The 113,064-nt window shown below is 61.5% G+C and carries 103 protein-coding genes, 1 tRNA gene and 1 pseudogene (1 of these 105 only partly in view); 47 read left to right on the top strand and 58 right to left on the bottom strand.

Annotated features, from left to right (window positions below; all coding sequences use genetic code 11):
• The 5 genes from CRO75_RS10530 to CRO75_RS10510 form a co-directional block, all read right to left on the bottom strand.
• Positions 1 to 195, bottom strand: partial view of a TonB-dependent siderophore receptor gene (locus CRO75_RS10530; RefSeq protein ID WP_097135178.1) — the beginning only. 2,235 nt of this gene lie to the left of the window's left edge; only the first 195 of its 2,430 coding nucleotides appear in the window; it begins with the start codon at positions 193 to 195; the stop codon falls past the left edge of the window.
• 178 nt (positions 196 to 373) lie between these two features.
• On the bottom strand, positions 374 to 1,360 hold the full coding sequence (locus CRO75_RS10525) for a FecR family protein (protein ID WP_097135177.1): 987 nt from the start codon (positions 1,358 to 1,360) through the stop codon (positions 374 to 376).
• The gene (locus CRO75_RS10520; RefSeq protein ID WP_009045925.1) at positions 1,357 to 1,875 is read right to left on the bottom strand and encodes an RNA polymerase sigma factor; all 519 of its coding nucleotides are present in this window, start codon (positions 1,873 to 1,875) and stop codon (positions 1,357 to 1,359) included. The genes CRO75_RS10525 and CRO75_RS10520 overlap by 4 nt, the downstream gene beginning before the upstream one ends.
• A 275-nt stretch (positions 1,876 to 2,150) precedes the next feature.
• Positions 2,151 to 2,858: a 3'-5' exonuclease gene (locus tag CRO75_RS10515; RefSeq protein WP_097135176.1), complete on the bottom strand. Its 708-nt coding sequence runs from the start codon at positions 2,856 to 2,858 to the stop codon at positions 2,151 to 2,153.
• Entirely contained in the window at positions 2,855 to 4,795 is a 1,941-nt protein-coding gene (locus tag CRO75_RS10510; protein ID WP_037005035.1) for a putative nucleotidyltransferase substrate binding domain-containing protein, read from the bottom strand. Before CRO75_RS10510 ends, CRO75_RS10515 begins: the two co-directional genes overlap by 4 nt.
• A 253-nt stretch (positions 4,796 to 5,048) precedes the next feature.
• On the opposite strand from CRO75_RS10510, the gene CRO75_RS10505 reads away from it, so the two are divergent.
• A complete protein-coding gene (locus tag CRO75_RS10505) occupies positions 5,049 to 5,495 on the top strand; it encodes a response regulator (protein ID WP_009045922.1) in 447 nt (148 codons plus the stop codon).
• Positions 5,496 to 5,607: 112 nt separating this feature from the next.
• Here CRO75_RS10505 and CRO75_RS10500 read toward each other — a convergent pair whose 3' ends face one another.
• Complete coding sequence (locus CRO75_RS10500) at positions 5,608 to 7,785, bottom strand: malate synthase G (protein WP_097135175.1); 2,178 nt, start codon at positions 7,783 to 7,785, stop codon at positions 5,608 to 5,610.
• Between the two features lie 551 nt (positions 7,786 to 8,336).
• On the opposite strand from CRO75_RS10500, the gene CRO75_RS10495 reads away from it, so the two are divergent.
• Entirely contained in the window at positions 8,337 to 8,855 is a 519-nt protein-coding gene (locus tag CRO75_RS10495; RefSeq protein ID WP_007926052.1) for a glycine cleavage system protein R, read from the top strand.
• A gap of 225 nt (positions 8,856 to 9,080) precedes the next feature.
• Here CRO75_RS10495 and rarD read toward each other — a convergent pair whose 3' ends face one another.
• The 5 genes from rarD to CRO75_RS10470 form a co-directional block, all read right to left on the bottom strand.
• Positions 9,081 to 9,968, bottom strand: a complete 888-nt coding sequence (rarD, locus tag CRO75_RS10490; RefSeq protein ID WP_009045920.1) for an EamA family transporter RarD — start codon at positions 9,966 to 9,968, stop codon at positions 9,081 to 9,083.
• A gap of 221 nt (positions 9,969 to 10,189) precedes the next feature.
• Positions 10,190 to 11,164 (bottom strand): serine/threonine protein kinase, encoded by a 975-nt coding sequence (locus CRO75_RS10485; RefSeq protein WP_097135174.1) that lies wholly within the window; start codon positions 11,162 to 11,164, stop codon positions 10,190 to 10,192.
• A 149-nt stretch (positions 11,165 to 11,313) separates the two neighbouring features.
• Positions 11,314 to 13,215, bottom strand: a complete 1,902-nt coding sequence (locus CRO75_RS10480; protein ID WP_092419593.1) for a PhoX family phosphatase — start codon at positions 13,213 to 13,215, stop codon at positions 11,314 to 11,316.
• A gap of 202 nt (positions 13,216 to 13,417) precedes the next feature.
• A complete protein-coding gene (locus tag CRO75_RS10475; protein ID WP_097135173.1) occupies positions 13,418 to 14,182 on the bottom strand; it encodes a TOBE domain-containing protein in 765 nt (254 codons plus the stop codon).
• 64 nt (positions 14,183 to 14,246) lie between these two features.
• Positions 14,247 to 14,987, bottom strand: coding sequence for a ComF family protein (locus CRO75_RS10470; protein WP_053262901.1), 741 nt, complete (start codon positions 14,985 to 14,987; stop codon positions 14,247 to 14,249).
• A 91-nt stretch (positions 14,988 to 15,078) separates the two neighbouring features.
• On the opposite strand from CRO75_RS10470, the gene bioB reads away from it, so the two are divergent.
• The 10 genes from bioB to CRO75_RS10420 all read left to right on the top strand — a co-directional run bounded on the left by bioB (position 15,079) and on the right by CRO75_RS10420 (position 27,563).
• The gene (gene bioB, locus CRO75_RS10465) at positions 15,079 to 16,134 is read left to right on the top strand and encodes a biotin synthase BioB (RefSeq protein ID WP_097135172.1); all 1,056 of its coding nucleotides are present in this window, start codon (positions 15,079 to 15,081) and stop codon (positions 16,132 to 16,134) included.
• Positions 16,135 to 16,288: 154 nt separating this feature from the next.
• The gene (bioF, locus tag CRO75_RS10460) at positions 16,289 to 17,467 is read left to right on the top strand and encodes an 8-amino-7-oxononanoate synthase (protein ID WP_097135171.1); all 1,179 of its coding nucleotides are present in this window, start codon (positions 16,289 to 16,291) and stop codon (positions 17,465 to 17,467) included.
• Entirely contained in the window at positions 17,460 to 18,191 is a 732-nt protein-coding gene (locus tag CRO75_RS10455; protein WP_097135170.1) for an alpha/beta fold hydrolase, read from the top strand. Before bioF ends, CRO75_RS10455 begins: the two co-directional genes overlap by 8 nt.
• Positions 18,184 to 18,996, top strand: a complete 813-nt coding sequence (gene bioC / locus CRO75_RS10450) for a malonyl-ACP O-methyltransferase BioC (protein WP_062824412.1) — start codon at positions 18,184 to 18,186, stop codon at positions 18,994 to 18,996. The genes CRO75_RS10455 and bioC overlap by 8 nt, the downstream gene beginning before the upstream one ends.
• A complete protein-coding gene (gene bioD, locus CRO75_RS10445; protein WP_062824413.1) occupies positions 18,993 to 19,673 on the top strand; it encodes a dethiobiotin synthase in 681 nt (226 codons plus the stop codon). Before bioC ends, bioD begins: the two co-directional genes overlap by 4 nt.
• A gap of 107 nt (positions 19,674 to 19,780) precedes the next feature.
• On the top strand, positions 19,781 to 20,077 hold the full coding sequence (locus CRO75_RS10440) for a hypothetical protein (protein WP_009045910.1): 297 nt from the start codon (positions 19,781 to 19,783) through the stop codon (positions 20,075 to 20,077).
• 302 nt (positions 20,078 to 20,379) lie between these two features.
• Positions 20,380 to 22,185 (top strand): phenylacyl-CoA dehydrogenase, encoded by a 1,806-nt coding sequence (locus tag CRO75_RS10435; RefSeq protein ID WP_097135169.1) that lies wholly within the window; start codon positions 20,380 to 20,382, stop codon positions 22,183 to 22,185.
• Between the two features lie 218 nt (positions 22,186 to 22,403).
• Positions 22,404 to 23,696 carry a diguanylate cyclase gene (locus CRO75_RS10430; RefSeq protein WP_009045908.1) on the top strand — a complete coding sequence of 431 codons (1,293 nt, stop codon included), beginning with the start codon at positions 22,404 to 22,406 and terminating at the stop codon, positions 23,694 to 23,696.
• 90 nt (positions 23,697 to 23,786) lie between these two features.
• Complete coding sequence (locus CRO75_RS10425) at positions 23,787 to 25,583, top strand: acyl-CoA dehydrogenase C-terminal domain-containing protein (RefSeq protein WP_097135168.1); 1,797 nt, start codon at positions 23,787 to 23,789, stop codon at positions 25,581 to 25,583.
• 201 nt (positions 25,584 to 25,784) lie between these two features.
• Positions 25,785 to 27,563 carry an acyl-CoA dehydrogenase C-terminal domain-containing protein gene (locus CRO75_RS10420; RefSeq protein ID WP_097135167.1) on the top strand — a complete coding sequence of 593 codons (1,779 nt, stop codon included), beginning with the start codon at positions 25,785 to 25,787 and terminating at the stop codon, positions 27,561 to 27,563.
• A gap of 236 nt (positions 27,564 to 27,799) precedes the next feature.
• Here CRO75_RS10420 and CRO75_RS10415 read toward each other — a convergent pair whose 3' ends face one another.
• On the bottom strand, positions 27,800 to 28,729 hold the full coding sequence (locus CRO75_RS10415) for a LysR family transcriptional regulator (RefSeq protein WP_009045905.1): 930 nt from the start codon (positions 28,727 to 28,729) through the stop codon (positions 27,800 to 27,802).
• Positions 28,730 to 28,831: 102 nt separating this feature from the next.
• Here CRO75_RS10415 and CRO75_RS10410 point away from each other — a divergent pair, with 102 nt between their 5' ends.
• The 5 genes from CRO75_RS10410 (at position 28,832) to CRO75_RS10390 (ending at position 32,038) form a co-directional block, all read left to right on the top strand.
• On the top strand, positions 28,832 to 29,530 hold the full coding sequence (locus CRO75_RS10410; RefSeq protein ID WP_097135166.1) for an MOSC domain-containing protein: 699 nt from the start codon (positions 28,832 to 28,834) through the stop codon (positions 29,528 to 29,530).
• Positions 29,527 to 30,810, top strand: coding sequence for an aminotransferase class III-fold pyridoxal phosphate-dependent enzyme (locus CRO75_RS10405; protein WP_097135165.1), 1,284 nt, complete (start codon positions 29,527 to 29,529; stop codon positions 30,808 to 30,810). Before CRO75_RS10410 ends, CRO75_RS10405 begins: the two co-directional genes overlap by 4 nt.
• A 272-nt stretch (positions 30,811 to 31,082) precedes the next feature.
• Positions 31,083 to 31,454, top strand: a complete 372-nt coding sequence (locus CRO75_RS10400; RefSeq protein WP_053262890.1) for a type II toxin-antitoxin system RelE/ParE family toxin — start codon at positions 31,083 to 31,085, stop codon at positions 31,452 to 31,454.
• Positions 31,432 to 31,752, top strand: coding sequence for a DNA-binding transcriptional regulator (locus tag CRO75_RS10395; RefSeq protein WP_016704074.1), 321 nt, complete (start codon positions 31,432 to 31,434; stop codon positions 31,750 to 31,752). The genes CRO75_RS10400 and CRO75_RS10395 overlap by 23 nt, the downstream gene beginning before the upstream one ends.
• A 127-nt stretch (positions 31,753 to 31,879) precedes the next feature.
• Complete coding sequence (locus CRO75_RS10390; RefSeq protein ID WP_003228885.1) at positions 31,880 to 32,038, top strand: YqaE/Pmp3 family membrane protein; 159 nt, start codon at positions 31,880 to 31,882, stop codon at positions 32,036 to 32,038.
• 50 nt (positions 32,039 to 32,088) lie between these two features.
• Here the strand turns inward: CRO75_RS10390 and CRO75_RS10385 are convergent, their stop codons facing one another.
• From CRO75_RS10385 to CRO75_RS10340, 10 genes are all read right to left on the bottom strand, one after another.
• Positions 32,089 to 33,930 (bottom strand): S9 family peptidase, encoded by a 1,842-nt coding sequence (locus tag CRO75_RS10385; RefSeq protein ID WP_097135164.1) that lies wholly within the window; start codon positions 33,928 to 33,930, stop codon positions 32,089 to 32,091.
• Positions 33,896 to 35,068, bottom strand: coding sequence for a pyrroloquinoline quinone biosynthesis protein PqqE (gene pqqE / locus CRO75_RS10380; protein ID WP_097135163.1), 1,173 nt, complete (start codon positions 35,066 to 35,068; stop codon positions 33,896 to 33,898). Before pqqE ends, CRO75_RS10385 begins: the two co-directional genes overlap by 35 nt.
• Complete coding sequence (gene pqqD, locus CRO75_RS10375; RefSeq protein ID WP_097135162.1) at positions 35,040 to 35,315, bottom strand: pyrroloquinoline quinone biosynthesis peptide chaperone PqqD; 276 nt, start codon at positions 35,313 to 35,315, stop codon at positions 35,040 to 35,042. Before pqqD ends, pqqE begins: the two co-directional genes overlap by 29 nt.
• The gene (pqqC, locus tag CRO75_RS10370; protein WP_007926092.1) at positions 35,312 to 36,064 is read right to left on the bottom strand and encodes a pyrroloquinoline-quinone synthase PqqC; all 753 of its coding nucleotides are present in this window, start codon (positions 36,062 to 36,064) and stop codon (positions 35,312 to 35,314) included. Before pqqC ends, pqqD begins: the two co-directional genes overlap by 4 nt.
• 137 nt (positions 36,065 to 36,201) lie before the next feature.
• A complete protein-coding gene (gene pqqB, locus CRO75_RS10365) occupies positions 36,202 to 37,113 on the bottom strand; it encodes a pyrroloquinoline quinone biosynthesis protein PqqB (protein WP_097135161.1) in 912 nt (303 codons plus the stop codon).
• Between the two features lie 71 nt (positions 37,114 to 37,184).
• Entirely contained in the window at positions 37,185 to 37,259 is a 75-nt protein-coding gene (gene pqqA, locus CRO75_RS10360; RefSeq protein WP_009045898.1) for a pyrroloquinoline quinone precursor peptide PqqA, read from the bottom strand.
• Between the two features lie 156 nt (positions 37,260 to 37,415).
• Positions 37,416 to 39,878 carry a pyrroloquinoline quinone biosynthesis protein PqqF gene (gene pqqF / locus CRO75_RS10355; protein ID WP_097135160.1) on the bottom strand — a complete coding sequence of 821 codons (2,463 nt, stop codon included), beginning with the start codon at positions 39,876 to 39,878 and terminating at the stop codon, positions 37,416 to 37,418.
• A gap of 48 nt (positions 39,879 to 39,926) precedes the next feature.
• Positions 39,927 to 40,721: a carbon-nitrogen hydrolase family protein gene (locus CRO75_RS10350; RefSeq protein WP_097135159.1), complete on the bottom strand. Its 795-nt coding sequence runs from the start codon at positions 40,719 to 40,721 to the stop codon at positions 39,927 to 39,929.
• 79 nt (positions 40,722 to 40,800) lie between these two features.
• A complete protein-coding gene (locus CRO75_RS10345) occupies positions 40,801 to 42,483 on the bottom strand; it encodes an NAD(P)/FAD-dependent oxidoreductase (RefSeq protein ID WP_097135158.1) in 1,683 nt (560 codons plus the stop codon).
• A 236-nt stretch (positions 42,484 to 42,719) separates the two neighbouring features.
• Complete coding sequence (locus tag CRO75_RS10340; RefSeq protein ID WP_007926099.1) at positions 42,720 to 43,181, bottom strand: Lrp/AsnC family transcriptional regulator; 462 nt, start codon at positions 43,179 to 43,181, stop codon at positions 42,720 to 42,722.
• Positions 43,182 to 43,395: 214 nt separating this feature from the next.
• On the opposite strand from CRO75_RS10340, the gene CRO75_RS10335 reads away from it, so the two are divergent.
• Positions 43,396 to 45,762 (top strand): glucose/quinate/shikimate family membrane-bound PQQ-dependent dehydrogenase, encoded by a 2,367-nt coding sequence (locus CRO75_RS10335; protein WP_097135157.1) that lies wholly within the window; start codon positions 43,396 to 43,398, stop codon positions 45,760 to 45,762.
• A gap of 82 nt (positions 45,763 to 45,844) precedes the next feature.
• On the opposite strand, the gene CRO75_RS10330 is transcribed toward CRO75_RS10335, so the two are convergent.
• The 4 genes from CRO75_RS10330 to CRO75_RS10320 form a co-directional block, all read right to left on the bottom strand.
• On the bottom strand, positions 45,845 to 46,630 hold the full coding sequence (locus CRO75_RS10330; protein ID WP_239990568.1) for a lipopolysaccharide biosynthesis protein: 786 nt from the start codon (positions 46,628 to 46,630) through the stop codon (positions 45,845 to 45,847).
• Positions 46,631 to 47,080: 450 nt separating this feature from the next.
• On the bottom strand, positions 47,081 to 47,272 hold the full coding sequence (locus CRO75_RS32530) for a hypothetical protein (RefSeq protein WP_124372872.1): 192 nt from the start codon (positions 47,270 to 47,272) through the stop codon (positions 47,081 to 47,083).
• 542 nt (positions 47,273 to 47,814) lie between these two features.
• Positions 47,815 to 48,240 carry a type II toxin-antitoxin system HicB family antitoxin gene (locus CRO75_RS10325; RefSeq protein ID WP_097135155.1) on the bottom strand — a complete coding sequence of 142 codons (426 nt, stop codon included), beginning with the start codon at positions 48,238 to 48,240 and terminating at the stop codon, positions 47,815 to 47,817.
• Positions 48,241 to 48,273: 33 nt separating this feature from the next.
• Complete coding sequence (locus CRO75_RS10320) at positions 48,274 to 48,456, bottom strand: type II toxin-antitoxin system HicA family toxin (RefSeq protein WP_028681531.1); 183 nt, start codon at positions 48,454 to 48,456, stop codon at positions 48,274 to 48,276.
• Positions 48,457 to 48,680: 224 nt separating this feature from the next.
• Between CRO75_RS10320 and CRO75_RS33605 the strand changes: the two genes are divergently transcribed.
• The 3 genes from CRO75_RS33605 (at position 48,681) to CRO75_RS10310 (ending at position 50,890) form a co-directional block, all read left to right on the top strand.
• A complete protein-coding gene (locus CRO75_RS33605) occupies positions 48,681 to 48,887 on the top strand; it encodes a hypothetical protein (protein WP_345789167.1) in 207 nt (68 codons plus the stop codon).
• Positions 48,881 to 49,321, top strand: a complete 441-nt coding sequence (locus CRO75_RS10315; RefSeq protein ID WP_345789166.1) for a hypothetical protein — start codon at positions 48,881 to 48,883, stop codon at positions 49,319 to 49,321. The genes CRO75_RS33605 and CRO75_RS10315 overlap by 7 nt, the downstream gene beginning before the upstream one ends.
• A gap of 501 nt (positions 49,322 to 49,822) precedes the next feature.
• Entirely contained in the window at positions 49,823 to 50,890 is a 1,068-nt protein-coding gene (locus CRO75_RS10310) for a TcdA/TcdB catalytic glycosyltransferase domain-containing protein (RefSeq protein WP_097135154.1), read from the top strand.
• Positions 50,891 to 50,962: 72 nt separating this feature from the next.
• Here the strand turns inward: CRO75_RS10310 and CRO75_RS10305 are convergent, their stop codons facing one another.
• The 3 genes and pseudogenes from CRO75_RS10305 to CRO75_RS10295 all read right to left on the bottom strand — a co-directional run bounded on the left by CRO75_RS10305 (position 50,963) and on the right by CRO75_RS10295 (position 52,607).
• Entirely contained in the window at positions 50,963 to 51,934 is a 972-nt protein-coding gene (locus tag CRO75_RS10305) for a hypothetical protein (RefSeq protein ID WP_097135153.1), read from the bottom strand.
• A pseudogene (locus CRO75_RS10300) lies at positions 51,907 to 52,350 on the bottom strand (hypothetical protein); the annotation flags it as partial. The pseudogene CRO75_RS10300 and the gene CRO75_RS10305, both read right to left, overlap by 28 nt.
• Positions 52,335 to 52,607, bottom strand: coding sequence for a hypothetical protein (locus CRO75_RS10295; RefSeq protein ID WP_097135152.1), 273 nt, complete (start codon positions 52,605 to 52,607; stop codon positions 52,335 to 52,337). The pseudogene CRO75_RS10300 and the gene CRO75_RS10295, both read right to left, overlap by 16 nt.
• 69 nt (positions 52,608 to 52,676) lie before the next feature.
• On the opposite strand from CRO75_RS10295, the gene CRO75_RS10290 reads away from it, so the two are divergent.
• Both CRO75_RS10290 and CRO75_RS33600 read left to right on the top strand, forming a co-directional pair.
• Complete coding sequence (locus CRO75_RS10290) at positions 52,677 to 52,913, top strand: helix-turn-helix transcriptional regulator (protein WP_097135151.1); 237 nt, start codon at positions 52,677 to 52,679, stop codon at positions 52,911 to 52,913.
• A 2-nt stretch (positions 52,914 to 52,915) separates the two neighbouring features.
• Positions 52,916 to 54,061 (top strand): tyrosine-type recombinase/integrase, encoded by a 1,146-nt coding sequence (locus tag CRO75_RS33600; protein ID WP_097135252.1) that lies wholly within the window; start codon positions 52,916 to 52,918, stop codon positions 54,059 to 54,061.
• Here the strand turns inward: CRO75_RS33600 and CRO75_RS10280 are convergent.
• The 5 genes from CRO75_RS10280 to rpsU all read right to left on the bottom strand — a co-directional run bounded on the left by CRO75_RS10280 (position 54,018) and on the right by rpsU (position 62,539).
• Positions 54,018 to 54,094 (bottom strand) — tRNA-Ile (locus CRO75_RS10280). The genes CRO75_RS33600 and CRO75_RS10280 overlap by 44 nt on opposite strands.
• A 15-nt stretch (positions 54,095 to 54,109) precedes the next feature.
• On the bottom strand, positions 54,110 to 57,853 hold the full coding sequence (locus tag CRO75_RS10275; protein WP_097135150.1) for a bifunctional diguanylate cyclase/phosphodiesterase: 3,744 nt from the start codon (positions 57,851 to 57,853) through the stop codon (positions 54,110 to 54,112).
• A 121-nt stretch (positions 57,854 to 57,974) separates the two neighbouring features.
• On the bottom strand, positions 57,975 to 59,822 hold the full coding sequence (gene rpoD / locus CRO75_RS10270) for an RNA polymerase sigma factor RpoD (protein ID WP_097135149.1): 1,848 nt from the start codon (positions 59,820 to 59,822) through the stop codon (positions 57,975 to 57,977).
• Between the two features lie 67 nt (positions 59,823 to 59,889).
• Positions 59,890 to 61,854 (bottom strand): DNA primase, encoded by a 1,965-nt coding sequence (gene dnaG / locus CRO75_RS10265; protein WP_097135148.1) that lies wholly within the window; start codon positions 61,852 to 61,854, stop codon positions 59,890 to 59,892.
• Positions 61,855 to 62,323: 469 nt separating this feature from the next.
• Positions 62,324 to 62,539: a 30S ribosomal protein S21 gene (rpsU, locus tag CRO75_RS10260; RefSeq protein ID WP_002551877.1), complete on the bottom strand. Its 216-nt coding sequence runs from the start codon at positions 62,537 to 62,539 to the stop codon at positions 62,324 to 62,326.
• 200 nt (positions 62,540 to 62,739) lie between these two features.
• Here rpsU and tsaD point away from each other — a divergent pair, with 200 nt between their 5' ends.
• Positions 62,740 to 63,765, top strand: a complete 1,026-nt coding sequence (tsaD, locus tag CRO75_RS10255; RefSeq protein WP_009045890.1) for a tRNA (adenosine(37)-N6)-threonylcarbamoyltransferase complex transferase subunit TsaD — start codon at positions 62,740 to 62,742, stop codon at positions 63,763 to 63,765.
• A gap of 41 nt (positions 63,766 to 63,806) precedes the next feature.
• Here tsaD and plsY read toward each other — a convergent pair whose 3' ends face one another.
• Entirely contained in the window at positions 63,807 to 64,376 is a 570-nt protein-coding gene (plsY, locus tag CRO75_RS10250) for a glycerol-3-phosphate 1-O-acyltransferase PlsY (RefSeq protein ID WP_007926112.1), read from the bottom strand.
• 74 nt (positions 64,377 to 64,450) lie between these two features.
• Here plsY and folB point away from each other — a divergent pair, with 74 nt between their 5' ends.
• Positions 64,451 to 64,804, top strand: a complete 354-nt coding sequence (folB, locus tag CRO75_RS10245) for a dihydroneopterin aldolase (protein WP_007926118.1) — start codon at positions 64,451 to 64,453, stop codon at positions 64,802 to 64,804.
• The gene (gene folK, locus CRO75_RS10240; protein ID WP_007926120.1) at positions 64,795 to 65,313 is read left to right on the top strand and encodes a 2-amino-4-hydroxy-6-hydroxymethyldihydropteridine diphosphokinase; all 519 of its coding nucleotides are present in this window, start codon (positions 64,795 to 64,797) and stop codon (positions 65,311 to 65,313) included. Before folB ends, folK begins: the two co-directional genes overlap by 10 nt.
• Before the next feature lie 67 nt (positions 65,314 to 65,380).
• Here the strand turns inward: folK and CRO75_RS10235 are convergent, their stop codons facing one another.
• The 11 genes from CRO75_RS10235 to CRO75_RS10185 all read right to left on the bottom strand — a co-directional run bounded on the left by CRO75_RS10235 (position 65,381) and on the right by CRO75_RS10185 (position 79,558).
• Entirely contained in the window at positions 65,381 to 66,610 is a 1,230-nt protein-coding gene (locus CRO75_RS10235; RefSeq protein WP_097135147.1) for a multifunctional CCA addition/repair protein, read from the bottom strand.
• Between the two features lie 64 nt (positions 66,611 to 66,674).
• Positions 66,675 to 68,237: a SpoVR family protein gene (locus CRO75_RS10230; protein ID WP_007926122.1), complete on the bottom strand. Its 1,563-nt coding sequence runs from the start codon at positions 68,235 to 68,237 to the stop codon at positions 66,675 to 66,677.
• Positions 68,234 to 69,505, bottom strand: coding sequence for a YeaH/YhbH family protein (locus tag CRO75_RS10225; protein ID WP_007926123.1), 1,272 nt, complete (start codon positions 69,503 to 69,505; stop codon positions 68,234 to 68,236). Before CRO75_RS10225 ends, CRO75_RS10230 begins: the two co-directional genes overlap by 4 nt.
• 189 nt (positions 69,506 to 69,694) lie before the next feature.
• The gene (locus CRO75_RS10220; RefSeq protein ID WP_007926124.1) at positions 69,695 to 71,617 is read right to left on the bottom strand and encodes a PrkA family serine protein kinase; all 1,923 of its coding nucleotides are present in this window, start codon (positions 71,615 to 71,617) and stop codon (positions 69,695 to 69,697) included.
• Between the two features lie 295 nt (positions 71,618 to 71,912).
• Positions 71,913 to 72,242, bottom strand: coding sequence for a thiosulfate sulfurtransferase GlpE (glpE, locus tag CRO75_RS10215; RefSeq protein ID WP_097135146.1), 330 nt, complete (start codon positions 72,240 to 72,242; stop codon positions 71,913 to 71,915).
• Positions 72,243 to 72,274: 32 nt separating this feature from the next.
• Positions 72,275 to 73,156, bottom strand: a complete 882-nt coding sequence (locus tag CRO75_RS10210) for a symmetrical bis(5'-nucleosyl)-tetraphosphatase (RefSeq protein WP_097135145.1) — start codon at positions 73,154 to 73,156, stop codon at positions 72,275 to 72,277.
• Positions 73,156 to 73,536, bottom strand: coding sequence for a Co2+/Mg2+ efflux protein ApaG (apaG, locus tag CRO75_RS10205; protein WP_007926128.1), 381 nt, complete (start codon positions 73,534 to 73,536; stop codon positions 73,156 to 73,158). The genes CRO75_RS10210 and apaG overlap by 1 nt, the downstream gene beginning before the upstream one ends.
• 122 nt (positions 73,537 to 73,658) lie before the next feature.
• Positions 73,659 to 74,477 (bottom strand): 16S rRNA (adenine(1518)-N(6)/adenine(1519)-N(6))-dimethyltransferase RsmA, encoded by an 819-nt coding sequence (gene rsmA, locus CRO75_RS10200; protein WP_038575316.1) that lies wholly within the window; start codon positions 74,475 to 74,477, stop codon positions 73,659 to 73,661.
• Positions 74,474 to 75,463, bottom strand: coding sequence for a 4-hydroxythreonine-4-phosphate dehydrogenase PdxA (gene pdxA / locus CRO75_RS10195; protein WP_097135144.1), 990 nt, complete (start codon positions 75,461 to 75,463; stop codon positions 74,474 to 74,476). Before pdxA ends, rsmA begins: the two co-directional genes overlap by 4 nt.
• The gene (surA, locus tag CRO75_RS10190) at positions 75,460 to 76,776 is read right to left on the bottom strand and encodes a peptidylprolyl isomerase SurA (protein ID WP_143503907.1); all 1,317 of its coding nucleotides are present in this window, start codon (positions 76,774 to 76,776) and stop codon (positions 75,460 to 75,462) included. Before surA ends, pdxA begins: the two co-directional genes overlap by 4 nt.
• On the bottom strand, positions 76,757 to 79,558 hold the full coding sequence (locus CRO75_RS10185) for an LPS-assembly protein LptD (protein WP_097135142.1): 2,802 nt from the start codon (positions 79,556 to 79,558) through the stop codon (positions 76,757 to 76,759). Before CRO75_RS10185 ends, surA begins: the two co-directional genes overlap by 20 nt.
• A 130-nt stretch (positions 79,559 to 79,688) precedes the next feature.
• On the opposite strand from CRO75_RS10185, the gene CRO75_RS10180 reads away from it, so the two are divergent.
• The 3 genes from CRO75_RS10180 to CRO75_RS10170 are packed head-to-tail and all read left to right on the top strand — an operon-like array spanning position 79,689 to position 82,151.
• A complete protein-coding gene (locus CRO75_RS10180; protein ID WP_097135141.1) occupies positions 79,689 to 80,714 on the top strand; it encodes a phosphotransferase in 1,026 nt (341 codons plus the stop codon).
• Positions 80,711 to 81,382 (top strand): N-acetylmuramate alpha-1-phosphate uridylyltransferase MurU, encoded by a 672-nt coding sequence (gene murU, locus CRO75_RS10175; RefSeq protein WP_097135140.1) that lies wholly within the window; start codon positions 80,711 to 80,713, stop codon positions 81,380 to 81,382. The genes CRO75_RS10180 and murU overlap by 4 nt, the downstream gene beginning before the upstream one ends.
• A 1-nt stretch (position 81,383) precedes the next feature.
• Entirely contained in the window at positions 81,384 to 82,151 is a 768-nt protein-coding gene (locus CRO75_RS10170) for a TerB family tellurite resistance protein (protein WP_097135139.1), read from the top strand.
• Positions 82,152 to 82,256: 105 nt separating this feature from the next.
• Here the strand turns inward: CRO75_RS10170 and CRO75_RS10165 are convergent, their stop codons facing one another.
• Complete coding sequence (locus tag CRO75_RS10165; protein ID WP_097135138.1) at positions 82,257 to 83,255, bottom strand: alpha/beta hydrolase family protein; 999 nt, start codon at positions 83,253 to 83,255, stop codon at positions 82,257 to 82,259.
• 74 nt (positions 83,256 to 83,329) lie between these two features.
• Here CRO75_RS10165 and CRO75_RS10160 point away from each other — a divergent pair, with 74 nt between their 5' ends.
• The 10 genes from CRO75_RS10160 (at position 83,330) to trpE (ending at position 95,526) form a co-directional block, all read left to right on the top strand.
• On the top strand, positions 83,330 to 85,723 hold the full coding sequence (locus CRO75_RS10160; protein WP_097135137.1) for a transporter substrate-binding domain-containing protein: 2,394 nt from the start codon (positions 83,330 to 83,332) through the stop codon (positions 85,721 to 85,723).
• Between the two features lie 55 nt (positions 85,724 to 85,778).
• Complete coding sequence (locus CRO75_RS10155; RefSeq protein WP_097135136.1) at positions 85,779 to 86,408, top strand: response regulator transcription factor; 630 nt, start codon at positions 85,779 to 85,781, stop codon at positions 86,406 to 86,408.
• Between the two features lie 349 nt (positions 86,409 to 86,757).
• Positions 86,758 to 87,882, top strand: a complete 1,125-nt coding sequence (locus CRO75_RS10150; RefSeq protein ID WP_007926151.1) for an ABC transporter ATP-binding protein — start codon at positions 86,758 to 86,760, stop codon at positions 87,880 to 87,882.
• 44 nt (positions 87,883 to 87,926) lie between these two features.
• A complete protein-coding gene (locus CRO75_RS10145; protein ID WP_009045873.1) occupies positions 87,927 to 88,970 on the top strand; it encodes an ABC transporter substrate-binding protein in 1,044 nt (347 codons plus the stop codon).
• 68 nt (positions 88,971 to 89,038) lie between these two features.
• Positions 89,039 to 90,286 carry an ABC transporter permease gene (locus CRO75_RS10140; RefSeq protein WP_097135135.1) on the top strand — a complete coding sequence of 416 codons (1,248 nt, stop codon included), beginning with the start codon at positions 89,039 to 89,041 and terminating at the stop codon, positions 90,284 to 90,286.
• Between the two features lie 13 nt (positions 90,287 to 90,299).
• The gene (locus tag CRO75_RS10135) at positions 90,300 to 91,124 is read left to right on the top strand and encodes an ABC transporter permease (RefSeq protein WP_009045871.1); all 825 of its coding nucleotides are present in this window, start codon (positions 90,300 to 90,302) and stop codon (positions 91,122 to 91,124) included.
• Between the two features lie 132 nt (positions 91,125 to 91,256).
• A complete protein-coding gene (locus CRO75_RS10130; RefSeq protein WP_097135134.1) occupies positions 91,257 to 92,405 on the top strand; it encodes an iron-containing alcohol dehydrogenase in 1,149 nt (382 codons plus the stop codon).
• 79 nt (positions 92,406 to 92,484) lie between these two features.
• On the top strand, positions 92,485 to 93,159 hold the full coding sequence (gene rpe, locus CRO75_RS10125; RefSeq protein WP_007926156.1) for a ribulose-phosphate 3-epimerase: 675 nt from the start codon (positions 92,485 to 92,487) through the stop codon (positions 93,157 to 93,159).
• On the top strand, positions 93,156 to 93,974 hold the full coding sequence (locus tag CRO75_RS10120; RefSeq protein WP_097135133.1) for a phosphoglycolate phosphatase: 819 nt from the start codon (positions 93,156 to 93,158) through the stop codon (positions 93,972 to 93,974). Before rpe ends, CRO75_RS10120 begins: the two co-directional genes overlap by 4 nt.
• A 70-nt stretch (positions 93,975 to 94,044) precedes the next feature.
• Positions 94,045 to 95,526 carry an anthranilate synthase component I gene (trpE, locus tag CRO75_RS10115; RefSeq protein WP_097135132.1) on the top strand — a complete coding sequence of 494 codons (1,482 nt, stop codon included), beginning with the start codon at positions 94,045 to 94,047 and terminating at the stop codon, positions 95,524 to 95,526.
• 68 nt (positions 95,527 to 95,594) lie between these two features.
• Here trpE and estP read toward each other — a convergent pair whose 3' ends face one another.
• Entirely contained in the window at positions 95,595 to 97,505 is a 1,911-nt protein-coding gene (estP, locus tag CRO75_RS10110; RefSeq protein WP_097135131.1) for an esterase EstP, read from the bottom strand.
• 409 nt (positions 97,506 to 97,914) lie between these two features.
• Between estP and CRO75_RS10105 the strand changes: the two genes are divergently transcribed.
• The 4 genes from CRO75_RS10105 (at position 97,915) to CRO75_RS10090 (ending at position 101,169) form a co-directional block, all read left to right on the top strand.
• Positions 97,915 to 98,508 carry an aminodeoxychorismate/anthranilate synthase component II gene (locus CRO75_RS10105; RefSeq protein ID WP_007930170.1) on the top strand — a complete coding sequence of 198 codons (594 nt, stop codon included), beginning with the start codon at positions 97,915 to 97,917 and terminating at the stop codon, positions 98,506 to 98,508.
• 9 nt (positions 98,509 to 98,517) lie between these two features.
• The gene (gene trpD / locus CRO75_RS10100; protein ID WP_009045865.1) at positions 98,518 to 99,567 is read left to right on the top strand and encodes an anthranilate phosphoribosyltransferase; all 1,050 of its coding nucleotides are present in this window, start codon (positions 98,518 to 98,520) and stop codon (positions 99,565 to 99,567) included.
• Positions 99,564 to 100,400 carry an indole-3-glycerol phosphate synthase TrpC gene (gene trpC / locus CRO75_RS10095; protein ID WP_097135130.1) on the top strand — a complete coding sequence of 279 codons (837 nt, stop codon included), beginning with the start codon at positions 99,564 to 99,566 and terminating at the stop codon, positions 100,398 to 100,400. The genes trpD and trpC overlap by 4 nt, the downstream gene beginning before the upstream one ends.
• A 67-nt stretch (positions 100,401 to 100,467) precedes the next feature.
• On the top strand, positions 100,468 to 101,169 hold the full coding sequence (locus CRO75_RS10090) for a lipoate--protein ligase family protein (protein ID WP_097135129.1): 702 nt from the start codon (positions 100,468 to 100,470) through the stop codon (positions 101,167 to 101,169).
• On the opposite strand, the gene crp is transcribed toward CRO75_RS10090, so the two are convergent.
• Entirely contained in the window at positions 101,166 to 101,810 is a 645-nt protein-coding gene (gene crp, locus CRO75_RS10085; protein ID WP_007930174.1) for a cAMP-activated global transcriptional regulator CRP, read from the bottom strand. The genes CRO75_RS10090 and crp overlap by 4 nt on opposite strands.
• A 235-nt stretch (positions 101,811 to 102,045) precedes the next feature.
• On the opposite strand from crp, the gene CRO75_RS10080 reads away from it, so the two are divergent.
• Complete coding sequence (locus tag CRO75_RS10080) at positions 102,046 to 102,468, top strand: OsmC family protein (RefSeq protein ID WP_009045862.1); 423 nt, start codon at positions 102,046 to 102,048, stop codon at positions 102,466 to 102,468.
• 83 nt (positions 102,469 to 102,551) lie between these two features.
• On the opposite strand, the gene coq7 is transcribed toward CRO75_RS10080, so the two are convergent.
• From coq7 to hemJ, 6 genes are all read right to left on the bottom strand, one after another.
• Entirely contained in the window at positions 102,552 to 103,199 is a 648-nt protein-coding gene (gene coq7, locus CRO75_RS10075; protein WP_097135128.1) for a 2-polyprenyl-3-methyl-6-methoxy-1,4-benzoquinone monooxygenase, read from the bottom strand.
• 125 nt (positions 103,200 to 103,324) lie between these two features.
• Entirely contained in the window at positions 103,325 to 103,663 is a 339-nt protein-coding gene (locus CRO75_RS10070; protein ID WP_007930180.1) for a histidine triad nucleotide-binding protein, read from the bottom strand.
• Between the two features lie 79 nt (positions 103,664 to 103,742).
• Complete coding sequence (locus tag CRO75_RS10065; protein ID WP_007930181.1) at positions 103,743 to 104,531, bottom strand: SDR family oxidoreductase; 789 nt, start codon at positions 104,529 to 104,531, stop codon at positions 103,743 to 103,745.
• 130 nt (positions 104,532 to 104,661) lie between these two features.
• Positions 104,662 to 105,525, bottom strand: a complete 864-nt coding sequence (locus CRO75_RS10060; protein WP_097135127.1) for a DUF805 domain-containing protein — start codon at positions 105,523 to 105,525, stop codon at positions 104,662 to 104,664.
• A gap of 92 nt (positions 105,526 to 105,617) precedes the next feature.
• Positions 105,618 to 106,586, bottom strand: coding sequence for a nitronate monooxygenase family protein (locus CRO75_RS10055; protein WP_009051135.1), 969 nt, complete (start codon positions 106,584 to 106,586; stop codon positions 105,618 to 105,620).
• A 34-nt stretch (positions 106,587 to 106,620) separates the two neighbouring features.
• Positions 106,621 to 107,052 carry a protoporphyrinogen oxidase HemJ gene (gene hemJ, locus CRO75_RS10050; protein WP_097135126.1) on the bottom strand — a complete coding sequence of 144 codons (432 nt, stop codon included), beginning with the start codon at positions 107,050 to 107,052 and terminating at the stop codon, positions 106,621 to 106,623.
• A 134-nt stretch (positions 107,053 to 107,186) separates the two neighbouring features.
• On the opposite strand from hemJ, the gene argC reads away from it, so the two are divergent.
• Both argC and erpA read left to right on the top strand, forming a co-directional pair.
• On the top strand, positions 107,187 to 108,221 hold the full coding sequence (gene argC / locus CRO75_RS10045; RefSeq protein ID WP_009045860.1) for an N-acetyl-gamma-glutamyl-phosphate reductase: 1,035 nt from the start codon (positions 107,187 to 107,189) through the stop codon (positions 108,219 to 108,221).
• A 166-nt stretch (positions 108,222 to 108,387) separates the two neighbouring features.
• Positions 108,388 to 108,738: an iron-sulfur cluster insertion protein ErpA gene (gene erpA, locus CRO75_RS10040; RefSeq protein ID WP_007906865.1), complete on the top strand. Its 351-nt coding sequence runs from the start codon at positions 108,388 to 108,390 to the stop codon at positions 108,736 to 108,738.
• A gap of 67 nt (positions 108,739 to 108,805) precedes the next feature.
• Here erpA and CRO75_RS10035 read toward each other — a convergent pair whose 3' ends face one another.
• On the bottom strand, positions 108,806 to 109,897 hold the full coding sequence (locus CRO75_RS10035) for an anhydro-N-acetylmuramic acid kinase (RefSeq protein WP_097135125.1): 1,092 nt from the start codon (positions 109,895 to 109,897) through the stop codon (positions 108,806 to 108,808).
• Between the two features lie 2 nt (positions 109,898 to 109,899).
• A complete protein-coding gene (locus CRO75_RS10030; RefSeq protein ID WP_097135124.1) occupies positions 109,900 to 111,330 on the bottom strand; it encodes a peptidoglycan DD-metalloendopeptidase family protein in 1,431 nt (476 codons plus the stop codon).
• A 211-nt stretch (positions 111,331 to 111,541) separates the two neighbouring features.
• Here CRO75_RS10030 and tyrS point away from each other — a divergent pair, with 211 nt between their 5' ends.
• Positions 111,542 to 112,741 carry a tyrosine--tRNA ligase gene (gene tyrS, locus CRO75_RS10025; protein ID WP_097135123.1) on the top strand — a complete coding sequence of 400 codons (1,200 nt, stop codon included), beginning with the start codon at positions 111,542 to 111,544 and terminating at the stop codon, positions 112,739 to 112,741.
• Here the strand turns inward: tyrS and CRO75_RS33125 are convergent.
• The coding region (locus tag CRO75_RS33125; RefSeq protein WP_204856404.1) for a hypothetical protein at positions 112,728 to 113,064 on the bottom strand (337 nt) is incomplete at its 5' end. The genes tyrS and CRO75_RS33125 overlap by 14 nt on opposite strands.

Raw genomic sequence — 113,064 nt, 5'->3', positions numbered from 1 at the left:
GAGGCTCAGGGCCAGGCCCGCCTGGCTGGCGATCTGGTTCAGGGTGCTGGCCAGGGGCGCGGCCGGCAGGTTGTAGGCGCGCACGCCGGACGCCTGTTCGGCGGCGATCAGCGGGGTGCTGGCCAGCGGGGCGCAAAAGGCAATCGCCACGGCCAACAGGCTGGGGCGCAACAGGGTGTCTAGCGAGCGGGACATATGGCGGCTCCTGGATGGAAACATTTCTCAATTGCCTATGTGCCGGACGAGATTCAAAAAGTGATAGGGCGGACTGAAAATAATTTCGATTTGCGAAAGCAAGAGGGATGTTTCAGGTTGGGGCAGGCGGCGTCAGTTGGAATTTTCGCGAGCTTGCTCGCGATAAAAATCGTGCCGCCTAGGGCTTGGCCTTGCTCTCGGCCCGCGCCACCAACGTCACCCACCAGGGCGTATGCCGCTCGATGGCCACGGGCAGCGTCGGCAGCAGCGCGCTCAGGGCCAGGTCGGTGTCGTGCAGCGGGAAGCTGCCGGTGATGCGCAGGTCGGCCACCTCGTCGGCCACCCCCAGATGGCCGCGGCGATAGCGCCCCAGCTCGCTGACCAGGTCCGCCAGGCGGGCGTTGTCCACCACCAGCATGCCGCGGGTCCAGGCGTCGGCGCCGGGGTTCAGGGCCAGCAGCGGGCCGAGGCCGTCGCGGCGCATCAGCACCTGCTGGCCCTCCTTGAGGATCTGTTCGTCCTGGCTGGATTCCGGCCGCGCGGCCACGGCCGATTGCAGCACGCTCAGGCGCGTGCCCTGTTCCTCGCGCTTGACCAGGAACCGCGTGCCCAGCGCGCGCATATGGCCTTCGCGGGTTTCGACGATAAAGGGCCGGGCGTCGTTGTGGCCGGTCTCGACCAGGATCTCGCCTTCCTGCAACACGATGCGCCGCTGCTTTTCGTCGAAACGCACATCCACGGCGCTGTGGGTATTGAGGTTGATCACGGTGCCGTCGGCCAGGCGCAGGGTGCGCTGCTCGCTGGTGGCGGTGCGCTGGTCGGCGAGCCAGTAATCCAGTTGGCCGTAACGTTCGCCGGCGAACAAGGCCAGGCCCAGCAGCAGGGCGACGCAGGCCAGCCCACTGCCGAGCTTGCGCATACGACGGCGGAGGCCGTCCCGCGATTGCAGCAGGGCGCTGCGGGCCGGGCCGCTGGCGACGCTGAAACGCTGGTCGAGCATGCCCAGCTGGCGCCAGGCGCGGGCGTGTTCTTCATCGGCGGCGTGCCATTTGGCGAATTCTTCGCGGGCCATCGGATTGCCCTCGCCGGAATCCAGCGACAACTGCCAGGCAATCGCCGCGTCCAGCACCCGGGCGGACACCGGTTTGGCGTTGAGCGGGCTCATGCCGGCTCACCGTACAGGGCGACGTAGCACTGGCGAATGCCCTGGGCCAGGTACTGCCTGACCCGCGGCACGGACACGCCGAGGCGTTCGGCGATTTCGGCGTGGCCGAGGCCGTCGAGGCGGTTATAGAGGAAAGCGGCGCGGGCCTTGCTCGACAGCTTGCCCAGCAGGCGGTCGATGGCCTTGAGGTCTTCGAGGATCGATTGCTGTTCTTCCGGTGAGGGTTGTTCCTCTTCCGGGATCAGCATCAGTTCGGTGAGGTAGGCCTGCTCCAGCGCGGCGCGGCGGAAGTAGTCGAACAGCAGGCCCTTGGCGATGGCCACCAGGAACGCCCGCGGCTCGCGCGGGGCTTTCAGTTCGTCGCGGCCCAGCAGGCGGACGAAGGTGTCCTGGCTCAGGTCCTCGGCCCGTTGTGGACAGGCCACGTTGCGCCGCAGCCAGGCCAGCAGCCAGCCGCGATGGTCGCGATACAACGCGCCAACGAGGTCACTGTGGGGGCTTTGGGCTGACGGCACCTGGGTATCCCAATCGAGAAGTTGAAACTAACGAGAATTATTCGCGATTGTGGCAGGGCGCAAAGAGCCGCGCAATGGGCGCCGGTCGGCGGGGGCGCAGCCAATGTTGGCGGGCCGATACCTGTAGCCGCTGCCGAGCAACGCGAGGCTGCGACCGGCAACGCAGTTGCCGCAAAGCCTGGGCTTGCAATGTGTCAGGCAGAACGCGCTGCCCCCGGCCGGCGACCGCTAGGCGCTCGATCGCAGCCTCGCAGGGCTCGGCAGCGGCTACAGGGTCAGAAGGAGTGGCTCTGCTGCCGGCGTTTCCATTGGCTGAGACGCTGTTGCAGGTTCAGCGGGCTGTGGATTTGCTGCTGGCGGGCGCGGCTGAACAGGATCAGCGCCAGCTCGGCGGTGGCCAGGGCGTCGGCGGCGGCATGGTGGCGTTCGCCGGCGTGCAGCTTGAAGTAGCCCATCCAGTCATCCAGCCCGGCTTCGCGGATATGCGCCTGGGGGCAGAGCAGCGGGGCCATGTCGGCGACGTCGAGGAACGGGTGCTGCAGGCGATAACCCAGGCTGTCTTTCAGCGCCCGGCCGAGCATGTGCTGGTCGAATGGCGCATGGAAGGCCAGCAGCGGGCTGTCGCCGACGAACGCCATGAAATCCAGCAAGGCTTCCACCGGGTCGCTGCCGGCGGCGATCGCGCTAGGGCCGAGACCGTGAATCAGCACGCTGGGGCTGAGCTTGTGATCGGTACGCTGCAAGGTGCGCTCGAACTGCTGGCCCAAATCGATGGCGCCGTCTTCTATCACCACCGCGCCAATGGACAGCACCTGGTCGCGGTTGAGGTTGAGCCCGCTGGTTTCCAGGTCCAGCACCACCCAGCGCTGTTCGCGCAGGCTGCATTCGCCCAGCGCCGGGGCGACGGGCAGGCGTTCACGGCGTTGTTGCTGCTCGGCGCTGAGTGCCGTGCTGGCCGGGCGCAACCAGGCGAACAGGCTCATAGCTGGTACCTCAGCGCCAGGCTGCTTTGCAGTCGTTGGGCCTGGCGCAGCGACTCGCGCAGGATCCTCCGGTCCAGGTGGTTGAGGCTGTCCGGGTCGACGCGGTTGGAATAGGGCAGGTTCTGCCGGGTCTGCAATTGGTGCTGTTGCATGCGGGTCTGCTGGATGAAGTGATAAGCCTCTTCATACGCGGCGCCGTCGAGGGTTTCGATGACTTCCCTGGCCACCAGCTGGCGCAGGCGCTCCAGGGTGTTGTTGGCATCGATGCCATTGGCCAGGGCCAGCAGGCGCGCACCGTCGACGAAGGGGGTGAGGCCCTGGACCTTGAGGTCGAGGGTGGCTTTTTCGCCATTTTTCCTGGCCAGGACGAACTCGCGAAAACGCCCCACCGGCGGGCGCTGGCGCAGCGCGTTCTCGGCCATCATGCGCTGGAACAGGCGGTTGTCGCCGACCTGGTCGAGGATGCCGCGGCGCAATTGCGCACAGCCCTGCTCGTCGCCCCAGACCACCCGCAGGTCGAAATAGATGCTCGAACCCAGCAGGTTCTCCGGCGTGGCCTCACGGATGAAGGCGGCGAAGCGCCGTGCCCACTCGGCGCGGGACAGGCACAGCTCGGGGTTGCCGGCCATGATGTTGCCCTTGCACAGGGTGAAGCCGCACAGCGCCAGGCTCTGGTTGATCTGCTGCGCCAGGGGCAGCAGCTTGCCGCGAATCTCTGCCGCATGAGCGGCGTCGCGCGCTTCGAACAGGATGCCGTTGTCCTGGTCGGTGTGCAGGGTCTGCTCGCGCCGGCCTTCGCTGCCGAAACACAGCCAGCTGAACGGCACGCCCGGGTCACCCTTGTCGGCCAGGGTCAGTTCGATGACCCGGCACACGGTATGGTCGTTGAGCAGGGTGATGATGTGGGTGATCTGGGTCGAGGACGCGCCGTGGGCGAGCATGCGCTCCACCAGCTGGCCGATCTCGCCGCGAATCGCCACCAGATTGTCGATCCGTGGCGCGTTGCGGATGGTCCGCGCCAGGTGCACCAGGTCGACCCGTTGCAGGGAAAACAGGTCGCGCTCGGAAACCACGCCGCACAGGCGCTGCTCTTTGACCAGGCAGACGTGGGCGATGTGCCGTTCGGTCATGGCGATGGCGGCGTCGAAGGCGCTGTGGTCCGGCGAGAGGGCGAACGGCGCTTGGGTCATGTGCCGTTCGATACCCTGGTTGAAGTCGCTGGTGCCGTCGGCCACCACCTGGCGCAGGTCGCGCAGGGTAAAGATGCCGAGCGGTGCCTTGTGTTCATCCACCACCACTATGCTGCCGACCTGCTGTTCATGCATCAGGCTCACGGCTTCGCGCAGTGGGGTGGACGGGCTGCAGGTCACTGGGTGGCGCATTGCCAGTTCGCCCAGCCGGGTGTTGAGGGAGTATTGGGTGCCGAGGGTTTCCACGGCTTTTTGCTGGACCTGCTGGTTGACCTGGTCCAGCAGGCTGCTGACGCCGCGCAGGGCGAAATCGCGAAACACCGCGCAGAGGGCGAACAGCTTGATGAAGGCCGGCTTGTTCAGTTGCAGGCAGAAGGTGTCCTCGGCCGCCAGGTGTTCGGTGCGGGTAGCGCGCTCGCCCAGCAGCGCGGCGAGGGGGAAACACTCGCCGGCGGTGATCTCGAAAGTGGTTTCGGTACCACCCTTGAGGGCGTGCTGGCGCTCGCCGACCACCCGGCCCTGCTTGACGATATAGAAGTGTTCGACCGGTCCGTCGGCGGGTTTGATGATGCTTTCGCCGGGGCCGTAGAAACGCAGCTGGCATTGCTCGACCAGGTACGCCAGGTGAGCGTTTTCCATCTGATTGAAGGGGGGGAATCGCTGGAGAAACTGCATCGTGCCGTGGATGTTCTGCAACACCGCGGTTTTCCCTGCCTGGGTGAAGGCATCCGCTTTACTCATAACCATTACCGCAGTCTTTTTGGATTTGTCGTGGTCGGGTCTTCGGTCATGGTCGGTCCCACGCTGCCAGGTGCCCATTGGACGTAAGTCTAGGTAGCGGCTCTGCACCTGTTAATTCGCTTCAAGCAGGTGTCAAAACTGTGAAAAAAGTACTTATCCGGCCTCTTGGAAAAAAATCCGACGAAGTGCACATTGGAGGCCTGCTTAGCGATGTCTGACCACTGTGCTAGGGGATCGATTTGAATATGTAGAGAAAACCATGTCCGACCACGATATTTTGAGTGATGCCGAGCGCGAGGCGTTGAACGCCGTGATGCTCGAGCCCGATCTGCCGCCCCAGCGCGTGCTGATCGCCGATGATGACAAGGATGCCCGTGAGTTGTTGTCGGAGATTCTCGGGCTGGATGGCATTCGCTGCATGACCGCGGCCAGTGGCAAGGCAGCACTGGAACTGTTGAACTCGAACAAATCGATCGGACTGCTGATCACCGACCTGCGCATGGCCCCCTGCAACGGCCTGGACCTGATACGCCAGGTGCGCGAATCGGAGCGGGCGGCGTTGCCGATCATTATCATTTCCGGGGATGCCGATGTGCGCGACGCCATCGCGGCCATGCACCTGAGCGTGGTGGACTTCCTGCTCAAGCCGATCGACACCGGCAAGCTGCTGGCGCTGGTCAAGCATGAGCTGGGAGTGGTGCGCTAGGAACAGGGTGTCCTCCTAGGAGCGAGCTTGCTCGCGATAAGATTCTCCGGCAGAAACACAAAAGCCCTGGTCTCGCGACCAGGGCTTTTTCTTTTACCGCGTCAACGCAGGATCACAGGCCGTTGCGGGCCTTGAACTCGCGACGGCGACGGTGCAGCACCGGCTCGGTGTAGCCGTTGGGCTGCTTGGTGCCTTCGATCACCAGTTCGACCGCCGCCTGGAAGGCGATGTTGCTGTCGAAGTTCGGTGCCAGCGGACGGTACAGGGTGTCGCCGGCGTTCTGCCGGTCCACCACGGGCGCCATGCGCTTGAGGCTTTCCATGACCTGGGCTTGGGTGACGACGCCATGGCGCAGCCAGTTGGCGATGTGCTGGCTGGAAATACGCAGGGTGGCGCGGTCTTCCATCAGGCCGACATCGTTGATGTCCGGCACTTTGGAACAGCCGACGCCCTGGTCGATCCAGCGCACCACGTAGCCGAGAATGCCCTGGGCGTTGTTGTCCAGTTCGTTCTTGATCTCTTCGGCCGACCAGTTGGTGTTGCTGGCCAGCGGGATGGTCAGGATGTCGTCCACCGAGGCGCGGGTGCGCTTGGCCAGCTCGGCCTGGCGGGCGAACACGTCGACCTTGTGGTAGTGCAGGGCGTGCAGGGCCGCGGCGGTGGGCGACGGTACCCAGGCGGTGTTGGCGCCGGCCAGCGGGTGGGCGATTTTCTGTTCGAGCATGGCGGCCATCAGGTCTGGCATGGCCCACATGCCTTTACCGATCTGCGCGCGGCCTTGCAGGCCGGTGCTCAGGCCGATATCGACGTTCCAGTTCTCGTAGGCGCCGATCCACTTGGCGGCCTTCATCTCGGCCTTGCGCACCACGGCGCCGGCTTCCATGGAGGTGTGGATTTCGTCGCCGGTACGGTCGAGGAAGCCGGTGTTGATGAACACTACGCGCTCGCTGGCGGCCTTGATGCAGGCCTTGAGGTTGACCGTGGTGCGGCGCTCCTCGTCCATGATCCCGACTTTCAGGGTGTTGCGCGGCAGTTCCAGCACGTCTTCGATGCGCCCGAACAACTCGTTGGTGAAAGCGGCTTCTTCCGGGCCGTGCATCTTCGGCTTCACGATGTACACCGAGCCGGTGCGGCTGTTGGTGCGCGAGGTGTTGCCGTTGAGGTTGTGGATCGCCGCGAGGCTGGTGACCAGGCCGTCGAGGATGCCTTCCGGCACTTCGTTGCCTTGGCTGTCGAGGATCGCGTCGATGGTCATCAGGTGACCCACGTTACGCACGAACAGCAGCGAACGACCATGCAGCTTCACACTGCCGCCGTTGGGCGCGGTGTATTCGCGGTCGGCGTTCATGGTGCGGGTGAAGGTCTTGCCGCCCTTGGCCACTTCTTCGGCCAGGTCGCCCTTCATCAGGCCGAGCCAGTTGCGGTAGATCACCACCTTGTCATCGGCGTCGACGGCGGCGACCGAGTCTTCGCAGTCCATGATGGTGGTCAGGGCGGCTTCCATCAGCACGTCCTTGACGCCGGCGGCGTCGGTCTGGCCGACCGGGCTGTTGGCGTCGATCTGGATCTCGAAATGCAGGCCGTTGTGTTTCAGCAGCACCGCGGTCGGGGCCGCGGCATCGCCGTGGTAGCCGATCAGCTGGGCGTCGTCGCGCAGGCCGCTGTTGCTGCCGCCCTTGAGGGCGACCACCAGCTTGCCATCGACGATCTTGTAGCCAGTGGAATCGACATGGGAGCCAGCGGCCAATGGCGCGGCCTCGTCGAGGAAGGCGCGGGCGAAGGCGATGACTTTGTCGCCGCGCACTTTGTTGTAGCCTTTGCCTTTTTCCGCGCCGTCGGCTTCGCTGATGGCGTCGGTGCCATAGAGCGCGTCGTACAGCGAGCCCCAGCGGGCGTTGGAGGCGTTGAGGGCGAAGCGGGCATTCATCACCGGGACCACCAGCTGCGGACCGGCCATGCGGGCGATCTCGTCATCGACGTTTTGCGTCGTGGCCTGGAAGTCCGCCGCTTCTGGCAGCAGATAACCGATGTCTTGCAGGAAGGCTTTGTAGGCCACGGCGTCGTGGGCCTGGCCGGCACGGGCTTGGTGCCAGGCATCGATACGCGCCTGGAAATCGTCGCGTTTGGCGAGTAGGGCTTTGTTCTTCGGCGCCAGGTCGTGGATGACCTTGTCGGCGCCGGCCCAGAACGTGTCGGCGGTGAGGCCGGTACCGGGAATGGCTTCGTTGTTCACGAAGTCGAACAGGACTTTGGCGACCTGCAGGCCACCGACTTGAACGTGTTCAGTCATTGCTTGCCTCACTCTGCTCAGCTATTTCGCTTTTCAGCTCTTCAAATTAACAATGAAGCCTCTGGCCATTTAAACCACAAACCCCTCTACCAGTACATGCCATCGCGGGCGGCTGGGATGGTTCCAATCAACGGCTCGGAGCCTTGCTGACAGGGCTTTCAGGGTTGCGACCGCGCCTTGGCAGACATCGATTCAACGTTATGTAGTGCGCGCTGCGGCATACTACATGATGAATTGCGGTTGTGAAAATTAGACTAAATACGTCGTTCCGCGACTCAAGTTCGCGGCATGGTCACGCTGGGGAACAGGATGTTCTCAAAAAACGTGCGGATTGTTCCATAGAATTCAAAAAACATGTACACGATTTGTCTCGAGCCCCTTTTTTTCCTTGTAGGCGCGAAGCTTGTTCGCGATGGGGTCCTGACAGTCCCAACGATACCGGCCGGGTGATTCTTGTCGCGAGCAGGCGTCGCTTCTGCCGGGCCGCGGCGACCCTGCGGCTTGCCTATACTTGACCTTCTACAACAAACGTCCTGACAGAGGGTTGCGCCATGGACCACCTCGTACTCACCGTATTCGCCCCGGACAAGCCCGGCCAGGTCGAGCGCATCGCCCAATGCATCGCCGCGCACGGCGGCAACTGGCTGGAGAGCCGCATGTCGCGCATGGCCGGGCAGTTCGCCGGCATCCTGCGGGTCGGCGTGCCGGCGGAAGCCTATGACGAGTTGGTGGACGCCCTGCAAGGCCTGGCGGCCCAGGGTATTCGGGTGCTGATCGCCGAAAGCGGCATCGAACAATCCTGCACCTGGAAGCCGATCGCCATGGAACTGGTGGGCAACGACCGACCGGGCATTGTGCGCGACATCACCCGCCTGCTGAGCGAGCAGGGGGTGAACCTGGAGCGACTGGTGACCGAAGTGCGCCCGGCACCCATGAGCAGCGAGCCGCTGTTCCACGCCGAAGCGATCCTGGCGGTGCCGCTGACCTTGTCCCTCGACGTTTTGCAGTCGCGCCTGGAAACCCTGGCGGATGATTTGATGGTGGAGTTGGTGCTGCGCAGCGAGGTGTGAACCTGAAAGGGCGGGTTATCCAGTTTTAGCGTGCATGCGCCTGTGGATAACCTGTAGAGACCTGGCGCCAGCCCAAGCCGGCCAAGGCTTTGCTGAATCTGATCAAAAAACCAGCAGTTTCAAGGGCTTGTGCACAAACGACGGGGATCACGCTGTGGATAACCTTGGGAAGGATAGATGCAGGCCACGCCAACCGTGGCCTGCAGAGCTTTGTACGTTTATTGATCAGCTGCGTTTGCGCAGGCTCAACCAGGCATCCACGCTGTACACCGCCAGGCCGGCCCAGATAAACATGAACGCCACCAGGGTGCTCGACGACAGATGTTCGTCGAACAGCAGTATCGCCTGCAGCAGCACCAGGGTCGGCGCCAGGTACTGCAAAAAGCCCAGGGTGGTGTAGGGCAGGTGACGGGCGGCGGCGTTGAAGCACACCAGCGGCACCAGGGTGACCGGGCCGGCCGCCACCAGCCACCAGGCTTCGGAGCTGGTCCAGAAGGCCGCCTGGGCACTGGTGGCGGTGGGGTTGAACAAGAGCCAGGCGAGGGCGATCGGCACCAGCATCCAGGTTTCCACCACCAGCCCCGGCAGTGCCTTGACCGGCGCCTGCTTGCGGATCAGCCCGTAGAAACCGAAGGTCAGCGCCAGCACCAGGGAAACCCAGGGCAGGCTGCCGACCTGCCACACCTGCTGCGCCACGCCCACCGCCGCCAGGCCCACCGCCAGCCACTGCATGCGCCGCAGCCGCTCACCGAGGATCAGCATGCCCAGCAGCACATTCACCAGCGGGTTGATGTAGTAACCCAGGCTGGCTTCGAGCATGCGCCCGTTGTTCACCGACCAGACATAGGTCAGCCAGTTGGCCGCGATCAGGGTGCCGCTCAGGGCCAGGATCGCCAGGCGCCTGGGGTTGTCCCGCAGCTCGCGCCACCAGCCGGGATGCTTCCAGACCATCAGCAGCAGCGCGCCGAACAGCGCGGACCAGAGCACCCGGTGGATGATGATTTCCACGGCGGGCACGTTGGCGATGGCTTTGAAGTAGATCGGGAACAGGCCCCAGATGATGTAGGCACTCAGGCCCAGGATGTACCCGCGACGCGGGTTGGCGGCTTGCATGCAGAATCCTTGCTTAGGCAGCTAACAAAGAGGGGGATTGTAAGGAGGTTTGTCAGGCCGTGTCTTTGTCGGCGTCATCCTGGTTGCCGGCTTTTGTGATCAATCCGGGGTCTGTGGGAGTGAGGCTGGCCCGCGATCAAGACGCCGCGGTGCATCAGACTCATCGAGGCGAGGCTATCGCGGGCCAGCCTCGCTCCTGCAGGTCGGATCAGGGCTTGGGCTCAGAACAGCTTCAGCGGTTCTTCGTTGAGCGCCGAGAGTTGCTCGCGCAACGCCAGCACCTGGTCGCCCCAATAACGCTCGCTGCCGAACCAGGGGAAACTGCGTGGGAAGGCCGGGTCGTCCCAGCGCCGGGCCAGCCAGGCGCTGTAGTGCATCAGGCGCAGGGCGCGCAGCGGTTCGATCAGCGCCAGTTCGCGCGGGTCGAAGTCGTGGAACTCGCTGTAGCCATCCATCAGCTCCGACAGCTGTCCCAGGCATTCCTGGCGATCGCCGGCGAGCATCATCCACAGGTCCTGCACCGCCGGGCCCATGCGGCAGTCGTCGAGGTCGACGATATGGAACACCTCGTCGCGGCACATCATGTTGCCGGGATGGCAGTCGCCGTGCATGCGGATGTTCTGGTGCGGCGTGGCCTGGTAGACCTCTTCCACCCGCTTGAGCAGGTCACGGGCCACCGACTCATAGGCCGGCAGCAGGCTCTTGGGTACGAAGTTGCCTTCCAGCAGGGTGGTCAGCGAATCGTGGCCGAAGTTCTTCACCCCCAGCGCTTCGCGGTGCTCGAACGGGCGGGTGGCGCCGACCGCATGCAGGCGGCCGAGCAATTGCCCCAGGCGATACAGCTGGTCGAGGTTGCCGGGTTCCGGCGCCCGGCCGCCACGGCGTGGGAACAGGGTAAAGCGGAAGCCTTCATGCTCGAACAGGCTTTCGCCCTGGTGAATCAGCGGCGCCACCACCGGCACTTCGCACTCGGCGAGTTCGAAGGTGAAGCGGTGCTCTTCGAGGATCGCCTCGTTGGTCCAGCGCTGCGGGCGGTAGAACTTGGCGATCAGCGGCTCGCTGTCTTCGATGCCGACCTGGTAGACACGGTTTTCGTAACTGTTGAGTGCCAGGACACGGGCGTCGCTGAGAAAACCGATGCTTTCGACGGCATCGAGGACTAGATCAGGGGTAAGGGTTTCGAACGGGTGAGACATGCTGACTCCTGCGCGCAGCAGGCTGCTGCGTCCGGCCAAGCATGGTAGCGCACGAAGGATGACAGGTGGTGACTGTGAGGGCGCTATCGCGAGCAAGCCTTGCCCCTACAGACATGTGTAGGGGCAAGGCTTACTCGCGAAGCAGTGGATCAGGCGCCGACGATACCGCCGTCTTCCCGGGTGATCACCATCACCGAGGAGCGCGGCTTGCCGTTGGGCAGGTGCTCGGGGAAGGTCGAACCGCCGTTCTCGCCCGGGTGCTGGATGCCCACGAACAGGCTCCGCTGATCCGGCGAGAAGGTGATGCCGGTGACTTCGCAGCCCACCGGCCCGACCATGAAGCGACGGATTTCACCGGTGTCCGGGTCGGCGCAGAGCATCTGGTTGTTGCCCATGCCGGCGAAGTCGCCGGTGTTGCTGGAGTCGCCGTCGGTGAGGATCCACAACCGGCCGGCCTTGTCGAAACCCAGGCCGTCGGGGCTGTTGAACATGTTCTGCGGGGTGATGTTCGACGAGCCGCCTTTAGGCTGGCCGGCATGCACGGCCGGGTTGCCGGCGACCACGAACAGGTCCCAGGTGAAGTCCATCGAGCCGTGGTCGCCACGGGCGGTCTGCCAGCGCAGGATCTGCCCGTAGACGTTTTTCTCCCGCGGGTTCGGGCCGCCCACAGGCTGGCCGTCTTCGCCACGTTTGGAGTTGTTGGTCAGGGTGCAGTAGACCTGGCCGTCCTTCGGGCTGACCACAATCCATTCCGGACGGTCCATGCGGGTGGCCTTGACCACGCTGGCCGCGAGGCGGGCGTGGATCAGCACTTCGGCCTGGTCGGCGAAACCGCTGCTGGCGTCGATGCCGTTCTTGCCATGGCTCAGCTCGACCCATTTGCCCTGGCCTTTCGGGTGGTCCGGGTTGCCGTCGCCATTGTCGAAGATCGCCACGTAGAGGGTGCCGTGGTCCAGCAGGTCGCGGTTGGCCTTGGGATTGCGGTGGTTGATGCGGTCGCGGCTGACGAACTTGTAGATGAACTCGCCACGTTCGTCGTCGCCCATGTAGACCACGGCGCGTCCGTCGCGGGTTTCGGCCAGGGCGGCGTTTTCATGCTTGAAGCGGCCCAGGGCGGTGCGCTTGATCGGCTTGGACTGCGGGTCGAACGGGTCGATCTCCACGACCCAGCCGTGACGGTTGAGTTCGTTGGGGTTCTTCGCCAGGTCGAAGCGCGGGTCGAACTGATGCCAGTTGATGTCGCGGCTGCTCGCCGAGGCGCCATAGCGTTTCTGCGCGGCATCGAACGTCTGCTGGGCGTTGCTGCTGCCGAAGCAGTCGGTGAAGTTCTCTTCACAGGTCAGGTAGGTGCCCCATGGCGTCTTGCCGTTGGCGCAGTTCTGGAAGGTGCCGAGGACTTTGCGGCCGCTCTTGTCGGCGCTGGTTTTCATCAGCGCGTGGCCGGCGGCCGGGCCGCTCAGGCGAATCGGCGCGTTGCCATGGATGCGCCGGTTGTAGCGCGAGCCCTGGACGAACTGCCATTGGCCGCTGCGACGCTGCACTTCGATCACCGACACGCCTTCGCTGGCCAGGGCCTTGCGCACGTCTTCCGCCGACTGCGGCATACCGCCGTGGGGGTAGAGGTAGCGGTAGTTGGTGTATTCGTTGTTGATCGCCATCAGTGCGCGATTCTTGTCGTCCGGGAAGGCGAACAGGCTCATGCCGTCGTTGTTGTCACCGAACTGGACCTCCTGGGCCGCGGCGGTGCCATTGCCGCTCGGGTCGAACGCCGGGCCGTTCTTCTGCAGGGGCTGGCCCCAGCTGATCAGCACCGAAGACTTGTAGCCCGGCGGCAGGGTGATGGTGTCGCTGGTGGCGGCGGCAATGCCTTCAAAGCCCAGCAGCTTGCTGGAACCGGCGCTGACGCTGGCGGCCAGCACGCTGCGGCTCAGCAGGTTGCCACCGAGGAACATGGCCGCGCCGCACAGGGCACCGGCGCTGATGAAACCACGGCGGCTGAGGCCGACCATCTTTTCGAGGTCGGTAGGTTGGTCTTCTTCTAATAGGCTCATCACAGGCTCCTGCGGGATTTTGCAGCCACCTTAATCAGCGTCGATGACGAACATATTGCAGCGCCGCAAGCATTGCGCCGCTTGTGTAGCCGCTGCCGAAGGCTGCGATCGAGCCGAAGGCTCGCAGGGAGCTTGAGTCAATCAAGGTCCTGCGACCTTATCGCAGCCTGCGGCAGCGGCTACAGAGCCGTGATAAGTCTGGCTACAGCGGCGTGCCGAGCAGCACATTGGATGGCGAGAACTGCACCCGTACCGGCTGGCCGGCGCTCAAGCCAAGGTGTCGCAGGTGCAGCGGTTCGGCCAGGGCGCACAGCGTCTGGCCGCTGGGCAGGGCGATTCTGATTTCGCTGGGGCCGTCTTCGGCGTCGAGGATCGCTTCCAGGGTACCCTGCAGGCAATTGTGTCCGGGTGTTGCGGGTTGATCGATGGCCAGCAATTCCAGCCAGCCGGCCTTGATCAACGCCACGACGCCTGTGCCGGGCTCCAGTTCCAGGTGCAGGGTGCTGTCATGGGTGATTTGCGCCTGGATCACCAGGTCTTCTGCGAGCGCCAGTCGTATCAGATCGTTGCGCCCCTGCGCTTCGATCGCCAGCACCGTGCCGTGCAACTGGTTGCGGGCGCTGGTGCGGAGCATCAGGCGTCCCAGCAGATCGAGGTCGGCGGCGTCTTCGGCAGCTTCCAACACTTGGGCTTGCAAGGCCTGCAAGCGCTGGTAGAGGCGCAGCACCCGTTCGCCTTCGACGGAGAGCCTGGCGCCACCGCCGCCTTTGCCGCCGACACTGCGTTCGACCAGGGGCTTTTGCGCCAGGTTGTTCAACTCGTCGATGGCGTCCCAAGCCGCCTTGTAACTCAGGCCGGCGCTTTTCGCGGCACGGGTGATCGAGCCCTGTTCGGCGATGTGCTGCAGCAGGGCAATGCGCTGCGGGCGACGGGCGATGTGCTGGGTCAACAAGGTGGGCAAGGGCATGGCTGAACGCTTTGAACGCTGGGAATGGAAAGGGAGTTTGCGGCTTGAGGGGCGAGAGTCAAGTTCAGTCGGGCTCGCCGGGTTTTGGCGTGCGTGCCAGGCAATAGACATCGACCCGCCGCGCCCCGGCCTTGAGCAGCAGCCGCGCCAGGGCGTGGGCGGTCGCGCCGGTGGTGAGCACATCGTCCACCAGCGCCAGGTGCCGGCCATGGACCGCCGCCTCGGGCAGCAGGGCGAAGGCGTGGTGCAGGTTGCGGTGCCGCGCCCTGGCATCCAGGCCCTGCTGCGATGGCGTGTCCTGGGTGCGCTGCAACGAGGTTTCGTCACAGGGGATTTGCAGGATCTCGCCGAGCCAGCGCGCGAGCATCGCCGCCTGGTTATAGCCGCGCTGGCGCAGGCGCTTGCGGGCCAGGGGCACCGGCAGCAGGGCGTCGGGTTGCGCCAGGTCCTCGGCAAAGCGATGTTGCAGCGATTGCGCGAGAAGTTCGGCCAAAAGACGGCCAAAGGGCCATTTGCCGTTGTGCTTGAAACGGCTGACCAGGCTGTCGACTGGAAAGCCATAACGCCAGGGCGCCACCACCTGGGCGAAGGCGGGCGGTCGCTTGAGGCACTGGCCGCAGGTCAGGCCGGCCGCGGGCAGGGGCAGGGCGCACACCTGGCAATGATCGCCGAGCCACGGCAGTTCGGTTTCGCAGGCAGTGCAAATGGCTTGGGGCGTGTCGGTCGGTTCGTCGCAGAGTAAACAGGTTTGTTTGTTTTTTAACCAGATGTAAACCGGTCCTTGGTAATGTGGTTGACACTGCATGGCGCTTCCTTAAATATGCCCAACATCCGTGTCGCGGCTGTGGGTATTGCCTTCCCGCAGCCGCTTGCCAAGCATAATCAAGGAATCGCCCATGAGCGCCAGCACCATCGCCAATCTGCGTCATGACTGGACTTTGGCTGAAGTCAAAGCCCTCTTCGTCCAGCCGTTCAATGACTTGCTGTTCCAGGCGCAGACGGTGCACCGCGCGCATTTCGACGCCAACCGCGTCCAGGTTTCCACCCTGTTGTCGATCAAGACCGGCGCCTGCCCGGAAGATTGCAAATATTGTCCGCAGTCCGGTCACTACAACACCGGCCTGGAAAAAGAAAAGCTGATGGAAGTGCAGAAGGTCCTCGAAGAGGCTGCACGCGCCAAGGCCATAGGTTCGACCCGTTTCTGCATGGGGGCGGCCTGGAAACACCCGTCGGCCAAAGACATGCCGTACGTGCTGGAAATGGTCAAGGGCGTGAAGGCCATGGGCCTGGAAACCTGCATGACCCTCGGTCGCCTGGACCAGGACCAGACCGAAGCGCTGGCCAAGGCCGGCCTGGACTACTACAACCACAACCTCGATACCTCGCCGGAGTTCTACGGCAGCATCATCACCACCCGCACCTACAGCGAGCGCCTGCAGACCCTGGCCTACGTGCGCGACGCGGGGATGAAGATCTGCTCCGGCGGCATCCTCGGCATGGGCGAGTCCCTCGATGACCGCGCCGGCCTGCTGATCCAACTGGCCAACCTGCCGGAGCACCCGGAATCGGTGCCGATCAACATGCTGGTGAAAGTGGCCGGCACGCCGCTGGAAAACTCCGAGGACGTCGACCCGTTCGACTTCATCCGCATGCTCGCCGTGGCCCGCATCCTGATGCCGAAATCCCATGTGCGCTTGTCCGCCGGCCGCGAAGCGATGAACGAGCAGATGCAGGCCCTGGCGTTCTTCGCCGGCGCCAACTCGATTTTCTACGGCGAGAAACTGCTGACCACCGCCAACCCGCAGGCCGACAAGGACATGCAACTGTTCGCGCGCCTGGGCATCCAGCCGGAAGCCCGCGAAGAGCACGCCGACGAGGTGCACCAGGCCGCCATCGAGCAGGCGCTGGTGGAGCAGAAGAGCAGCGAGCAGTTCTACAACGCCGCGGTTTAAGCATCTCTCCTGTGTAGCCGCTGCCGCAGGCTGCGATAGTCCGGGCCACGCTGGTCGCAGGACCTCGACGGACTCAAGGTCCTCGCGCCCCCTCGGGGCGATCGCAGCCTGCGGCAGCGGCTACGGCAATCATCGTCCGATCATCGAGGCCTGCATGTCTTTCGATCTCCGCGCGCGTCTCGCTGCCCGTCGTGCCGAAAATCTCTATCGTCAGCGCCCACTGCTGGAAAGCCCGCAAGGGCCGCAAGTGGTGGTCGACGGCCAGCCGTTGCTGGCCTTCTGCAACAACGATTACCTGGGCCTGGCCAATCACCCGCAAGTGATCGAAGCCTGGCGCGCCGGTGCGTCCCGCTGGGGCGTGGGCGGTGGTGCCTCGCACCTGGTGATCGGCCATAGCACGCCCCACCACCAGTTGGAAGAAGCCCTGGCCGAGTTCACCGGCCGCCCGCGGGCATTGCTATTCACCACCGGTTACATGGCCAATCTCGGCGCGGTCACCGCGCTGGTGGGGCAGGGCGACACGGTGCTGGAAGACCGCCTCAACCACGCTTCGTTGCTGGATGCCGGCCTGCTCTCCGGTGCACGCTTCAACCGTTACTTGCACAACGATGCCGAGAGCCTGGCCAAGCGCCTGGAGAAAGCCACCGGCAATACCCTGGTGGTCACCGATGGTGTGTTCAGCATGGACGGCGACCTGGCCGACCTGCCGGCGCTGGCTCGCGAAACCCGGGCCAGGGGCGCCTGGCTGATGGTCGACGACGCCCATGGCTTCGGGCCGCTGGGGGCCAATGGCGCAGGGATCGTCGAGCACTTCGGCTTGAGCCAGGAAGATGTGCCGGTCCTGGTGGGCACCCTCGGCAAGGCGTTCGGCACCGCCGGCGCCTTTGTCGCCGGCAGCGAGGAACTGATCGAAAGCCTGATCCAGTTCGCCCGTCCCTACATCTATACCACCAGCCAGCCGCCGGCCCTGGCCTGCGCCACCCTGAAAAGCCTGGAGTTGCTGCGCAGCGAGCACTGGCGGCGTGAGCACCTGAATACCCTGATCCGCCAGTTCCGCCAGGGCGCCGAGCAGATCGGGCTGACCCTGATGGACAGCTTCACGCCGATCCAACCGATCCTGATCGGCGACAGCGCACGGGCGATTCGCCTGTCGCAGATGTTGCGCGAGCGCGGCCTGATGGTCACCGCGATTCGTCCGCCTACCGTGCCCGCGGGGAGCGCCCGCCTGCGGGTGACCCTGTCCGCCGCCCACAGTGAAGCTCAGGTCCAGCTATTGTTGAATGCACTGGCGGATTGTTTTAGCGAACCGGGACCGGAGCCAAGCCATGCGTGATCGACTGATTCTGCTGCCCGGTTGGGGCCTCGGTGTATCGCCGCTGGAACCCTTGGCGGCGGCTCTGCAGGGGCTGGACGAACACCTGCGGGTCGAGATCGAGCCGTTGCCGGAGCTGGAGTCCAGCGACCTGAATGAGTGGCTCGACGAACTGGACGCCAGCGTGCCGGACGACGCCTGGCTTGGTGGCTGGTCGCTGGGCGGCATGCTGGCTTCCGAGCTGGCGGCGCGTCGTGGCGAGCGCTGCTGCGGTCTGCTGACGTTGGCCAGCAACCCCAGTTTCGTGGCGCATGCCGAGTGGGCAAGCGCAATGCCGGGGGAGACCTTCGACGGGTTTCTGGCCGGCTGTAACGCCGACCCACGCACCACCCTCAAACGCTTCAGCCTGTTGTGTGCCCAGGGCGCCGAAGATCCGCGCGGCCTGTCGCGCCTGCTGTCGGGCGGCGCGCCGCATACCTCGGGTGCTGTGTTGATGGCCGGCCTGGAGTTGCTGGCGCAGCTGGACACCCGCCATGCCTTGCAGGCGTTTCGTGGGCCGCAGTTGCATCTGTTCGCCGGGCTCGACGGCCTGGTGCCGGCCGAAGCCGCGGGTGAATTGCTGGCGTTGTTGCCCGATGTCGAAGTTGGCCTGATTGAACAGGCCAGCCACGCGTTTCTTCTGGAGGACCCCCACGGTGTGGCGGGGGCGATCCAGGCTTTTTTGCATGAGTCCGGTGATGACTGATCTGTCCCTTCCCAAGCCCCCCGGCAGCTTGCCCGACAAGCGCCAGGTGGCGGCTTCCTTTTCCCGCGCGGCGTCCAGTTATGACAGCGTGGCGCAACTGCAGCGCGACGTCGGTAACGAGTTGCTGGGCCGCCTGCCGCAAGACCGCGAGCCTGGCCGCTGGCTGGACATGGGCTGTGGCACTGGTTATTTCAGCCGCCTGTTGGGCGAGCGTTTCCAGGCCAGCGAAGGGCTGGCGCTGGACATCGCCGAAGGCATGCTCGAGCACGCCCGGCCGTTGGGCGGGGCGCGGTATTTCATTGCCGGCGATGCCGAGCGTTTGCCGTTGCAGGGGCAGAGTTGCGAACTGATTTTCTCCAGCCTGGCGGTGCAGTGGTGCGCGGATTTCCGTTCGGTTCTCAGCGAGGCGCATCGGGTGCTGAAGCCGGGCGGCGTGCTGGCCTTTGCCAGCCTGTGCGTCGGTACGCTGTACGAGTTGCGCGACAGTTGGCGTCAGGTCGACGGCATGGTGCATGTCAATCGCTTTCGTGAGTTCAGCACCTATCAACAGCTGTGTGCGGCGAGCGGCTTGCGGGTGCTGAGCCTGGAAACCTGTCCTCATGTGCTGCACTACCCGGATGTGCGCAGTCTGACCCATGAATTGAAGGCCCTGGGGGCGCACAACCTCAACCCTGGACGGCCCGGCGGGCTGACAGGGCGGGCGCGGATCAAGGGCCTGATCGACGCCTACGAACAGTTCCGTCAAGCGCAGGGATTGCCCGCGACCTACCAGGTGGTCTACGCCGTATTGGAGAAGCCGCTATGAGCCGAGCCTATTTCGTTACCGGAACAGACACCGATGTTGGCAAGACCACCGTCGCCGCTGGCTTGCTGCATGCCGCGCGGCTCTCGGGGCTGAGCACCGCGGCTGGGAAACCGGTGGCTTCGGGCTGTGAGCTGACCCCCAAGGGGTTGCGTAACGCCGATGCCTTGGCTCTATTGGCCGAATGCTCGTTGCCGCTGACCTACGACGAGGTCAATCCACTGGCCTTTGAACCAGCCATCGCTCCCCATCTGGCGGCCCGCGAGGCTGGCGTGGCGTTGACGGTGCAGGCCTTGCTGGCGCCCATGCGCCAGGTGCTGGCCAAGGGCGCCGATTTCACCCTGATCGAAGGGGCCGGCGGCTGGCGTGTGCCGCTGGCCGATCAGGACAACCTGTCCGACCTGGCCATGGCCCTGGATCTGCCGGTGATCCTGGTGGTGGGCGTGCGCCTGGGCTGTATCAACCATGCGCTGCTGACGGCCGAGGCGATTGCCCAGGACGGATTACAGCTGGCCGGTTGGGTGGCCAATATCATCGAGCCGAAGACTTCGCGGCTCGAGGAGAACCTCGCCACGCTGGCGGAGCGCCTGCCCGCACCTTGTCTGGGGCGGGTCCCGAGATTGAAGGCGATCAGCGCCGAAGCGGTGGCCGAGTATCTGCAACTGGACCTGCTTGACTAGATTTTGCCTATGGTAAGGCACTGTGCCATTAGTGTTTTTGACGGGTCTTTTCCTGACGCGTCTGGTTCAATAGCCGCTGTTCATTCCTTGCAGGGTCGAATTCTCCCATGGAAATTTCCGGGAATACCGCTTTCTACGCCGGCCTGAGTACCGTGCAGACCGGGCAGAATCGTGTCGATCAGGCCGCCAGCCAGATCGCCAATACGACCATCGAACGTTCTGTCACCAGCCAGTCTTCTGAGGTACAAGTCGAGCGCCTGCGATCTGTCGATCGCAGTCAGCAATCGGACCTGGCCAGCAATATGGTCGAGATGGCCATGGGCAAGGTTCAGGCGGAGCTGGGTGTGAAAGTCGCCAAGGCCGCCGATGAAGTGCTCGGTACGCTGATCGACACCTACGCTTGACCCTCCTTCGGTAGCCCTGCCTATTTTTGCGGGCAGGGTGACCCGCGCAAGAACACCCTGCACAGCCCCATCTTCCGTCTTGCTGGCCTGCCAGCTCCTACACTCTATTCAGCTTCCGAATATTTCACGGCATCCGCTGTGGGCCTTTGCGTGCAAGGCCTGCAGAGGATCGATGACGAACGGTGTTTGCGTGGCGCTTGACAAGGTTTGGGCGTAAACGTATGTTTCAAACAACTGTTTGACCGCCACAATAAATCAACGCGGTCGTTCATTCCCGGTTACATCAGCAGAGGTTTATCGCTATGCCTGACTACAAGGCCCCCTTGCGTGATATTCGCTTCGTTCGTGACGAACTGCTCGGCTATGAAGCGCACTATCAGAGCCTGCCGGCTTGCCAGGACGCTACTCCAGACATGGTTGACGCCATCCTCGAGGAAGGCGCGAAGTTTTGTGAGCAGGTACTGGCCCCTCTGAACCGTGTGGGTGACCTGGAAGGCTGCACCTGGAGCGAGTCTGGCGTTAAGACCCCGACTGGCTTCAAAGAGGCCTACAAGCAATTCGTCGAAGGCGGCTGGCCAAGCCTGGCTCACGATGTCGAGCATGGCGGTCAAGGCCTGCCGGAGTCCCTGGGCCTGGCTGTCAGCGAAATGGTCGGCGAAGCCAACTGGTCGTGGGGCATGTACCCAGGCCTGTCCCATGGCGCGATGAACACCATCTCCGAACACGGCACGCCTGAGCAGCAAGAGTCTTACCTGACCAAGCTGGTATCCGGCGAGTGGACCGGCACCATGTGCCTGACCGAACCGCACTGCGGCACCGACCTGGGCATGCTGCGTACCAAGGCCGAACCTCAGGCCGACGGTTCCTACAAAGTCACCGGCACCAAGATCTTCATCTCGGCCGGTGAACACGACATGGCCGACAACATCGTCCATATCGTTCTGGCCCGCCTGCCGGATGCACCGGCTGGCACCAAAGGCATCTCGCTGTTCATCGTGCCGAAGTTCCTGCCGAACGCCGATGGCACTGTTGGTCAGCGCAACGCCGTGAGCTGCGGTTCCCTGGAACACAAGATGGGGATCCACGGTAACGCCACCTGCGTGATGAACTTCGACGCGGCCACCGGTTTCCTGATCGGCCCGGCGAATAAAGGCCTGAACTGCATGTTCACCTTCATGAACACCGCTCGCCTGGGTACCGCGCTGCAAGGCCTGGCCCACGCCGAGATCGGTTTCCAGGGTGGCCTGAAATACGCTCGCGATCGTCTGCAAATGCGCTCCCTGACTGGCCCGAAAGCGCCGGACAAGGCCGCCGACCCGATCATCGTGCACCCTGACGTACGTCGCATGCTGTTGACCATGAAGGCTTTCGCCGAAGGCAACCGGGCCATGGTCTACTTCACCGCCAAGCAGGTCGACATCGTCAAGTACGGCGTGGACGAAGAAGAGAAGAAGAAAGCCGACGCACTGCTGGCCTTTATGACTCCGATCGCCAAGGCCTTCATGACCGAAGTCGGTTTCGAATCCGCCAACCACGGCGTGCAGATCTACGGTGGCCACGGTTTCATCGCCGAGTGGGGCATGGAGCAGAACGTTCGCGACAGCCGCATTTCCATGCTGTACGAAGGCACCACCGGCATCCAGGCGCTGGACTTGCTGGGCCGTAAAGTGCTGATGACTCAAGGCGAAGCCCTGAAAGGCTTCACCAAGATCGTCCACAAGTTCTGCCAGAACAACGAAGGCAATGAGTCGGTCAAAGAGTTCGTCGCACCGCTGGCTGCACTGAACAAGGAATGGGGCGAGCTGACCATGAAGGTCGGTATGGCGGCCATGAAAGACCGTGAAGAAGTCGGTGCCGCGTCCGTGGATTACCTGATGTATTCCGGTTATGCCTGCCTGGCTTACTTCTGGGCCGACATGGCACGCCTGGCTGCCGAGAAGCTGGCTGCCGGCACCACCGAAGAGGCGTTCTACACCGCCAAGCTGCAGACCGCGCGCTTCTACTTCCAGCGCATCCTGCCGCGTACCCGCACTCACGTGGCGGCCATGCTGTCGGGTGCGAACAACCTGATGGACATGAAAGAAGAAGATTTCGGCCTGGCTTACTAAGCCCTACCGGCATCTCTTCAGAGGCCGCTTCTTCTTCGGGAGAAGCGGCTTTTTTGTGCGCGGGACGAATCTGAAAATAATCCGACTAAAACGTTAAGAAGAAGCCGATCCCTGCCGTTACAGAAGTGGCAATGTGACATGCATCACATTTGTGCTGTTTAACCATGCCAGGTGAAGGCATAGTGCCATCTACTGTTTAACCGCGTCGGAGCTTTACCTTGCCGCGTTCTTCTGCTGTACGTTTCAGCCATTTTCTACCGTCATTGTTACTCTTGCTTGCGGGGCTCGCGGCTGCCTACGTCAAGGATCTCAACGTCTTCTTCACCTCGCTGTTCAACGTCTTGCCGACCCTGGTGCTGCTGCTCGGCGGTGCTTATTGCGCGGTGTACCGGCGCCAGCGTGAACTGTTCCTGATGGTCACGGTGTACATCGCCTATTTCCTGCTCGATACCCAGACCGACTATTACCGCGACAACGGCAAGGTGCGCGAAGATGCGGCCGTGGTGTTCCACTTGGTCTGCTTGCTGCTGCCGCTGCTGTTCGGCCTGTTCGCGGCCTGGCAGGAGCGTACCCACCTGTTCCAGGACATGGTGGCGCGCTTTGCCGTATTGCTCGCCTTTGGCAGCGTGGCGCTGGGCCTGGAGCAGAGTTATCCCCAAGCGCTGCTGGCCTGGCTGGCGGAAATCCGTTGGCCGGCCCTGCACGGCGCCTGGATGAGCCTGATCCAGTTGTCGTACCCGGTGTTTATCGCCGCCTTCCTGTTGCTGGCGATCCAGTACTGGCGCAATCCACGCCCGCTGCATGCGGCGCAGCTGGTGGGGCTGCTGGGGTTGTTCTGGATGCTGCCCAAGACCTTCATCCTGCCGTTCACCCTGAACATCATGTGCAGCCAGGTGATGCTGATGATCGCTGCGGCCGTTGCCCACGAGGCCTATCAGATGGCCTTCCGCGACGAACTGACCGGCTTGCCGGGGCGCCGCGCCTTGAACGAGCGCATGCAGCGCCTGGGGCGTAACTATGTGCTGGCGATGAGCGATGTCGATCACTTCAAGAAATTCAACGACACCCACGGCCACGATGTGGGCGACCAGGTGCTGCGCCTAGTGGCCAGCAAACTGTCGAAAGTCAGTGGCGGCGGTCGTGCCTACCGTTATGGCGGCGAGGAGTTTGCGGTGGTGTTCGCCGGCAAGACCCTCGAGGAATGCATGCCGCACCTGGAGGTCATTCGCGAGACCATCGCCAACTACAACATCCAGTTGCGCAATCAGGAGAACCGGCCCCAGGACGACCAGCAGGGACGTCAGCGCCGGGGCGCGGCCGCGGCCTCCAGCGTATCGGTGACCGTCAGTATCGGCGTCGCCGAGCGGCAGATGGAGCACCGCTCGCCCGAGGAGGTGCTCAAGTCTGCCGACCAGGCGCTGTACAGCGCCAAGGGCGCGGGGCGTAACTGCGTCATGGCCTTCGGTCAGAATCGCCGTGGCGCGGTGCGCATGGACACCGCTGCGGGTTGAGTGATAGCGGCGCATTCAGCGTCTGGACTGTGATTGGCAGGTCGGATGAGCGACAGTAGGTTGGATTGATCTGCTGCCGGAGAAACGACCATGCCCGAGTACAAAGCTCCCCTGCGCGACATGCGCTTTTTGATCGATCACGTCTTCGACTTTCACACCGGCTACGCCGCCCTGGGGGCCAGCGATGCCAGCCCGGACATGGTGGCCGCGATCCTCGAAGAAGGGGCGAAGTTCTGTGAAAACGTGCTGGCGCCGTTGAACCGCTCCGGCGATGAAGAGGGCTGCCATTTCGACAATGGCGTGGTCACCACGCCCAAAGGCTTCAAGCAGGCTTTCGCCCAGTATGTAGAAGGCGGCTGGCACGGCCTGGCGGCGGACCCGAACTACGGAGGCCAGGGCCTACCGCATTCGCTGGGGCTGGTGATCAGCGAGATGGTCGGCTCCAGCAATACCTCCTGGGGCATGTACCCGGGCCTGACCCACGGCGCCATGTCGGCGATTCACGCCCATGGCAGCGAAGAGCAGAAGCAGACCTACCTGAGCAAGCTCACCGCCGGCCAATGGACCGGCACCATGTGCCTGACCGAAGCCCATTGCGGCACCGACCTGGGCATCATCAAGACCCGCGCCGTGCCCCAGGCCGACGGCAGCTATGCGGTCTCCGGCAGCAAGATCTTCATCTCGGCCGGCGAGCACGACATGAGTGAAAACATCATCCACCTGGTGCTGGCCAAGCTGCCGGATGCGCCGGCGGGCACCAAGGGTATTTCGTTGTTCATCGTACCCAAGTTCCTGCCCAATGCCGATGGCGAGGCGGGTGAGCGCAATGGGGTGAGCTGCGGCTCCATCGAACACAAGATGGGCATCAAGGCTTCGGCCACCTGCGTGCTCAACTTCGATGGCGCGAAGGGATTCCTGATCGGTGAGGCCAACAAGGGCCTGAATTGCATGTTCACCATGATGAACCACGCGCGCCTCGGTACCGGGATGCAGGGCCTGTGCCTGGGTGAGGCCAGCTTCCAGGGCGCAATCAAATACGCTAACGACCGCCTGCAGATGCGCTCCCTGACCGGGCCGAAGGCGCCGGACAAAGCTGCCGATCCAATCATTGTCCACCCCGATGTGCGACGCATGCTTCTGACCATGAAGGCCTTCAACGAAGGTAATCGCGCCCTGGCCTATTTCACCGCGCAGTTGCTGGATGTGGCGCACCTCGCTGCCGATGAAACCCAGCGCCAGGATGCCGAGAACCTGTTGGCTTTCCTGACACCGATCTGCAAGGCCTTCATGACTGAAACCGGGCTGGAGGTGACCAACCACGGCATGCAGGTGTTTGGCGGGCATGGCTTCATTCGCGAATGGGGCATGGAGCAACTGGTGCGCGACTGCCGCATCGCCCCGATCTATGAAGGCACCAACGGCATCCAGGCTCTGGACCTGCTGGGACGCAAGGTGCTCGGCAGCCAGGGCAAGTTGCTGACGGGCTTCACCAAGATCGTCCACAAATTCTGCGTGGCCAATGACGAGCATCCACAACTCAAGGGTTATGTGACGCAACTCGACGGGCTCAACCGGCAGTGGGGCGCGCTGACCACCAAGGTCGGGATGGCGGCGATGAAGAACCCCGACGAAGTCGGCGCTGCGGCACTGGATTACCTGATGTACAGCGGTTACATCATCCTAGCCTACCTGTGGCTGCGCATGGCGCTGGTGGCCCAGGCCCGGCTCGATGCCGGTGAAGAGGATGCCGATTATTGCCAGGCCAAGCTGGCGACCTGCGAGTTCTACTTCAAGCGCTTGCTGCCGCGTACCGCGGCCCATCTGGCGGCGATCGAGGCGGGCAGTGACTGCCTGATGAAGTTGCCGGCGGAGCTGTTTGCGCTCTAGGTTTCCATGTAATCGTCCATTGCGGGCAAGCCTGCTCCTGCAGATATTTGCAGGAGTGAGTTTGCTCGCGATCTTTGGTGACTAAAAATTACATTAAAGTCATGAGTTGACCCTATGTGTTGCAAAAGTTGTTCGGGTACACTCGAGCTTTCGTAACTGGGGCCGTTCGGGTCCACTTGTTTAGATCTTGCGAGGTTTGCCATGGCTGACTACAAAGCGCCCCTGCGCGATATGCGCTTCGTCCTCAATGAAGTTTTCGAGGTCGCCAAACTCTGGGCCGAACTGCCTGCTCTGGCCGACACCGTCGACGCTGAAACCGTCGAAGCGATTCTTGAGGAAGCCGGCAAAGTCACCGGCAAAAGTATCGCCCCGCTGAGCCGCGGCGCCGACGAAGAGGGCTGTCACTGGAGCGACGGCGCGGTGACCACGCCAGCAGGTTTTCCACAGGCCTATCAGACTTACGCCGAAGGCGGCTGGGTCGGCGTCGGCGGTGATCCGGCCTACGGCGGCATGGGCATGCCCAAGGCGGTATCGGCCCAGGTCGAGGAAATGGTCAACTCGGCCAGCCTGTCGTTTGGTCTGTACCCGATGCTAACCGCGGGCGCCTGCCTGTCGATCAATGCCCACGCCAGCGAAGAATTGAAGGCGGCCTACCTGCCGAACATGTATGCAGGCGTCTGGGCCGGTTCCATGTGCCTCACCGAGCCGCATGCCGGCACCGACCTGGGCATCATTCGCACCAAGGCCGAGCCGCAGGCCGACGGCTCCTACAAGGTCAGCGGCACCAAGATCTTCATTACCGGCGGTGAGCACGACCTGACCGAGAACATCATCCACCTGGTGCTGGCCAAGCTACCGGACGCACCGGCGGGGCCGAAGGGCATTTCGTTGTTCCTGGTGCCGAAGTTCCTGGTCAACGCCGACGGCAGCCTGGGGGCGCGCAACCCGGCTAACTGTGGTTCGATCGAACACAAGATGGGCATCCAGGCCTCGGCCACCTGTGTGATGAACTTCGACGAAGCCGTCGGTTATATCGTCGGCGAGCCGAACAAGGGCCTGGCGGCAATGTTCACCATGATGAACTACGAGCGTCTGGGCGTTGGTATCCAAGGCCTGGCCTCGGGCGAGCGTTCCTACCAGAACGCCGTGGAATACGCCCGCGATCGCCTGCAAAGCCGTTCGCCGACCGGCCCGCAAGCCAAGGACAAGGTCGCTGACCCGATCATCGTGCACCCTGACGTGCGCCGTATGTTGCTGACTATGAAAGCCGCGAACGAAGGCGGCCGCGCGTTTTCCACCTATGTGGCGATGCAGCTGGATACCGCCAAGTTCAGCGAAGACGCGGTGGTGCGTAAGCGCGCGGAAGATCTGGTGGCCCTGCTGACGCCGGTGGCCAAGGCCTTCCTCACCGACCTGGGGTTGGAAACCACGATTCACGGCCAGCAGGTTTTCGGCGGCCACGGCTACATCCGTGAATGGGGCCAGGAGCAGCTGGTGCGCGATGTGCGCATTACCCAGATCTATGAAGGCACCAACGGCATCCAGGCGCTGGACCTGGTCGGGCGCAAGATCGTCGGCAGTGGCGGGGCGTTCTACAAGCTGTTCGCTGACGAGATTCGCCATTTCACCGCGACCGCCAGCGCCGATCTGGCCGAGTTCACCAAGCCGATGAACGACGCACTGGATAACCTGGACGAACTGACGGCCTGGCTGTTGGATCGGGCCAAGACCAATCCGAACGAAATCGGCGCGGCCTCGGTTGAATACCTGCAAGCATTCGGATACACGGCGTACGCCTACATGTGGGCGTTGATGGCAAAAGCCGCCCTGGGCAAGGAGTCGCAAGACGATTTCTACGCCAGCAAGCTGGGTACCGCGCGCTTCTACTTCGCCCGTCTGCTGCCGCGTATCCACTCGCTGAGCGCATCGGTGAAGGCGGGTAGTGAATCACTGTTCCTGCTGGATGCGGCGCAGTTCTGAGCATGGGCACGTCATGTAAGCATTCTCTTACATGACGTGCTGCTAATCACCCATATCGGCAGATTGGATCCAGAGCTAATCTACTTCACATGGACGTCGCGCAGGAAGCGCAAAGCAATAACACGGACACGTAGGATTCCGCCAGGATGGTGGAGTGAAAAGGATGTCAGGGAAACAGTCTGCAAAGCCCCGCTTCGGCGGGGTTTTCTTTTGTCCACGTTTTTACCTGCGCTGCTTCAACCCAGCCCTTCCAGCGTCGCCGGGCCTGTCATCCGCCCATCCGGGCCGCTCATCTCTTCTTCCAGCAAGGTTCGCAGCAATTCCAGGGTTGCCTGCTGACGCTGCACATCACGACATACCAGCCCCACTTTCAACGGCACCCTTGGTTCGCTCAGCGGTTTCCATAATAGGTCCGTATGGCTGTGGGTCTGCCGCGAACGCCCCGGCAAGACCGTCGCCAGGCGGGTGTTGGGCAAGCTGTCGAGAATCCCCGCCATATTGTTCAGCTCCGCCTGCACTTGCGGCCGGCGTCCGAGGTTGGCCAGTTGCGCCTGCCAGATCTGGCGTATCTGGAACTCCTCGCCCAGCAACAGCATGGGCAGCTCTGCGGCCTGGCTCATGGAGACCTTCTTGAATTCGCGCAGGGGATGTTCGGCAGGAATCACCAGGGTCAACTCGTCTTCGTAGAGCTGTACACCGTGCAACCCTGGCTGGCGCGGCGGCAGATAACTGATGCCGATATCCAATGAGCCATTGAGCAGGCGCCGTTCGATTTCCAGGCCGGTCAGTTCGTAGATCTGCACCACCAGATGTGGCTGGGCCTTGCGCACCCGCTCAAGCATTTGCGGCACCAGGCTGCTGTGCACGGTTTGCAGTACGCCGATCGCCAGCGTACGCAGGGCTTGGCCCTTGAAGTTGCCCAGGGCTTCACGAGCCCGTTGCATGCCGTCGAGCAAGGGCAGGGCATGGTTGTACAGGGTATGGGCCGCCAGGGTCGGCAACAGGCGCTTGCTGCTGCGCTCGAACAGGCTGACATCGAGGTTCTGTTCCAGCTGACGGATCTGTTGCGAGAGCGCGGGTTGGGAGATCGACAGGCGCTCGGCGGCTCGTCCCACGTGACCTTCTTCATACACCGCGACGAAATAACGCAGTTGTTTAAAATCCATAAGTTCTGCTTATCGAAAAAGCTGGAAAATCGAAATGGCCCGATAGGTCGCAGAAGCCTAGTCTAACCCCTATTCACAGGGCTTACAGGGCCAGAAGGCGAGATGAATACCGTTTACGTGGATGGTGTTTACATAGGCAAGGCAAAAAACCTCGGACAGGGTTTGGTCAGTGATACGGACAAACGCCCGGTTGCAAACCGACTCTGGTTATGGCCGCAGGGCCTGGGCAGCGACGAACACGGCGACCCGCGCTTTCATACCGGCCCGGAGCGGGCGCTGCACCATTACCCCGCCGAACACTACAGCTACTGGCGCAAGCGTTATCCACAGATCGACTGGCGTGCCCCGGCCTTTGGCGAAAACCTGTCTACCCACGGCCTGACCGAGGAACAGGTCTGCCTCGGCGATATGTTCCGCTGGGGCGGCGCGCTGTTGCAGGTCAGCCAGCCGCGTTCGCCCTGTTATCGCCTGAGCCACCGCTGGGGTGTCCCCGACCTGCCGCAACAGGCGCAAAACAATGGTCGCTGCGGCTGGTTCTACCGGGTGCTCAAACCCGGCTTCGTCAGTGCCGATCAGCCCTTCGAGCTGATCCAGCGCAGTTACCCGGGGTTGACCGTGGCCTGGGCCTTGCGCTGTTTTTATCGAGAACCTCTGGAGCATGCGGGCTTGAAGAAACTGGTGGACTGTCCGGCACTGGCGTCGCGTTGGCGCGACATCGCGATCAAGCGCATGCGCACCGGCCTGATCGAGGATTGGTCCGCGCGCCTGCTGGGCCTGCCGCTGGAGGGGTTGAGCGCATGAACCTGTTCAGCCTGCGCCGCCCTCAGCCGAGCCTTGATGATCTGGCGGCCGAGCCCTGCCCGTCGCCGATGAGCGACAACCTTTCCAGTGAGTGCCTGATGCCCAGCGTCCAGCGACCCCACCCAGTGTTTGTACGTGGCCAGGGCTCATGGCTGTGGGACAGCGATGACCGCGCCTATCTCGACTTCGTCCAGGGCAACGCCGCCAACAGCCTTGGCCATAGCCCGTCGGCGCTGGTCAAGGCACTGACGGCCCAAGCCCAGTCACTGATCAACCCCGGCTCGGGCTTTTACAACCGCGGCATGCTCAACCTCAGCGAGCGCTTGTGTCGCAGCACCGGCAGCGACCAGGCCTATTTGCTGAGCAGTGGCAGCGAAGCCTGCGAGGCGGCGATCAAGCTGGCCCGCAAATGGGGCCAGCTGCACCGCGGTGGGGCCGCGAAGATCATCACTGCCAGCGGCAGCTGTCATGGTCGCAGCTTCGCGGCAATGTCGGCGTCGGCAAGCACCCATATCGCCAATCGCTTCGAGCCACAGCTGTCGGGTTTCAGCCATGTTCCCTTCAACGACCTGCCGGCGTTGCATGCCGCAGTGGACGCGCAGACCGTGGCGATCATGCTCGAGCCGATCCAGGGCGAGGCCGGGGTGATTCCGGCGACCGAGCATTACCTCAAGGGGGTCGAGCGCCTGTGCCGCGAGCTGGGCATCCTGCTGATCCTGGATGAAGTGCAGACCGGCATCGGCCGTTGCGGCACCTTGCTGGCCGAACAAGTCTATGGCGTGCGCGCCAACATCGTGGCCCTGGGCAAAGGTCTCGGTGGTGGCGTGCCCTTGGCGGCTTTGCTGGCGCGTGGCAAGGCCTGTTGCTTCGAGGTGGGTGAGCTGAACGGCACCCATCATGGCAATGCGCTGATGACCGCCGCGGGCCTGGCGGTGCTCGATAGCGTACTGGACAACAGCTTTCTCGAGCATGTGCGGGACAACGGCCAGTACTTGCGCGAAGGGCTGGCCCGCCTGGCGAATCGTTATGCCCAGGGAGAACTGCGTGGGCAGGGATTGTTCTGGGGGCTGAGCCTGGCCGACGACTCGGCCGAGGCCGTGGTCAACGCGGCCCGCTACGAAGGTCTGTTGCTGGCCGCAACCCAACCGGACTGCCTGCGCTTTACCCCGGCGTTGACGGTGAGCAAGGCCAACATCGATGAAATGCTGCTGCGTCTGGCTCGGGCCTTTTCGCGAGTACGCACCGCGCAGTTGCAATGCCGCAAGGGGCTGGTGGTTTGAAGCCTGGCCTGGTCCCGCCACTCCCGATCTTGCAGATATTTCCGAACCGTCTCGCGGTATAACGCATCGCCCCGTGTCCGATCTTTCGCACGGGGCGTTTTTTTGTCTCGGGCTTTTGCAAAACCGCCATCAGGCCTTGAAGGCCATCATCCAGGCAAGGTTCCTTAGGCTCATCCACCAGGACGGTGGGGGGCTGCTGGGGCGCAAGACCACCGGGCAGCCTGGGTTGAATACGTGTACCACTGAGTGGTATGTTTTTGGGAAGGGAAGCCATGACAATCAGGTTGTTCAAAACCAAAGGTTTTGCTGTTGCGGCTAAAAAAGCCTTGATCCATGACGACCAGTTGCTGGCCGCATTCAGCGAGTTATGCAAAGGCCAGGCTGATGACCTGGGTGGCGGGGTCTGGAAAAAACGCCTGAACGCCAACCGCCATCGTTCGATCGTCCTGGCCAGGGGGCGGCGCTACTGGGTGTTCCAATTCCTGTTCGCCAAGCAGGACCAGAGCAATATCAGCCACCAGGAACTGCAGGCATTCCGCGCGCTGGCCAAGGCCTACGAAGGGCTGGATGGCTGGCAGGTCCAGCAGCTACTCGAGATGAAAGCGTTTGTGGAGATCAGACATGAGCAAGCCATTCAAGACTGAAGCCCTTGAATCGATACACGAGTCGGCCAGTGCCCTGCACGCCATCGGCGCCATCGGCAAAACCACCATGCGCCAGTTCGATGAGGCGTGTATTGCGCCAGTACCGGCGAGTATTCCCGCGGAGCAGATCAAGCTGCTGCGCGAGCGTAGTAACGTCAGCCAGCCGGTCTTTGCCCGCTACCTGAACACCAGCGCGTCCACGGTGAAACAGTGGGAGTCTGGCGAGAAGCACCCGAGCGGCATGGCGTTGAAACTGCTGAGCATCGTGCAGAAGCACGGCCTTGAAATACTGGCGTGAGCCGGCACTGAGACACCGGCCAGCCTGGGGATCTGGCCCTTGGCCAGAATCGATTGAACCCTGCCGAACGCCATGGGTCGATTAGCGGTGAGGCTCGTACGAGTCAATTGCTATCAGGAGCTGCCCCATGGACTTTATCCGCATCATCATCGCCATTCTGTTACCGCCATTGGGCGTGTTTCTGCAAGTGGGGTTCGGCGGCGCGTTCTGGCTGAATATCCTGCTGACCCTGTGCGGCTACATCCCGGGCATCGTGCATGCGGTGTACATCATCGCCAAGCGCTGAGCCTGGCGCCCGCTCCGCAGAGGAGCGGGCTGGTTCCCCTTGGACGCCGATTATTCCGGTGCGTCCGTCTGTTCCATTACCTGCCGATAAAACAGCCATTCCTGTTCCAGGGCGTGCGCCTGATTGGCGGCCTTGCGAAAACCGTGGCGCTCGTCCGGGTAATAGTGCGCTTGGGCCGTAATGCCGTTGTCCTGTAACGCCTTGAGCATGTCCCGGGTCTGCTGGGGCACTACCACGGCGTCGAGTTCACCCTGGAAGAAAACCACCGGTACGCGGATATTGCCGGCATGCAGCAGTGGGGTGCGGGCCTTGTAGCGTTCGGCATCCTGTTCGGGGTCGCCGATCAGCCAGTCCAGATAGTCGCCTTCGAACTTGTGGGTGTCTCGCGCCAGGGCCACGGGGTCGCTGACGCCATACAGGCTGGCGCCGGCACGGAACACATCGGCGAAGGCCAGGGCGCAAAGGGTGGTGTAGCCGCCGGCACTGCCACCGCGGATGAACGCCCGGTCGCCATCGATCAGGCCTTGTCGGGCCAGATACGCGACCACTGCGCAGGCGTCCTCCACATCCACTTCGCCCCAGCTCAGGTGCAGGGCTTGCCGGTACTCGCGGCCATAGCCGGTGCTGCCGCGATAGTTCAGGTCGGCCACGGCGAACCCCCGTTGCGCCCAGTACTGGATACGCGGGTCGAGTATCGGATAACAGGCTGAGGTGGGGCCGCCGTGGATGAACACCACCAGCGGCGGCCGGTCGTCATCGCTCATGGCCGGGTAGAAAAAGCCGTGGGCCTCGCCCTGGCCGCTGGGGTAACGCAGGGTTTGCGGGCGGCTGATCTGCTCGGGCAGCAGAGGCGCCACGCCGCCAGCCAGGACCTTGACCTGCTGTGATTGGCGGTCAATGGCGATCACCGCGGACGGACTCACAGGCGACGCCGCGATGCAGTAGATAAACTGTTCATCCAGCGCCAGGTTGCGGAAGCGGCTGTAGTCGCCGCTGAAGTCCTGTTGCTCACCCTCGGCCAGGCGCAGCCCCAAGCGGCCAAAACCGGCTTGCGTCCAGGTACCCAGCCAGTTGTCGCCGCCCAGCGGCAGCCAGGTGCAGCAGCCCAATTGCCAGGGCGCCGGGGCGTGATCGGCGGCGGCGCAGGGCAGCGCTTGCAGGCCGTTGGGCGTTTCACCCCAGGGTTGCCAGAAGCCGGCGCGGTCGGTCAGGCAGTACAGCCGCCCGGCTTCATCGAAACGTGGTTGTTGCAGCGACTCTTCCTCGTCATCGCCGGCCAGGCACCGAGGGTCATCCCAGCGGTCGTTGGCCAGGCGCTCGGCGACCATCAGGCGGGTCGAGGTCCAGGGCTGATGCGGCCGATCCCATTCGATCCATGCCAGGCGCTGGCCGTCCGGGCTCAAGGTGGGCGCCGCGTAGAAGTCCGCTCCTTCGGCCAGCAGCTGGCGTTTTCCGCTACCGGAGTCGATGGCCACCAGGCAATGCCGGTTGTTGTGCTCTTCCACCGCCAGCACCTGGCCGGCGGCGAACTGCAGGTCGCCATAACGGCACTCGCCGCTGGTCAGGGCTACCGGCGCTTCGCCTTGCAGGGACTGTCGGTAGAGCTGCTGATCAGCCTCGTTGACGAACACCAGCCCGTCATCGCTCAGGCAAAAGGCGCCGCCGCCGTATTCATAAACCCGGCTGCGCACGCTGAAACCTTGCGGCGTCAGGCAGCGGGCCTGGTTGTCGCGCCAGTGCCAGATCCGGCAGGCGGCGTCTTCGGGGAGGTATTCGTTCCAGAACAGGCCGTTTGCACCGAGTCGTAGCTCGGCGAAATCGATGCCGGCGGCGACGGCTTTGGCGGCGCTGAAGGATTCAGCCCTTGGCGATGAGGCGCGAGTTTCGTTCATTACGGAAGGCCAGTTGTTCGATGGTCTGAGTAGCGTGCTCGGCTTCTTCGCGGGCCTTGAGGATCACGCCGTGATGGTGCGACTTGCTGCAGACCGGGTCGGCGTTGCTGGCGTCGCCGGTGAGCATGAAGGCCTGGCAGCGGCAGCCACCGAAGTCCTTTTCCTTTTCATCGCAGGAGCGGCATGGCTCGGGCATCCAGTCATAACCACGGAAGCGGTTGAAGCCGAAGGAGTCATACCAGATGTGCTGCATGCTGTGGTCGCGCACATTGGGGAACTGCACGGGCAGCTGCCGGGCGCCGTGGCAGGGCAGGGCGGTGCCGTCCGGCGTGACCGTGAGGAAGATGCTGCCCCAGCCGTTCATGCAGGCTTTCGGGCGTTCCTCGTAGTAATCCGGGGTGACGAAAATCAGTTTGCACGGATGCCCTTCGGCTTCCAGCCTGGCGCGGTATTCGTTGGTGATGCGTTCAGCGCGTACCAGTTGTTCCTTGGTCGGCAGCAGGCCGACGCGGTTGAGCTGGGCCCAGCCGTAGAACTGGCAGGTGGCGAGCTCGACAAAGTCGGCTTCCAGGGCGATGCACAGTTCGATGATGCGGTCGATCCGATCAATGTTGTGGCGATGGGTGACGAAGTTCAGCACCATCGGGTAGCCGTGGGCTTTCACCGCCCGGGCCATTTCCAGCTTCTGGGCGAAGGCTTTCTTCGAGCCGGCCAGCAGGTTGTTCACCTGTTCGTCGCTGGCCTGGAAACTGATCTGGATATGGTCGAGCCCGGCCTTCTTGAAGTCGCTGATCTTCTGCTCGGTCAGGCCGATGCCGGAGGTGATCAGGTTGGTGTAGAAGCCCAGCTTGCGCGCCTCGCCGATCAGCTCGGCGAGGTCCTGGCGCACCAGTGGTTCGCCACCGGAAAAGCCCAGCTGCGCGGCGCCCATCTCCCGGGCTTCGCGAAACACCTTGAGCCACTGCTCGGTGCTCAGCTCCTTGCCCAGCTTGGCGAAATCCAGCGGGTTGGAGCAGTACGGGCATTGCAGCGGGCAGCGGTAGGTCAGCTCGGCCAGCAGCCACAGCGGCAGGCCGACTTCCGGTTTGGGCGGTATCGGCGCTGGCGAATCAGCCAAGTTCGATCCAGTGCTGTGCACGGGCGACCTCCATGAATTGCTCGATGTCGTCACCGAGTTTGGGCACGTCGGGGAACTGGACTTGCAGTGCCTGGATGATCGCCGCGACATCCCGTTCGCCGTCGATCAACCCGCCGATCAGCGCGGCGCTCTCGTTGAGTTTGATCATGCCTTCAGGGTAGAGCAGTACATGGCCCTTCTGCGCCGGTTCGTACTGGAAGCGGTAGCCGGGGCGCCAGGTCGGGGTCTTGCTGCGATCGAAGCTCATAGGGTGATTCCTTTATGCCAGACCCGTTCTGTGGTGACGCTGTGATACGGCGGGCGATTGAGTTCATAGGCCATGCTCATGGCGTCGAGCATGCTCCAAAGGATGTCCAGTTTGAACTGGAGAATTTCCAGCATGCGCTCCTGGCCGGCGCGGGTGGTGTAGTGCTGCAGGGTGATCGCCAGCCCGTGCTCGACATCGCGCCGCGCCTGACCCAGGCGGGTGCGGAAGTATTCATAGCCGGCCGGGTCGATCCATGGGTAATGCTGGGGCCAGCTGTCGAGACGCGACTGGTGGATCTGCGGCGCGAACAGCTCGGTCAGCGAGCTGCTGGCGGCCTCCTGCCAGCTGGCGCGGCGGGCGAAGTTGACATAGGCGTCGACGGCGAAACGCACGCCCGGCAGCACCAGCTCTTGCGAGCGCAACTGGTCCGGGTCGAGACCGACCGCTTGCCCCAGGCGCAACCAGGCCTCGATGCCACCGTCTTCGCCGGGGGCGCCGTCGTGGTCCAGTAGGCGCTGAATCCACTCGCGACGAATTTCCCGATCCGGGCAGTTGGCGAGAATCGCCGCGTCCTTGAGCGGGATGTTCACCTGGTAGTAGAAGCGGTTGGCAACCCAGCCCTGGATCTGCTCCCGGGTCGCCCGGCCCTGGTACATCGCCACATGGTACGGATGGTGGATGTGGTAATAGGCGCCCTTGGCCCGCAGGGCCTGCTCGAATTCGGCGGGGGACATTGCTGTGTCAGTCATTGCGGTTCTCCGCAGGGAGGTCCTGGGTCTGTGGTGTCTATTCTGGACTTATCGCGAGCAAGCTCGCTCCTACAGGACAGCGCAATCTTTTGTAGGAGCGAGCTTGCTCGCGATAGACCGCGAAGCGGTCCCGGCAATTACAGCTCGATACTCATGCCGTCGTAAGCCACTTCAACGTTACGCCGCGCCAGCTCCGCGCGTTCGGCGGAATCCTCGTCGAGGATCGGGTTGGTGTTGTTGATGTGGATAAGAATCTTGCGCCGCTCTGGCAACTGCTCCAGCACTTCCAGCATGCCGCCAGGGCCGTTCTGCGCCAGGTGGCCCATTTCCCGCCCGGTCCGGGTGCCGACGCCGCGTCGCTGCATTTCGTCGTCTTCCCACAGGGTGCCGTCCACCAGCAGGCAGTCGCTGCCGCTCATGATTTCCAGCAGCGCCGCGTCGACCTTGCCCAGCCCCGGGGCGTAGAACAGCTTGCCGCCGGTGCGCAGGTCTTCGACGATCAGGCCGATGTTATCGCCCGGGTGCGGATCGAAGCGATGGGGCGAATAGGGTGGCGCGGCGCTGCGCAGCGGCAGCGGGCTGAAGCGCAGGTTCGGGCAGGCCGGGATGGTGAAGCTCCGGTCGAGCTCGATGCGGTTCCAGTCCAGCCCGCCGTTCCAGTGGGTGAGCATGGTGAACAGCGGGAAACCGCTGCTGAGGTCTTCGTGGACCATGTCGGTGCACCAGACCTGATGCGGGCAGCCTTCGCGCAGGCTGAGCAGGCCGGTGGTGTGATCGATCTGGCTGTCCATCAGGATGATTGCGCTGATCCCGGTGTCGCGCAGGGCGCGGCCCGGTTGCATCGGGGCGAAGCCCTGGAGCTGGGCGCGGATGTCCGGCGAGGCGTTGCACAGGACCCAGTTCACGCCGTCATCGGAAATGGCGATCGACGATTGGGTGCGAGCCTTTGCCCGCAGGCTGCCGTCGCGAAAGCCCGCGCAGTTCGCGCAGTTGCAGTTCCACTGCGGAAAACCGCCACCGGCGGCGGAACCTAGAATCTGGACAAACATGGCCGCTCCATCAGGTTAAGGCTGAAAATAAAAACGCCCCGGCGAGCCGAGGCGTTGCACTGCGCGGGCAATCAACGGCTGGCGAAGTACATGGTGACTTCAAAGCCGATACGCAGGTCGGTGTAAGCCGGTTTGGACCAGGACATACAGGTGCTCCTTCAGGTGGGTGGGACGGTTGAGATCTATACATATAGTCCACCTCCAACTGGAGATGTTCAGATGCTTAGGGGGCTATCTTACTAAATTCCCCCCGGGGAATGACTGCAATTGTTGAAGAAAGCTCATTGCAGCCAGGGTAACGATCATTTTCCCGCTTGCCAGGGTTCGCCCGGGCAGGCACCGCTGGCCAGGCAGCGCCAGCCGCCTTGCGCCTGCTGCAACTGTTCGGCCGCGAGCAATAGCTGTGGTCGGGGCGCCGCCATGATTTCCTGTTGCAATTGCTCCAGGTAATCCGACGGATGGCCGGCCAGTCGGCCCTGCCAGAGCAGCTCGGCCAGTTGTGCCACGGGCAATGCACGGGCATCGAACTGGGCGGCCAGGTTAGCTTTCAAGTCGTCCAGGGAGGCGTCATCCAGTGCCTCGATCAACTCAGGCAACTGCGCCAGGAACCCCCGGATATGCTCGAGGATCTCGCTCAGTGACGCGCTGGGAGACTGCACGCCGAACAGCAGGCCAGTCTGGCCATTGATCTGTCGCACACCGCTGAACACCGCATAGCCCAGTTGCAACTCGACCCGCAGGCGCTGATAGAACGGCATCTGGCCAAGCTGCCCCAGCAGCCGCCAGGCGGCTTCCTGCTGAAGGGTGGTATCCGGTGCCGGGCAAAACAGCAGCAGGGCCTGCTCGCCGGAGCCGGTTGCGACCTCATGCCAGTGCTGCTGCGCGGCCATCGAGGGTGGCGCAGAAAGCTGGCTGTCGGCGGTGCCTGGGGCTTTGCTCAATGCTGCGCCGATCGCGCTTTGGGCATGGGCCAGGCCGATGGCCAGGCCGTCCCAGCGGGCGCCCTCCCACAGCGTTTGCCAGCCTTGTTCATCCAGTGGATGCGGCTCCTCGCTGGCGGGTATGTCCAGGCAGCGCTCGGGCAGTTCCTGGAGCAATTGGCGAATTGGCAACAGCGGCGCGGGAGCAGTTGGGGGGATTTGCCAGAACGCCGCGCCGGGTTCGCTCAGTTCCAGCAGAGCCTGCTGGAGCATGGCCGGCATTGGTTCGGGAAGCCCCTTCAGCGTCAGCAAGCACTGGTTGCCCGAAACACCGAAGGACAGCTCGACGCCCGCCTGAAGTCCGTCGTCCCGCAGGTTGCGCAGGTGGTTTTGCAAGCGGCTGCGCAGCTCCTGCGGCAACACGCTTTGCAGGCGCCAACGCAAGTACAGGGCCGCCTCGCCAGCGTCGTCGGCGATGGCTTGGCTGAAGGTCATCGCCGAGGATTCGCGACGCTGCCGCAAGCGATCCTGGGCGAATGTGCGCAAGCCGCGGTGGGCGCTGGTTTGCCCGCGAATCAGGCCTGCCCGGGCGGCTGGCGCCGAGCTGCGCAGGAACGGATTGGGCGCAGGCAGTTGCCAGCTGATGCCGCTGGCTGCCGACGGGGCTTGAAGCTGCGACAACAGGGCCTTGAGGGCCGTGACGCCGCGGTCGGACAGCTGCGGTTCCAACTGCTCGTTGTTCAGTCTTGCCAACGCCAGTGCGCTGGCGACCTGGCGTTGGCGCTGTTGCAGCAGGGCGTATTCGTCGCGCAGTGCCGGCCAGTCGTCCTGGCTGCTGAAAAAGGCCAGCCAATCGAAGAACAACTCACTCACCTGCTCCGGCTGTTGGGCGCCTTGCTCGGTCAAGTCGAACTGGATATGCAGCAGCGCCTGGCCGGCAAACTGATACAGCGGCGCGGCCTTCAACCCTTCGACCAGCTTGCGCTCCTTGAGCATGGCCAGCAGCCCGCCGGATTTGCCGCAGGCCAGCCAGATGCAGAGAAAATCCAGCGCTTCGCGGGCGGCCGTGGGCAGTTGTTCGCAGGCGAACAGCAGGTTCAGGTGGCGCCCGTCGAGCTGCTGATAATGCTGCTGTGCAGACATCAGCAAGGGCACCGGGGCTGCTTGCGGTTGCGCTTTACCGACGGCGAGGACGGCGCCAAAACCTTGGGCCAAGGCCTTCAGCTCTTCCAGCGACTGTGGGCCAGCCAGGCTCAGGGACATTTGCCCGCTGTGGTAGTGAGCCTGATAAAAGGCTTGCAACGCCTGTTGAAACGCCGGGCGCGGCACGTTGAGGCTGTAGCGATTGCCGGCGTGGAACGCCCGCAGGGGATGCTCCGTGGACAGGCCGTCGAGCAAGGCGAATTGCCGTTGCGCCGTGGCATCCCGCGACCAGGCGATGAACTCCGCATGCAGCACCTCGCGCTCGCGCAACTGGTCTTCCTGGCTCATGCGCGGGTGGGCGAGCATGTCGGCCAGGCGCTCCAGCCCGCCGGCGAAATCCGCGGGGGGCAGTTCGAAGAAGAAGTCGGTGTGACGTTCGCCGGTGCTGGCGTTCACCTGGCCGCCGTGGCGTTGCACATAGGTCATCAGGCCCTGTTGCGCGGGAAAACGCTCGGTGCCGAGAAACAGCAGGTGTTCGAGAAAGTGTGCCAGCCCGGGCCAGGCCAGCGGTACGTCGTGACTGCCAGCCGAGACCCGCAGGGCCGCCGCGCAGCGCTTCAATCGAGGGACGTGGTGCAGTGAAACTCGCAGGCCCTTGGCCAGGGTTTCCTGATGAGGCAGAGGGTGGTTCAGCGCGGGCATGAGCACTTCCAGAACAGTGAAGCGCCCATGCTAGCGGATAACCCCGGATCAGCGCTTGTTCAGGTCGTCGTAAAGCTCCGGGCGACGGTCATGGAAGTAGCGGTTGGCGGCGCGGGAATCGAGCATCAACTGACGGTCCAGCGTGCCGGTTATCAGGGCTTCATCCAGCCCGGCGAGGGCAATCCGCTGGCCGTCGGGGGCGGCGATGCTGCTCTGGCCACAGTAGTGGATCTCGTCTTCGTGGCCGCAGTAGTTGGCGTAGGCCACATAACATTGGTTTTCGAAGGCGCGCGAACGCACGGTGACATCGGCGATGAAGTCGTAAGGCAGCATGTTGGCGGTGGGCACCAGAATCAGTTCGGCCCCGGCCAGCGCCAGGCGCCTGGCGTTCTCCGGGAACTCGATGTCGTAGCAGATCAGGAAACCGAGCTTCCAGCCGTTGAGTTCCACCAGGGGGAAATCGTCTGGACCTGCGCTGAACATCGAGCGGTCGAGATCGCCGAACAGGTGGGTCTTGCGGTAGTTGCACAGGCGCTGGCCGTTGCGGTCGATCAGTTGCACGGCGTTGTAGATCTGGCCGTCGTCGGCACGTTCCGGGTAGCCATACAGAATCGCGATGCGCGCCGACTGGGCGACGTTGGCGATGTATTGCGCCGATGGGCCATCCTGGGCTTCGGCCAGGGCGCCCACCGCTTCTACGCCGATGTTGTAGCCGCTCAAGAACATCTCTGGCAGCACCAGCAGGTCGGCGCCGGAAGCTTCCACGGCGACTTTCTGCAGGCGTTGCAGGTTGCCGGCGACATCCAGCGGTTGTGGGGCACATTGATAAAGCGCTACACGCATGGTGATGACTCCTCTGTGCGCTGGATTGTCACTGTAGCCGTTGCCGCGGGCTGCTCAGCCTGCGGCAGCGGCTACAGGTTCAGTCGGCCAGGGCGATGGGGCCGATTTCGTGGAACACGTCGCCCGGTCCCGGGTTTTCGGCGTGGGTCTGCCCGCCGAAGTGCTTCATGATGCCCCAGACCGCGTTGAGCGAGGTCTGGACCGCGCCCTCGACCCAGGCCGGAGTCCAGGACACATCGTCGCCGGCGATGAAGATACCGCGCTGTTCGGCGGGCAGGTCGTCCTGCATGAAGTGCGCGTACATGCGCTGGTTATAGCGGTAGTGGCCGGGCAGTGCGCCCTTGAACGCGCCGAGGAAGTGCGGATCGGCTTCCCAGGACACAGTGATCGGATCGCCGATGATGCGTCCGGCGATGTCTACTTTCGGGTAGATCTTCTTCAGGGCGTCGAGGGCCAGCTTGACCCGTTTTTCCACCGGGTGCGGCAGCATCTTCAGGGCGTCGCTCATCCACGAATAGGACAGGCAGATGACTCCCGGCTTGTCGTCGCCGTTATCGAACAGGTAGGTGCCACGGGTCAGGCGGTCGGTGAGGGTCATGCTCATCAGGTCGCGACCGGTTTCCGGGTCTTTGTCTTTCCAGAACGGCCGGTCGACCATGACGAAGGTCTTCGACGATTGCATGTAGCGGGTGCGGTCCAGGGCCATCCACATCTTCTGCGAGAACAGCGACTCTTCGCATTCGATCTGGGTGGTCAGCAGCCAGCTCTGGCAGGTGGTCAGCACCGCCGCGTATTCGCGGGTATCGCCCCAGTTGTCGGTGACGCTGAAGCGGCCATCGGCGGCCCGGGCGATGCGTTTCACCCCGGGACGCGGTGCGCCATGGTGCAGCGAGCTGAGGCTGGTGCCTTGCGGCCAGTGGGCGCAGCGCTGCGGCACATGGCGCCAGATGCCCAGTGGCACCTGCTCGACACCACCGACCACCAGGTGTTGGTGATCGTCGCAGTTGGTCATCACCACACGGAAGATTTCCAGCATCGAATTGGGGAAATCCGAATCCCAGCCACCGGTGCCGAAACCGACCTGGCCGAACACTTCGCGGTGATGGAACGACAGCTTGGCGAAGGCCTTCGAGGTGGCGACGAAGTCATAGAAGGTGCGGTCGTCCCACAACGGCACCAGGGTGTTCCACAATTCCTTGAGGCGCGGTACGTCGCGCTCGCGGATGGCCTGCTGGATTTCGCTGAAGCGTGAACCGTCTTCCAGGGCATCGGCCCAGGCGTCGGCCACCTCCTGGAACAGCGCCGGCAGGTCGGCGAGCTTCTGCGCGTAGTGAGTCTGGCCTTCGAGGTCGATCACCGTGCTGCCGGAAGCCGGGGTCAGCGGGTTGGGAAAGGGTTTGGTCTCCAGACCCAGCTTGTCGACGTAGTGATAGAAGGCCGTGGAGGACACCGGAAAGCGCATGCCGCCCAGCTCGGCAATGATCCCTTCGGCGCCTTCGAACGCCTGGGAGCGCAGCCGGCCGCCCATTTTCGAGGCTTCGTACACCACGGGCTTGAGGCCCAGTTTCATCAGCTCATAGGCCGCCACCAGCCCAGCGATACCAGCACCGACAATCGCCACTTCGGCGCCATGGTTGGCTTCGGGAATGCTGCCCAGGCCGGCGGGGTGCTCGATCCAGTCGTCGAAGGCGAACGGGAAGTCCGGGCCGAAAATGGTGATGGGTTTCTTACCGTCTGCAGGATGGCGATTGTTCTTGTTCATGGCTGACCTTGCTGGCGACTCGAGCAGAGCGCTGAGTATAGGAAAAGATGGCAGCCATTCTAGGGAGCGTTGCTTACGTTAATAAGACGCAAAGTGTCGTCGTTTTGGATGATTTTATTTCAATCTGACGATGTTTTTTAACTAACTGACGAGAAAATCTCTGTAGCCGCTGCCGAAGGCTGCGATCGAGCGCGAAGCGCTCGCAAAACAGCGGGTTACCGTGCCTGGAAAAACCTTCAGACGGGCTGCCCACGGTCGATCTTGCTGCTGAGAATGATCGAGGTGGTGGTCTTTTCCACACCGTCGACGCTGCCGATCTGGTCGAGCAACTGGTCCAGCTGTTCCGGCGAATCGGTGCGCAGCCAGGCGACATAGTCGAATTCCCCACTGACCGCGCAGAGCTGCTGGACCTGGGCCATGGCGCTCAGGCGCCGCAGTACCTCCTTGCCGGAGCGCGGCTGTACCTTGATCCCCACGTAAGCCTGCAAGCCGCCATCGATGACCCGCTGACCCAGGCGCACGCCATAACCGGTAATCACCCGCGCCTTTTCCAGCCGCGCCAGGCGCGAGGTCACGGTGGTACGGGCGATCCCCAGCTGCCTGGCGAGCATGGCCACGCTTTCGCGGGCATTGATCTGCAAGGCCGCGATCAGTTGGCGGTCGATTTCGTCGAGGACGGGAGGGCGGCTGTCAGACAAGGTGAACTCCGGCGCGGGCAACGGTGGCCGAGCATGTTACAGGCTCGCTGGGGGCGATGCTCGTGGCATGGCCTATTGGCTACGGACTGCACTATGACGGCTAGGCTCAGTAGCACAGATGAGGTTTTTTGCCACGAATTGCCTGCGACAAGTTGTCATAAGTAACTGGTTAGTACATTCTTGCGCCACGCAAAGAATGGGAGAAATTTCCGACATGAATAATTCTGGGGCTGCCACCGGCAGCAAATGGTTGTTGTGGGCGCTGGGTGTGCTGATCGCCCTGATCGGCCTGGGGCTGGCGGGCGGGGGTGGGTACCTGGTCAGCCTGGGCGGCAGCTGGTTCTTCCTGCTGATGGGCCTGGCGATGATCGTTTCCGGGCTGCTGATCGCCCGGCGTAACCCGCGCGGTGCCTGGCTGTATGGGGTGGCGCTGGTGCTGACGGCGATCTGGGCGGTCTGGGACGCCGGGCTGGAGTACTGGCCGCTGGTTTCGCGGGTGCTGACCTTCGCCGTTATCGGCCTGGTGGTGGCGCTGGTCTACCCGACCCTGGTACGTGCTTCGGGCACGACCGCCGGGCGTGGCGCTTATGGCCTGGCCGGCGTGCTGGGCATTGGTGTCGTGGCGACCCTGGCCTACATGTTTGTGCCGACCCATGTGGTCAAGGCCAGCAGCGAGCCGGCGATCAAGCCTGTGGCTCCAGGTACCGAGCAGAAAGACTGGGCCCATTGGGGCAACACCACCGCCGGCAATCGTTTTGCCGCGCTGGACCAGATCAACAAGGGCAACATCGACCAGTTGCAGGTGGCCTGGACTTTCCGCACCGGCGATATTCCGCAAAGCACCGGCGCGGGCGCCGAAGACCAGAACACACCGCTGCAGATCGGTGACACGGTCTATACCTGCACCGCCTACGGCAAGGTGTTCGCCCTGGACGCCGACACCGGCTCCGAACGCTGGAAATTCGATCCGCAAGGCTCGGCGCCTAACTGGCAGCGGTGCCGCGGCCTGGGTTACTTCGATGCCTCCGCCGAGCCTGGCGCCGAGGTAACGGCCGCTCCGGCCGCCTGCACCAAGCGTTTGTTCCTGCCGACCGGCGATGCGCGCCTGATCGCGATCAACGCGCAAACCGGCAAGCCGTGCGAAGACTTCGGCGACAAAGGTACGGTCGACCTGAAAACCGACATGGGTGAAGTGAAGCCTGGCTATTACCAGCAGACCTCGACTCCGCTGGTGGCCGGCAATGTGGTCATAGTCGGCGGCCGGGTGGCGGACAACTATTCCATCGGCGAGCCGCCGGGCGTGGTCCGCGCCTTCGACGTGCGCAGCGGCGAACTGGTCTGGGCCTGGGATCCGGGCAACCCGAACACCACCAAGCGTCCACCGGCGGGCGAGACCTACACCCGCGGTACGCCGAACGTCTGGTCGGCCATGTCCTATGACGCCAAGCTCGGCCTGGTCTACCTGCCGACCGGCAACGCCACGCCAGACTTCTTCGCTGGCCAGCGCACGGAGTTCGACGACAAGTGGAGTTCGTCCATCGTCGCCCTGGACGTGAAGACCGGTCAGGTGCGCTGGCACTTCCAGACCACTCACCACGACCTGTGGGACTTCGACCTGCCGGCGCAGCCGCTGCTGTACGACGTGCCGGACGACAAGGGCGGGGTGCAGCCGGCGCTGGCGCAGGTCACCAAGCAGGGTGAGATCTTCCTGCTCAACCGCGAAACCGGCGTGCCTATCGCCCGGGTGGAAGAGCGTCCGGTGCCGCAGGGCAATATGCCGGGCGAACGCTACTCGCCAACCCAGCCGTTCTCGGTGGAGATGCCGTCGATCGGCAACCAGACCCTGACCGAGTCGGACATGTGGGGCGCCACGCCATTTGACCAGTTGATGTGCCGTATCCAGTTCAAGGGCATGCGCCATGAAGGTGTCTACACCCCGCCGGGCCTGGATCATGCCTTGCAGTTCCCGGGCTCCCTGGGCGGCATGAACTGGGGCAGCGTGTCGGTGGACCCGAACAGCAACTATATGTTCGTCAACGACATGCGCCTGGGCCTGGCCAACTACATGATCCCGCGGGCGCAGATCGCGGCCGGGGCCAGCGGTATCGAAATGGGCGTGGTGCCCCAGGACGGCACACCGTTTGGAGCGATGCGCCAGCGTTTCCTCTCGCCTGTCGGTATTCCGTGCCAGAAGCCACCGTTCGGCACCATGTCGGCCATCGACTTGAAAACCAGGAAGCTGGTGTGGCAGGTGCCGGTCGGTACCGTGCAAGACACCGGTCCCCTGGGCATTCGCATGCACATGCCAATCCCGATCGGCATGCCGACCCTGGGCGCGTCCCTGGCAACCCAGTCCGGCCTGTTGTTCTTCGCCGGCACCCAGGACTTCTACCTGCGCGCCTTCGATACCGGCAACGGCAACGAAATCTGGAAAGCCCGCCTGCCGGTGGGCAGCCAGTCGGGGCCGATGACCTACGTTTCGCCCAAGACCGGCCGGCAGTACATCCTGCTGACCGCGGGCGGCGCGCGTCAGTCGCCGGACCGTGGGGACTATGTGATCGCTTATGCATTGCCCGAATAACGGCTGATACTGGCCTTACAGAAAAACCGCGCAAGGCGCGGTTTTTTTGTGGGCGAATACAACCCGTCCGAATATGGAACGCTCAGCGATTAACCAGCTTGTCGAGTTCGTCGAGACTGATCTTGGGAATGATCGAAGTAGGGATGCTCGACGTGAGGGACAGGTTGTAGACCGAGAAATCCTTGCCCATGACCTTGTCCGACATCAGTTTCAAGGATGGCAGGATCCGCGATTGCAGGTGCTGGTCCAGGCCGCAGGGCGACTTGAAGGTATCTGGCGTTTCATAAAAGCGCCCCTGGGCAGGATTCAGGTCGACGCCCACCAGGATCGCCGTATTGAAGCCGGCGTGATAGGCGAGTTGCAGTGCCAGATAAGCCACCGTGCGGGCGTCGAAGAAACCCAGTTCGAGATTCTTGCTGAAGCCGATGGTCCGACTCCTGTTGCCCCAGAGCAGGGGAGGGCGAACCAGGTCGCGGTTGCTCCTGAGCAACCGCTGCTTCCAGGTCTGTCGTGGCGCCTTCTTCAGCAGAAACAGCTCGCCGCGAGGCTGGATTGGAATCGTGCGGGCATGTTCTTCCCAGAGCGCCACACGCTGACTGACAGCCATTGCCTGGGTGAAGAGCTCGGGTTGCTGGAGGGAGAAGCTGGTGTCGGTGCAGGCATAGAAAAAGGGCTGTATGCCGGTCCCGCGGAACATCGAGATGGCCCCGTTCATGGTGATCATCGGGATGTTCGAGAAGGCTTCGATAGGGAAGTCCTTTGCCGAACTACCGGATGCAATGATGAAAACAGGGCCTTGCTGAATATTTCGGCAACGTGCAAACCCCGTTGCCCGGCCAGGCGAAGGCGCCGTAGATACTACTTCCATGTGTTGTGTCCGAATCATCAGGCCACTCTGATTATTATGGGGTGGCTTAAGTGGTGCATCACGCCGGGGAAAGGACAGGCTCTCCCCCATTGATAGAAGTGCAGTCTAGGACCAAACAACGGTCATGCACGACTTCCGAACGGTTATGACCGTCGCGGTTTTTAATAGTTGTGCGGTAGGGCTGATTTCTTGGAAAAAACGATCGGGCGTTTTGCCGGCCTGGCGGCCGAATGGAGGGATTTGCAGCGCGTTGAATACGCAAAAGCCGCGCAATGTACGGCTTTCAAAGATGGTGGACCCACACGGACTCGAACCGTGGACCAAAGGATTATGAGTCCAAAAAAAATCTAAGTGTTGATTGGAGTTATCCGCTATCGCTTGTTTTCAAAGGGATATATGGGAAATGCCTACTTCATATTTGTGATGGGTGTGGACGTTTTGTGGACGTTTTCATTCTTCGTCTAGGTCTTCAGGTCGAACTCTGATGATGGTTGCACATTCACCATCAAGGAGGACTGACACGCCGTTTGCGTCGAAGCTTCCCACTATCGTTCCATAGGGCTCTTCCCAGGGCCTACCTTGTTCGAGTTTCTCCCTAGGAACGCTGACTCGTTTCCCTGCTCTGAGCTTGTTTATATCCATGAGCGCCTCCAGAAGTGAGCATACCGGCCGCATCTTAGCAGGCGATCTATGGATGCAAGCTTTTGTAACGAAGGTAGTTTCGTAAAAGGCATACCCAGTAAGGGATACAGCTCTTTTCACCACAGCGTCGGGTGCAAGTATTCAGTGCTTTGTGTCGAGTCGTTGGATTTTGGAAAACCTTCCCGAGTCTGCACTTTTTGGCTTTTCGCTCAATGAAATCAGAGGGCGCGCGCCATATCCCCCTGCGACCCATCACAGCATCGCGATGCAACTGTGCTGCACTTCTTTGCAAAACCTTGCACTCCGTGCAACGACCCCTTCCCCAGGGAACCCTGCGGCCGGCCTGGCCTAGAGCCGCAATTGCATCACCCACCCGGTTTGCACAAAAAACGGACGCAGAGCCCGTCGGCGGGAGGGGGATAAGTGTTTTTTCGGCAGTTTTTTCTCTGCGCTCGGATTTTCCCGGGGCTGTGGCTGCATGCATGAAAAAGCCCCCACTACCCGATAGAGCAGTGGGGGCCTGGTCGTTGCTTACCTGGTGCTTATGCCGCTTCGACGGTGATAGAGATCCGCCGACCGAGTTCCTGCAGGGCGCGCTCGACATTCTCGATTTTCGAGTCATGCAGGAAGTCCAGCAAACGGTCCACCTGCGGCCGCTGAATTCCCAGGCGGCGCGCCAGCTCTGCCTTGGTGGTGCCTTCATCCAGCACCGCGTTCCACAGTGCAACCTTTGCGGCAGTGAGTGCTGGAAGGCGCAACAGAACGTGCCCTGCCTGAGCCTCGGCGTTACCAGATGGAATCGGGCGGCGTTCATCGACATAGATAGACAGAGCCGTCTCGATCGCATCCAAAGCGCTATCCAGCGCCTCGCCTACGGTGTCGCCGGCAGCGTGAAATTCTGGAATCTCTTCACACGAAAGCCAGACGGTGCCGGGCTCTTCGTGAATTTCCAATGCGTACTTGAACATTTGCCACCTCTACCAACGGGGTACAGCTGGGCTTCAATCCTTGAGGCCCAGCTGTTTGATTATCGATTTCCTTAACCCTTCGCCCATTTCCTTGGCTCCGTGGTCTGGAAATACGGTTGACTTGCCATTCAAGGTGACCTTGAAGTGACTGCCCTTGCCGGGTTGGAACTCCGCGCCTTGGGCTTTCAACCATCGCCGAAACTCGCTGTACTTCATCTGCATCCCTCGCTGTTTCGGTGAAGCCATTGTGCATCATTTATGTTGCATGTGCAACATTTATGATGCGCAATTGTTGGAATTAACTCGTAATAAGTTCAGAAAAATCCCCACCATCGTTTTGACATAATCGCCGCAATAGGCGCGGCTCAAGCCCGCGCCTCCATCGTTTTTGTGGGAGTGGGTTGGTGTCAGAAAGGATTGAGGGCTTGGGCGGGAAAATCATGTTCGACGTGGATGCTGTCTACTGCATTTCGTTGAAAGAGCGAACAGACCGGCGAGAGCTGTTCCGGGCCTCGGTACAAAGCCTGATCCGAAACCCGGTGCTGTTCCATGTCGTGGAGCGGCACGCAGACCCTGTCCGTGGCTGTTATGAGTCGCACCAGGACCTGGCACGGATTGCGCTCGACCACGAGCTGACCGGGTGTTGATCTTTGAAGACGACGTTGCACCGTATGAGCTGAAAGCGACCCCCATCCGCTGGATCAATAAATTCATCCGTACTCAGCAATTTGAAGCGCTGCACCTGGGGTACAGCATGGGCAGGACCTGGCTAACCTGGTTCCCCTTTATTGCCCGGGGCCGCGTCGTTGCGCTGCACGCCTATATCCTGTCTCGTGAGGGTTGTCAGATCCTGGTGAACACCCCGTACAACGGCACGCCTGTTGACGTGATTTTCAAGAAGCGCATAAAGCAGCACTGCGCCTTCCCGATGCTGTTCCGCCAGCAACCGGCAACACTGGCCGGTAGCGATATTGAGGCCGAAGTGAAAAACGAGGATGAATGGTGGCAGCGCAATTGGGACAAGCACCGTATCTCGCCGATTAAACACCTCTGGCGAACGGTGTTCAGGCTCAACTTTTAAAGTGTGGCGGCGGTGTCGGTCCATGCGTATGGCTCGCCAGCGGGGTGCTCATTTCTGCGACCAAGTCGCACTCCCTGCAGCACCTTGACCCCTTCTGACTCCTATCCACGCTTTCGGCGCCTACAGGCGCTGACTCTGTTCCGCAAGACTCCAGCGTATTTCTGACCATTTTTTCTTGGCTGCCCATTTCTCGAGGCCGACGACTTGCAGCCTGAGCAAACGACCAGACTAGTACGCAGCCCGACGTTCGAGTCAGTTTCTAGGGCAAAAAACGCTTGATGAGAGCTTAAGTGGAGAAGGGGGATACGGTTGGCGAATATCTTTTAGGTGTCTAAACTTGTCTATGCATATGTTAGAGGCATGAGCTAAACAGTTACCCCATACAAAGCGACTATCAAAAATTGATATATACCATCAGATCAATAGCAGCCGATCAAAACTGTACAGAGTTAAACATGTGGCATAAGTTTTAATGACTGTTAAATTAAGGGTGGATTCTATATGAAGACAACAAAAGAAAAGGCCAAAAGTCGCCAGGTCAGAAAACCTAGGGCTACCCAATCATTTGATGATGAGATAGATGAGCTTGGTTTTATGAATGAATCAAGTTCAAGCGATGAATTTTCTTCTGAGGAGGAGATGGACTGGCCTGAACACGCCACAGCTAGCGCCTTAAGAGGAGAGCCTGTTCCCATGGAGGCTCACTATGTTTGGGAGGGTGGGAATATACCCAAGTCGGCACTGAGAAACATATTGTACTTTAAAGAAACCAATCCAGACTACACAGTGAATATATGGACAAGCAGACCAATGGCTATCGAAAGTACTTGGAATGCGCTGATGGACAATGAAAGTGATGCAATTGGTCGACACCTCGCCACGAGAGCACTTATAATGAAAGGTATACGCATTAGAAGCTCAAGCGATTTGCTCTCTGACTTCTCAAAGGTGTACCCCAACAGCAATAAAGTAGAGTCTATTGTCGAACGTGAAAAAAATGGTCCTTACAAAAACTATGCGTCTGCGAGTGATATCATTCGCTTAGTAATCTTATATACGTATGGCGGATTATATATGGACGCTGACGTGGCTGTTGGCGAGAATATAGGTCCCCTTAGCACAAAAACTGGAATCGCCATCCATCAAATGCATGAAATGACGTCAAATGGAGTAATGGCGAGTACGAGGCAATCACGCCCTGTTGGTAATTTACTCGATGGAATTGTAGATAGCTATTATAATGGCAGCGTATCATCAGACAATATGAAAATGTGGAAGGACAAACGTTCCAGTGGGGAGAAGTTCTACAGTCGCAAGTTGTTAACGATACACACTACTGGGCCAGGGATAGTCAGAGTTGAAGTTGGGGTGGACAACAACGCTCCTTATGAGACTGTACCTTTAGAAAAATTTGGTCATATTTCTAATGATCTACCTAACCTCCCCCTCAATAAGATGTATAAAGATATGGGCTCACTATGGCGCAGAAATTTTGCTCCCAGGTTAGATGCAGGAGGTGAAAGCTGGGTCAACACTCCCGAAAAAAGCAGGCGTGCATCGATTGGATGATTGCTTGAAATTGGCAGCAAGATATTGAGTTTCTCTAGTGATATTTTGTCGGTGGGTCTTCTGCTTAGTGGATTAGAGTGTTATTGGCCTCAACTTCATGGTCTGCTGTTTGGCAATAGCAGAAGCGGTTGTGAATTCCGCTGCATTGTTCGGCGGCGGGCTCAATGCGTGAGCGTGTCCGGCCAGCTGGACGTTCATCTGGTCCACTAGGTCGATCAAGTCACATAGCACCTGCAACACGTTTACCGATTCAGACCCCAACCAGGTCTTGGGCGCCTGCAGGCGCTGACTCTTTTCCGCAATGCTCCGGCGCATGCCCTGGATCTGCTCCTGCATGTCGCCGCCCACCGTGGCGTTATGCTTCTGCCCCACCACCAGGTTCAAGTCCCGGCCGGTGGCCTGGTGCAGATCGTCCACGGCCGCCAGGCTCGCAGTGCCGCCGGAAAGCAGCTTGAGCGCGCCCAGGGCCTCGATCGTCTTCACCCCTCCCACTGACTCGGTTGAATGGTCGTCGATCGTCTGCGCGTGGTTCTGATAGCGCTCAGTGTTGCCCAAGGCTTCCACTTCGCGCTCAATCGCCTTGTCCTGAATCTTGCCATCGGTCTGGCGTAGCCAATTGCCGTCGGCGTCGACTCGCTGCTGGCACGCCTCGCTGTGCTGCCAGACCTGGTCGCCTTTCGGAACCCGGGGCATGCTCAACCCGTGCGGCAGGATCGTCTGTATGTAGGGTTTGTGCGGCAGACCATAGGCGAAGAACACCACCACCGTGGTGTTTTCCTCGGGGAAGGCATAGATGCCCATTTCCTCGCCGCCCGTGGGCAATGGCAGCGGTACGCCGGCGAGTATTGGCAACGATGTGTCGGGCTCGCCATCAGGGCCCAGGACCTGGATATCCACCGCATAGCGCGGCCGGAAGTCGTCGCAAATCCCCGCAGCCGTCGGAGCATCGGCCACACCGACCACCTGGGCAAAGCGCGGCAGGTGGTAGCCCCCGGTCAGTTCTGGAAATTGCCGTTCTACACTGCGACGGATTGCGTCGTCCATTTGATCGCCATTTGACTGTGAACAAGCGTCACGTTGGTGATGCGCTCGCCTTGGTTGATTGTTGCACCTGGTCGCAACCCGGGAAGGGCCGCGACCATCGCGCTTTGATTGCCCTGGTAGCCGTCGAACAGCTCGACGGGCAGTTGGAGCGGCGGCCGGGCGCCGAAGAAGCTATCCGCCCAACTGCCCACGAAGACTTCGCCGTCGCCCTGCTGCTGCCAAATGAAGTCGGGGATGTTGAACACCCGGGCCAGGCTGTCCATGGCCTGGTAGCCGGCCGCCAGGCTGTAGAAAAACGGGGCCTTGACGCTGGCATAGGGCCGTTCCGGAACACGGAAGCGCAGCCCGGTCTGTTCGCTGATCTCGCCCAGGACGGCGCGCAAATCGACATGGCGCAGGTTCAGCGGCAACGGGTTGCCGGCATCAATGTGCCGTTGCTTGGCATCTTCTGGCTGACATCCGTCTTCGCCTGGCGAACACGTTCCGCTTGTTCGGCAGCTTCCATGGCGATGTGCACCATGTTGATGAGCACGGCCGACTTAGACCCTTCGGTCTTCGGGCGAATGAGGTAACGGCCCAGCTCGATCTCGCGCCGGATGGCGGAATCTGACTGCCCTGAGCGCTTGGCATATTCGCCTACAGTGACGTAGGGCGTGTCGATGGTGATCTGCATTCTGCTAACCTCTGTCGGGATATTGGGGATCAAAGTTCCAATGTTGGAGCCTGTCAAGAGGGGTGCGCATTGGATTTGCCGGCAAAAATGAAAGCCATACGAGCTAAGGAAGGCCTCACTCAGAGTGAGTTCTGCGAAATGCTGGAAATAAGCATCAGCAGCTGGAAGAAGTACGACGCGGGCATAACAGATATGGGGCTTGCACCATTCCTCAAGGTCGAAAACCACCCGCGTTTCAAGAAATACGCTCTGTGGCTGGTGACTGGTGATGTCGCGCCAGAGTCAGGCCAGGTCAGCCCGGTCTAATCATGTCGATTAAGAAAACGGCGGACGGTGAATGGTTGGTGGACTGCCGGCCAGAGGGGCGAAACGGGCCGCGCATTCGGAAGAAGTTCCGAAGCAAAAATGAGGCGCTCTATTACCAGAATCGCGTCATGGGCGATGGTGCGCGGGGGGAGTTCGAGAAGAAACCGAAGGATGACCCGCGCAGGCTGACGGACCTGATTGATCGCTGGTTCACACTCCACGGCAAGACGTTAAAGAGTGGGGAGCAGCGCAGAGATCTGCTGGATCTGATGGCCGAGCGTATGGGCAACCCCAAGGCCTCGCAGTTCAACGCCTCACACTTTGCGCAATACCGCGCTGAGCGTGCCGAGGGTAAGCATTCCAGGTACACGAAGAAGGGGCAGCCCGGCCGGCCGGTAAGCGCGAATATGCTGAACCATGAGCTGGCTTACATGCGGGCGGTATTCAACGAGCTGAAGCGTTTAGGGGAATGGCATGGGGACAACCCGCTGGGAAACGTGCGCGGGCTCCGGTTTGATGAAACTGAGATGGCATACCTGCTTCTTGAGCAGATCGGCCCTTTCCTGGAGTGCGTGCAAGCCCTGGACAGTGACACGCTGCTGATCGTCGAGGTGTGTTTGTCCACGGGGGCCCGTTGGGGGGAGGCAGAGGGGCTACAGCCGCGCCAGGTGCGCCAGCAGCGCATCCAGTACCACAAGACGAAGTCGAGCAAGAATCGTACTGTGCCAATCTCCAAGGAGCTGGAACGGCGTCTGTTGAAGGCCCTACCGTTCAAGCCTTGCTATGACATATTCCGGCGGGCTGTCGAAATTGCGAAGCTGGACCTACCAGCAGGGCAACTGACCCACGTATTGCGTCATACCTTCGCCAGTCACTACATGATGAATGGCGGCGACATAATCACCCTTCAGAAAGTGCTTGGTCATGCCAGCCTATCCATGACGCAAAAGTACGCTCATTTCAGTCCTGGTCACATGGCCGAAGTGGTCAATCTCAACCCTTTGGCGTTTCATCGTGGACACTATTGCTGCTTTGGAAGCGGTCGAGACGGCCTAAAGCCATCTGCTAGATACGCAAAAGCCGCGCAATGCGCGGCTTTCAAGTTGGTGGGCCCACACGGACTCGAACCGTGGACCAAAGGATTATGAGTCCTCTGCTCTAACCGACTGAGCTATAGGCCCTCAGTAGGCTGCGGATTATAGCGACGGTTTCTCGGCTGTGCTATCCGAAAAATCCGAAACGGGAAGGCGTAGAAAGGTCGCGGCGAATTCGTCGGCGCTTAGCGGCAGGCTGATGATGTAGCCCTGGATCTGTTCGCAGCCTTCGTTCCCGAGAAATACCTGCTGGTCATGGGTTTCCACGCCTTCGGCGATCACGGTGAATTGCATGCTGCGGCCCAGGGCGATGATGGCCCGCACGATCGCCACATCGTGGGGGGCATCGGGCAGGCCGCGGACGAAGGATTGATCGATTTTCAGGAAATCCAGCGGCAGGCGCTTGAGGTAGCTCAGGGACGAGTAGCCGGTACCGAAGTCGTCGATGGCCAGCTGAACGCCCAGGCGCTTGAGTTGGTGCAGAACCTCCAGGGCTTCCTCGGCCTGGCTCATGATGAAATTCTCGGTGATTTCCAGTTGCAGGAATCCGGGTTTGAGGCGGTTGTCTTTCAGCAATTGTTCAATCCGCCCCAGCAGGTTCGGTTGGCGCAACTGAGCGCCGGCGAGGTTGGCCGAGAGCGGGCCGAAGCTGTCGTAGTGCTCGTTCCACTTGCGCAACTGTTGGCAGGCGTGTTCCAGCACCCAGTCGCCGATCTGCAGGATCATGCCGTTCTCTTCGGCCAGGGGGATGAAGTGCTCGGGCGGGACATCGCCAAAGGTTGGGTGATGCCAGCGAATCAGGGCTTCGGCTCCTACCAGCTCGTGATCGCTCAGCCTGATCTTGGGTTGGTAGTAGAGATACAGCTCGTTGCGCTCGATGGCTCGCCGCAGTTCATGTTCCAGGGCCACGCGCTCGCTGGCCTGGGCGGTCAGGTCGCGGGTGTAGCTTTCGACCCGGTTGCGGCCCTTGGCCTTGGAGCGGTACATGGCGGCGTCGGCGTTCTTGACCAGGGTGGCCACGTCGCAACCGTCCTTGGGGTAGAGGCTGGTACCGATGCTGGCGCTGATGAAAAACTCGTGCTCGCCGGCCTGGAACGGCGCGGTGAAGCAGTTCAGCAGCTTGTTGGCGATGTGGTCGGCATCGCTGGGCTGCTGCAGCCCGGGTAGCAGGATGATGAACTCGTCGCCACCCAGGCGGGCCACGGTGTCGATATCCCGCAGTTGTTCTTTCAGGCGCACGGCAATGCCCTTGAGCAGCAGGTCGCCGATCGGGTGGCCGAGACTGTCGTTGATGTGCTTGAAGCGGTCCAGGTCGAGAAACAGCACGGCGCCCTGGCCACCGTTCTCCTGCTGGTTGTTGAGGGCGGTCAGCAGGCGGTTTTCGAACAGGGTGCGGTTCGGCAGGCCGGTCAGCGGATCATGGTGCGCCTGGTAATCGAGCTTGGCCTGGGCGTGCTTGAGGCTGGAAATATCGGCGAATACCGCGACGAAGTGGGTGATGAACCGGTCTTTGTTGCGCACCGCGCTGATGGTCAGCCAGCTGGGATACAGCTCGCCATTTTTGCGTCGATTGCAGATTTCCCCTTGCCAATGACCTTCGGCGGTCAGTTGGTGCCACATGGCGGCGTAAAAGGCGCTGTCATGCAGGCCGGAAGCCAGCAGGCGCGGGGTGTGGCCCAGGGCTTCGGTTTCGCTGTAGCCGGTGATTTCGGTGAATGCCCGATTGACCGCGCTGATGTGCTGCTGGGTATCGGTGATCAGTACGCCTTCAGCGGTGCTCTCGAACACGGTGGCGGCCTGTTGCAGCTTCTCCTGCATCAGATGGCGCTCGGTGATGTCGCGGGCGATGGTCAGCATGCAGTCTTCGTCGCCGATCGGCAGCGGCCGGCTCGAGAGCTCGCAGAGGCGGATCTGACCGTCATTGCGGCGAATATGGCAGCTGAAGTCGCGTACGAAGCCATCCCGCTGCATCAGGTCGAGCATCTGCCGGCGCTCGTTGAGGTTGACCCAGATGCCCAGCTCCAGCGTGGAACGGTCGACGGACATGGCGCTATTGAAGCCGGTGATACGACTGAAACCTTCGTTGACCTCTATCAGCAAGCCGTCGCGCTGGCGGCTTAGCAGCAGGCCGTCCGGCGAGGCGTGAAAAGCCTTGGCGAACTTCTCTTCTGAGGTTTGCAGCTGCTGTTGGGTTTCCTTCAACTGGCTGATGTCGCGAACCACCACGACCAGGGCGGGCGTAGTGTCGAGGTCGAAGGGTTCGGCGGAGATCAGCCCGGTGAACAGCTGGCCGTTGCTGCGCCGAAAGGGCATTTCCAGGTTACGGATACTGCCGGCCTGCAAGCGTTGCAGCAGCCCCGGGCCGACGCCCTGAATACCCCAGATATTCAGCTCGGTGGCCGTTTGGCCGATGACTTGCTCGGCACTCAGGCCGATCTGTTCCTCGAACGCCTCGTTGACCTCCAGCAGGCAGCCATCCGACAGGCGGGCAATGACCAGGATGTCCGGGCACTGTTGGAAGACCGAGGCGAATTTCTGTTCCGAGAGCTGCAGGGCCTCTTCGGTGCGTTTTGTCTCGCTGATGTCGATCATCAAGCCGCGCATGATCGGTTCATGCCCATGCTCGATCAGGCTGACGATGTCGCGAACCCACAGGCAGCGGCCGTCGGCGGTGATTACTCGGTAATCCAGACTGTGATCGCGCCCGGCCAGGACTTCGTGGTCGCAGAAGTGCTGGGCACGCGTCAGGTCGGCGGGGTGGATGATGTTTCTCCAGAACCCGGGAATCAGCCAGTGCGAAAGGGGATAGCCCAGCAATTGCTCGGCATGGGGCGACACGTAGCTGTAGGTGAAGTCGCTGATACGCGCTTCCCAGGCGATCGCCGAAAGGCTTTCGACCAGGCCGCGGTAATGGTATTCGCTGCTGCGCAGCTCCTGTTCCAAAGCCACGCGCCTTGCGATCTCGGAGCTCAGCCGGCGGTTGATGCGGATCACTGCCGCCAGAATGGCAAACAGCAGGAGCAGCCCTGGCAGGCCATAGAACAGCAGGTCCGACCAGAACGAACGGTGGTCGAGCACATTGCCCACCCAGCGCTGCTGGATCTCGTTGACCTCCGCTGGGCTTATGTCAGCCAGCACCTTGTCGAGAATGCCTACCAGTATCTTGCTGTCGCGGGGGACGCCCATGGCCAGCTGATAGCGGTAGGGCGTCTCGCCACTGACATAGAGCCCGTCGAGCTTCAACTGCCGCAGGCTCCAGACACTGGAAGCCAGGTCGCCGACCACGGCATCGACCTGATTGAGGGCCAGTGCCTGCAAGGCCGAACTCACATTGGGCAGGGCGACCAGGTTCAGGTCGGGATGGTGGGTGCGCAGCAGTTCATGGGGGGCGTAATTCTCCACGACGGCGATCTTCAGGCCGTACAGGTCCTGGAGCTTGCGAGGTTGCGCGCCGCCTTTATGGGCCAGGATCACAATGGGGAAATCGAGGTACGGGCGGGTGAAAGCCAGATAGTTTTGCCGTTCCGGGGTCGACATGATGCCCGGCAGCAGGTCCAGCTTGCCCTTTTTCGCGGTTTCGAGCACTTCGCTCCAGCTGGCGGGTTCTATCGGTTTGAGCGTGATCGCCAGGCGATCCTGGATCAGATGGATATAGTCCGCCGCAAGGCCCTGGTAGCGCCCTTCCTCATCGCGATATTCGAAGGGCGGCCACGAAGCGTCGACGCCCAGGCGCAATTCCGGATGGGCGGAAAGCCAGCCACGTTCTTCATCGGTGAGCGTCAGCGCGCCGGCCGTTGCGGTCCAGGCGAGCAGCGACAGCACCAGCACGGTCGGCAGTCTGGGCATAACGGTCTCGTTATGACACGGGGAATGTTTCGAGTGTAGACGGGCAATCCGGAGGGAGTGAGGCGCGGGGAGTTTTAAACTGCACAAAACAAAACCCCCAGCAGGGCTGGGGGTCTTGGTATTACTCGTCGAGGAAGGAGCGCAGGTGCTCGCTTCTCGTCGGGTGGCGCAGCTTGCGCAGCGCCTTGGCTTCGATCTGGCGAATCCGCTCACGGGTAACGTCGAACTGCTTACCGACTTCCTCGAGGGTGTGGTCGGTATTCATGTCGATGCCGAAGCGCATGCGCAGTACCTTGGCTTCACGGGCAGTGAGGCCGGAGAGTACTTCGCGAGTCGCTTCCTTGAGGCTCTCAACGGTAGCGACATCGATTGGCGACTGCATGGTCGAGTCTTCGATGAAGTCGCCCAGATGGGAGTCTTCGTCATCACCGATCGGGGTTTCCATGGAGATCGGCTCTTTAGCGATCTTCAATACCTTGCGGATCTTGTCCTCAGGCATTTCCATGCGTTCGCCCAGCTCTTCCGGGGTCGGTTCGCGACCCATTTCCTGCAGCATCTGCCGGGAAATACGGTTGAGCTTGTTGATCGTCTCGATCATGTGCACCGGAATACGGATGGTGCGGGCCTGGTCGGCGATCGAGCGAGTGATCGCCTGACGGATCCACCAGGTGGCATAAGTCGAGAACTTGTAGCCGCGACGGTATTCGAACTTGTCTACCGCTTTCATCAAGCCGATGTTGCCTTCCTGGATCAGGTCGAGGAACTGCAGGCCACGGTTGGTGTACTTCTTGGCGATGGAGATCACCAGACGCAAGTTGGCTTCGACCATCTCTTTCTTCGCGCGACGGGCCTTGGCTTCGCCGATCGACATGCGACGGTTGATGTCCTTGATCTCGGCGATCGTCAGGCCGGTCTCGGTCTCGAGCGCGGTCAGCTTCTGCTGGCAACGAATGATGTCCGGCTGCAGGCGACCGATGGCTTCGGCGTACTTGGCCTTGCCTTTGGCCAGTGCGTCGGACCAGCTTTCGTCCACTTCATTGCCAGGGAACTGGCGCAGGAAGTCGGCGCGTGGCATGCGAGCATCACGAACACAGAGTTGCATGATCGCGCGCTCTTGCTGACGCAGGCGATCCAGGGCGCTACGAACGCGTTCAACCAGGCTTTCGAATTGCTTCGGAACCAGTTTGATCGGCATGAACAGTTCAGCCAGGGCCAGCATTTCAGCCAGGGCTTGCTTGTGTTCACGACCGTGCTTTTTCAGCGCCTTGCGGGTGATTTCCATCTGGTCGGCAACGGCGCCAAAGCGCTGGGCTGCGATGACCGGATCCGGACCGCTTTCGGCTTCTTCTTCGTCGTCACTGGCTTCGGCGTCATCGTCGTCGGTGTCGTCGTCCGCTTTCGCGGCCTTGGCATCGACAGGCGGTGGTACTTCGGCGGCAGGCGGCGCGATGCCGTCGTCCGGGTCGATGTAACCGCTCAGGACGTCGGACAGGCGACCACCTTCGGTGGTGACGCGAGTGTATTCGGAGAGGATGTGCTCAACCGTGCCAGGGAAGTGCGCGATCGCGCCCATCACTTCACGGATGCCCTCTTCGATACGCTTGGCGATTTCGATTTCGCCTTCACGTGTGAGCAGCTCTACCGTACCCATTTCGCGCATGTACATACGCACTGGGTCGGTAGTGCGACCAATGTCGGTTTCCACAGCCGCCAACGCTGCGGCGGCTTCTTCAGCTGCTGCTTCGTCGGTATCGGCTTCGGCCAACAAAAGGGCATCCGCATCCGGAGCACTCTCGAATACGTTGATCCCCATGTCGTTGATCATGCGGATGATGTCTTCCACCTGTTCCGGATCTGAAATATCCTCCGGCAGGTGGTCGTTGACCTCCGCGTAAGTCAGGTAACCCTGCTCACGACCACGGCTGATCAACTCTTTGAGGCGAGACTGCTGTTGCGCTTTTCCGGACATAACACCCTATCCACTGAAGGTCTTGGCGGGCAAAAAACAAGCCGAGGATTATACCCGAGCTATGACCTCACGCGCCAGTTGAGGTCGGGTTTGATGCGGGAACATTGCGTTTTAAAAGCTCAAGTAGCTGAATTTTTTCTTCGCCACTCAATTCGCTTTGACGCGATTTCCTGAGAAGTTGTTCCAAAGCACGCTCACTTTGGCGAGCGGACAAGCTTTTAATGGTGTCGAAAAACTGTTGTTCAAGGTTATCGCCCTCAATCAACCATTCCTTTTCTGCCAGCGCCTTGATCAGGCGGCCCTGCTCCGTGCCGTGCCAACGCGCCATCAGTTGATGAATAGAGCGTAGCTTAGGATTTTTCTGCACGGCTTCGATCAGGGCGACCAGCAACTGGGTATTGGTGTTGTCGTCGGCGGCGAAATGCCCGGCGTCTTCAACTTTCTCGGCCAGTTGCGGGTGATGCAGCAATGTTCGAAGGGCTGACAGTGTAGGAGGTTCGACGGCGGCCGGAACGCGTGGGGCACGTGGTTGATCACGATCGCCATTACGCTTGCCCTTTTTGTCCCAAGGCTTGTTCTCCCACTTCTTGCCGCCGGCACCGCTTTTCTTCGGCGTCCACTCCTGCTGCGGCGCATAGGCCTCTTGCGGCTCGTGGTAGTCGGCATAGTCCGGCATGGCGTCGTAATCGATGCCGGCGTCGTACGCCGGCGGCGCTTCTTGTGGGGCGCTGTGTACCAACTGGTTGATGGTCTCGTTGTTGAGCCCGGTAATTTCACTGAGGCGCTGGCGCATCAGGGTCCGCAGGTTGGCTCCGGGGACCTTGTCGATCAACGGTGCAGCCAGGGTGGCGAGGTGGGCCTTGCCCTCGAGCGAGCGTGGGTCGGCTTCGTCCGTCAGTTGCTGGAAGAAGTAATCGGCCAGCGGTTGAGCGTGTTGATTGATGCGTGCGCGAAAGGCGTCGGTGCCTTCGGAGCGGACCAGGGTATCCGGGTCTTCCCCTTCGGGAAGAAACAGAAAGCGCGCCCGGCGACCGTCCTGCAGGCTGGACAGGGTCGCCTCCAGCGCGCGCCAGGCGGCCTTGCGCCCGGCCTGGTCGCCGTCGAAACAGAACAGGACGCTGGGCACGATGCGGAACAGGCGCTTGAGGTGTTCTTCGCTGGTGGCGGTACCCAGGGTCGCAACGGCGTTACGCAGGCCTTGTTGGGCGAGGGCAATCACGTCCATGTAGCCTTCGACGACGATGATTTCGTCGAGGTTGCGGTTGTTCTTGCGGGCTTCGAACAGGCCGTAAAGCTCCTGGCCCTTGTGAAAGACCGGCGTTTCCGGCGAGTTCAGGTACTTCGGTTTGTCGTCGCCCAGTACCCGGCCACCAAAGGCGATGATCCGGCCGCGGCTGTCGCGGATCGGAAACATCACCCGGTCGCGAAAGCGATCGTAGCGTTTGCCGGTTTCGGCATTTTCGATCAGCAGGCCGGCGTCGATCATGGCTTTCTGCTGCAGGGTATCGCTGCTCAGGTGCTTGAACAGGTTGTCCCAGCCGGGCGGTGCAAAGCCGAGGCCGAAGTCGCGGGCGATCTCGCCGGTCAGGCCGCGCCCCTTGAGGTAATCGACCGCGGCCTTGCGGGCCGGATGGCTTTTCAGAGCCTGGCGATAGTAATCGGCGGCGGCGGTCAGCAGCGGGTAGAGCGGCGAGTCGGTTGGCTGCCGGGGCTTGTGCGAGCGGCCGCTTTCCTCGCGTGGGATCTCCATGCCGGCGGCTTTGGCAAGTTCCTCGACTGCCTGGGGGAAGTCCAGGTTGTCGTGGTCCATGATGAAGCCGAGGGCGTTGCCGCCCGCGCCACAGCCGAAGCAGTAGTAAAACTGCTTGTCGGGGCTGACGCTGAAGGAGGGGGTCTTTTCCTTGTGGAACGGGCAGCAGGCGGTGTAGTTCTTGCCGGCCTTTTTCATCTGCAGGCGCGAGCTGACAACATCGACGATGTCGGTGCGGTTCAGAAGGTCGTCAATAAAGCTCTGGGGAATCAGCCCGGCCATGGCGTTCTCGTCATCACTGCGCGAAAGAATTGGACCAATGCGAAGGCTTCGAAAGTGGGCTGCTCGAGACGCAACGGCTGCGCGTTCGACCATCTGTCGTCGGCTTGATCGCTATCGGGAAGTGTATCTGCCGAAAGTCCACTGACGTTAGTTTCAATCAGTCTTCGACTATTTGAAGATATTGCTCTGAGTCCGACAGGTCTCGGATGGCTCATAAGCGGGCGCTGGAGAAGGGCGCCTTGGGCTGAGTCTGTTGAGGAATCAGAATAAAAATGTGCTCGTCAGTAGCCTTGGAAGGCTCGTCAGAAGAGACGTGCACCGCTGGCAGGAAGCCAGGTCTGACGTGGTGAAGCGGATTGTCTCGGTCGCATGTGCGGCGTTGACGGTGAAGCATCAAGCGTTGTCCGCAAATGCCATTAGCCCGGCTGAGGGCCGGGCTTGGCAGAAGCTTGCAGCGAACGTCTGTGTATTAGTACAGACGTACGGCGCGGCGCTGTTCGCGCTGAACTTTCTTGGCGTGACGCTTAACAGCAGCAGCTGCTTTGCGCTTACGCTCGGAAGTCGGCTTCTCGTAAAATTCGCGGCTACGAACTTCAGCCAGAACACCGGCTTTTTCGCAGGAGCGCTTGAAACGACGCAGAGCTACGTCGAAGGGTTCGTTCTCTTTAACTTTGACGGCTGGCATCCAGAGCTACCTTCATTCATTACCGGGGTCAACGTTCTCGTCGCAAAAATCGCGGCTGAGGTCGTCGGTTTTTAAGGGTTGCGGATGTTAACCCCTCATCGCTCGGAATGCAAAGCCTCTGATCGAAAACCGCTGGTCGGCCGAGGGAGTGGCGACTATTATGCGCGCCTTCGAATTTAGCCTCTACAAGGCGCAAACCCATGCTAGTACTGGGATTAGAAACTTCCTGCGACGAAACCGGCGTCGCGCTTTACGACAGCGAGCGGGGCCTGCTGGCCGATGCGCTGTTCAGTCAGATCGATTTGCATCGGGCCTATGGTGGCGTGGTGCCGGAGCTGGCCTCTCGTGATCATGTCAAGCGCATGCTGCCGCTGATTCGCCAAGTTCTGGCCGAGGCGGACTGTGTGCCGACCGAAATCGACGCCATTGCCTATACCGCTGGCCCGGGCCTGGTCGGAGCCCTGCTGGTGGGCGCTTCCTGTGCGCAGGCGCTGGCCTTCGCCTGGGGTATCCCGGCGCTGGGTGTGCACCATATGGAAGGCCACCTGCTGGCCCCGATGCTGGAAGAGCAACCGCCGGAATTTCCGTTCGTCGCTTTGTTGGTTTCCGGTGGTCATACACAGCTGGTGCGGGTCGATGGCATCGGCCAATACGAGCTGATGGGCGAAACCCTGGATGATGCTGCCGGTGAAGCCTTCGACAAGACGGCGAAGATGATTGGCCTGAATTATCCGGGCGGTCCGGAAATCGCTCGCCTGGCCGCACAAGGCGTGGCCGGGCGCTTTGTTTTCCCGCGGCCGATGACCGATCGTCCAGGGCTGGATTTCAGTTTCAGTGGCTTGAAAACCTTCGCCCTGAATACCTGGCAGCAATGTGTCAGCGCTGGGGACGACGGCGAACAAACCCGTTGCGACATCTCGCTCGCCTTCCAGCAGGCGGTGGTGGAAACTCTGACCATCAAATGCAAGCGAGCCTTGAAGCAGGCCGGACTCAAGCGTCTGGTCATTGCTGGTGGCGTGAGCGCCAACAAGGCTCTGCGCGCGTCGCTGGAAAAAATGCTCGGCGAGATGAAGGGGAATGTGTTTTACGCCCGTCCTGAGTTCTGTACCGATAACGGCGCGATGATCGCGTTTGCCGGTTGCCAGCGTTTGCAAGCCGGTCAGCAGGAGAGCCTGGCGATCAGTGTGCAGGCGCGGTGGCCGATGGAGCAGTTGTCGCCGTTGTGAGTCGGTAATTTCCCGACCTGAGCTCGGTTCATCTTCAGGATTCAGAAATGCCGTTCGCGCCCGGCAAACAGGTCGCGTAGATTGCCGCGGTGGCGCCAGACGATGAGCAGTGTGAGCACGCTCATCGGCAATAGCGCCGCCGGCGCCTGCCAGGCCAGCAATGGCAGGGTCAGGGGCGTGGCGATCAAGGCCGCCAGCGAGCTGGTGCGGGTCAGGTAGAAGGTCAGGAGCCAGGCGGCAATGGCCAGGAGCGCCGCTGGCGGATAAAGCCCCAGCAGCATCCCGGCGGCGGTGGCGACACCCTTGCCGCCGCGAAAGCGAAAGTACACCGGGAACAGATGGCCCAGTACGGCGTAGAGCCCGATCCAGGCCTGTTGTTGGAGCGAAAGGCCTGCGAGACTGGCGATCAGCACGGGCAACAGCCCTTTGAGCAGATCGCCGAGCAAGGTCAGTACCGCAAGTTTCTTGCCGGCCAGGCGCAACATGTTGGTGGCGCCGGCATTGCCCGAGCCACTCATTCGTGGATCGGGTTTACCGGTCAGGCGGCTGAGCAAGATAGCGAAGGACAGCGAGCCGAGCAGGTAGGCGAAGATCGCCAGTAACCAAAACATGCTAACTATTCCGGGCGAGGACGCCCTGATTCTAACGGCGCATTGCGCCCTTGTCGTGCTGCGGAGAAGAGTGCTTGGACAGAGTGTTTATCGAGGGTCTGGAAGTCGACACGGTGATCGGTGCCTACGACTGGGAGCGAGGCATCCGACAGTGCCTGCGCCTTGACCTGAGCTTCGCCTGGGACAACCGCCCGGCCGCGGCTGGTGACGACCTGACCCTGGCGCTCGACTACGCCAGCGTGTCTTCGCGGATCCAGGCGTTTGCTGAACAGGCGCAATTCCAGCTGGTGGAAACGTTTGCCGAGCGTCTGGCTGAAGTCCTGATGAGCGAGTTCCATATTCCCTGGTTGCACCTCAAACTGACCAAACCCGGTGCTGTTGCGGCCGCCAAAGGTGTGGGCGTGGAGATCGAGCGCGGATGTCGCTAACTCAGGTATTTCTTGGGCTCGGCAGCAATATCGAGCGCGAAACCCATCTACTGGCCGGGCTCGATGCCCTGGCGGGCTTCCTGCAGGACATGCGCTGCTCGGCAGTGTTCGAAAGCCAGCCGGTCGGGATCAAGAGCGGGCCTTTCTTCAATCTGGTGGTTTCGGCCTTTACCGATCTGCCACTGATGGAACTGGATCGTCGGTTGAAGTTCATCGAAGCGGACAACGGTCGTTATGCCCCGGACCGCAAGGGCCTGCCGCTGGATATCGATGTGCTGCTGTACGGCGATCTGGTGGGCAATTTCGACGGCTTGATCCTGCCGCGCGCCGAGATTCTGAAGAACGCCTTTGTGCTCTGGCCCTTGTCGCTGATGGCACCGGAAAGGGTTCATCCGCTGGCCGGGCAGGACTTCGCCACCCTCTGGCGCGAAGCCCAAATCGACCAGGTGCTGGCGCCCGTGGCCTTTGAGTGGCGGGGCAGGCAGCTGACGCCGCCGGAGCTGGGATAGCTCTGGCTGATTGCTATCGGCTTGCGAGCAAGCTAGCTCCTGCGGTGGAGCTAGCTCGTGATGTTTCTTACCGCGGGTGCTGTTCCTTGTAGGCCTTCAGCGCCTTCAGTCGCTCCCGTTTCAGCGCCTCTCCCAACTCCGGTCCCTTGAATCCCTGCTCCAGCAGCGGCTGCACCGCTACCGTTCGTGCTGCGGTGGCCGCGCCGCGCAAATAGTCCGCCTGGGGATAGGCTCGCTCCTCCAGTCCGAGACGACCGCGAGCATCCATTTCACAGGCGGCAATAAACTCCTCGAACCGCTGCGGCCGACGGTACACGTCAAAGCTTTGCAGCAGCTGCGCCAATGTCGAAGGTTTCAGTTCGAGGGCGCGATGGCCGTGGGTGTGGTACTGACCCACCAGCAGCGCCAGTTCCTGGCAGTCGCGTGGCGCCTTGAAGCGTTCGTTGACGCACTTGATCAGCTTCAGGCCCTTGTGCTCGTGTGCGATGTGCTGTGGCCATTCACCTTGCGGTGTCAGGCCCTTGCCCAGGTCGTGCAACAGGCACGCCCAGCGCACGCTCAACGGCTGCTTGTGCAGTGCCGCCTGCTCGAGAACGCTCAGTGTGTGCGCACCGCTGTCGATCTCCGGGTGATGGGCGGCGGGTTGCGGAACGCCAAACAGCGCCTCCACTTCGGGCAGCAGGACCTTGAGTGCGCCACAGTCACGCAGCACCTGGATGAACACTTGGGGGTGATCTTCCATCAGTGCGCGGGAGATTTCCTTCCAGCTGCGCTCCGGCGTCAGGGCTTCCAGTTCGCCTGATTCGCTGAGTTGGCGCATCAATTCGAGGGTGTCAGGCGCTACCCGGAAACCGAGCCCAGCGTAGCGAGCAGCAAAGCGGGCAACGCGCAGGACGCGTAGCGGATCTTCGGCGAATGCGGGGGAAACATGGCGCAGCAGGCGGTTCTCCAGGTCCTGCTGGCCGTGATATGGATCCGTCAGCACGCCATGGTCGTCTTCCGCCATGGCGTTGATTGTCAGGTCGCGGCGGATCAGGTCTTCTTCGAGGGTGACTTCTGGGCTGGCGTGAAAGGTGAAACCGCCATAACCACGACCGCTTTTGCGTTCGGTGCGGGCCAGGGCGTATTCCTCGCCGCTCTTGGGGTGAAGAAAGACCGGAAAGTCCGAGCCTACCGGCCGAAAACCGTTGGCGAGCATTTCTTCGGCTGTGGCACCGACTACCACCCAGTCGATGTCGGTTACCGGTTTGCCCAGCAAGCGATCGCGTACCGCACCGCCGACCTTGTAAATCTGCATAAAAAACCTCCGTTAGCCCGACAGAATAACCCTTGTGCCGAGCTTTCGGAGGTTTGTCATGCGCTCAGAGGTGGATGACAGCCAGGTCCAGGCGGCCGTAGTCCCCTTCGTTGTGATCGCTTCTTGGTGGTACGTGATGGGTTTTCATCACCTGGTCGCCCTGCAGGGTTTCCAGATGGATGTCGAACCCCCATAGCCGGTGCAGGTGCTTGAGGACTTCGTCGGTGGAGTCGCCCAATGGTTTGCGGTCGTGCTGTTGGTGGCGCAGGGTCAGCGAGCGGTCGCCCCGTCTATCGATGCTCCAGATCTGCACGTTGGGCTCGCGGTTACCCAGGTTGTACTGGGCCGCAAGGGTTTCGCGGATGACTCGATAGCCGCTTTCGTCATGAATGGCCGGTACCAGCAAGTCGTCTTTCTGGTCGTCGTCCAGGATGCTGAACAGCTTGAGATCGCGGATTACCTTGGGCGACAGGTACTGCAGGATGAAACTCTCGTCCTTGAAGCTGCTCATGGCGAACTTGATGCTGGAAAGCCAGTCGGTCCCGGCCAGTTCCGGGAACCAGCGACGGTCTTCCTCAGTCGGTTCTTCGCAGATGCGCCGGATATCGCGGTACATGGCGAAACCCAGGGTATAGGGGTTGATGCCGTTGTAGTAAGGGCTGTCGAAGCCAGGCTGGAATACCACGCTGGTGTGGGAGGCGAGGAACTCCATCATGAAGCCGTCGGTCACCAGGCCTTCGTCATACAGATCGTTCATCAGGGTGTAGTGCCAGAACGTTGCCCAGCCTTCGTTCATCACCTGGGTCTGGCGTTGCGGGTAGAAATACTGGGCGATCTTGCGCACGATCCGCACGATTTCCCGCTGCCACGGTTCCAGCAGCGGCGCGTGTTTCTCGATGAAGTACAGGATGTTTTCCTGCGGCTCGGCGGGGAAGCGCGCGTTGTCCTTGTCGCTGAACTTGTCCGTGCCTTTGGGAATGGTGCGCCACAGGTCGTTGATCTGTTTCTGCAGGTGTTCTTCCCGGTCCTTTTGCCGGCGTCGTTCTTCCTCCGCGGAAATCGGATAAGGACGTTTGTAGCGGTCCACCCCGTAGTTCATCAGGGCATGGCAGGAGTCCAGCAGGTCCTCCACGGCATCGATGCCGTGGCGCTCTTCGCACTGCATGATGTACTGCTTGGCGAACACCAGGTAATCGATGATCGAGCTGGCATCCGTCCAGGTGCGGAACAGATAGTTGCCCTTGAAGAAGCTGTTATGGCCATAGCAGGCATGGGCCACCACCAGTGCCTGCATGCAGATGGTGTTTTCTTCCATCAGGTAGGCAATGCATGGGTCCGAGTTGATCACGATCTCGTAGGCCAGCCCCATCTGGCCGCGACTGTAGGATTTTTCGGTACTAAGAAAGTGCTTGCCGTAAGACCAATGGTGATAACCCAGGGGCATGCCGACAGAGGCATAGGCATCCATCATCTGTTCGGCGGTGATCACTTCGATTTGGTTGGGATAGGTATCCAGGGCGTAACGCGCCGCGATACGGCTGATTTCGCGGTCGTAGGCTTGGATCAGCTCGAACGTCCATTCCGAACCGGTGGAGATAGGCTGGCGTTTCTGCTCTCTGGCGGTCATGTCACTAACCTGCGCTGGAAGAGTTCACGGAAGACCGGATAGATATCTCCGGCCGAGACCAGTTGCTGCTGGGCAAAAGTATCGGAAAAGGCTTCGGCGATGCGCTCGTATTCGAACCACAGGGCCTGATGTTCGCGCGGGGTAATCTCCACGTAAGTGTAGTACTGCACGAAAGGCATGATCTGGTTGATCAGGATGTCGCGGCAGATCGGCGAGTCGTCGTTCCAGTTGTCGCCATCGGAAGCCTGGGCGGCGTAGATGTTCCACTCGTTGCTCGGATAACGCTCGGCCATGATCTCCTGCATCAGTTTCAAGGCACTGGAGACGATGGTGCCACCGGTTTCCCGGGAGTAGAAGAACTCCTCCTCGTCCACTTCACGCGCACTGGTGTGATGGCGAATGAACACTACGTCGATCTTGTCGTAGTTACGCTTGAGAAACAGGTACAGAAGGATGAAGAAGCGCTTGGCGATGTCCTTGGTGGCCTGGGTCATGGAGCCGGAAACGTCCATCAGGCAAAACATCACGGCCTTGGAGCTGGGGTTGGGTTGTTTGACCAGCAGGTTGTACTTGAGGTCGAAGGTGTCGAGGAACGGCACCCGATGGATGCGGGCGCTGAGACGTTCGATTTCCGCTTCCATTTCCTGAATATCGCCGAAATTGTCCGGTTCTTCGCGTTTCAGGCGTTCAAGTTCCTCTTTGACTTCACGCAATTTTGCCCGGCTGCTGCCGGACAGGGCGATACGCCGGGCATGGGCCGAGCGCAGGGTCCGAATGATGTTGATGCGCGAGGGATTGCCTTCATTGCTGATCCCGGCCCGGACGGTCTTGAAGGTGTCGGTCCCGCTCAGGTTGCGTTTGACCAGGTTCGGCAGTTCCAGGTCCTCGAACATGAACTCAAGGAATTCTTCCTGGGTAATCTGGAAAACGAACTCGTCCATGCCTTCGCCGGAATTGCCAGCCTTGCCCCGGCCACCTCCGCCACCACCGCCTTGAGGGCGTGCGATGTGCTCGCCGGCCGTGAACTCCTTGTTTCCCGGGTGCACCACGGTCTGTTTACCGCCGCGCCCATGATGGAGCACCGGTTCATCGATATCTCGGCCTGGAATACTGATTTGTTCGCCATGCTCCATATCAGTGATGGAACGGCGGCTGACCGCCTCTTCGACGGCCTTCTTGATGTGGTCACGATAACGCCGCAGAAACCGCTGACGGTTTACCGTGCTTTTGTTCTTGCCATTGAGACGTCGGTCGATCACATAACTCATGACTGCTCCTTAGAAGCGGTCTTGAAGCTCGCAAGCGGCCCGGACGGGGGGAGGGGGCGGCAAGGTATCTTTGCCGTCGGTCCTCTGCCCGAGCCTCGCTGCGAACGTTCAAACGCGCTTCCTGAAGCCTGTGTAGCAGAAATCGCTAAGACAGGCTCCTGGCTAACGACAACCGGTGCAACCGGCGGGTTACTGCGATTTTCTGACCCGCAGATACCACTCGGACAGCAGTCGTACCTGTTTGTCGGTGTAGCCGCGCTCGACCATTCGGGTAACAAAGTCGTTGTGTTTCTGTTGATCCTCTTTGCTGGCCTTGGCATTGAAGCTGATGACCGGGAGCAGGTCCTCGGTGTTGGAGAACATTTTCTTCTCGATAACCACCCGCAGTTTTTCGTAGCTGAGCCAGGTCGGGTTCTTGCCGTTGTTGTTGGCTCGGGCCCGCAATACGAAATTGACGATTTCGTTGCGGAAGTCCTTCGGATTGCTGATGCCGGCCGGTTTCTCGATTTTTTCCAGCTCTTCGTTGAGCGCGACCCGATTGAGGATCTCGCCGGTTTCCGGATCACGGTATTCCTGATCCTGAATCCAGAAGTCCGCATACAGCACATAGCGGTCGAAGATGTTCTGGCCGTATTCGCTGTAGGACTCCAGGTACGCGGTCTGGATTTCCTTGCCGATGAACTCGATATACCGCGGAGCCAGGTATTCCTTCAGGAAGCGCAGGTAGCGTTCGCGGGTTTCCGCCTGGAACTGTTCCTGTTCGATCTGTTGTTCGAGCACATAAAGCAGGTGCACCGGGTTCGCCGCGATCTCGTGGGGATCGAAGTTGAAGACTTTCGACAGGATCTTGAAGGCGAAGCGGGTCGACAGACCGTTCATGCCTTCATCCACGCCGGCGGCGTCGCGGTATTCCTGGATCGACTTGGCTTTCGGATCGGTGTCCTTGAGGTTCTCACCGTCGTAGACGCGCATTTTCGAGTAGATGTTCGAGTTCTCCGGCTCCTTGAGGCGCGAGAGCACGGTGAACTGAGCGAGCATCTTCAGGGTGTCGGGAGCACAATGCGCCTTGGACAGGGAGCTGTTGAACAGCAGCTTGTCGTAGATTTTGACTTCGTCGCTGACCCGCAGGCAGTACGGGACTTTGACGATATAGATCCGGTCGATGAAGGCTTCGTTGTTCTTGTTGTTGCGGAAGGTGTGCCATTCCGATTCGTTGGAGTGGGCCAGCAGGATGCCGGTGAAGGGGATCGCGCCCAGCCCCTCGGTACTGTTGTAGTTGCCTTCCTGGGTGGCCGTCAGCAATGGGTGCAGCACCTTGATCGGTGCCTTGAACATTTCGACGAACTCCATCAGGCCCTGGTTGGCCCGGCACAGTGCGCCCGAATAGCTGTAGGCGTCGGCGTCGTTCTGCGGGAATTCCTCCAGCTTGCGAATATCGACCTTGCCCACCAGTGCGGAAATGTCCTGGTTATTCTCGTCTCCAGGTTCAGTCTTGGCGACGGCGATCTGGTTGAGGATCGAAGGATAGAGCTTGACCACCCGGAACTGGCTGATGTCGCCACCGAACTCAGACAGGCGCTTGGTGGCCCAGGGCGACATGATGGTGTTCAGGTAGCGCCGTGGGATACCGAAGTCTTCTTCAAGGATCGCGCCATCTTCCGTGGCGTTGAACAACCCAAGAGGCGACTCGAATACCGGAGAGCCCTTGATGGCGTAGAAGGGCACCTTCTCGATCAGTTGTTTGAGTTTCTCGGCCAGGGATGATTTACCGCCACCGACGGGGCCGAGGAGGTAGAGGATCTGTTTCTTCTCTTCCAGGCCCTGAGCGGCATGGCGGAAGTAGGAGACGATCTGGTCGATGCATTCTTCCATTCCATGGAAGTCTTCAAAGGCCGGATAGCGACGGATCACTTTGTTGGAGAAGATCCGTGACAGTCTCGAATTGGTCGACGTGTCCAGCAGCTCCGGTTCACCGATAGCCAGAAGCAGGCGTTCAGCGGCCGACGCGTAGGCGCTACGGTCCTTTTTGCAGAGCTCCAGGTACTCCTGTAGCGAGAACTCTTCCTGGCGTGTGGATTCGAAGCGTTGTTGGAAGTGGCTAAAAATACTCATGACGTCACCTCGCTCGATACGTGGAGCCGACGCCGGATCAGTCAGTCAAGTGCTGGCATGCAGCCGGGAATCCGGCTGATGTTTACCCCCCAGAACACTTTCAAAGCTATCGACCTTGAAAGCTAGTACCGATGACCCGCACGCCGGTGTACCGGCTCTCCCCTGATTGGATGGCCTGAGGCTAAGGATAGTTCGGAATCGGGGAGGTAAAGGTGGAATACGCAATTTGTTCAAGTGACCATTCGTCGGTCGAAGCGCCAGCCCACGAATGGCGCGGGCTGGCGCACAGAAAAAATTATTCGACGCTGCCCTGGGCAATTTCCGCTGGGTAGGTGGTCCGCCACAATTCGAAACCACCGTCCAGGCTGTAGACGTCGGAGAAGCCCTGGCTGATCAGGTAGGCCGCCGCGCTTTGGCTGGAGTTACCGTGATAGCAGACGACCACCAGCGGGGCGTCGAGATCGGCGTTGCGGATGAAGTCGGAGATGGAGTGGTTATCCAGGTGCAGAGAGCCGCTGATGTGGTTCAGGGCAAAGGTCTGCGGGTCGCGGATATCGACCACCACGGCGCCTTGCTCGCGCAGTGCCTGGGCCTGTTCTGGGGGGATGCGTTTGAATTCGCTCATGGCGGGCTCCTGGGCCTGATGGCAAGCGCCGTCTAGCGCTTGGCGGTGATTGGTGTGGGTTCAGAGGAGGGTTGATTGCCCTGGGGCTTGATGTGGCCGTGGGCGTCGCACTCACACTCGAGGCGTTGGCTGGTGTCGACGTTCAGCAAGGTCAGGGCGCCGCCCCAGACGCAGCCAGTGTCCAGGGCGACGACGCCGGGCTGGTTGCAGTTGCCTTCGAGGGCGGCCCAGTGACCGAAGATGATTTTCACGTCCCTGGTCTTGCGTTCCTTGTGCTCGAACCACGGCGCGTACCCCGGTGGGGCGGTGTCCGGCCCTTCCTTACCCTTGAGGTCGAGCTTGCCATCGCTGGTGCAGAAACGCATGCGGGTGAAATAGTTGGTGATCACCCGCAGACGGGTCACGCCTTTGAGTTCGCTGTCCCATTTTGTCGGGTCGTTGCCGTACATACCGTCCAGATAGGGCTCGAATCGGTTGTCGTCCCGCAGCGCCTCTTCGACTTCGGTGGCGCACTTGAGGGCTTTTTTCAGCGACCACTGTGGCGGTATCCCCGCGTGCACCAGGGCGACGTTGCGCTGTTCGTCATAGTGCATCAGCTTTTGCTGGCGCAGCCACTGGAGCAACTCCTCGCAATCCGGCGCGTTGAGGATCTCGCGCAGGGTGTCGGCTTTCTTCAGGCGCTCGATATTGCGCCAGACGGCCAGCAGATGCAGGTCGTGATTGCCCAGTACGCATACCAAGGAGTCGCGCATGGCATAAAGAAAGCGCAGGGTTTCCAGCGACTGCGGGCCGCGGTTGACCAGGTCGCCGACCAGCCACAGGCGATCCCTGGTCGGGTCGAAAGCGACCTTTTCAAGCAGGCACTGCAAAGGCCCCAGGCAGCCTTGCAGGTCACCGACGGCGTAAGTCGTCATCAGTGCAGGGCTCCGGGCACGGCCAGGCGGAAGGGGGCGATGATGGCGTCGAAGTGTTTGCCGTCTTCGGCGAGCATCTGATAGCTGCCCTGCATGTTGCCGACGCGTGTAGTCATGACCGTGCCGCTGCTGTAGGTGTGGCTTTTGCCCACGGCGATCAGCGGTTGCTGGCCGACGACGCCGGCGCCGCGAACTTCCTCGACGTGCCCGTCGCCATCGGTGATCACCCAGTGCCGCGAGAGCAGTTTGGCGGGCAGCAAGCCATTGTTCTGTACGGTGATGGTGTAGGCGAAGGCAAAGCGGTTCTGCTCGGGTTGCGACTGTTCTGCGAGAAAGCGGGTGACGACGCTGACGTCGATCTGATAGCGAGGATCGGACATGCAAGGGGCCTTAAAACGAAGCGGGACGCGGGACAAAGCTGATGGAGGTCAGTCTAGGCCAAGTATCGGGTAGTAAGCCAGACATGGCGCCTGGCGTCTTACCCGATAACGCTGGTGGCGTGTCAGCTGGCGCTGGCAGTGTCCGCGGCTTGTTCGCTGAGCTTGTCGGCCAGGCGAACGAAGGCTGCCAGGTCCAGTTGCTCCGGACGCAGGCTGCCATCGACGCCGGCGGCTTCGATCTCGGCGCTGGAAAGCAGGGCCTTGAGGGTATTGCGCAGGGTCTTGCGGCGCTGGTTGAAGGCTTCGCGAACGATGCGCTCCAGCAGGCGATGATCTTTGGCCGGGTGCGGCAGTACCGCATGTGGCACCAGGCGGACGATCGCCGAGTCGACTTTCGGTGGCGGATTGAATGCACCAGGGCCGACGTTGAATAGATGCTCCACGCGGCAGTGGTACTGGACCATGATCGACAGGCGGCCCCAGTCGCCACCGCCCGGGCCCGCGGCGAGGCGCTCGACCACTTCTTTCTGCAGCATGAAGTGCATGTCGCGGATCAGTCCGGCGTTCTGCAGCAGGTGAAAGATCAGCGGGGTGGAGATGTTGTAGGGCAGGTTGCCAACCACCCGCAGGCTGCCGGGCGCGGCATTCAGGCTGTTGAAGTCGAACTTCAGGGCATCGCCCTGGTGCAGGCTGAAATTATCCCGGCCAGCAAACTGCTGGTTGAGGATCGGCACCAGGTCTTTGTCCAGTTCGACCACATCCAGCTGGGCGCCGCTGTTGAGCAGGCCCTCGGTCAAGGCGCCCTGGCCCGGGCCGATTTCCAGCATGCGGTCGCCGGATTTGGCATTGATGGAGCGCAGGATGCGGTCGATCACGCCGGCGTCATGCAGGAAGTTCTGGCCGAAGCGCTTGCGCGCCCGGTGTTGGTATTGCTCAGTCATAAACGGGTCTCGGCCATCTGGTAGGCGGTTTCCAGGGCGACTTTCAGGCTGCCGGTATCGATCTTGCCGCTGCCGGCCAGATCCAGGGCAGTGCCGTGGTCGACCGAGGTGCGGATGATCGGCAAACCCAACGTCACGTTGACCGCGGCGCCGAAGCCTTTGTATTTCAGCACGGGCAGCCCCTGGTCATGGTACATCGCCAGCACTGCGTCGCAGTGCTCCAGATATTTGGGGGTAAACAGAGTGTCGGCGGGCAGGGGGCCGCGCAGGTCCATGCCTTCGTTGCGCAGACGCTCCAGGGTGGGTTCGATGATATCGATTTCTTCATGGCCCAGATGTCCGCCTTCGCCGGCATGCGGGTTGAGCCCGCAGACCAGGATGCGTGGCTGGGCGATGCCGAATTTGTTGCGCAGGTCCGCATGCAGAATGCGCGTAACCCGCTCCAGGCGCTCCGGGGTAATGGCATCGGCGATGTCCCGCAGGGGCAGGTGAGTGGTCACCAGTGCCACGCGCAGGCCATGGGTGGCCAGCATCATCACCACTTGTTCGGTGTGCGTCAGGTCGGCGAGAAACTCGGTATGGCCGGAAAAGGCAATGCCGGATTCGTTGATCACACCCTTGTGCACCGGGGCGGTAATCATGCCGTCGAAATGTCCGTCCAGGCAGCCTTGGCCGGCCCGGGTCAGGGTTTCCAGAACGAACGCGGCGTTGGCCTTGTCGAGCTGACCAGTAACGACCTTGGCCGCCAGCGGGGTATCCCAGACATAGAGGCTACCGGCGGCGGCCGGCTGGTTCGGCCAATTGTCGGGGCCGACCGCAATCAGGCTGACGGCCACACCCAGCTGCGCGGCCCGCTCGGTAAGCAGGTCGCAGCTGGTGATGGCAATAAGGGGGTATGGCTGTTGTTGCGAGGCGAGCAGCAGGCACAGGTCGGGACCTATGCCGGCTGGCTCGCCGGGGGTGAGCGCGAAACGCTTGGGTTTCACTGTGCCGCCTGGTCGGCGCCAGGAAGTTTGATCTCGACGTAGGCTTCGTCGCGAATCTGGCGCAGCCAGGTTTGCAGCTCTTCGTCGTATTTGCGGTTGCGCAGTACGGTCATCGCTTGCTGTTCGCGGGCCTGGCTGGTGCTGTCGGTGGCGCGGCGGCCAAGGACTTCCAGTACGTGCCAGCCATATGGGCTCTGGAACGGCTTGGACAGCTGACCTTGCGGGGTCTTGGCCATCACCTCGCGGAACTCGGGAACCAGGGCGTTCGGGTCGATCCAGCTGAGGTCGCCACCGTTGAGGGCGGAACCCGGGTCTTCCGAGTAGCTTTTCGCCAGTTCGGCAAAGTCTTCGCCGGCTTCGATGCGCTCGTAGAGCTTCTGGGCCAGGCGCTTGGTTTCTTCTTCGCTGCGAATTTCACTTGGCTTGATCAGGATATGACGGACATGCACTTCGTCACGCATCTGATTGCCGCCGCCGCGTTTTTCCAACAGCTTCAGGATGATGAAGCCGCCAGGAGTACGAGCTGGCTGGGTGATATCGCCGACTGCCATGGCGCTCAGTTCGCGGTCGAACGGAGGGGGCAGTTGAGCGGCTTTACGCCAGCCCATATCGCCGCCTTCCAGGGCGTTGTCGCTACCCGAGCGGGCGATGGCCAACTGAGCGAAGTCGGCGCCTTGCTTGAGCTGCTGATAGATGTCCATGGCCTGGCGCGCGGCGCTCTGAATCGCTTCGGAGTTGGCGCTTTCCGGGGTGGGAATCAGGATATTGGCCAGGTGCAGCTCTTCGGACAGTTGCATCTTGCCCAGGTCGGAGGCGAGGAAGTTCTTCACTTCCTGCTCGGAGACCTGAATGCGTTCGGCAACACGGCGCTGACGCACGCGGCTGATGATCATCTCGCGGCGAATCTGCTCACGGGCGTCCTGATAGGACAGGCCATCACGAGCCAGGGCGGCGCGGAACTGATCGGGCGTCATGTTATTGCGTTGGGCGATGGTACCGACGGCCTGGTTCAGTTCTTCATCGGTAATGCGGATGCCGGAGCGTTCGCCGATCTGCAATTGCAGGTTTTCGACGATCAGGCGTTCCAGTACCTGCTGGTTCAGGACCTCGGCGGGTGGCATGCCGCCGCCGCGCTTGGCGATGGTTTGCTGAACTTCGTGAACCCGTTGGTCCAGCTGGCTCTGCATGACCACGTCGTTATCGACGATGGCCACCACTTTGTCGATGGGTTGTACCGCGGCGCTCGCCGCGGTACCCAGGAACAGCGCGCCCAGCATCAGCGGGCGCAGACAATCAGAAAGCTTGGTCTTCACGTTCACGGTAACCTTGAATGCCTTTATCGAGGAAGCTCTCTACCTTGGCGCCGGTCAGGCCGCCGAGTCCTTTCAGGACGATTTGGAGGAAGATGCCATGGTCGCCTTTCTCGTTCTGCGGGGCGTCTTGACTGGTTTCGTCATACTTGACCCAGTAACGGTTGATCAGGCGCAGTTTCCAGCAGCAGTTGTCGTATTCGAAACCACCGAAGGCATCGAGGGTACGATTGCGGTTGTAGTCGTACTGCCAGCGGCTGATGAGGTTCCATTGCGGCATGATCGGCCAGATCACCGAAAAGTCATGCTGCTTGATCTTGTAGTAGTCCTTCACATAGCCAGGTTGTCCTGGAGTGCCGTAGTCACCTCCACCCACCGACCATTTACCCGTGGACTGGTCATAACGGACCAGGTCATTACGGTAGCGGTAGCCAGCGTTGATGACCTTGTTCGGATTGTCTTCCGGCTGGTAGTGGAACATCGCGCTACCGGAACGAGGGCTGCGGGTATCCGGATCCCAGTTGTAGTCGGCGGTGGTGCGCCAGTCGCGGTTCCAGCGGTACTCGTATTCCAACGCATAAGGAGAAACGTTGGAGTGCGCGTCGTCGCGGGTTTTCGCATCGATGCCTGGCAACTGGACTTCGCGGTCCTTGAAGTACAAGGCCTGGCCGACGCTGATGCGTTGACGCTCGAAACCGTTTTCTTCGATCCAGCGGTTGGTGACGCCCAGGGACAGCTTGTTCTCGTCGCCTACACGGTCTGAGCCGGAGAAGCGGTTGTCACGGAACAGTGACGAGTAGTTGAAGGTGGACTCGCTGGTGTCGAATACCGGGATATCGCTCTGGTCTTTCTCCGGGACATAGAGATAGTAGAGGCGAGGTTCCAGGGTCTGGCGATAGTTCTTGCCGAACCATTGGGTGTTGCGGTCGAAGTACAGGCCGCTGTCGATGCTGGCGATCGGCACGCCGCGGTTCTGATTGCTGCTGTAAGTGCCGTTCAGGCGATCCTGTTCCGCGGTTTGGTTGGCCACCTGGCTTTTGCCGATACTGTCCAGATCCAGATCGTACTGGGTGTACTGATACTTCAGGGACGGCTTCAGGAAGCCGTAGGTCCAGTTGAGTGGAAGACTGACAGTTGGCGCGAGGTTGAGGCGATTGCCATTAGCGCGAGCCAAGCCTGTGATATTGCGGTCGAGTCGTGGCGAGCCAATACCATTTTCATCAAAGTACGTACCGTTTTGCAGGTCGCGATCAAATCGCACGATTTCTGCGTCGTACCTGAAGTCCAGGCCACCCGGATGCTGCGGCAAGAAACCATTCAAAGTGATTTGCGGCAGACGGTTGTAAGGCGTGATGTTGGAAACCGTGGCCAGTTCATAAGCCTGGGCATTGAGGCGCGCGGTGTAGGTATCGCCGCGGTAGGTCACAGCACCTTGCTGGTTGATGTAGTCACGACTTTCCACGCCGATCTGGTCGCTCTGCAGATCCTGGAAGTAGTACGGATCGCTGATCTTGGTGTAGTCGACCTCGGTCATCAGGCGCGAATCGAGCCCGCCCTTGTGCTGCCAGTTGTACATGTAGCGGGTTTTTTCGTAGTCCGACTGCAGTTTGCGGTCGTCGTTGTCATCGTTGAGGTACGCCGCGCCGAACTGACCTTCACTGGACTTGGTCAGGTAGCGGAATTCGCCTTCCATCAACAGGCCACGCTTGCTCATGTAGCGCGGGTACAACGTGGCGTCGTAGTTCGGCGCCAGGTTGAAGTAGTACGGGGTGACCAGCATGAAGCCGGTATCGCTGCCGCTGCCGATGGTCGGCGGCAGGAAGCCGGACTGGCGACGGTCGTCGATCGGGAAATAGATGTACGGCGTGTACAGAACCGGAATGTCCTTGACGCGCAATGTCACGTTGGTCGCGGTGCCGAAGCCGGTCGCCGGGTTCAGGGTGATGTTGTTGCCCTTGAGCTGCCAGGCGTTGCTGCTCGGTTCGCACGTGGTGTAGGTACCATCCTTGAGGCGGATGATCGCGTTCTCGGCACGCTTGGCGTACAGCGCGTTACCGCGGATGCGCGATTTGTGCATCACGTATTCGGCGTTGTCGACCTTGGCCTCGCCGGTGTCCAGTTGCACGTCGGCGTGATCGCCGACCAGCAGGGCGCCGTTGTCGCGCAGGCGGACGTTGCCGCTCAGCTCGCCACGGTTTTCGGCCTGGTACAGGTTGGCCTCGTCGGCCTCGACCTGCATGCTGCCCTGGCGCATGACCACATCACCGGCCAGGGTAGCGATCTGCTGCTCCTGCTGGTAACGCGAAGCCTTGGCGCCGATAAAGGTCGGGGCGTCACTTTTATTCGTCTTGTCATTCATGCCAGGACGAATCGGTTCGATATAAGCACCAGCACAGTAAGGACCGGTCTCGGCCAACTGGGCGGCGGTGAGCTTCTCGCGCGGAACCCAGTCGAGGTGACTGTAGTCTTCGCTGCGGGACTTCAGGCCGCGGCCCTTGGACTCGGTAACCAGCATCGGCTTGGCGCCGGTGTCTTCGCTGGTTTCGCCGCTTTCGGCCGACGCCGCGGTGCTCGAGCTGACCGCACTCGCGTCATGCACGGGGCGCGGAGGCAGTTGAGCGGCGCTGGTTTTCGGCGCGCAGTCCCAGCCACCCGAAGCAGAGACTGAGCAGTCATACTGTTCTGCGGCGACCACGAACGAAGTGGCTAGGGGTTGCAGGGCCAGCAGACTGCCAGTAACCAACAACGGAAATTTTTTACGAAACGCGGGGGATTTCAATGCCATCTTATTAGTCCGGGCTTCCTGCGTGCCATCTGCCCGCGGTGTGGGCCGCACGCCTCTCGATGGTCTGAAAAAGATGCTGGATAATAAAGCATGACCCGCTTGACGGCTAGCGCCGTCGGAGACCCTTGCAATGCCTGACCAAGATGTACGCTTGCAACACCTGAAAGTTTGGCTCGATGAACAGTTGTCGATTGTTTATGCCTCCAACGGTTGGGGCCCCGTGCCCCCGGCCACATTGACCGCGGCCAGCAGCGACGCGAGTTTCCGGCGGTATTTTCGCTGGGAAGGCGAAGGCCGCAGCTTTGTCGTGATGGATGCTCCACCGCCCCAGGAAAACTGCAAACCCTTCGTGGATATCGCCCATTTATTGGCAAAGTCCGCAACCAATGTGCCGAAAATTTATGCAGAAGATTTGCCGCGCGGCTTTCTTTTGCTCAATGACCTGGGCAACAAAACCTATCTGGACGTGATCGACGGCGAAAATGCCGACGCTCTGTTCAAGGATGCGCTGCAAACCTTGCTGGCTTTCCAGCAGTTGCCGATGGATGCGCCGTTGCCCAGTTATGACGTCGCTTTGCTGCGCCGTGAGCTGGAACTGTTCCCCGAGTGGTACGTGGGGCGCGAGCTGGGCGTCGAGTTGAATGAGCGCCAGCGCGGCCAATGGCAGCGGGTCAGCGAGCTGCTGATCGAAAGCGCCCTGGCCCAGCCCAAGGTGCTGGTGCATCGTGACTATATGCCGCGCAACCTGATGCTCAGCGAACCCAATCCGGGCGTGCTGGATTTCCAGGACGCGGTCTATGGCCCGGTGACCTATGACGTCACCTGCCTGTTCAAGGATGCCTTTCTCAGCTGGCCCGAAGCACGGGTGCGCGACTGGCTGGAAGACTACTGGCGGCAAGCGTCCCGGCTGGGGATCGCGGTACAGCCAGACTTCGAGGATTTCCTGCGCGCCAGCGACCTGATGGGCGTACAGCGCCATCTCAAGGTGATCGGGATCTTCGCGCGGATCTGCCACCGCGACGGCAAGCCCCGTTACCTGGGCGACGTGCCGCGTTTCTTCGCTTATATAGAAGCCGTCCTGGCTCGTCGGCCGGAGTTGGCGGAGTTGGGCGAACTGTTGGCCAGCCTGCGTCAACCGGTCGGAGCCTGTGTATGAAGGCAATGATTCTGGCCGCGGGCAAGGGCGAACGGATGCGCCCCTTGACCCTGACCACCCCCAAGCCATTGATCCGCGCCGCCGGTGTGCCGCTGATCGAGTACCACCTGCGGGCACTGGCCCGGGCGGGCTTTACCGAAATTGTCATCAACCATGCCTGGCTGGGACAGCAGATCGAGGACCACCTAGGCGATGGCTCGCGCTTTGGCTTGAGCATCCGCTATTCGCCAGAGGGCGAGCCGCTGGAAACCGGCGGCGGTATTTTCCGCGCCTTGCCCTTGCTGGGCGACGAACCCTTTGTGGTGGTCAATGGCGATGTCTGGACCGATTACGATTTCCGCTCGTTGAACCGTCCGCTGGACGTGCTGGCGCACCTGGTGCTGGTGGATAACCCGGCTCACCACACCGCCGGGGATTTCATCCTCAGCGATGCCCGGGTGCGGGACGCCGAGCCGGGCGCGCAGACCCTGACCTATAGCGGCATCGCGGTGTTGCACCCGGACCTGTTCCAGGGCTGCACACCGGGTGCGTTCAAACTGGCGCCCCTGTTGCGCAAGGCCATGACCGATGGACAGGTCAGCGGCGAGCGTTTGCAGGGACACTGGGTCGATGTCGGCACCCATGAGCGTCTGGCGGAAGTCGAAACCTTGTTAGAAGCGAGTCGTTGATATGTTGTGGCCAGGGACTCTGATCGGAGCCGGGGCTGGCTTTGCCATAGCCAGTATCCCGGGGGCCATGCTGGGAGCGTTGCTGGGACAGGCGCTGGACCGGCGTTTGCAATTGCATAGCTGGGCCCAGGTGCGTGAGCGTCTGGGCGGTCGACCGGCGTTGCGCAACGATGAACTGCTGTTCGTGCTCTTGGGGCGGTTGGCGAAAAGCGATGGCCGGGTGGTCGATGGGCATATCCAGCAGGCGCGTCTGGAAATGCGTTCGCTGGACATGAGCGAAGCCGCGCAGCGCCGAGCGATTGCCGCGTTCAATCGGGGCAAGTCGGGTAACGATCGGCTACGAGGCTACCTGCGGCGCCTGGCGACGCAGCCCCATGCTGCCGAGGGTGTGTTGCGCGCTTGCTGGCGGATGGTCTGGGCCGATGGCCGGGCCAGCCCCTCCGAGCGCGAGCTGATCCAGCTTTGGGGCAAGTGGCTGGGCTGGACTGTGCAGCAGGTACAGGCGTTGGCGGCGGACTATGAGCCAAGTAAAAAGCCGTTGGCCAACAGCAGTGGCACTTACCAGGACGCGTTGCGCCTGCTGGGTGTCTCGGCGACCAGCGAGCCGTCGCAGATCAAGCGCGCCTACCGGCGCCTGCTCAGTCGCCATCACCCGGACAAGATTGCCGGCAACGGCGCAAGCCCCTTGCAGGTGCGTGAAGCCACGGAGAAAACCCGCGAGCTGCACAGCGCTTACGCACTGATCCGCGAGCGTCGAGACTTTCGTTAGAGAGACTCGTTAGAGGGATGCGTTAGAGATATTCGCTAGAGGGAAATGCCCCGCGCCCGGCCCCGTACCTTGCCAAAAGCAGGAGCGGGACCGGGCGCGCGGGATTCAGTCTTGCGCGGGTTGCGGGCTCAGCCAGCCGCGTACGCGTCTGAACAGCTGCTCGTTTTCAGCCGTGCTGTTGCCCGGCAGGGCGTTGAGCGAGACCTGGGTGAAGTTGGCGTTCTTCAGGCGCTTGCTCGCCTGCAGGCGTTCCAGGGCGTTCTTGCGAGCCTGTGCGTTGTCCTTGTAGAAAAAATCGGCGGTCGCCAGCTTCAGGGTCGGCGTCAGTTCCGCCAGTCCGGGTTTGCCGATGGGCGGGGTCTGGGCAGCCACCAGCACCAGCTTTTGAATCTCCGGCGGCTGTTTTTCGCTCAGGTAGCGCGTGGCCCAGTAGGCGCCGCTGCCATGACCCAGCAACACAATGCTGCGGGCGTTCTGCTGCTGGGCGTAGGTCACCGCGGCGTCGATACGGGCAAAAATCCGCTCGGCGTCGGCCTTGGCCTGTTCTTCGCTACTCTCCACCACCACGCGATCGGCGATCTCGGCTTCGCCGCCGGCGGCCTGTTCGATTGGCTTGGGCGCTGCCGTGGCGGCATCTTTGCTGCTAGTGTCGGCGGTCGCGGGCGCAGGTTCGGCCTCGACGATGCGGGGTTGCGCCGCATCGCTCTGCAGGTCGGGCAGGGTCAGGCTCAGGCTGCTCCAGTCGGCATCCGGCAATCTGTTGCGCAAAGGGCCGATTGCCTGAGGCCAGTCGGCGGTTTCGCCAGCGCCCGGGATGATAATCACCGCGCCTTTGGGATCGCTGGTATTGGCGGGTTTCCACAGGGCCAGAAAGCTCTCGCTGCCGGCTTGCAGTGACTGTTGTTCGCTGGATGGCAGGACCCGTTCGAGGGCTGCGGCATCTTCCTGGCTACGCTCAAGGAGCGGCTGGCGTTCGGCCGGTTTTTCCGCGGCGGGCTGTTCTGCCGAGGCGGCTTGCGGATCGGCGGCCTCGACCGAAAAGGCACAAGGCAGGATCAGCGACAGGCACAATGCGGGCAGTGCCGTGCGGTGGACAAGGGACATCGGTTATTCCAGGCCAGAAGTAATCCCGGCAGCCTAATGGGTTGGTCAGTATTTGTCAGTGTGTGAGACTTCAGATGATGCGTTTTCGCTGCCTGTTGGTTATCGGCTGTATCTGCCTTCCCTTGATGGCCCGGGCGGTGCCTGCGCCACATATCGCCCAGGCGCAGTGGAGCCCCGCACAACAGCAGTGGCTGGAGCAGCACCGGGAGTTGCGGGTCGGCGTGGTGCTCCAGGCTCCCTACGCCCAGTACGACCGACGGCTGCAACGCTTGTCCGGCGCCAATATCGAACTGATGCAGTGGTTGGCCCAGGCGATGAAGGTCGAGCTGAGCTGGCGCAACTTTGCCGATCAGGCGCAACTGGAAGCGGCGGTGCGCGCCGGTGAAGTGGATATGGCCCCGGGCCTGAGCCAGACCCCGGCCGGCCTGCGGCTCTGGCAGTTTTCCGATCCCTATATGCGCGTGCCGCAACTGGTGGTCGGCGAGCAGAAGGGCGCCGGCGCGGTGGAGCTGGAAAAGCTCGACAGCCAGACCCGCGTGGCGGTGCGCATGCCCAGCGCGGTGGCGGACTACCTGCGGGCGACCTATTCCAACCTCAATCTGCAGGGCGTGCCCCTGGAGCGCCAGGCCCTGCAATTGCTGCTCAGCCAGCAGGCGCGTTATGCGGTGATCGATGAGGCGCAGCTCAGTCGCTTGTCGGCGGAGCCGGAGTTCGCCGGCCTGGCGGTGGTGGGCGATATCGGATTGCCGCAACTGCTGCGGGTGGCGACCCGGCGCGATTGGCCCGAGCTGGCGGACATCGTGCAGCGCGCCTTGCACGGTATCGCCGCCAAGGACCTGGAGCAGCTGCACAATCGCTGGCTGCAGCCCAAGTATCCGCGGCTGAGCGAGTCCCGCGGTTTCTGGCAGAACCTCAGCCTGCTGCTGGCCGTGCTGCTGTTGGCGAGCATGGCCATCGTTATCTGGCAGCGCCGCCAGCAACAGACGCTCGAGCAGCGCCTGCTGACCACCCGCGAGGACCTGGCCCGACGCGAGGCCAGTGAAGAAGCCTTGCGCCTGACCCAGTTCTCCATCGACCAGAGCACGGTGGGCATTCTCTGGGTCAACTGGGACAGTCATGTGCGCTACGCCAACCGCGCGGCCGAGAGCATGCTGGGCTATGCGCCGGGGGCGGTGGTCGACCGGCCGTTGAGCGACTTCGAGCCCAACCTGCACATGGACCGCTGGCTTGGCCTGTGGAAGCGCGCCCGGGCCAGCGAGGACGCGCCGCCCAGCTTCGAGACCCAGTGTGTCCGCGCCGACGGCAGCATCCTGCCGGCCGATGTGTCGCTGAGCTTTCTGCGTTTTCGCGATGGCGAGTACCTGGTGGTTTACCTCACAGACGTCACCGAGCGTCGTCGCGCCCTGGCCGCCCTGCAGGAAAGCGAGGCGCGGTTGCAGGGGATCGCCGCCAATGTGCCGGGGCTGGTGTTCCGCCTGGAACGCGCGCCGGTGACCGGGCAAATCGATTTCGCCTACATCAGCGAAGGCAGCGAGAGCCTGGTGGGTTATTCCCCGGCGACCCTCAGCCACCGCGACATAGGGCTGCGCAGCCTGGTGCACCCGGAGGATCGGGCCAGCTATCACCAGACCCAGGATCATGCCCTGGACACCGACAGCGACTGGTCCTGGCAGGGGCGGATCCTGACCCGCCAGGGCGAACAGCGCTGGGCGGAAATCAAGGCCATCACCCGCCAGCTCGAGGACGGCGCCTATGTCTGGGACGGCATCGTCTGGGACATCAGTGAAAGCAAGCGCATCGAACTGGAGCTGGCCAGTTCGCGCGAACAACTGCGCGAGCTGTCGGCGCACCTGGAAAGCGTGCGCGAAGAGGAAAAGGCGCGTATCGCCCGGGAAGTGCATGACGAGTTGGGGCAGATGCTCACGGTGCTCAAGCTGGAGACCTCGATGTGCGAACTGGCCTACGCGCAGCTTGATCCGGGGCTGCACGAACGCCTGAACAGCATGAAGCGCCTGATCGCCCAGCTGTTCCAGTTGGTGCGCGATGTGGCCACGGCCTTGCGCCCGCCGATTCTCGATGCCGGGATCGCGTCGGCCATCGAGTGGCAGGCGCGGCGTTTCGAGGCGCGCACACAGATTCCTTGCCTGGTGCAGGTGCCCGACAATCTGCCGCTGCTCAGCGACGCCAAGGCCATCGGTCTGTTCCGCATCCTCCAGGAGGCGCTGACCAACGTGATGCGCCATGCACAGGCGCATACTGTCGAACTGACCCTGAGCCTCGAACACGACCAGCTGTGCATGACCATCAGCGACGATGGCCAGGGTTTCGTGGTCGAGGCCGGGCGGCCGACGTCCTTCGGTCTGGTGGGCATGCGCGAGCGGGTGCTGATCATGGGCGGTAGCCTGACCCTGGACAGTCAGCTGGGCGAGGGCACCACCCTGAGCGTGACTGTGCCGCTGGACCTGTAGGCGCGAGCAGATTCACTGCTGCAGAGATCATTACCAATAAGAAGAGGTACGAGCTGTGATCCGTGTACTGGTAGCCGAAGACCACACCATCGTTCGCGAAGGCATCAAGCAGTTGATTGGCCTGGCCAAGGACCTGACGGTGGTGGGGGAGGCGAGCAATGGCGAGCAGCTATTGGAAACCCTGCGCCACGTGCCTTGCGAAGTGGTGCTGTTGGATATTTCCATGCCTGACGTCAACGGCCTGGAGGCGATCCCGCGGATCCGCGCGCTGAACAACCCGCCGGCGATCCTGGTGCTGTCGATGCACGACGAGGCGCAGATGGCGGCCCGGGCGCTGAAGGTGGGGGCGGCCGGTTATGCCACCAAGGACAGCGACCCGGCGCTGCTGCTAACGGCGATCCGCAAGGTGGCGGCGGGCGGGCGTTACATCGACCCGGAGCTGGCCGACCGGATGGTCTTCGAAGTCGGCCTGACGGACACCCGGCCCCTGCATTCCCTGCTATCGGAGCGCGAGTTTTCCGTGTTCGAACGGCTGGCCCAGGGCGCCAACGTCAACGATATCGCCCAACAGCTGGCCTTGAGCAGCAAGACCATCAGCACCCACAAGGCGCGATTAATGCAGAAACTCAACATCACCTCCCTGGCCGAGCTGGTGAAGTACGCGATGGAGCACAAGCTGCTCTGAATGGATCTGTAGCCGCTGCCGCAGGCTGCGATCGACAGCGCAGCTGTCGCTAAACCTGGCCCTGAGGATTTTCAGCTCAATCGCGTTGCCTGGATCACGAGTGCTTCGCCCTCGATCGCAGCCTGCGGCAGCGGCTACACGTACCCATTTGCGACACGAAAACCGGCTTATGGCCATGATCGCCATCAGGCGTGTGCCGGGACTTGTCCAATCGCGCCATCCTTGTAGGGGGATTCCTACAAGGAACCTTCCATCCGGCTGAGGCCAATCTCTCATACCCCCCGATTTGCGCGGCTTGTGGCCTCCACTAGGCTTAGTCCACAGCCGTCAAAAAACAAAAGGTGTGGGTATGAGCGAGGTCGATTCAAGCGCTGGGACGAGTGATGTACTGGTCAGTTTCCGTGGTGTGCAAAAGAGCTACGACGGCGAAAACCTGATCGTCAAAGACCTCAACCTGGACATTCGCAAAGGCGAGTTCCTTACCCTGCTCGGGCCATCCGGCTCCGGCAAGACCACCAGCCTGATGATGCTGGCCGGCTTCGAGACCCCGACCGCCGGGGAAATCCAGCTGGCCGGGCGGGCGATCAACAACGTGCCGCCGCACAAGCGCGATATCGGCATGGTGTTCCAGAACTATGCGCTGTTCCCGCACATGACCGTGGCCGAGAACCTGGCGTTCCCGCTGTCGGTGCGCGGCCTGAGCAAGACCGATATCAGCGAGCGGGTCAAACGCGTGCTGAGCATGGTCCAGCTCGAGTCCTTCGCCCAGCGTTATCCGGCGCAACTGTCCGGTGGCCAGCAGCAGCGGGTGGCCCTGGCCCGGGCGCTGGTGTTCGAGCCGCAGCTGGTACTGATGGACGAACCCCTCGGCGCGCTGGACAAACAACTGCGCGAACACATGCAAATGGAAATCAAGCACCTGCACCAGCGCCTTGGCGTGACCGTGGTCTATGTGACCCACGACCAGGGCGAAGCCCTGACCATGTCCGACCGGGTCGCGGTGTTCCACCAGGGCGAAATCCAGCAGATCGCCCCGCCTCGGACCCTTTACGAAGAGCCGAAGAACACCTTCGTCGCCAACTTCATCGGCGAGAACAACCGCCTCAATGGCCGCCTGCACAGCCACAGCGGTGACCGCTGCGTGGTCGAGCTGGGGCGCGGCGAGAAGGTCGAGGCGCTGGCGGTCAACGTCGGCAAGACCGGCGAGCCGGTGACCCTGTCGATTCGTCCGGAGCGCGTGAGCCTCAACGGCTCCAGCGAGAGCTGTGTCAACCGCTTCTCAGGGAGGGTGGCGGAATTCATCTATCTGGGCGACCACGTCCGGGTTCGCCTGGAAGTCTGTGGCAAGACCGACTTCTTCGTGAAACAGCCGATTGCCGAGCTCGATCCGGAGCTGGCGGTGGGCGATGTGGTTCCGCTTGGCTGGCAGGTCGAGCACGTTCGCGCGCTCGACCCACTTCTAGAGGCGCATTGATCGCCCCCTTGCTTCACCAACCCTGCACGTGGAGAGAACAATAAATGTTGAGATCCCTGAAATTCACCGCTTTGACATTGGGCCTGATGGGCGCATCGCATGCGATGGCGGCGGGCCCGGACCTGACCGTGGTGTCCTTTGGCGGGGCGAACAAGGCGGCCCAGGTCAAGGCTTTCTATGCCCCGTGGGAAGCCGCGGGCAACGGCAAGATCGTCGCTGGCGAATACAACGGTGAGATGGCCAAGGTCAAAGCCATGGTCGACACCAAGAGCGTGTCCTGGGACCTGGTGGAAGTCGAGTCGCCGGAACTGTCCCGCGGTTGCGACGAAGACATGTTCGAGCAGCTCGACCCCGAGCTGTTCGGCAAGCCCGAGGATTACGTCAAGGGCGCGATCCAGCCTTGTGGAGTGGGTTTCTTCGTCTGGTCGACCGTCCTGGCCTATAACGCCGACAAGCTGAAGACCGCGCCGACCAGCTGGGCGGATTTCTGGGACACCAAGAAATTCCCGGGCAAGCGCGGCCTGCGCAAGGGCGCCAAGTACACCCTGGAATTCGCCCTGATGGCCGACGGCGTCGCGCCCAAGGATGTGTACAAGGTGCTGGCCGGCAAGGACGGCCAGGATCGTGCCTTCAAGAAGCTCGATGAACTCAAGCCGAGCATCCAGTGGTGGGAAGCCGGCGCCCAGCCGCCGCAGTACCTGGCTTCCGGTGACGTGGTCATGAGCTCGGCCTACAACGGCCGGATCGCCGCGGTACAGAAGGAAAGCAACCTGAAGGTCGTGTGGAACGGCGGTATCTACGACTTCGACGCCTGGGCCATTCCGAAGGGCCTGGACAAGACCCGCGCGGAAGCGGCGAAGAAGTTCATCGCCTTCTCGGTGCAGCCGCAGCAGCAGAAGACCTACTCGGAAAACATCGCCTACGGTCCGGCCAACACCCAGGCGGTACCGCTGCTGGCCAAGGACATCCTGAAAGACATGCCGACCACTCCGGAAAACATCGCCAACCAGGTGCAGATCGACGTCAGCTTCTGGGCTGACAACGGTGAGCAACTGGAACAGCGTTTCAACTCGTGGGCGGCCAAGTAAGGCGTCATGCATGGGCGGCGTCACCCGCGGATGACGCCGTTACCGTTTAAAGATTTGCGGAGTTCGTCATGGCCATTAGCGTTCCCCTGAACGAGGTCACCAGCCCCAGCCTCAAGCAGCGCCTGGCGCGTGCCGAGCGGGTCAACCGCTGGAAAGCGCAAGCGTTGATCGCGCCGCTGGTGCTGTTCCTGCTGCTGGTGTTTCTCGTGCCTATCGCCGCGCTGCTGTACAAGAGCGTCGGTAACCCGGAAGTGGTCGAAGGCATGCCGCGCACCGTGGTCGCCGTGGCCGGTTGGGACGGACGCGGCCTGCCGGCCGAGCCGGTGTACAAGGCGCTGAGCGAGGACCTGGCCGAAGCGCGCAAGCAGCAAACCTTGGGCGACCTGTCCAAGCGACTGAACATGGAGTTGGCCGGCTATCGCAGCCTGCTGACCAAAACCGCCCGGGCCCTGCCGTTCAAGGAGGAACCGGCTTCCTATAAAGAAGCGCTGGAGGCCATCGACGAGCGTTGGGGCGACCCGGCCTACTGGCAGGCGGTACGCCGCAACACCAGCAGCCTGACGCCGTTCTACCTGTTGGCTGCCGTCGACCATCGGATCGACGACCTGGGGGAGATCGCCCCGGCGACCCCTGACCAGGCCATCTACCTGGATATCTTCGCCCGGACTTTCTGGATGGGCCTGGTGATTACCGGCATCTGCCTGGTGCTGGCTTATCCCCTGGCGTACCTGCTGGCCAACCTGCCGGCGCGCCAGAGCAACCTGCTGATGATTCTGGTGCTGCTGCCGTTCTGGACTTCGATCCTGGTGCGCGTGGCGGCGTGGATCGTGCTGCTGCAATCGGGCGGCCTGATCAACAGCGCGCTGATGGACATGGGCGTGATCGACAAGCCGCTGGAGCTGGTGTTCAACCGCACCGGGGTCTACATCTCCATGGTGCACATCCTGCTGCCGTTCATGATCCTGCCGATCTACAGCGTGATGAAAGGCATCTCGCCGACCTATATGCGCGCGGCGATTTCCCTCGGCTGTCACCCGTTCGCCAGCTTCTGGCGGGTGTATTTCCCGCAGACCTATGCCGGCGTCGGCGCCGGTTGCCTGCTGGTGTTCATCCTCGCCATCGGCTACTACATCACCCCGGCGCTGCTGGGCAGCCCGAACGACCAGATGGTCAGCTACTTCGTCGCCTTCTACACCAACACCAGCATCAACTGGGGCATGGCGACCGCGCTGGGCGGCCTGCTGCTGTTGGCGACCATCGTGCTGTATCTGATTTACAGCTGGCTGGTGGGCGCCAGTCGCCTGCGCCTGAGCTAAGGAGAGAATCGAAATGCTGAGCCCTTACATGTCGCCCGTCGAGCGGGTCTGGTTCTACAGCTTGCGGATTCTCTGCGGCGTGATCCTGTTGTTCCTGATCCTGCCGGTGCTGGTGATCATTCCGCTGTCGTTCAACTCGGGCAGCTTCCTGGTGTACCCGCTGCAAGGTTTCTCGCTGCAGTGGTATCACGACTTCTTCGGCTCGGCGGAATGGATGCGCGCCCTGAAGAACAGCATCATCGTCGCCCCGGCGGCCACGGTGCTGGCGATGGTCTTCGGCACGCTGGCGGCGATTGGCCTGACCCGCGGCGACTTCCCCGGCAAGGCGCTGGTGATGGCGCTGGTGATTTCGCCGATGGTGGTGCCGGTGGTGATCATCGGCGTGGCCAGCTACCTGTTCTTCGCGCCCCTGGGCATGGGTAACAGCTTCTTCTCGCTGATCATTGTCCACGCCGTGCTGGGCGTGCCGTTCGTGATCATCACGGTCTCGGCCACCTTGCAGGGCTTCAACCAGAACCTGGTGCGGGCCGCGGCCAGCCTTGGCGCTTCGCCGCTGACGGCGTTCCGCCGGGTGACCCTGCCGTTGATCGCGCCGGGGGTGATCAGCGGCGCGCTGTTCGCCTTTGCTACTTCGTTCGATGAAGTGGTGGTCACGCTGTTTCTTGCCGGCCCCGAGCAAGCCACCTTGCCCCGGCAGATGTTCAGCGGTATCCGCGAAAACCTCAGCCCGACCATCGCCGCCGCGGCGACACTGCTGATCGCCTTCTCGGTGATTCTGCTGCTGACCCTGGAGTGGCTGCGTGGCCGCAGCGAAAAACTGCGTACCGCATCGGTCTGATCGCCACTGACAGATCGCTCCCGCGCCGGCCGTGGGAGCGCTCTGTTGCGGCATTCACCGCGCAAATAGCAGACAACACCGAATCCCCAGCTACTCTTGTGCCAGCTCCCCCCTATATAAGAGGCCGCGCACATGAGTCTTTCCTCTTTCAAAATCGCCCACAAACTGCTCACCGGCTCCGCCGCGATCGAGCAACTGTCCACCGAACTGAACCGCCTGGATGTCGATAACCCGCTGATCGTCACTGATGCCGCGCTGGTCAAGTCCGGTACCGTGGAGCTGGCGCTGGCGCAACTGGGGGGGCGGGACTACGAGATTTTCGACCGGGTGCTGCCCGACCCGGAAATCGCCATCGTCGAAGACTGCATGCAGGTTTACCGTGAGGGCGGGCACGACGGGCTGATCGGCCTGGGCGGCGGCAGCGCCATCGATATCGCCAAAAGCGTCGCGGCCTACGCCGGTTATCACGGGGCACTGGAGGATCTGTTCGGGATCGACCAGGTGCCGCGCAAGGGGCCGCCGCTGATTGCCATTCCCACCACGGCGGGCACCGGCTCCGAAGTCACCAATGTGGCGATTCTCTCGGACAAGGTCGCGCAGCTGAAAAAGGGCATTGTCAGTGACTATCTGTTGCCGGATGTGGCGCTGGTCAGCCCGCAGATGACCCTGACCTGCCCGCGCAGTGTGACTGCCGCCAGTGGTGTCGATGCCCTGGTGCACGCCATCGAGTCCTACCTGTCGCTCAACGCTTCGCCCATCACCGACTCCCTGGCCCTTGGCGCCATCAAGCTGATCGCCCAGGCGCTGCCCAAGGCGTACGCCAATCCTGCCCACCTGCAGGCCCGCGAAGACATGGCCACCGCCAGCCTGATGGCCGGCATGGCCTTCGGCAACGCCGGGGTCGGCGCGGTGCACGCGCTGGCTTATCCACTGGGCGGGCGCTTCAACATCGCCCATGGCGTCAGCAATGCCTTGCTGCTGCCGTACGTCATGACCTGGAACAAGATGGCCTGTGTCGAGCGCATGCAGGATATCGCCGAGGCCATGGGGGTGAAGACCGCTCATCTGAGCGCGGCCGAGGCGGCCGACAAAGCGGTCGAGGCCATGACCCAGCTCTGCGCCGCGGTGGAGATTCCCTCGGGGCTGCGCAGCTTCGGGGTGCCGGAGGAGGCGATTCCGTCCATGGCGGTGGAGGCCGCGGGGATCGAGCGCTTGATGCGCAACAACCCGCGCAAACTGAGTCCGGGCGATATAGAGAAGATCTATCGCGCGGCTTACTGATCATCGCGGTCACGGTGCGCGCGCCAAAGCATGAGGTATACAATGCGCGCCACCGTGATTCTGCTCAAAAAGGTGCGTCATGCAGCCCTTCGCAATTGCTCCGTCGATCCTCTCCGCCGATTTCGCCCGCCTGGGCGAGGAAGTGGACAATGTTCTCGCCGCTGGCGCCGATATCGTGCACTTCGATGTCATGGACAACCATTACGTGCCCAACCTGACCATCGGTCCGATGGTCTGCGCTGCCCTGCGTAAGTACGGCATCACCGCGCCGATCGACGCCCACCTGATGGTGAGCCCGGTGGATCGCATCATCGGCGACTTCATCGAGGCCGGTGCGACTTACATCACCTTTCACCCGGAAGCCACGCTGCACGTCGACCGTTCCCTGCAGATGATCCGCGAAGGCGGCTGCAAGGCTGGCCTGGTGTTCAACCCGGCCACCCCGCTGGACGTGCTCAAGTACGTCATGGACAAGGTCGACATGGTCCTGCTGATGAGCGTCAACCCGGGTTTCGGCGGCCAGAAGTTCATTCCGGGCACCCTCGACAAGCTGCGTGAGGCCCGTGCCCTGATCGATGCTTCCGGTCGCGATATCCGCCTGGAAATCGACGGCGGGGTGAATGTGCACAACATTCGCGAAATCGCTGCCGCGGGCGCCGATACTTTCGTCGCGGGCTCGGCGATCTTCAATGCGCCGAACTACCGGGACGTGATCGAGAAGATGCGCGCCGAACTGGCGCTGGCCCGTCCATGAGCGGTTTCGAGCAGCTGTTCCCGGGGCGTCTGCCGCGGCTGGTGATGTTCGACCTGGACGGCACCCTGGTCGATTCGGTTCCCGACCTCGCGGCGGCCGTGGACGACATGCTGCTCAAGCTGGGACGCCCGCCGGCCGGTATCGAGGCGGTGCGCGAATGGGTCGGTAACGGCGTGCAGATGCTGGTGCGCCGGGCCCTGGCCAACGACATCGCGGCGCAGGGCGTCGACGATGTCGAGGCGGAGCGCGGGCTGGAGCTGTTCAACAGCGCCTATGAGGATGGCCACGAACTGACCGTGGTCTACCCCGGCGTGCGCGACACCCTCAAATGGCTGCACAAGCAGGGCGTGGAAATGGCGCTGATCACCAACAAGCCGGAGCGTTTCGTCGCGCCCTTGCTGGATCAGATGAAGATCGGCCGTTATTTCCGCTGGATCATCGGTGGCGATACCCTGCCGCAGAAGAAACCCGACCCGGCAGCGCTGTTCTTCGTCATGAAAATGGCCAGTATCCCAGCCTCGCAATCGTTGTTCGTCGGTGACTCGCGCAGCGACGTGCAGGCAGCAAAAGCCGCGGGTGTGAAGTGCGTGGCATTGAGCTATGGCTACAACCACGGACGGCCGATTGCCGAGGAAATGCCAGCCCTGGTGATCGACGATCTGCGCCAGCTAATTCCCGGTTGCCTGGATCCGGCCGCTGAGATAACGTTGCCCGACGCTGTTCAATCCCCTCCTGGAAACGCCATCGTGGTGGTCACTCGCAAACTCTGGATGAAAGTCATCAAGGCCCTGGCCCGTTGGCGTTGGCGCGCCTGACTTGTTCCTGGCCGGTCTTCCGGCGCGTTTGCATACCTGACTGTTAGAACCTCAAGCCACGAGGCACCCCATGATCCGCGAAGAATTCCTGCGTTTGGCCGCTGCCGGCTACAACCGCATCCCGCTTGCCTGCGAAACCCTGGCCGACTTCGACACGCCGCTGTCGATCTACCTGAAACTGGCCGACGAGCCCAACTCCTACCTGCTGGAGTCGGTGCAGGGCGGCGAGAAATGGGGCCGTTATTCGATCATCGGCTTGCCCTGCCGCACCGTGCTGCGGGTGCATGACCACCATGTCAGCATCACCGTCGATGGCGTCGAGACCGAAAGCCATGACGTGGCCGACCCGCTGGCGTTCGTCGAAGAGTTCAAGGCGCGCTACCAGGTGCCGACCATCGCTGGCCTGCCGCGTTTCAACGGTGGCCTGGTCGGCTACTTCGGCTACGACTGTGTGCGTTATGTGGAGAAGCGCCTGGGCAAATGTCCGAACCCGGATCCGATCGGCGTGCCGGACATTCTGCTGATGGTCTCCGACGCCGTGGTGGTGTTCGATAACCTTGCCGGCAAGATGCACGCCATCGTCCTCGCCGACCCGTCCCGGGACGATGCCTTCGAGCAAGGCCAGGCACGCCTGCAAGCGTTGCTGGAGAAGCTGCGCCAGCCCATGACCCCGCGTCCTGGCCTGGACTTCAGCAAGCAGCAGGCGGCCGACCCGGTGTTTCGCTCCAGCTTCACCCAGGGTGACTACGAGCGTGCCGTCGATACCATCAAGGAGTACATCCTGGCGGGCGACTGCATGCAGGTGGTGCCGTCGCAGCGCATGTCCATCGATTTCAAGGCGGCGCCGATCGACCTGTATCGCGCCCTGCGTTGCTTCAATCCGACGCCTTACATGTACTTCTTCAACTTCGGCGACTTCCATGTGGTCGGCAGTTCGCCGGAAGTGCTGGTGCGGGTCGAAGACAACCTGATCACCGTTCGCCCGATCGCCGGCACCCGTCCACGTGGCGCCAACGAAGAGGCGGATCTGGCGCTGGAGAAGGACCTGTTGTCCGACGACAAGGAAATCGCCGAACACCTGATGCTGATCGACCTGGGGCGCAACGACACCGGGCGGGTTTCCGAGATCGGTTCGGTGAAGCTCACCGAGAAGATGGTGATCGAGCGTTATTCCAACGTGATGCACATCGTTTCCAACGTCACTGGCCAGTTGAAGGCCGGCCTGACCGCGATGGACGCGCTGCGGGCGATTCTGCCAGCGGGCACCTTGTCCGGCGCGCCGAAGATCCGCGCGATGGAAATCATCGACGAGCTGGAGCCGGTCAAACGGGGTGTGTATGGCGGGGCGGTGGGGTATTTCGCCTGGAACGGCAACATGGACACGGCCATCGCCATTCGTACGGCGGTGATCAAGGACGGCGAGCTGCATGTGCAGGCCGGTGGCGGTATCGTCGCCGACTCGGTGCCTGCGCTGGAATGGGAAGAAACCCTGAACAAGCGTCGCGCTATGTTCCGCGCGGTGGTTTTGGCTGAGCAGACGCCCGATAGCTGAGTTGGACAACGAGCCATAAAAAACGCTGCCTCCTCACGGGGGCAGCGTTTTTTATTGCCTGCTCTCTACTAGAAGTCGAGGCTGACCCCGACGTTGATGCCCTGTTGGGTGAAGTCATCGTCCTTGCGGACGTTGTAGCTGGCGCGCAAGGCCAGGTCCTGCGTGAGCTTGTGGCTGACCCCGAGGTTCAGGCGGTTGAGGTTGGTCTGCGGGGTATAGCCTTCGAGGGTGTAGCGGTTATCCGGCAGGCTGTTGAGGGCCATGGTCAGCTTCTGGGTATCGTCCTCGTATTCCTTTTCATGGGCGATTTCGCCGAACACCTGGGTTTGCCGGGTGATCTGGTACTTGCCCTGCAGGCCGATGCCCAGGCGCCGTGAGGTGCGTTTCTGGTCGTCGAAGGTCAGTGCGGTGGAGTCGTTGCCATCCTCGGAATAGCCGTCGACCTTGACCCGCGCGTAGTCGGCGCTGATGAACGGCGACAGGTGCCACGGGCTGCTGGCCTGCTGCGCGATGTCGTAGCCCAGGCGAGCGCTGAAGGCCAGGACATCGCCGCTGGTGTCGCCTTTTTCTCCGCGCTCGTTGGGGCCCAGGTCGAATGTGCGCTTGAGGTTGTCGTAGTCCAGGTGCCCGGCGGTGGCTGCCGCGTCGGCCCACCAGCGGTTTTGCTGGTACTGGACGAAGGCGGTGCCCAGATAGGTGTTGAGTTTGTAGTCTGAGTCGTTGTTGCCGGCCTCGAGCTTCTGCCGATAGGCGCCGGCCAGCACACCCACTCGCCAGACCTCGTCGAGCCGGTAGCTGCCGCCGATGTTCAGGTTGAAACCGTTGCCGTCGGCGCTGGCGCCGCTGCGCTGGCTGTCGAAGTCCTGGTGCTGGCCACCCGCGGCGACAATCGCCCGCCATTGCCCCACGCCCTGCCAGTTTTCCCAGTCAGCCTGCCATTGGTTGCGCAGCTCATCCTGATGCGCGCGCAGGGTGCCCTGGGCCATTTCCGGGAGCAGGGTTATTTCCCAGGGCGCCGCCAGCAATGAGTAAGCGTAATCGGCGATCAGCCGCTGGCCGGCTTCGGTGGGGTGGACCGCGTCGTTGTAGATCAGCTTGCTCGGGTCCGGCGTGGCGCTGTGAATGCCATAGCGGGCGTTTTCCGTGCAGCCATTGCCACTGAAGCAGGTGGCGGTGAGGTTCTGGTCGGTGGCCAGGCCGAACTGTGCCGGGTTGGCGAAGCTTTCCTTCAACAGCACGGGAATGTTGAGGGGAATGACTTCGGCATCGACCGTCTGCAGCTGTCGGACCAGTTCGGTATTGAATTGGGCACTGAGCTGGGAAGTGAACCCTTGCAACGGGCTGCCGTTGATTGCCGGGGTCAGGCCGATGTCCGGCAGCAGCCAGACCATGATGTAGCGGGCGCCGGCCTGTTGCAGGGTTTGCACGCTGTCCACCAGGCGGCCGGCCGCGGCGTTGGCCTGGTCAAGGCTGGTGACGCGGCCCTGGAGGAAGTCGTTGCCACCGCCCGACAGGTAATAGAGGGCGTTCGGGTCGGCGCGGAAATCGTTGGCCAGCAGATAACCCGGGCGGCTACGGCTGCCGGCGGTCGAGGTGGTGGTAATCGAATCGAGAATCTGGTCGGTGCGATAACCGCCGACTGCCCAGTTATTGCCGTCAGGCAGGCCTTCGCTGGCGCGGGTGGACGAGGTCGAGGCGGCGAGCTGGTCGTCGGAGAAGCCCAGCTTGGCACCGAGCAATTGCGTCGAGTTGGCGGAACGAACTTCCCCGCTGCCATCCAGATAGACCGGCCCGGTGCGGTTGGTGAAACGTTGGGTGGCTCCCGCGGGGCCGCCGGGATCAACGAACTGCCCGGCATCGCTGAGGCTGTCGCCGAACACGATAAAGCTGGAATAGGGGGCGGGGGCTGCGATCGCTTGAGCGCAGGCCAGGGACAAAAGACTGCTGGCGAGTGGTGCGAACAACGTCTTTCTGATCATGAGCAAGTCCGTTTTATTTATTGTTGTAGAGATCGAAACGACAGTACCAAAAACTTTTGCGTTTCAGTTATGGCTATAAGCCATATCGCTTGTTTATCCGGGCGCGGGCCCCGCCATATTGCACCCTCTGCTCAGCTAAGTTACTGTGCCTGAACGTATGAATGAGACCTTCCCCGTGTTGATCGTCAGCAAACTCTTGATGCGAGTTGTTAAGGCACACGCCCGTTGGCGTTGGCGCGCCTAACTTTTCTCTGCCGGCCCGGCCGGACCTGTACCGTTTTGCCTTCTTTACCCCCTGTTCGACTCCGCTTGTGCTGGTTGAGTGATTGCAACCTCCGGCGGGCCTGCCAGCGGGCAATCCACTGAAGGCTGTATTAAAAGTCAGTGAGTTCAAGAGGTTGTAATCCCCATGTTGCTGATGATCGATAACTACGACTCCTTTACCTATAACGTTGTGCAATACCTTGGCGAGCTGGGTGCCGAGGTCAAGGTGGTGCGCAACGACGAACTGACCGTGGCTGAAATCGAAGCGCTCAACCCTGAGCGGATCGTCGTGTCGCCCGGTCCTTGCACGCCGACCGAAGCCGGTGTGTCCATCGAAGCGATCAAGCATTTCGCCGGCAAGCTGCCGATCCTGGGTGTCTGCCTGGGCCACCAGTCCATTGGCCAAGCCTTTGGCGGCGACGTGGTGCGCGCGCGGCAGGTGATGCACGGTAAGACTAGCCCGGTATTTCACCAGGACAAGGGCGTATTCGCCGGTCTGAACCATCCGCTGACCGTGACCCGTTACCATTCCCTGGTGGTCAAGCACGATACGTTGCCGGACTGCCTCGAACTGACCGCCTGGACCCAACTGGAAGACGGCTCCGTCGACGAGATCATGGGGCTGCGCCACAAGACGCTGAACATCGAGGGTGTGCAGTTTCACCCCGAGTCTATTCTCACCGAGCAGGGCCACGAGCTGTTCGCCAACTTCCTCAAACAGAGCGGCGGCACGCGCTAAGGACTTTCCATGGATATCAAGACTGCCCTGAGCCGTATCGTCGGCCATCTCGATCTGAGCACCGATGAAATGCGCCAGGTCATGCGTGAAATCATGACCGGCCAGTGCACCGATGCACAGATTGGCGCCTTCATGATGGCCATGCGCATGAAAAGCGAAAGCATCGACGAAATCGTCGGCGCTGTTTCGGTCATGCGCGAGCTGGCGGACAAGGTCGAGCTGAAAACCCTCGACGGTGTGGTCGATGTGGTCGGCACCGGCGGTGATGGTGCGAACATTTTCAACGTGTCCACGGCTTCTTCCTTTGTAGTCGCCGCAGCCGGTTGCACGGTGGCCAAGCACGGCAACCGCGCGGTGTCCGGGAAAAGCGGCAGTGCCGACCTGCTCGAATCCGCCGGTATCTACCTGAACCTGACGCCGGTACAGGTCGCCCGCTGTATCGACAACGTCGGCATCGGCTTCATGTTCGCCCAGTCCCATCACGGTGCCATGAAGTACGCCGCTGGCCCGCGCCGCGATCTCGGCCTGCGCACCCTGTTCAACATGCTTGGCCCGCTTACGAATCCGGCCGGTGTGAAACATCAGGTGGTGGGGGTGTTCACTCAGGCGTTGTGCCGGCCGTTGGCCGAGGTTTTGCAACGCCTGGGCAGCAAGCACGTGCTGGTGGTGCACTCTCAGGATGGCCTGGATGAATTCAGCCTCGCCGCGCCGACCTTCGTCGCCGAGCTGAAGGACGACCAGATCACTGAATATTGGGTTCAGCCCGAAGACCTCGGCATAAAGAGTCAGAGCTTGTTCGGCCTGGTGGTCGAAAGCCCGGCGGCATCGCTCGAGCTGATTCGCGATGCCCTGGGGCGACGCAAGACCGAGCACGGGCAGAAGGCGGCGGAGATGATCGTGCTCAATGCCGGTGCCGCGCTCTATGCGGCGGACCATGCCAGCAGCCTGAAAGAGGGCGTGGCCCTGGCCCATGACGCTTTGCACACCGGGCTGGCTCGCGAGAAGCTTGAGGAGTTGGGTGCCTTTACCGCGGTATTCAAGCAGGAGAATGAAGGATGAGTGTGCCGACGGTTCTGGAAAAAATCCTCGCCCGCAAGGTCGAGGAAGTGGCTGAGCGTAGTGCACGAGTAAGCCTGGCCGAACTCGAAGGCCAGGCCCGTGCCGCGGATGCGCCGCGCGGCTTTGCCAAGGCGCTGCTTGACCAGGCCAGGCTCAAGCAGCCGGCTGTGATCGCCGAAATCAAGAAGGCCTCGCCGAGCAAAGGCGTGATCCGCGAGCATTTCGTGCCGGCAGAGATCGCCAAGAGCTATGAGAAGGGCGGCGCGACCTGCCTGTCGGTACTCACCGATATCGATTATTTCCAGGGCGCCGATGCCTATCTGCAACAGGCGCGTGCCGCCTGTTCGTTGCCGGTGATTCGCAAGGACTTCATGATCGATCCGTACCAGATCGTCGAAGCCCGCGCATTGGGGGCCGACTGCGTGCTGTTGATCGTGGCCGCGCTGGATGATGCCAGGATGGCTGAACTGGCTGCCGTGGCCAAAGGCGTGGGTCTCGATATGCTGGTCGAAGTGCATGATGGCGACGAGCTGGAGCGTGCCCTGAAAACCCTCGACACGCCGCTGGTGGGCATCAACAACCGTAACCTGCACACCTTCGAGGTCAATCTGGAGACCACCCTCGATCTGTTGCCGCAGATTCCGCGCGATCGTCTGGTGATCACCGAGAGCGGTATCCTCAACCGGGCCGATGTCGAGCTGATGGAAATCAGCGACGTCTACTCCTTCCTGGTGGGCGAGGCCTTCATGCGCGCCGAAAGCCCTGGCCTGGAGTTGCAACGCCTGTTCTTCCCGGAACGTGGCGTGCCGGTGAGCGGTTCGACCCTGGACTGAACCTGAGTTGATGAAGAAGCCGGCGCCGCCGGCTTTTTTATACCTAGCGCAAAGGACCTTTACTGCCATGATCCAGCCCCTTTCTCTGACCGTCGAAGCCGGCCTGCAGGCCGAACAGGATCTGCTCGCCCAGGTATGCAGCGGTGTCCAGGAGTACGGCCTGTTGTTCTGGCAGCCGAGCGACAGGGCGCTGGTGATGCCGCGACGCTTGAGTCGTTTGTCGGGGTTCGAGCAGGCCTGCGACGCGCTGGCCGCCAGTGGCTGGCCGGTGTTGCTGCGGGAAACCGGTGGGGAGCCGGTGCCGCAATCGGCGGCGACGGTCAATATCGCGCTGGTTTATGCGCCGCCTCGCAGCGAGGGTGATCAGAATCGGATCGAAACCGGCTATCGCCGTTTGTGCCAGCCGATCTGCGACTTGCTTTCCGAGCTGGGAGGCGAGCCCTCCCTGGGTGCAGTCGAGGGCGCTTTCTGCGATGGCCGGTTCAACGTCAATCTTAACGGGCGCAAGATGGTCGGCACCGCCCAGCGTTGGCGCCAGAGCAAGGGTGGGACGCGTCCGGTTGGGTTGGTGCATGGCGCGCTGTTGCTGGATGACGAGCGGGAAACCATGGTGGCGGCGGTCAATCGTTTCAATCAGGCCTGTGGCCTGGAGCAGCGTTGCCGCGCCGAGAGCCATATCGCCTTGCATGAGGCATTCGCCGCGCCGAATGCCATCGAGCGCCTGGATACCCTGTACCGGCAGATGCTGGCGCAGTTCCTGCCGCTCTAACGGGTGCCGAACACCACCATGGTCTTGCCTTTGACATGGACCAGGTTGCGTTCCTCGAGGTCCTTGAGCACTCGGCCGACCATCTCCCTTGAGCAGCCGACGATCCGCCCGATTTCCTGGCGGGTCACCTTGATCTGCATGCCATCCGGATGGGTCATGGCATCTGGCTGCTTGCACAGTTCGAGCAGGCAGCGGGCCACGCGCCCGGTGACATCGAAGAACGCCAGGTCGCCGACCTTGCGGGTGGTGTTGCGCAGGCGCTGGGCGATCTGGCCGCTGAGCACGTACAGAATGTCCGGGTCCTGTTGGGACAGCTCACGGAATTTTGCATAGCTGATCTCCGCGACTTCACATTCGACCTTGGCCCGTACCCAGGCGCTGCGTTGCTGCTCATGCCCGGCCTGTTCGAACAGGCCCAGCTCGCCGAAAAAATCCCCGGCATTGAGATAGGCGATGATCATTTCCCGACCGTCGTCATCTTCGATCAGGATGGTGACCGAGCCTTTGACGATGAAGAACAGCGTGTCCGACTGGTCGCCGGCGCAGATGATGTTGCTCTTGGCCTGATAACGGCGGCGCTGGCAATGCATCAACAGCTTGTCGAGGTTCTTGATCTTGGGTGTAGGGGCAAGAGCAACCATGGTTGTATCCCGAAAAGACAGCACGGTGTGATTTGGTTTTTTTATGGGGCGGTCAAGCTGATCGCCGATAGCTGGCAATGCGCCAGTGATTTGGCGCCAGCTTAACAGACGCTTCCTTTGGGTAATTAAGAATTTTCCTATCAGAACTGAGTGTGGCACCCGAACAGGCAAAGCGCTGCCATCCCGGGCCCCTGTGCTAAGCTGGCGACCCTTTTTTAGCAGTGGAGTCTTGGCGATGAAGGCACGCATCCAATGGGCTGGCGAAGCCATGTTCCTCGGGGAATCGGGCAGCGGTCATGTGGTGGTAATGGATGGCCCGCCGGAAGCCGGTGGTCGTAACCTGGGCGTGCGCCCGATGGAAATGCTCCTGCTCGGCGTAGGCGGTTGCAGCAACTTCGATGTGGTCAGCATCCTGAAGAAATCCCGCCAGGCTGTCGAAAGTTGCGAAGCCTTCCTCGACGCCGAGCGTGCGACCGAGGACCCCAAGGTCTTCACCAAGATCCACATGCACTTCGTGGTCAAGGGCCGCGGGTTGAAAGAAGCCCAGGTCAAGCGCGCCATCGAGCTGTCGGCGGAAAAATACTGCTCGGCATCGATCATGCTCGGTGCGGCCGGGGTTGCCATCACTCACGATTACGAAATCGTCGAGCTCGGTTGAGTCGCCATTCAACCCTCTCGAATTCGCGGCAAAAGAAAGGGCGCTGAAAAAGCGCCCTTTCTTTTGCCTGCGATTTGTATCGCTCAGATCCGGTAAGTGCTTTTGGTCATGACCTTGGCCAGTAGGCTCATGCCGAATTTTACCGGCGCCGGGAAGCGGAATCCGCCCGCGTCCAGGGCGCTTTCGGCGTGTTGTTCTTCGTCGATGCGCATCTGCTCGAGAATCGCCCGGGATTTTTCGTCCTCGGCCGGCAATTGCTCAAGGTGTTCGTTGAGGTGTTTGCACACCTGATCTTCGGTGGCAGCCACGAAACCCAGGCTGACCTTGTCGCTGATCAGCCCGGCCACTGCGCCGATGCCGAACGACATGCCATAAAACAGTGGGTTGAGCACGCTGGTGTGGCTACCCAGTTGGTGAATGCGTTGCTCGCACCAGACCAGGTGATCGATTTCTTCTTCCGCGGCATGCTCCATGGCGGCGCGCACTTGCGGCAGCCTGGCGGTCAGTGCCTGGCCCTGGTACAGCGCCTGGGCGCAGACTTCGCCGGTATGATTGATGCGCATCAGGCCGGCGACATGCTTGGTGTCCTCTTCGCTCATCTGCACGTCCGGCTGCACGATGGCAGGGGAAGGGCGATAAGGCTGGCCGCTGAAGGGCAGCAAGGTACGCATTGCCGCATCTGCCTGCAGCAGTAGACGGTCAATCGGCGAGTAGTGACGTTGGGTAGTCATGCTTACCTCCGGGAAGAATCACGGCGGCCAGTTTACCCCAATCGATGGGCAGAGGCCTGCGCTGGATCAGCACACTCTCGGCAAAAGCGGGCGAGGAGTGTGCTGTCGCGCACCTTGGATGGGGATCAGCCCGGCGGCCAGTGCATCTGGCGCTGACCCAGAACGTGCATGTGAATGTGATACACGGTCTGGCCACCGAGTTCATTGCAGTTCATGACGACCCGGAAGCCTTCTTCGCAGCCCAGCTCCCTGGCCAGACGCTGGGCGGTGAACAGGATATGTCCGGCCAGCAGCTTGTCGTCTTCGGTCAGGTCATTGAGGGTGCGTACCGGTTTTTTCGGAACTACCAGGAAATGCACGGGGGCCTGTGGGGCGATATCGTGGAAGGCCAGAACCTGGTCGTCCTCATAGATGATCTTCGCCGGTATTTCCCGGTTGATGATCTTGGTGAACAGAGTATCCACAGCTGTTTCTCCGTTGTGTTGGTCCGGGCTGAGTGTACTCAGGCAAGCCGAGTGCGCCCAGCCTTAGATGGTTGCCAGGTCAGCGCGGGCAATAGGCTTTGTTGACGGCGCCGGAAATCTTGCGGGTCAGCCAGCGTGAACCCAGGCGCGGGCTGAACGCAAACCAGCGGTTGCGGCGGCCGGGGATGATAATGGCGCGATTCTTGTCCAGGGCGCGCACGGTGTACAGCGCGACTTCTTCCGGGCTCATCAGCAGTTTGCTGTCGTTAAGCTTGCTGGTGTTCAGCTGGGCGGTATCAAAGAAACCGGTGCGGGTCGGGCCAGGGCAGAGCACGGAAACCTTCACTGCATTGTTTTTCAGCTCTTCGCGCAGGCCTTCGGAGAAGTGCAGTACATAGGCCTTGCTGGCGTAGTAGGTGCTCATCCAGGGGCCGGGATAGAAGCCGGCGATCGAAGCGACGTTGAGAATCTGCCCGCCGCCCTGCAGGGCCATGCTGTTGCCCAGGGCATGACACAGCCGGGTGAGGGCCAGAATGTTCACTTCGATCAGGTCCTGCTCGGTCATCCAGTCCTGGGCGAGGAAGGGGCCGCAGGTGCCGATGCCGGCGCAGTTCACCAATAGATCGATCTGCCGGTCGCCTTCCTCCAGCTCCAGCAGGAAACCCGAAAGCCGCAAAGGCTCGGACAGGTCGCAGGCACGGAACAGCACCTCCACACCAAAGCGTTGGGTCAACTCGATGGCGATGCTTTCCAGCTGATCACGCTGACGGGCCACCAGGATCAGGCTGCGGCCGCGCCGGGCCAGCGCTTCGGCCAGGGCCAGGCCTATGCCGCTGGAGGCGCCGGTGATCAGAGCGTAACGGGTCATGCGGTTCTCCATTGCAACGGCCGGTTGCCTGTAGGGAAAAGTCCCAGGCAGCGGCGCGTTAATTCAATCCGATAGTCTACAGGGGGCCGGGGCGGGCTCGCTGCTTTCGCTGTTCCTGTTTCTGGGCGCCCTAGACCGAGCTGAGACCACCGATGAAGGACAGCAGCAAGACGATTATCCACAGCGCGGCAAGCCCCTTGACCGCTCCACTGTTTGGCGGAGGCGGCGCGCCGTAACGATTGGCGCCGGTGTTGCCCGGCAGGATCGTCAGCAGCAGCGGAAACACCGCGTACACAAAAGGCAGCAAATTCAGTAGCCAGAGCCAACCCGACCAGCCCAGGTCATGCAGGCGCTGAACGGAAATGGTGATGTTCAGATAGGCGAAGGCCAGTGCTACGACGCCGAGGAAGATCATTCCCGTCACCTGCAGGCCGTTGCCGACCAGAGCTGCGGTCAGGAAGCCGCCGGCCAGGGTGGTCAGCAGGATCAACACCAGGGTCCAGGCGAGATAACGCAGGCGCCCGATGCGTCCTTCAACGGTGTAGAACTTCAGTTCGCCAAACTCGGGAAGGGGATCGCCCACTGTGGCTTGAGGCGGGGTGTAGGGCGAAGTACCCGCGCCGGTCATGGGTTCTGGCGTCGGCGTAGGGACCGGGCGTTGCCAGTCACTTGTTGCGGCGGGTTCTGCCTGGGGCAAGTCCACCGAAGGCGCTGGTGCTGGGGGAGCAGGCTGAGGTGCCGGTTGGCTGGCGCCTGGGGCAAGATCCGGTTCGATGCGTGGGGCGATACCGGCCTGGTTCAGCGCGGCGAGATAAATGTCCGCGTCCTGCTGGGAGAGGTCGCGCTTGAGGGTGATGTTTTGCCCCTTGAACAGAGGCTCGATCGCGGCGATATCGCTTTTGAACAGCTTGGCGATTTTCTGCTTGGCATGTTCGATGTCGACGCCCGGAAGCAGAGCCCCGTCAAATACGATCTTGAAACGGTCTTCGCTCATGCAGGGCTTCCTTGTCGGCTATATAGAGAGGGCTTTCGCAGGGCGACAGTTTAAGGCCAGCCGTCCGTTGCTGGCCAAAAAACATCAGCGATTCAGCGCGGCCAGCGTTGCGGTAGCCGGGCGGCCAGTTCCTGCGCGGCACGGTATTCGGCGTCCAGGCGGGCGACCAGTTGATCGACGCTCGGCAAGTCATCGATTTCACCGACGCCTTGTCCGGCGGACCACACGGTTTTCCAGGCTTTGGCTTCGTCGCTGAGCGGCTTGAGTTTCGAGCCGAAATTGACTTCGCCTTTGCCCTGCAGGGCGGCAAGGTCGAAGCCGGCGTTTTCCAGGCTTTGGCGCATGAAGCTTGCTGGAACCCCGGAGACTGCCGCGGTGTGCACAATGTCGGCGGCCTTGGCGCTCAGCAGCATCTCCTTGTAGGCCTCCGGCGCATGGCTTTCCGTGGTGCCGATAAAACGCGTGCCGAAGTAGGCGAGGTCGGCGCCGAGCAACTGTGCGGCGAGGATCTCGTGGCCGTGGTTCAGGCAGCCAGCCAGCAGCAGCGTCTTGTCGAAGAACTGGCGGATTTCGGCGATCAGGGAGAACGGGCTCCAGGTCCCGGCGTGGCCACCGGCGCCGGCGGCTACGGCGATCAGGCCATCGACCCCGGCCTCGGCGGCTTTTTCCGCGTGGCGCCGGGTGGTGACGTCATGGAAGACCAGGCCTCCATAGGCATGCACTGCATCGACCAGTTCCTTTACCGCTCCCAGGCTGGTGATGACGATAGGCACCTTGTGTTCGATGCAGATCGCCAGGTCGGCATTCAAGCGTGGGTTGCTGTGATGCACGATCAGGTTGACGGCATAGGGCGCGGGGTTTTCCAGGGTCGCAAGGCCTGCTTCGATTTCCTCCAGCCAGGCCTTGAAGCCACTGCTTTCACGCTGGTTGAGGGCAGGGAAGCTGCCGACCACACCATTGCGGCAGCACGCCAGAACCAGTTGTGGGTTGGAAATCAGGAACATCGGCGCAGCCACGACAGGCAGGCGCAAGCGTTGTTCGAGCAGAGCGGGCAGCGACATTGGATGTACCCCGAATAATGACGGCTAGTAGGAGTTAGAACGGCCGGACAACGACCAGAATTACGATAGCCAGCAATACCAGAACTGGCACTTCATTGAACCAGCGGTAAAAGACATGGCTGCGGGTGTTTTCGCCACGGGCAAAACGTTTCACCTGGGCGCCGCACATATGGTGGTAGCCAATCAGGATGACCACCAGGGTCAGCTTGGCATGCATCCAGCCGCCCTGGCCGAAGTAGGCGCTGGGGTTCAGGCTCAGCAGCCAGATACCGAAAACCAGCGTGGCAATCATCGCTGGGCCCATGATTCCGCGGTACAGCTTGCGCTCCATGATGCTGAAGCGTTCCTTGCTGATCGTGTCTTCGCTTTGAGCGTGATAAACGAACAGGCGCGGCAGGTAGAACAGACCGGCAAACCAGCAGACCAGACTGACGATGTGAAAGGCTTTGAGCCACAGATAGAGCATTTCGGTTATTCCCAGGTTCACGGTAGCGCAGATAGTAGAGGCAGGAGCGTCCGCACGTCACCTTGACGGTTGTCGCAGGGGCGCGCGGCCCCTATTATCGACGGCTTTCCAGTGGGTTCGTTGAGGGCAGGTTTATGGTCAAGGTCGGTATCGTCGGCGGCACGGGTTACACCGGGGTCGAACTGCTGCGTCTGTTGGCACAGCATCCGCAAGCAGAAGTGGTGGTCATCACTTCCCGATCCGAGGCAGGCCTTGCCGTTGCCGATATGTACCCGAACCTGCGAGGCCACTATGACGGCCTGGCATTCAGCGTTCCGGACATCAAGACCCTTGGTGCCTGCGATGTGGTGTTCTTCGCGACTCCGCACGGCGTTGCCCATGCCCTGGCGGGTGAGCTGCTGGCTGCCGGTACCAAGGTCATCGACCTGTCGGCGGACTTCCGTCTGCAGGACGCCGATGAGTGGGCCAAGTGGTACGGCCAGCCCCATGGGGCCCCTGAGTTGCTCGACGAAGCCGTCTATGGCCTGCCGGAAGTCAATCGCGAGCAGATCAAGAAGGCACGCCTGATCGCTGTTCCGGGTTGCTACCCGACCGCTACCCAGCTCGGCTTCCTGCCATTGCTGGAGGCTGGGCTGGCCGATACTTCGCGGTTGATCGCCGACTGCAAGTCGGGTGTCAGCGGGGCGGGTCGGGGCGCCAGCGTCGGCTCCCTGTACTCCGAGACTTCGGAGAGCATGAAGGCCTATGCGGTCAAAGGTCATCGTCACCTGCCGGAGATTCGCCAGGGTCTGCGCCGTGCGGCGGGCAAGGATGTCGGCCTGACGTTCGTGCCGCACCTGACGCCGATGATCCGTGGCATTCACTCGACGCTCTATTCCACTGTCGTGGACAAGTCGGTGGACCTGCAGGCGCTGTTCGAGAAACGTTATGCCAACGAGCCGTTCGTGGATGTGATGCCGGCAGGCAGCCATCCGGAAACCCGCAGCGTGCGGGGCGCCAACGTATGCCGGATTGCCGTGCACCGTCCGCAGGATGGCGACCTGGTGGTCGTGTTGTCGGTGATCGACAATCTGGTCAAAGGCGCGTCGGGCCAGGCCGTACAGAACCTGAACATCCTGTTCGGTCTGGACGAGCGTCTGGGCCTGTCCCACGCCGGCATGCTGCCTTAAGGCGTCTGCCTGCTTCAGCAAAAGGCCCGTTATGGGCCTTTTTGCATTTTGCGGTGAGCCCTGGGCTTATTGATATACCGTAACAATAGTTGACCGCTTTTCTGGGAGAAGCGGATAATGCGCGTCATCACGCATTATGGCGGCGTAACGCCGGGAGATAGTCAGCATGAGCGTCGAATCCTTCACCCCCACGGCTTTGCAATTCACCCACGGTGCCGCGCACAAGGTGAAGAGCCTGGTCGATGAAGAGGGTAATGATCGCTTGAAGCTGCGCGTATTCGTTACGGGCGGCGGTTGTTCAGGGTTTCAGTACGGCTTCACTTTCGATGAAGAAGTCGCGGATGACGACACCATCGTCGAGCGCGAAGGCGTCAGCCTGGTGGTCGATCCGATGAGCTTCCAGTACTTGGCGGGTGCCGAGGTGGATTATCAGGAAGGTCTGGAAGGTTCGCGTTTCGTGATCAAGAACCCGAATGCCACGACCACCTGCGGTTGCGGGTCTTCGTTCTCGATCTGATCGCTGAATAAGGTTTTACCAAGCGCCGCAGGGCTTTCGGGCTCTGCGGCGTTTTGCTGTCTGGCGATCAGGCGGGGTAGATCGCGCCCAGGATACGCAAGCCGCGGGCGCCGGTGACACTTGGGCGGTTGGCGGCTATGCCTTCCAGGCAGCAGTGGGCCAGCCAGGCGAATGCCATGGCTTCAACCCAGTCCGGATCGACGCCATGGGTGGCGGTACTGCTGACCTCGGTGTTAGGCAGCAGGCTGGACAGGCGATTCATCAAGGTCGAGTTGTGAGCGCCGCCACCGCAGACCAGCAGCTCCTGGGTATCGGTCTGTGCGGCTTGCAGCGACTCGACGATGGTCAGCGCGGTCAGCTCCAGGAGCGTTGCCTGTACGTTTTCGGCGGGCAAGGCTGGCAGGCGAGCCAGATGTTCCTGTAGCCACTCCAGGTTGAATACCTCGCGACCCGTACTCTTCGGGCCTTGAGTGGCAAAGAATGGGTCGCTGAGCAGCGCGTTCAGCAGCAGCGGCTCAACCTGACCGCTGGCAGCCCATTGGCCATCGCGATCGTAGTTTTCTCCACGCTGGGCATTGATCCAGGCATCCAGCAGGACGTTACCCGGGCCGCAGTCGAAGCCGGCAACCGGCTTGTCGCTCTCGATCAGGCTCAGGTTGCTGAAGCCACCGACATTGAGGACCGCGCGCTTGCCGCAGCTTTGATCAAAGAGCGCTTCATGAAAGGCCGGTACCAGTGGAGCGCCCTGGCCGCCGGCGGCGACGTCGCGGCTGCGGAAGTCGCTGACAACCGTGATTCCGGTCAGCTCTGTCAGTAATGCCGGGTTGCCGATCTGGACCGTGAAGCCGCGGGTGGGCTCATGGCGGATGGTCTGGCCATGACTGCCAATGGCGCGGATGTCCGCGGGTTTAAGTTTCTGTTGGGCAAGCAGGCTATGAATACCCTGGGCGGCCAGTTTTACCCAGTTTTGCTGGGCGATGGCGGAGCGGGCGATTTCATCGGGACCGCTGGCGCACAAGCCAAGCAGCTCGGCGCGCAGGGATTCAGGCATGGGAATGTAATGCGTGGCGATCAGCCTGATCGCCGGTGTTTGCTCGATGAGCGCGATATCCAGGCCATCAAGACTGGTTCCGGACATCACACCTATATAGAGCGCCATGCTTAACGCTTGTTCGAAGCAAGCAGGGTGGCTTTTTCCTGATCCATCCGCGCCATCAGCGGCTGGCTTTGTTGCAGGAAGCGTGCGCGTTCCGCTTTGGCGATCGGATCGGCCATTGGCAGCTTCTGGCCCAGTGGATCGACGTGAACGCCGTTGACCTGGAACTCGTAATGCAAATGCGGGCCCGTGGAAAGCCCGGTGGTGCCGATGTAGCCGATCACCTGGCCCTGCTTGACGGTTCCGCCGGTCTTGACGCCTTTGGCGAAGCCTTGCATATGGCCGTACAGCGTGCGGTAAGCATTGCCGTGCTGGATGATCACGGTGTTGCCGTATCCGCCACGACGCCCGGCCAGGAGCACCTTGCCATCGCCGGCTGCCTTGATTGGCGTACCGCGAGGGGCTGCGTAGTCGACGCCTTTGTGAGCGCGGATCTTGTTCAGGATTGGGTGTTTGCGGCCCATGGAGAAGCGCGAACTGATACGTGCGAAGTCCACCGGAGTGCGGATAAAGGCCTTGCGCATGCTATTGCCATCAGCGGTGTAATAACTGCTCATGCCTTGTTTGTTGGTGTAACGCACCGCGGTGTAGGTCTTGCCACGGTTGGTGAAGCGGGCGGAGAGAATGTTGCGGGTACCGACGGCTTTACCATTGACGACGGTCTGTTCGTAGATCACGTCGAACTCGTCGCCGGGGCGAATATCCTGGGCGAAGTCGATGTCGTAGCCAAAGACGTTGGCCATGTCCATCGTCAGACTGTGAGAGAGGCCGGCACGTGCTGCGGATTGCGACAGCGAGCTGTTGATCACACCATGAACGTAGGCCGTGCGCACCATGGGCTTGGCGGTGATACGGCTGAAGGCGAAGCCTTTTGGCCCTTTGGTCAGGGTGATGCTTTCCAGGTCATTGACCTTGCTGTGCAGATTGTTCAACTGGCCGTCCGGACCCAGTTCGAACTCAAGTTTCTGGCCGCGCTTCAACTGGGTGAACTGCTTGGCTTGCTTGTCGCTGGCCAACACGTCATGCACCGAAGTGGCAGGTAGGCCGACCTTCTCGAATAGCGTGGAAAGGGTGTCGCCCTTGGCAACAATGACTTCCCTGTGATTCGCTGCCTTCTTTTCTTCCGCCACGGCCGGAGCTGGCTGTTCTTGAGCGGTTTCAGTGGTTTTCGCAGTATCTTCGGGGCTGTTTTCGATTTGTGCGAACGGGGACGCTACGGCTTCATTTGTGGCTTGTACGGCGTCTGCGGCGTCTTGATCTTGTGTCAGTTGCTCGGCCGGGCTTTCCAGGTCGAGGCTCAGAGTTGTTCTTTTGGCTTCTACATCACTGGAAGGGAATACCAGGAGCGCCAGGCTGAGGAGGGCGGCGATACCACTTGCGGCGAGCAGGTGGGTCTTCGGATAAAGCGGCGGGGCTTTAGGCGGTTCTGTGGTCATAAGTAATTTTGACTTTGAAAAAGATGAATTGGAAAAGATGAATGACATGATGAAGATGAAATAACTGTATAAAATATAACCAAATCATCTGTTAAGCAAGCCTGCGGACGTCCTGTTCGTGGAAAGCCATCCGTACGCCGGGCAAAACTTGTAATTGGGCGCTGATCTTGTATGGTTGGTTCCCTTTGAATCTGAGCCTTGCGGGTCTGTTATGAAGTCGGTTGAAGAGCAGCTAGCGCTGATCAAACGTGGTGCGGAAGAGTTGTTGGTCGAGTCCGAGCTGATCGAAAAGCTCAAGCGCGGTCAGCCGCTGCGTATTAAGGCTGGCTTCGACCCAACGGCGCCGGATTTGCACCTGGGTCATACCGTGCTTATTAATAAGCTGCGTCAGTTCCAGGATCTGGGTCATCAGGTGATCTTCCTGATCGGCGACTTCACGGGGATGATCGGTGATCCGAGTGGCAAGAGCGCAACCCGTCCGCCGCTGACTCGCGAGCAAGTCCTCGAAAATGCCGAGACCTACAAGAGTCAGGTGTTCAAGATTCTTGACCCGGCGAAAACCGAGGTGGCCTTCAACTCCACCTGGATGGACGAGATGGGGCCTGCGGACTTCATTCGCCTGACTTCCCAGTACACCGTTGCTCGCATGCTCGAGCGTGACGACTTCGACAAGCGCTATTCCACCAATCAACCCATTGCCATTCATGAGTTCCTCTATCCGCTGGTTCAGGGTTATGACTCGGTGGCGCTGCGTGCCGATGTGGAATTGGGCGGTACCGATCAGAAGTTCAACCTGTTGATGGGGCGTGAGCTGCAGCGCGGTTATGGTCAGGAAGCTCAGTGCATTCTGACGATGCCATTGCTCGAGGGGTTGGATGGCGTCAAGAAGATGTCCAAGTCGCTGGGTAACTATGTAGGTATCCAGGAAGCACCTGGTGTCATGTACAGCAAGCTGGTTTCCATTCCGGATGTCTTGATGTGGCGTTACTTCGAGCTGCTGAGCTTCCGCTCCATGGAGGAGATCCTTTCCTTTAAGGCGGATGTTGAGGCGGGTGCGAATCCGCGGGATATCAAGATCAAGCTGGCTGAAGAGATCGTTGCGCGCTTCCATGGTGAAGAGGCTGCGGCGAATGCTCATCGTGCGGCGGGTAACCGTATGAAGGATGGTGAGCTGCCGGATGATCTGCCTGAGATCGAGTTGGCTGCTGCTGAAGACATGCCGATCGCGGCAGTCCTTAATAAGGCTGGCTTGGTAAAGAACTCGGCGATGGCGCGTGACCTGCTCGGCTCGGGTGGTGTGCGTGTGGATGGTGAGGTGGTTGAGCGTTCCTTTATATGGACGATCGGCTCGACTCATGTTTGCCAGGCCGGAAAGAAGGCTTTTGCACGTATTACGCTTAAATCCGAATAAAACTGAAAATAGGTGTTGACGGCGAATTATATGTCTCTATAATTCGCCCCACTTCCGGCGCAGTCGAAACGGAAAACTCCTTGAGATTCAACGAGTTACGCGGTTTTCGACAGCGGTCACGCTTCAGTTCATCGAAGCCCGAAGGAGTTGGTTCGGCAGTCAGTTTTCGCCGAATTAACGATTCGATCTTCTCGGTCGAAAGCGGAGAAAAAGAGGTGTTGACAGCAGCGTGTAACGCTGTAGAATTCGCCTCCCGCTGACGAGAGATCGGAGGCGCAAGTGGTTGAAGTTGCAAAGGAAACTTTGAAAACTTCTTAAAATAA

Source organism: Pseudomonas sp. LAMO17WK12:I10, from assembly GCF_900215185.1.
Classification (GTDB): domain Bacteria; phylum Pseudomonadota; class Gammaproteobacteria; order Pseudomonadales; family Pseudomonadaceae; genus Aquipseudomonas; species Aquipseudomonas chlororaphis.
Note: the sequence above shows the minus strand (reverse complement) of the source record. Positions and strands in the feature narration are given on the sequence as shown.

Bases quoted from the DNA above. Each gene is read 5' to 3' on its own strand.
- CRO75_RS10385 (WP_097135164.1), bottom strand. From the start codon at position 33,930: ATGAACGAAACTCGCGCCTCATCGCCAAGGGCTGAATCCTTCAGCGCC.
- CRO75_RS10055 (WP_009051135.1), bottom strand. From the start codon at position 106,586: ATGTCGCTGCCCGCTCTGCTCGAACAACGCTTGCGCCTGCCTGTCGTG.
- CRO75_RS10160 (WP_097135137.1), top strand. From the start codon at position 83,330: ATGATGCGTTTTCGCTGCCTGTTGGTTATCGGCTGTATCTGCCTTCCC.
- folK (WP_007926120.1), top strand. From the start codon at position 64,795: ATGTCGCTAACTCAGGTATTTCTTGGGCTCGGCAGCAATATCGAGCGC.
- bioB (WP_097135172.1), top strand. From the start codon at position 15,079: ATGAGCGCCAGCACCATCGCCAATCTGCGTCATGACTGGACTTTGGCT.
- CRO75_RS10515 (WP_097135176.1), bottom strand. From the start codon at position 2,858: ATGAGCCTGTTCGCCTGGTTGCGCCCGGCCAGCACGGCACTCAGCGCC.
- CRO75_RS10065 (WP_007930181.1), bottom strand. From the start codon at position 104,531: ATGACCCGTTACGCTCTGATCACCGGCGCCTCCAGCGGCATAGGCCTG.
- trpC (WP_097135130.1), top strand. From the start codon at position 99,564: ATGAGTGTGCCGACGGTTCTGGAAAAAATCCTCGCCCGCAAGGTCGAG.
- CRO75_RS10400 (WP_053262890.1), top strand. From the start codon at position 31,083: ATGACAATCAGGTTGTTCAAAACCAAAGGTTTTGCTGTTGCGGCTAAA.
- CRO75_RS10475 (WP_097135173.1), bottom strand. From the start codon at position 14,182: ATGCCCTTGCCCACCTTGTTGACCCAGCACATCGCCCGTCGCCCGCAG.
- CRO75_RS10090 (WP_097135129.1), top strand. From the start codon at position 100,468: ATGATCCAGCCCCTTTCTCTGACCGTCGAAGCCGGCCTGCAGGCCGAA.
- dnaG (WP_097135148.1), bottom strand. From the start codon at position 61,854: ATGGCCGGGCTGATTCCCCAGAGCTTTATTGACGACCTTCTGAACCGC.
- CRO75_RS10295 (WP_097135152.1), bottom strand. From the start codon at position 52,607: ATGCAGATCACCATCGACACGCCCTACGTCACTGTAGGCGAATATGCC.
- CRO75_RS10480 (WP_092419593.1), bottom strand. From the start codon at position 13,215: ATGAGCCTATTAGAAGAAGACCAACCTACCGACCTCGAAAAGATGGTC.
- tsaD (WP_009045890.1), top strand. From the start codon at position 62,740: ATGCTAGTACTGGGATTAGAAACTTCCTGCGACGAAACCGGCGTCGCG.
- pqqD (WP_097135162.1), bottom strand. From the start codon at position 35,315: ATGAGCTTCGATCGCAGCAAGACCCCGACCTGGCGCCCCGGCTACCGC.
- rarD (WP_009045920.1), bottom strand. From the start codon at position 9,968: ATGCAAGCCGCCAACCCGCGTCGCGGGTACATCCTGGGCCTGAGTGCC.
- CRO75_RS10415 (WP_009045905.1), bottom strand. From the start codon at position 28,729: ATGGATTTTAAACAACTGCGTTATTTCGTCGCGGTGTATGAAGAAGGT.
- CRO75_RS10345 (WP_097135158.1), bottom strand. From the start codon at position 42,483: ATGAACAAGAACAATCGCCATCCTGCAGACGGTAAGAAACCCATCACC.
- trpE (WP_097135132.1), top strand. From the start codon at position 94,045: ATGATCCGCGAAGAATTCCTGCGTTTGGCCGCTGCCGGCTACAACCGC.
- CRO75_RS32530 (WP_124372872.1), bottom strand. From the start codon at position 47,272: ATGGATATAAACAAGCTCAGAGCAGGGAAACGAGTCAGCGTTCCTAGG.
- pqqB (WP_097135161.1), bottom strand. From the start codon at position 37,113: ATGTTTGTCCAGATTCTAGGTTCCGCCGCCGGTGGCGGTTTTCCGCAG.
- rpe (WP_007926156.1), top strand. From the start codon at position 92,485: ATGCAGCCCTTCGCAATTGCTCCGTCGATCCTCTCCGCCGATTTCGCC.
- CRO75_RS10510 (WP_037005035.1), bottom strand. From the start codon at position 4,795: ATGGTTATGAGTAAAGCGGATGCCTTCACCCAGGCAGGGAAAACCGCG.
- CRO75_RS33605 (WP_345789167.1), top strand. From the start codon at position 48,681: ATGTTCGACGTGGATGCTGTCTACTGCATTTCGTTGAAAGAGCGAACA.
- CRO75_RS10500 (WP_097135175.1), bottom strand. From the start codon at position 7,785: ATGACTGAACACGTTCAAGTCGGTGGCCTGCAGGTCGCCAAAGTCCTG.
- CRO75_RS10130 (WP_097135134.1), top strand. From the start codon at position 91,257: ATGAGTCTTTCCTCTTTCAAAATCGCCCACAAACTGCTCACCGGCTCC.
- CRO75_RS10080 (WP_009045862.1), top strand. From the start codon at position 102,046: ATGAAGGCACGCATCCAATGGGCTGGCGAAGCCATGTTCCTCGGGGAA.
- trpD (WP_009045865.1), top strand. From the start codon at position 98,518: ATGGATATCAAGACTGCCCTGAGCCGTATCGTCGGCCATCTCGATCTG.
- CRO75_RS10455 (WP_097135170.1), top strand. From the start codon at position 17,460: ATGCGTGATCGACTGATTCTGCTGCCCGGTTGGGGCCTCGGTGTATCG.
- hemJ (WP_097135126.1), bottom strand. From the start codon at position 107,052: ATGCTCTATCTGTGGCTCAAAGCCTTTCACATCGTCAGTCTGGTCTGC.
- CRO75_RS10435 (WP_097135169.1), top strand. From the start codon at position 20,380: ATGCCTGACTACAAGGCCCCCTTGCGTGATATTCGCTTCGTTCGTGAC.
- CRO75_RS10170 (WP_097135139.1), top strand. From the start codon at position 81,384: ATGTTGTGGCCAGGGACTCTGATCGGAGCCGGGGCTGGCTTTGCCATA.
- rsmA (WP_038575316.1), bottom strand. From the start codon at position 74,477: ATGACTGAGCAATACCAACACCGGGCGCGCAAGCGCTTCGGCCAGAAC.
- CRO75_RS10525 (WP_097135177.1), bottom strand. From the start codon at position 1,360: ATGAGCCCGCTCAACGCCAAACCGGTGTCCGCCCGGGTGCTGGACGCG.
- CRO75_RS10505 (WP_009045922.1), top strand. From the start codon at position 5,049: ATGTCCGACCACGATATTTTGAGTGATGCCGAGCGCGAGGCGTTGAAC.
- CRO75_RS10470 (WP_053262901.1), bottom strand. From the start codon at position 14,987: ATGCAGTGTCAACCACATTACCAAGGACCGGTTTACATCTGGTTAAAA.
- rpsU (WP_002551877.1), bottom strand. From the start codon at position 62,539: ATGCCAGCCGTCAAAGTTAAAGAGAACGAACCCTTCGACGTAGCTCTG.
- rpoD (WP_097135149.1), bottom strand. From the start codon at position 59,822: ATGTCCGGAAAAGCGCAACAGCAGTCTCGCCTCAAAGAGTTGATCAGC.
- pqqC (WP_007926092.1), bottom strand. From the start codon at position 36,064: ATGACTGACACAGCAATGTCCCCCGCCGAATTCGAGCAGGCCCTGCGG.
- apaG (WP_007926128.1), bottom strand. From the start codon at position 73,536: ATGTCCGATCCTCGCTATCAGATCGACGTCAGCGTCGTCACCCGCTTT.
- CRO75_RS10440 (WP_009045910.1), top strand. From the start codon at position 19,781: ATGGAAATTTCCGGGAATACCGCTTTCTACGCCGGCCTGAGTACCGTG.
- CRO75_RS10390 (WP_003228885.1), top strand. From the start codon at position 31,880: ATGGACTTTATCCGCATCATCATCGCCATTCTGTTACCGCCATTGGGC.
- argC (WP_009045860.1), top strand. From the start codon at position 107,187: ATGGTCAAGGTCGGTATCGTCGGCGGCACGGGTTACACCGGGGTCGAA.
- coq7 (WP_097135128.1), bottom strand. From the start codon at position 103,199: ATGACTACCCAACGTCACTACTCGCCGATTGACCGTCTACTGCTGCAG.
- CRO75_RS10235 (WP_097135147.1), bottom strand. From the start codon at position 66,610: ATGCAGATTTACAAGGTCGGCGGTGCGGTACGCGATCGCTTGCTGGGC.
- CRO75_RS10320 (WP_028681531.1), bottom strand. From the start codon at position 48,456: ATGAAGTACAGCGAGTTTCGGCGATGGTTGAAAGCCCAAGGCGCGGAG.
- CRO75_RS10275 (WP_097135150.1), bottom strand. From the start codon at position 57,853: ATGCCCAGACTGCCGACCGTGCTGGTGCTGTCGCTGCTCGCCTGGACC.
- CRO75_RS10135 (WP_009045871.1), top strand. From the start codon at position 90,300: ATGCTGAGCCCTTACATGTCGCCCGTCGAGCGGGTCTGGTTCTACAGC.
- CRO75_RS10140 (WP_097135135.1), top strand. From the start codon at position 89,039: ATGGCCATTAGCGTTCCCCTGAACGAGGTCACCAGCCCCAGCCTCAAG.
- CRO75_RS10185 (WP_097135142.1), bottom strand. From the start codon at position 79,558: ATGGCATTGAAATCCCCCGCGTTTCGTAAAAAATTTCCGTTGTTGGTT.
- CRO75_RS10230 (WP_007926122.1), bottom strand. From the start codon at position 68,237: ATGACCGCCAGAGAGCAGAAACGCCAGCCTATCTCCACCGGTTCGGAA.
- CRO75_RS10420 (WP_097135167.1), top strand. From the start codon at position 25,785: ATGGCTGACTACAAAGCGCCCCTGCGCGATATGCGCTTCGTCCTCAAT.
- CRO75_RS10035 (WP_097135125.1), bottom strand. From the start codon at position 109,897: ATGGCGCTCTATATAGGTGTGATGTCCGGAACCAGTCTTGATGGCCTG.
- erpA (WP_007906865.1), top strand. From the start codon at position 108,388: ATGAGCGTCGAATCCTTCACCCCCACGGCTTTGCAATTCACCCACGGT.
- glpE (WP_097135146.1), bottom strand. From the start codon at position 72,242: ATGAGCGAATTCAAACGCATCCCCCCAGAACAGGCCCAGGCACTGCGC.
- CRO75_RS10330 (WP_239990568.1), bottom strand. From the start codon at position 46,630: ATGGAAGTAGTATCTACGGCGCCTTCGCCTGGCCGGGCAACGGGGTTT.
- CRO75_RS10060 (WP_097135127.1), bottom strand. From the start codon at position 105,525: ATGAGCGAAGACCGTTTCAAGATCGTATTTGACGGGGCTCTGCTTCCG.
- CRO75_RS10310 (WP_097135154.1), top strand. From the start codon at position 49,823: ATGAAGACAACAAAAGAAAAGGCCAAAAGTCGCCAGGTCAGAAAACCT.
- CRO75_RS10395 (WP_016704074.1), top strand. From the start codon at position 31,432: ATGAGCAAGCCATTCAAGACTGAAGCCCTTGAATCGATACACGAGTCG.
- CRO75_RS10225 (WP_007926123.1), bottom strand. From the start codon at position 69,505: ATGAGTTATGTGATCGACCGACGTCTCAATGGCAAGAACAAAAGCACG.
- CRO75_RS10030 (WP_097135124.1), bottom strand. From the start codon at position 111,330: ATGACCACAGAACCGCCTAAAGCCCCGCCGCTTTATCCGAAGACCCAC.
- CRO75_RS10165 (WP_097135138.1), bottom strand. From the start codon at position 83,255: ATGTCCCTTGTCCACCGCACGGCACTGCCCGCATTGTGCCTGTCGCTG.
- crp (WP_007930174.1), bottom strand. From the start codon at position 101,810: ATGGTTGCTCTTGCCCCTACACCCAAGATCAAGAACCTCGACAAGCTG.
- CRO75_RS10220 (WP_007926124.1), bottom strand. From the start codon at position 71,617: ATGAGTATTTTTAGCCACTTCCAACAACGCTTCGAATCCACACGCCAG.
- estP (WP_097135131.1), bottom strand. From the start codon at position 97,505: ATGATCAGAAAGACGTTGTTCGCACCACTCGCCAGCAGTCTTTTGTCC.
- plsY (WP_007926112.1), bottom strand. From the start codon at position 64,376: ATGTTTTGGTTACTGGCGATCTTCGCCTACCTGCTCGGCTCGCTGTCC.
- murU (WP_097135140.1), top strand. From the start codon at position 80,711: ATGAAGGCAATGATTCTGGCCGCGGGCAAGGGCGAACGGATGCGCCCC.
- CRO75_RS10495 (WP_007926052.1), top strand. From the start codon at position 8,337: ATGGACCACCTCGTACTCACCGTATTCGCCCCGGACAAGCCCGGCCAG.
- bioD (WP_062824413.1), top strand. From the start codon at position 18,993: ATGAGCCGAGCCTATTTCGTTACCGGAACAGACACCGATGTTGGCAAG.
- CRO75_RS33600 (WP_097135252.1), top strand. From the start codon at position 52,916: ATGTCGATTAAGAAAACGGCGGACGGTGAATGGTTGGTGGACTGCCGG.
- tyrS (WP_097135123.1), top strand. From the start codon at position 111,542: ATGAAGTCGGTTGAAGAGCAGCTAGCGCTGATCAAACGTGGTGCGGAA.
- CRO75_RS10335 (WP_097135157.1), top strand. From the start codon at position 43,396: ATGAATAATTCTGGGGCTGCCACCGGCAGCAAATGGTTGTTGTGGGCG.
- pqqF (WP_097135160.1), bottom strand. From the start codon at position 39,878: ATGCCCGCGCTGAACCACCCTCTGCCTCATCAGGAAACCCTGGCCAAG.
- CRO75_RS10120 (WP_097135133.1), top strand. From the start codon at position 93,156: ATGAGCGGTTTCGAGCAGCTGTTCCCGGGGCGTCTGCCGCGGCTGGTG.
- CRO75_RS10410 (WP_097135166.1), top strand. From the start codon at position 28,832: ATGAATACCGTTTACGTGGATGGTGTTTACATAGGCAAGGCAAAAAAC.
- CRO75_RS10305 (WP_097135153.1), bottom strand. From the start codon at position 51,934: ATGGACGACGCAATCCGTCGCAGTGTAGAACGGCAATTTCCAGAACTG.
- CRO75_RS10180 (WP_097135141.1), top strand. From the start codon at position 79,689: ATGCCTGACCAAGATGTACGCTTGCAACACCTGAAAGTTTGGCTCGAT.
- CRO75_RS10425 (WP_097135168.1), top strand. From the start codon at position 23,787: ATGCCCGAGTACAAAGCTCCCCTGCGCGACATGCGCTTTTTGATCGAT.
- bioF (WP_097135171.1), top strand. From the start codon at position 16,289: ATGTCTTTCGATCTCCGCGCGCGTCTCGCTGCCCGTCGTGCCGAAAAT.
- CRO75_RS10350 (WP_097135159.1), bottom strand. From the start codon at position 40,721: ATGCGTGTAGCGCTTTATCAATGTGCCCCACAACCGCTGGATGTCGCC.
- CRO75_RS10145 (WP_009045873.1), top strand. From the start codon at position 87,927: ATGTTGAGATCCCTGAAATTCACCGCTTTGACATTGGGCCTGATGGGC.
- CRO75_RS10485 (WP_097135174.1), bottom strand. From the start codon at position 11,164: ATGTCTCACCCGTTCGAAACCCTTACCCCTGATCTAGTCCTCGATGCC.
- CRO75_RS10405 (WP_097135165.1), top strand. From the start codon at position 29,527: ATGAACCTGTTCAGCCTGCGCCGCCCTCAGCCGAGCCTTGATGATCTG.
- CRO75_RS10150 (WP_007926151.1), top strand. From the start codon at position 86,758: ATGAGCGAGGTCGATTCAAGCGCTGGGACGAGTGATGTACTGGTCAGT.
- CRO75_RS10105 (WP_007930170.1), top strand. From the start codon at position 97,915: ATGTTGCTGATGATCGATAACTACGACTCCTTTACCTATAACGTTGTG.
- bioC (WP_062824412.1), top strand. From the start codon at position 18,184: ATGACTGATCTGTCCCTTCCCAAGCCCCCCGGCAGCTTGCCCGACAAG.
- CRO75_RS10325 (WP_097135155.1), bottom strand. From the start codon at position 48,240: ATGTTCAAGTACGCATTGGAAATTCACGAAGAGCCCGGCACCGTCTGG.
- CRO75_RS10210 (WP_097135145.1), bottom strand. From the start codon at position 73,156: ATGACGACTTACGCCGTCGGTGACCTGCAAGGCTGCCTGGGGCCTTTG.